Below are 113339 nucleotides of genomic sequence, written 5' to 3' on the forward strand. Positions count from 1 at the left end.
GAGCGTGTCGGCAAGCGGGCCGAGCGACAACCCGCCCTCGCCCGTCAGGCCGATGGCAAAGAGCAACGCCAGCGGCACGCCGCACAGCAGCGTGACCAGAAAGGCAACGGCGGCGAGGGAGAGCCCCTCGCCGCCGGGAAACGTGAAGGCGGACGACCTGCGCAAGCCTGGATTACCCGCCGAAGATCTCTTCGAACTTCATCTTGTTGGCGGCATCGCCCTCGAGCGCAGCAGCCGGATCGAAGTTCAGCAGCTTGATCTTGTCGCGGGAGGGGAAGCCCTCCGGCGCGGGCACGCCCGGATGCGCCGGCAGGTAGCCCTGCGAGGCGGCAAGGGCCTGGCCCTCTTCCGAGATGAGGAAATCGACGAAGGCCTTGGCAGCCTCGACATTCTTTGCGGTCTTGAGGATCGCGACCGGCTCGGTGACGGCGGACACGCCCTCTTCCGGGAACACGAAGGCCACCGGCGCACCTTCCGCCGCGCCGCGGATCGCCATGAAGTCGACCAGGAAGCCGTAGAGCTTCTCACCGCCGGCAACCGCCTTGTAGACGCCGCCATTGCCGCCCTGGGCAAGCGCGCCCTGGTCCGCCAGCCCCTCGTAGAAGGCCCAGCCGAGATCCGGATGGCTGGTCACTGAAACCATGTGGATGGTTGCCGCGCCCGAGGTCAGCGGCGAGGGCATTGCGAAGCTGTCCTTGGCCTCCGGCTTCAACAGGTCCTTGTAGGACGCGGGAACCATCGAGGCGCCGGTGTTGTAGACGATGCCGGTGGTGATCAGCTTGGTGGAGAAGTAAGTGCGGTCCTTGTCCATGATCGCCGGATCGTAGGCGGAGACGTCCGCGCCCTCGTGGGCGAGCAGGCGGCCTTCCTTCTTCAGGCTCTCCATGGTCACCGTGTCGGCGATCAGCAGCAGGTCCGGCTGCGGCTCGCCGGCGGCGAACTCGGCCTGGAGCTTGGCCATCACCTTGGACGTGCCATCGCGAACCCACTCGATCTCGAGACCGGGATGCTTGGCCTTGAAGGCATCGACCGTCTGCTGCGCATCGGCATTGGGCTGGGACGTGTACAGCACCAGCTTGCCGGACAGGTCGGCGAAGGCCGGCGTTGCGAGCGAAACCGTCATGAGGGCTGCGAGCAGCTTGGTCTTGATCATGCGAAACCCCGTGAATGGCGTGATGTCCCGTTCGTCGCGAGCGGGCGAACAGGGGCCATAGCAGGCGCATGTAACAGTTTCTTGTGCCCCGGCCCAGACGCACGGGATTTTTTACGAGGCTCGCCTGCCTCAACCGGCATCGCGGCGCGAGGGGGACGCCAGGGGAGAGGCAGACGGGGCGAGCGGCCGGCCGCCTTGTCCATCGCGGCGCTCGGCATGGGACAGGCCGCCATAGGGCGATGCGAGACCGGCAGCGCGCCCGCGGGAGAGCGCGGCGCGCGGCGCCTCCTCGCGGGCTGCTACCAGCTGTTCCACGGTGGCGGCGGGGCCGGCATGCAGCCCCTCCATCACCATCATCGCGGCACGCGGGGTAACACGGTCATGCAGGGCGACGAGGCCGCGCAAATGCTCCAGCGCGGCGGTCTGGCCGAGCACCCGCACCAGGATGCGACCGCTTTCGCTGTCGCCGGTGCCAAGTGCGCGCAACGCCAGCACCAGGGCCTCCCCGCCGGGGTCGTCGACGATGCGGGCGGCGGTTTCCGCCGGCAGCGCGAGCGCATGGGCGAGCCGAGCTGCAAAAACGGCAAGGCCGCCGGAGAGCGCCGCCTCGACAAGGGCTTCCAGCACGGCGGGCTTGAAGGCGACGTTGAGCAGCTTCGGGTCGCCGCGACGGGCGAGTTCGGCAAGCGCGCGTGCTTCCGCCGCCGCGATCGCCTCCATCCGGCCGGCGCTGTCGAGATCCAGAAACAGGGCAAAGAGCAGCGGCGCGGGCAGAGCATGGCGACGCGCAAGGTCGGCCGCCAATGCGCGCAGCATGTCCTCGCGTGCCGACAGCAGCTCCAGAACATGCTCGTCCGGCGGGCAGTCGGGACGGGCGAGCAGGACCTTCAGCGTCGGCGCATCGGCATGGCGCAGCAGGACGCCGGCAACGCTCGCCGGCATCTGCGAGCGCGCGGCAATGGCCCGGTGCACGGCGGTATCGCCGCTGGCAGCACGGGCGATCAGATCGGTTTCGGGCAAGGCGGTCTCGCCGGCCAGCGCCGCCGCGGCGATCTCGCTGTCGGGATCCGCGGTCAGCAGGCTGAGGCATTCGGACGGCGCCTCGGGCGCCGCGGCAAGCAGATGCGCGATGGTCAGGCGATGCTCGGCCGGGGTCTCGGGCAGCAACTGGCGGAAAAGCTCGGCGAAGATGCGGCGCTGCGAGGTGTCATGCCCCTGGCGGGCGACATAGAGCTCGGTGGCGGCCAGCAGAAGCCCCGCTTTGCGGGCCTCGCCCGGCTCCATCGGCAGGTCGAGCACGCCCTCCATCGCCCTGTGATGCGGGCGACGGCGATCCTGCACGCTCTCCTCGGGGACAGCGCCAGGGGACAAGGACTTGGCTGAAACGTCGAAAGAACTGGACACGGGCCGGGACTGCCTGCGCTACGCATTTACACGCGCCCGCCGCCATCGGTCCTTTACGAGATGAACCTTCCGGTAGCGAACTGCGTAAAACTGCCAGAAAAGCGTTAGCGAGTTGTTAACCCTGACTCGCTCCTACTAACCTTACGGCAGTTGGTTTCGCGTGACCTGCCAGGGGTCTGGGGCCGGAGCGCCAATGCGCACCGGGTTGGCTCATGGAGGATGCTATGGGCACCGTGCTGAACTTTCATTGCGGCTATCGGTCGGGGCGCCTCGCCCGTCGGGCCATGCCGCGCGGCCGCCATGTCTCGGCCGAAATCGTCATCTTTCCTGGCGTGAGGATCGAGCGCCACGACGACGTCGAAGCGCTTGATATCGGCGCGCGAATCGGGCGCAAACAGGATAGCCTTGGGCATCCGGGTCCGGAGCGAGATCCCGGCAAGGCTCACTGAGCCGGACCGCCCGCCCCGTCCGGGGCGTGCAGGCCACGACGGGAAAGAGCAAAGCGTGACGATCCGCCGTCCGACAGTGCTAGCGGCCACGGCAAGGAAGCCGGGGCCCGCGAGGCGACAGAACGCACTGCGCCCTGCGTCTTGGCGTACGCTGCTGCTTGCCTCGGCCAGCCTGTCCCTTCTCGTGCTTGGCGCCTGCCAGCGGCCGACGGGCGATTTCGGTCGCCCTGCCCCGTCGATCATCCACGACCGCCTGATGCCGCAGGTCGGCTCGGAGCTGGCGGTGGCGCGCGGCGAACCGATGTCGCGCTTCAACCTCACGGACGACGAGCGCGAGCTGCGCGACCGCGGCTGGACGCTGATCCGCCCGCCGGCGAGCGAAGACTGGATCGAGGGCACGCGCACCGAGCTGATCCGCACACGGATCCTGCCGGAGACCGCCAACAAGCTCGATCCCGACCGCTACTATTCCTATCTGCGCTCGGACAAGTACCGCTCCAGCGAGGTGCGCTACGACAAGGTGGCCGCCGATGCCCTGGCCGATGCGGCGCTGGTGCCGCCCTTCTGCGAAGTGGCGACGCGGGTGATGGCCGCCGACGAGGAGCGGCTGCGCGCACTCGGCCGCCGCGACATCTCCACCAAGGAAGAACTGGCCGGCGCGCAGGCGCGGGTCTGGGAGAACCGCCGCTATATCGACTGGGCCAGCCAGGCGCTGCGCTACCGTCTCGTCTCCTACCGCAACGCCATCGACGCGCTGGAGATCGAAACGCCCTCGCACAACAAGGTGTGGGACGCCAATGTCGCCTGGAAGAAGCTCGCCGCCGAGGTGGTGCTGCTTGAAAAGGGCTGCGAGGCGATCAATCGCTACGGCCAGGAAGAGGAGACGCGGCGCTCGCGCATCTATTCCAACTGGGGCACGGAGCGGCCGGCGCCGCAAAAGTGAGCCGCAAGGCGGCACGCTGTCACGCAATCCTCACACAAGCATGCGATGGGGCGCGCTTGCGGGCGGGCGCCTGCACGGTTAAGCAGATCGCCACGCCGCCCTCCTTCCCTGAGCACAGCACCGGAGCCCCATGTCGGTTTCCCTTCGCGCGCTGACCAAGCGCTTCGGCCCGCAGACGGCCGTTTCCGACATCACGCTGGACGTCGAGGCAGGCAGCTTCTTCGCCATTCTGGGACCGTCCGGCTGCGGCAAGTCCACCTTGCTGCGGCTGATCGCCGGCCTTGAGACGCCCGACGGAGGCGAGATCGCCATCGGCGGCGAGACGGTCGCCTCTGCCTCCCGCCATGTGCCTCCGGAAGCGCGCAATGTCGGCGTGGTGTTCCAGTCCTACGCGCTGTGGCCGCATATGAGCGTGCGCGACAATGTCGCCTTTCCGGTGGAGAGCGCCGGCCTTGCCGCCAGCGAGCGAAAGGCGCGGGTGGAGACCAGCCTCGACAAGGTGGGCCTGTCGGCTTTCGCCGCGCGCAAGCCCGCCTCGCTGTCGGGCGGCCAGCGCCAGCGCGTCGCCCTCGCCCGCTGCCTTGCCCAGCAGGCCGGCACCATCTTGATGGACGAACCGCTGGCCAATCTTGATCCGCACCTGCGCCAGTCGATGGAGGAGGAACTCGCACTGTTCCACCGCCAGACGGGCGCGACGACGCTCTACATCACGCACGACCAGCGCGAGGCAATGGCGCTGGCCGACCGCATCGCGATCCTTTGGGACGGACGGCTATTGCAGGCCGCAAGTCCCGAGACAGTATATCTGCGCCCCGCCGGCGAGCGGGTCGCCCGCTTCATCGGCCGTTCGGCCCTGACAAGGGTGACCGTGGAAGCGGCGGAAAACGAAACGGCACGGGTGCGAGCGGGCGGTCAGGTGCTCGAGGTGCGCGCACCCGCCGATGCGCGCCCGGGAGCCGGCAAGGTAATGCTGCGCCCGGAAGACATCCGGGCCGAGGCCGGCGACGGCGCGCTGAGCGCGACGATCCTGCATGCGAGCTATCGCGGCGGATTCTTCGAGGCCACTGCCGAGTTGCCCGGTATCGACGAGCCGCTAGTCCTGCATCTTGCCCGAAAGGTTGCCCCCGGCGACAAGGTTCCGGTACGGATCGCGGGCGGCTGGTTGCTGCCGCAAAGCGGCTGAGCGCCCCTGCCTTCTTCTCTGCAGACAGTTTGAAAAAAGAAAGACCGCCGCGGATTGCTCCGCAGCGGTCTGAACTTCTGAAGACCTTGATCGCTGGAACCTTCGGCACGGCCCTGCAGCCGCTCGAAGCTTCCGGATCGGGCTTACTTGCCGCGCTTGCGCTGCTGGCCGAGGCCCATCTTCTTCGCCAGTTCCGAACGGGCAGCCGCATAGTTCGGCGCCACCATCGGATAGTCGGTCGGCAGACCCCACTTCTCGCGGTACTCTTCCGGCGACATATCATAATGCGTGCGCAGGTGGCGCTTCAGCGACTTGAACTTCTTTCCGTCCTCAAGACAGATGATGTAGTCGGGGGTCACCGACTTCTTCACCGGCACGGCCGGGCGAAGCGGCTCCGGCTCCGGCTCGACGGTCGAACCGCTGGTGCGCTGGAGGGCACCGTACACCTCGTTGATCAGACCGGCGAGGTCGGACGAAGCGACAGTGTTGTTGGAGACATAGGCCGAGACGATGTCGGCGGTCAGGTCGATAAGATTGTCGTCGGCGACCGTATCAGTCATTATTCCACCCATCAGTTTATTCGGGACTTTGCGAAATAGACCGACAAAAATTACGACCAGACAAGCTCAGCGTACTGTTGGGATACTGACGCGAGATAATATCTGACTTCGATTCTGCCGACCGAAACCCATGAGTGTCGTATATATCGACAAAATGGCGACCACAAGAGAAATTTTTCAATGAAACCCATGTAGCTTGGCCCAAATGCCAAACGATTGCCAAGGCCGGTTTAGAATTCGCAAAAACACGAAAAGCAGATCCCGAATATAAAGGCGAAATCTGGGCAGTTGCCCTGCCAAGAAAAAGCCCGCGCCGGTAGAGCGGCGCGGGCCGTAACGTCATTTGCGGTCGTCCGCCATCTCATCGATATGCGTATCAGCACAGGGCTTGTAACCGGCCTGGTAGGCGGCCTTGGCCAGCAGATGCGCGGCGACGGGAGCCGTCAGCAGGAAGAACACCACACCGGCCAGCGCACGGGTCAGCACATCGACCTCGCCGGCATGGACAGCCAGCGCGATCAGCATCAGGCCGGAGCCGAGCGTGCCTGCCTTCGAACCGGCATGCATGCGCATGTAGACGTCCTTCAGCCGCAGCAGGCCGATGGTGGCGATCAGGGAAAAGATCGAGCCGACAACGAGGACGACGCCGACGGCAATCTCATAAACCGGGGTCATCGGCCCGCCTCCCCTTGCGCGGTCTTGGTCCGGACATCGCGGATCTCGTCGACGATCGTCGGATCTTTGGCAAGGCCCCGGTTCAGCACGAACCGGGCGAAAGCGACGGTCGCCAGGAAGCCGACAAGGCCGAGTGCGATCGCGATATCGACATAGAGGTAGTAATCGGTCTGCACGCCGATGGCGGCGATGAAGCCGATGCCGACGGCGACCAGCATGTCGAGTGCCACCACCCGGTCCGGCAAGGTCGGTCCCTTGACGATGCGCAGCACGATCAGGACGAAGGACACGGTCAGGATCGCAAGCGAGATGCTGACGCAGACGTCCAGGAAGTCGGAAGAGAAATTGCCAAGGCCGCTCATCGGAAGGCCTCCAGGATCTTGCGTTCGAAACCGTTCTTGATGTCGTCGATGGTCGCCTGCTTGTCCGGCACATCGATGCAATGGACATAAAGCGTGCGGCGGTCGTCGGAGACGTCGACGGACAGGGTCCCGGGCGTCAGCGTGATCAGGTTTGCGAGCATGGTGATCTCGAAATCCCGGTCCACGGTGAGCGGATAGGCGATGATGCCCGGCTTCAGCTCGATCTTCGGCCGCAGCACGATGGCGGCGACGCGCAGCGCGGACAGCACCAGCTCATAGATGAACAGCAGCGCCAGCGTGCCGATCTGCCAGAAGCGACGCAGGTACCGGTCGGACCCGACCTGCTCCCGGATGATGTACAGCGCCATCATGCCGAGCACGAAGCCGAAGAAGAGGTTGACCTCGGCAAAGCTGCCGGTCACGGCACCCCAGGCGAGAGCCAGCAGAATGTTGATGAGGAAAAGGCCGGTCATTGGACGATGTCTCCGAAGACGGACCGCAGGTAGCCGAGCGGCTCGACCAGGGTCGTGGCGCCGCGCTGCGCCACCTGCATCATGAACTCGGGCTGCAGGCCGATCACCACCACCAGGCCGAGCAGCAGGGCGATGGGCAGCCACACGGCCGCACCGCCAACCTCACGCGGAACGACGAGCGAGGCGGTGAGCTGGCCGTCGGCCGTGCCTTCCGCACCGCCGCGCCAGAAGGCGTAGATCCACACCCGGCCGACAGCGATGGTGGTCAGCAGGCCGGTGAGCAGGATCGCGCCGGCGATCCAGCCGTGCCCGTCGCGCAGCGCCGCGTCGACCAGCAGGACCTTGGGCCAGAAGCCGGAGAACGGCGGCAGGCCGGAAACGGCAAAGGCAAGCATCAGGAACACGGCCCCGAGCAGCGGGCTCGCCCGGTAAAGTCCTCCCAGCTCGCGCAGCGAATAGGAGCCCCCGAGCGCCCGCATGACACCGGCGGTCATGTAGAGCGCGGTCATCACCAGGATCGAATGGACGGCATAGAAGATCGCGCCTGCCATGGCCGGGCCGGTTCCCATGGCAAGCCCCGCCAGCATGGACCCGATGCCGGAGATGACAAGGTAGCCGAGCAGGCGGCGCAGGTCGGTCTGGGCCAGCGCGCCGATCACGCCGGTCAGCATGGTGGCGATGGCGACCACGGCGATCAGGTCCGCCAGCATGAGCCGGGCATCCGGCAGCAGCAGACCGAAAATGCGCAGCAGCGCATAGACACCGACCTTGGTCAGAAGGCCGGCGAAGACCGCGGCCACGACGATACGCGGCGTGTGGTAGGAGGCCGGCAGCCAGAAATTCACCGGGAACGCAGCCGCCTTCATGGCGAAGGCCAGGAAGTAGAGCACCGCGACCGTCATCAGCGGACCATCGACGCCGCCGGCCGCCGCCTTGCGGGCGATGTCGGCCATGTTGAGCGTGCCGAGAATGCCGTATAGAAGGCCCGTGGCGATCAGGAACAGCGTCGTTGCGATGATGTTCAGCAGGGCATACTTGACCGCACCGTCCAGCTGGGCGCGCTCGTTGCCTAGCACCAGGAGCCCGAAGGACGAGATCAGCAGCACCTCGAACCAGACATAGAGGTTGAAGATGTCGCCGGTCAGGAAGGCGCCGCAGACGCCGGTCATCAGCAGCAGCAGGAACGGATAGAAGCCGTAGCGCCGCCCGGAACTGTCGATATCGTTGATGCCGAAGACAGCCGCGGCGAGCGCAACGATCGACGAAGTCAGCGCAAGCGTCGCTCCCATCGCGTCCACGGTGAAGGCGATGCCGAAGGGTGGCAGCCAGTTGCCGGCGACCATGGTCAGCACGCCCTTGTCGAGAACGCGGGCGAGCAAGCCTGCGCAGGCAAGGACCAGCAGCGTCAGGAAGATGATCGCGATCTTCGGCTGGGAGGCAGTGTTCTTGCGCGTCATCAGGCAGAGCGCGCCGCCGAGAATGGTGATCACCAGCGGCGCGATCATCAGCCAGTCGCCCGGCGGGACCGCATCCATCCGCATGGCCTGCGAAATATCAACGGAGTAGTCGGAAGCGGCCATGCTCAGTATCCCTGCGGCGGGGCGGTTTCACCGGTCGGCTCGGCGACGCGCATTTCGACCGCGTCGTCGGTGCCGAGTTCCTGGTAGGCGCGGAAGGACAGCACCAGCAGGAAGGCGAAGAAGGAGAAGGAGATCACGATCGCCGTCAGGATCAGCGCCTGGGGCAGCGGATTGGCGATCGTTCCCTCCGGAACCTGGAGGGCCTCCGGGATGACCGGCGGCACTTCGCGCAGCAAGCGGCCGGAGGTGAAGATCAAGAGGTTCACCGCATTGCCGAGAATGGCGATGCCAAGCAGCACGCGCACCAGCTGACGCGACATCAGCAGATAGACTGCAACCGTGAAGAACATGCCGATAAGGATGGCAAAGGCGGCTTCCATCAGTCGCTCTCCCGTTCTTCGAGGGCCAGGGCAATCGAGGAGATCGAGCCGACGACCACGAGATAGACGCCGATGTCGAAGAACAGCGGCGTGGACAGCGGCACCTCGACGCCGAGCATGTGGACATACCACCACTGGCTGGTCATGAAGGGCTGGCCCGTGAACAGCGAGGGCAGGCCCGACAGGCCGGCAAGGAAGAGGCCGGAGGCGGAGATGCTCATCGGGTGGAACGTGATGGCCCGGCGCACGGCAGCGACGCCGCAGGCAATGCCGTAGATCGCAAAGGCCGAGGCGGCGATCAGCCCGCCGATGAAGCCGCCGCCGGGCTCATTGTGGCCCCGCAACAGCACGAATATGGAGAAAAGCACCATCAGCGCCGCCAGATAGGGAGCAATGGTGCGGAAGATGACCGTCTTCACAGGCGTGCCTCCCCGCTCTTCTGCAGCGCCTCGTCACCGGCGGCGCGGTCGAGCGCCTCCTCCCGCGCGTGTTTCGGTCGCACCCGGATCAGGGCCAGTACGCACAGGCCGGCGAGCATGACCACGGCGATCTCGCCGAACGTGTCGAAGCCGCGGAAGTCGACGAGGATCACGTTCACGATGTTGCGCCCGTGGGCGATGGTGCGGCTGTAGGCCTCGAAGAAGTCCGACAAAGACCGATCGAAGGACAGCTCGGTGATCCGCATCAGCAGACCGGCAAGACCGACGCCGACGCCGAGGGCAATGGCACCCTGCACGATCCGCGGCACCATCGGCCGATGGTCCCGCGGACGCAGGTTCAGGCGCGTCATCACCAGGGCCAGGATCACCACCGACAGGGTTTCGACCATGAACTGGGTGAACGAGAGGTCGGGCGCGCCGAACAGCATGAAGATGACGGCGACCGCAAAGCCCTGGATGCCGAGCGAGACGATGGCGGTCAGGCGGGTTTTGGCCACCAGAACCGCGACCAGGCCGCTCGCGGCGATTGCCAGGATGCCCCATTCGTAGAAGCGGAAGTCCGGCATCGACGCGACCGAGGGCCAGTTGCCGGTCAGCGTAAGCGGCACCAGGAGGGCCAGCGCGGTGACCAGGAAGGTGAGCGTCATGTAGACGTCCATCCGCCCGCCCTGGACGATCCGCGTGAACCCGCCGGAGAAGGACACGATGCCGGCGATCACCTGATCGAAGCCCTTGTCCGGGCCCCAGCCGATCGCAGCGAGCGTGCGGGCCATGGCGGCGCGCAGCGTGTCGAGCTTGAGATAGAAGACGATGCCCAGCGCGACGGTCACCAGCGACAGGATGAGCGCCGCGCCGATATAGCCGGGGATGAGGTGGACCTCGACCTCGGTTGCCGTGCCGAGCACGGAGGACACCACCGGCGAGATGAAGTAGACGCCGGTCGCATGCGCCATCACGGCCGCAGCAAGGCCGGCCAGCGACAGCGCCACGGGCCCCGCGAAGAGCAGAACCGGCCCTTCATGCGCATGCTTGGGGGTCTCGACCTTCGGTCCGAGGAACGGCTTCAGCGCCACGGCAGCGGCGATCACCAGCATGAGGGCGTTGCCGATCACCGCAACGGCGGTCACCGCCTGATGCGCGCCGGTCGCACCCCAGGTGCCGGCATAAAGGTATTCCTTGGCGATGAAGCCGACGAACGGCGGCAGGCCCGACATGGACAGCGCCGCAAGGCAGGCGGCGGCAAAGGTGATCGGCATGGCGCTGCGCAGGCCGCCGAGCTTCGTCACGTCGCGGGTGCCCGCCTCGTGGTCGATGGTGCCGGCGACCATGAACAGCGCACCCTTGAACAGCGAGTGGGCGAGCAGATAGAGCACCGCGCCCTCGATGGCCTTGTCCCAGCTGGTGCCGGTCAGCATGACCAGCAGGCCGAGCGAGGCGACCGTGGTGTAGGCGAGCATCAGCTTCAGGTCGGTCTGGCGCACGGCAAGCAGCGTGCCGACCAGCAGCGTGGTTCCGCCGAAGATCGGCAGGATCGTCGTCCACATCGCCGTATCGCCGAGCACCGGATGCATGCGCATCAGGAGGTAGACGCCGGCCTTGACCATGGTCGCCGAGTGCAGGAAGGCGGAGACCGGGGTCGGCGCCTCCATGGCATTGGGCAACCAGAAATGGAACGGGAACTGCGCCGACTTGGTGAAGGCACCGCCCAGCACCAGCAGCAGCACCAGCGGATAGAGCGCCTGCTCGCGCAGGATATCGCCGCCGGCAACCAGCGTGGCCATGTCGGAAACGCCGGTCAGCGCGATGATCATCAGGAAACCGGCCAGCAGCAGCAGGCCGCCGCCGCCCGTCACCACCAGCGCCTGCAGCGCAGCACGGCGCGAGGCGGCGCGCAGATGATCGAAACCGATCAGCAGGAAGGAAGTGATCGAGGTCAGTTCCCAGAAGATGAACAGCGTGATCAGGTCGTTGCCGAGCACCAGACCGAGCATCGCGCCCATGAACAGGAACAGAAAGGAGAGGAAGCGGCCCTGATGCGGATGGCCCTTCAGATAGCCGCCGGCATACAGGATGATGAACGTGCCTATCCCTGAGATCAGCAGGGCGAAAAGCGTCGACAGGCCATCGACATAGAAGGAGAAGCTGACGCCATAGGCCGGCACCCAGTCGACGGCGGGGGTGAAACTGGCGCCGCCTGCGACCTCCGGCACGAGGCCGGCGAAGAACAGGAAGATCGCCGCTGGCACGACAGCCAGCGGCCAGGCCGCATTGGCTCCCAGCAGCCGGGTCGCGAAAGGAGCAATCGCCGCCGCGGCGAAGGGAGCGAGGACGGCGGCGAAGGTCGCCTCAGGGCCTGTGATCGACATGTTCCTCCCCAAAGATATGAAACGGGCCCAACAGCCGGGTGATCTGACGAATCAGCCCATGCTACGGCAGTGTTCATGAAGATTTGCCTCACATATAACCAGCACAACAGGCCGGGCAAGCGATTTAGGGCCGGGGCCTTACAGTTTTCGGACCCGATCACAAAGCCTATTGTCGCAGGGGCTGGCGGTTCCTATTTCTGCTTGTCGGGGTTGTCACTTCATTAACGGAGTCCGCACATGTCGAACGCGACAGAGCACAAGAAACTCGAGAAGAGCGACGAGGAGTGGCAGGCCGAACTGACACCGGAACAGTTTCATGTGCTGCGAAGGGCCGGCACCGAGCGCCCCTTCACCGGCCCTTACTGGAATGTGTTTCGCGGCGGGCTCTATTCCTGCGCGGGTTGCGGCACGCCCCTCTTCCGCTCCGACACCAAGTTCGATGCGGGCTGCGGCTGGCCGAGCTTCTTCGAGCCGGTGACGCCGGACGCGGTGCGCGAATACGAGGATCGCTCGCATTTCATGGTGCGTACGGAAGTGCGCTGCGGTACCTGCGACGGCCATCTCGGCCACGTCTTCCCGGACGGCCCACCGCCGACGGGCCTGCGCTATTGCATGAACGGCACGGCGCTGCACCTCGACGAAGACGAGGCGTAAACCCGCCTCAGGCGCCCGGCAGCTGTCGCAGCATTGCCGCGACGATGGCTTCCGGGCAGTCCTCCTGAACCAGATGGCCCGCCTCCGGTATGGCGATCAGCGGCTGGTCGGAGATCCGTGCGGCGAGCTCGTGGCCCTTCTCCAGCGGGATCCAGCCGTCCTTCTGGCCCCACAGCACCGTGACCGGGCAGTCCATCCGGCGATACAGCGGTTCGACCTCGTCGGTGTAGCGCTGGTCCATTTGGGCGATCTGCCGGTAGAAGGCGGGCTGGCCCAGCTCCCCCGTCCAGGGCTCGGCATAGATGCGCAGCACTTCGTCATCGAGCGGGCGGTAGGCCGAGGTCTTCAGGTAGGCGGCGACGAGCGCGTCGTGCATGTAGGCCGGCACCCCGGCGAAGGCGGCCTCGTGCTGGCGCACGTGACGGACGAACGGCGAGCCCCATGGCGCCAGCGCCACCGCATCGAAGATGGTCAGCGAGGCGTAGGCAAGACCGTCGAGGAAGTGACCGCGCAGCGCCGTTGCCCCACCGAAGTCATGAGCCAGCACATGCGGCCGCTCCAGCCCCCATTCCCGCAACAATGCCGCCAGAACGCCGTTCTGCACGCCGAGCGAGACATCCTGCCCCTCCCGCATTTCCGAACGGCCATAGCCGGCAAGGTCGAACCAGTAGACCGTCCAGTGCGGAGCCAGATGCGGCACGATCCGCCGCCAGACCTGGGACGAGAACGGCGTGCCGTGGATGGCGACAAGCGGCGGGCCATCGCCCGCACGTCCCCAGCGGATGGCGGAGCCGTCGACAATGGTGGTGTTCGGCAGATCGAGACGCATCAATCGTCCTCCCGGGAAGCCTCTTCATATTTACATTTAGCGAAATGACTATATGAATATCCGCATGAGCGAAACAACCTCCGCCCCAGACGACCGCCTGCGCGAGGCGCAACTGCGGGCGATTTCCAGCGACGTGCGCATGACGATCCTGCGGCTGCTGCGGGATCCGGCGGCACATTTCTCCGGGCAGGTCTCGGCGGATCCGGTCTCGTTCGGCGTCTGCATGAGCCTGATCGCCGAGGCTCTGGGGATCGCCCAGCCGACCGCGAGCCGGCATCTCGACCTGTTGCGTCAGGCAGGCTTCCTCGCGGTCCGGCGGCAGGGAAAGTGGTCCTATTGCCGCCGCAACGAGGCAGCTATCCGTGACTTTCTCAGTTGGCTGAAGCGGGATCTGGAAGGCTGAAAGGTAAGCGCCGCCCCAATTGCGGAACATTTACGGGCGAGACGGGCTTGCTCGCGCTTCGTCCGGAGCGATAATTGCCCCAGCCAGAGCCGCGGCCGCAGGGACCGCCGCACGAGCCGGCGGAGCATATGCCGCCGTCCCTCCCCCATCCCTGACTTCAAGCCGAAACCGATGACCGACACGCCAAAGCCCGCCCTGACCATCACCTATTGCCGCCAGTGCAACTGGATGCTGCGTGCCGCATGGATGGCGCAGGAACTGCTCTCGACCTTCTCCGAGGAGATCGGCTCCGTCACCCTGGTGCCCGGTACCGGCGGCACCTTCACCATCACCTGCAACGGGGCGACCGTCTGGGACCGCAAGGCCGATGGCGGCTTTCCGGAAGCGAAGGTCCTGAAGGCGCGCGTGCGCGATCTCGTCTGGCCGGACATGAACCTCGGCCATAACGACGGACACAAGCGAGAGGGACAATGAACAGGAGTGAACCGTGACATGCAAACCGGCCGTCAGGGCAGGCCTTGTCGTGACACATCAATGTTGATATCAACCTAATTAGGGAGCACAACAAGCCCGACTCGAACGACGGAGGACAGGACGATGCACGGCAATTTCGTCTGGTACGAGCTGCTGACCACCGACATCGAAGCCGCCAAGGCCTTCTACGGCGCGGTAGCGGGCTGGGAAGCCGAGGTCACCGGCGCCGCCGGGTTCGACTACATCCTGTTCAAGGTCCCCGGCTTCAACATGGGCGTGGCGGGCATGATACAGCTCACCCAGGAAATGCTCGACCGCAAGGTGCCGCCGAACTGGTCGGGCTATATCGCGGTCGAGGATATCGACGCCAAGGCGCGCGCCTTCACCGACGAAGGCGGATCGGTCATCGTCGAGCCCCAGGACATCCCCAATATCGGCCGCTTTGCCGTCCTGGCGGATCCGCAGGGCGCGGTAGTCTGCCTGTTCAAGCCCAACCCAATGGACGGCTCGATGCCGCCAGCGCCCCCCGCCGGCTCGCCAGGCACATTCAGTTGGAGCGAACTCTATGCCGGCGACGGCGACTCGGCCTTCGCCTTCTACTCAAAAATGTTCGGCTGGGAGAAGGACATGGCGGTCGACATGGGCGCCATGGGCACCTACCAGTGCTTCGCTGTCGACGGCCGCAGCACCGGCGGCATCATGACCAAGATGCCCCACATGCCGATGCCCTTCTGGAACTACTATATCAACGTCGAGGCGATCGACGCGGCCGCCAAGAGGGTCAAGGCCGCTGGCGGCCAGGTGGTCAACGGCCCGATAGAGGTGCCCGGCGGCTCCTGGATCATCAATTGCCTCGACCCGCAAGGCGCCATGGTCTCGTTGACCGCGCCCAAGCGCTGAGATCACCCCCAGCCGACCCGCCCTCCTGACACCGTTGTGTCAGCATGGTGCGGGTTTCCGGCGGACAAAGCCGGAACACGGGGTTTCCCAAACGCGGCTTTGGGACCATATTGCCGCCATGGCCAAGCGACCCACTTCCTCCTCTCCCTCTTCCGCGTCTTCCTCCGGCAAGGCCCGCGCCGAAGACGCGCGCGACGATGCCGCGCCGCAAGGCTTCGGCGAAGCGCCGCAGGCCGCCTTCGAGGGGGCGCCGCTGACCGGTCCGGTTTCCGATTGGGCGCGGCAGCTTACCGAAGACGCTCCGGCACCGGCGGAGAAGGGCAAGGAGCGCCCCGCCGCGAAGCAGGCCAAGCCGGCGCGCTCGGCGCGCGGCACCTCCATGGGCGCGACCAGCAATCCGCGCGAGCGCGCGGCCGGCGGGCTCAATCCCGTCGCCGGGCTGGACATGAGCCTGGAAGAGGCCGAGGCCCTGCTGGCCAAGCAGGTGGCGGAGACGAAGAAGGCGCGCAAAGGCAAGAAGCCGGCGCCGGAAATGTCGGACGGCACCACCGGGCACACCGCCACCGTGCAGGCGCTCACCGACCTGATCACCTCCGGCAACCCGCTGCACAAGAACGGTGTCGCCTGGGTGCCGCACCGCCCTGAGCGGCCGGCCAAGTCCGAGGGCGGCATCCCGATCAAGCTCGTCTCCGAATACGAGCCGCGCGGCGACCAGCCCACCGCCATCGCCGATCTGGTCGAAGGCCTGGAGAACCAGGACAAGACGCAGGTGCTGCTCGGCGTCACCGGCTCGGGCAAGACCTACACGATGGCTCAGGTGATCTCCCGCACCCAGCGCCCGGCGCTGATCCTTGCGCCGAACAAGACGCTGGCCGCCCAGCTCTACGGCGAGTTCAAGTCGTTCTTCCCGGACAACGCGGTCGAGTATTTCGTTTCCTACTACGACTATTACCAGCCGGAAGCCTACGTCCCGCGCACCGACACCTATATCGAGAAGGAAAGCTCGGTGAACGAGCAGATCGACCGGATGCGCCACTCGGCCACCCGGGCGCTGCTGGAGCGCGACGACGTGATCATCGTCGCCTCGGTGTCCTGCATCTACGGTATCGGCTCGGTCGAGACCTATACGGCGATGACCTTCGCCATCGAGGTGGGCGAGCGGATGGACCAGCGCCAGCTGCTCGCCGATCTGGTTGCGCTGCAATACAAGCGCAACGACGCGGCCTTCCAGCGCGGCACGTTCCGGGTGCGCGGCGACACGGTCGAGATCTTCCCGGCTCACTATGAAGACCGGGCCTGGCGCATCTCGATGTTCGGCGACGAGATCGAGGCGATCACCGAGTTCGACCCGCTGACGGGGCAGAAGTCGGCGGAGATGAAAAGCGTCAAGATCTACGCCAACTCGCACTATGTGACGCCGAAGCCGACGCTGGCGCAGGCGGTCAAGTCGATCAAATCGGAGCTGGTGCATCGGCTGGAAGAGCTGAACGCCCACGGCCGGCTACTGGAAGCGCAGCGGCTGGAGCAGCGCACGCTGTTCGACCTGGAGATGCTCGAAGCGACCGGCTCCTGCGCCGGCATCGAGAACTATTCGCGCTACCTGACGGGGCGCAATCCCGGCGAGCCGCCGCCGACCCTGTTCGAATACCTGCCCGACAACGCGCTGGTCTTCGCCGACGAGAGCCACGTCACCATTCCGCAGATCGGCGCGATGTATCGCGGCGACTTCCGCCGCAAGGCGACGCTGGCGGAATACGGCTTCCGCCTGCCCTCCTGCATGGACAACCGCCCGCTGCGCTTCGAGGAATGGGACGCGATGCGGCCGCAGACGGTCTGCGTGTCGGCAACGCCCGGCTCCTGGGAGATGGAGGAATCAGGCGGCGTCTTCGCCGAGCAGGTCATTCGCCCGACCGGCCTCGTCGATCCGCAGATCGACATCCGCCCCGCCTCCTCACAGGTCGACGACCTCCTGGGCGAGGTGCGCGCGGTGGCGGCCAAGGGCTATCGCACGCTCGTCACCGTGCTGACCAAGCGCATGGCCGAGGACCTCACCGAATACCTGCACGAGAACGGCGTGCGCGTGCGCTACATGCATTCCGACATCGACACGCTGGAGCGCATCGAGATCATCCGCGACCTGCGGCTCGGCGCCTTCGACGTGCTGGTCGGCATCAACCTGCTGCGCGAGGGCCTCGACATTCCCGAATGCGGGCTGGTCGCCATTCTCGACGCAGACAAGGAAGGCTTCCTGCGCTCCGAGACCTCGCTGGTCCAGACCATCGGCCGCGCGGCGCGAAACGTCGACGGCCGGGTGGTGCTCTATGCCGACCGGATGACCGGCTCGATGGAACGAGCAATTGCGGAGACCAACCGCCGCCGCGAGAAGCAGGAGGCCTACAACGCCGAGCACGGCATCACGCCGGAGACCGTGCGCCGGTCCATCGGCGATATCCTGCAGTCGGTCTACGAGCAGGACCACGTCACAGTCGATGCCGGCTTCGCCGAGAGCGGCAACCTGGTCGGCCACAATCTCAAGGCGCATATCGAGGACCTCGAGAAGAAGATGCGCGAGGCCGCCGCAGACCTGGAGTTCGAAACCGCTGCGCGCCTGCGCGACGAAATCAAGCGACTGCAGGAGACGGAACTGGCGCTGGCCGACGATCCGCTGGCCCGCCAGTCGGCGGTGGAGGATCGCAGCGGCGGTTTCCGGGGCGAGAAGAAATACGGCGCCAGCGCCAACATGCCGAGCGCTTCGAAAGTGCGGAAGAACACGCTGGACGAGATGACCGTCGGACGCACCGAGGTGCCGTTGTCCAAGGGCGCGCTGCCGAAGAAGCCGGGCAGTTCCCCCGAAGACGACGTCAAGCCGGTCGTCCGCGGCAAGATCGGCGCCGGTTCCTACGAAGACCCGGCGGAAGAGCGCCAGCGCCGCGGCCGCCCGAAGAAAAGCGGTCGCCCAGGGCAGTAGGGCGTGTGGGCGCCCGAAACGCCCGGCGCCTCCCCTTTCAGCCTGCAAAGGCGACTTTCAGGCCTGCAAGGGCCTTGGACCGTCTCGCCTGACTGAATGCGGTTCATTTTCCCGCTTTACTTGCATGGCTGTTTGCATTGAAACTCTCTTCCATTCATATCATTGAATTCACAAGAGACTTCCATGAAGCGGACATCAACGACCATCCCGACGCTCGTCATTGCGGCACTTGCCGTTGCCTGCGGGCCGTTCATGACGCCGATTTCGACGGGCAGCGCCATAGCGCAGAATTCGTCCTCTGCCAAATCCTGGAACGACCCCGACTTTCCGGGCGTCGACCCGACCCAGCGCGCCCTTTACGGCTGCACCTTCAGTCTCAAGCGCTTCCGCATGAAGTACAAGCAGGTGAAATATTCGGCCTTTGCGAAGGGCCGTGCCTTCTCCATCACCGGCATGAGGGGCTGCGGCTGGAGCGTCGGCGAGCGCACGCAGGCCCGCGCAGATAAGGTCGCGATGGACAAGTGCCGCAAGAACGCCCGCAACCCGGACAGGTGCGAGGTCACCGAGCGCACGACCGACAGGTAGTCGCCAATACGCGATTCAATTGAACCAAAATAATCAAAGCGACTAGGGTCAAAACCCATTGATCTGGTTGATTTGATGTAGCAAATCAGAATCAAGGCTTCCAATCACGGGATTGGAGGTTTGGAGATCGCTTGTTTTGGCTTTTCGATGAGCAATGGGCGGTAATCGAGCCGTTGTTGCCGAGGAACAAGGGTGGCGCGCGGCGCGTCGATGACCGCCGTGTGATCTCAGGCCGCTCAAATCGCAAACGTAAGCTCCGCTACGACGCCAAGCGTTACAAGAGCCGCCATCTCATCAAAAACGCCTTCTGCCGCCTGAAAGACTTCCGCCGCGTCGCAACCCGCTACGACAAACTCGCCAGGAACTTCCTGTCCGCTGTCGCACTCGCAACACTCGTCGCATTCTGGCTATGATTGAGTCTGAACCCTAGGCCGTGGATCGATGATTGCGCGGGGAGCGGCGTCGTCGCGGCAGCCTCACAGGGCTGATCGTCACGCGACGCGCACATGGCACTTTCGAGGACAGCGGTATGTTCGACCATCGTAAGGGGGCACCACAAAGTCGCCACATGACGATACGGATCGCGTTGGCTCTCGCACTGCTACCCCCCGCCCTGCCAGCCGTGGCGCAGGACATGCCGGCCTGTGCCGTAACGGGTGCCTCGTCGGTGATGATCAACGGCCGCCCGGCACTGCGCCTGTCGGACGTGGCCGCGTGCCCGCCGGGTCTGTTCGAGCCGGTCCCGGGCGTCTTCGTGGAAGGCGAGCCGGCCGTGCGGTTCGTCGCACCGGCAGAAGGATGCGTTGTCGTGGGCTCGTCAGACGTGACCATCGACGGCGTGGGGGCAGTGCGCGCAGGGGACGTCGTCTGCCCGCCGCAATGACCAGGCGGCGTGCGGGAGCCGAAAATCCTTTCAGAATCCGACGCATGCGGTACTGGCGCGGGCCGATTCATCATGTCGCCGCCCGGCCACATGCGCTATAGAACGCAGGAACCCCTTGTCAGGAGTCCGCTGCGTGAGCCTTCGCAAACTTGCCAATCGCTTCCGCGCCCGCCGTGCCGGACTGATGTCTCCGCCGCTGATAGACGGGCATGACGAGGTGATGGCTGCCGGCGGCGCCCGTACACTCTACCACTCGCGGTTCAATCCGGCCTGGTTCGGCGAACTCGGCATCTCGCCGAAGGCGATCATCGATCTCGGATCTTTCGACGGCGGCGATGCCTTCCGCTTTTCCCGCGCCTTTCCCGATTGCCGGGTGGTGACGGTGGAGGCCGACCCGCAGCGTTTCGCACTGGTCAGCGGCAATCTCGCCGGCGAACGGGTGGAAGTGCTGAATTATGCTGCCTGTGCCACGGACGGGCCGGTCGAATGGCACCCGGCGACCATCGACGGTGAAGTGTTCGGCCAGGGTTCGATCTACGCCCATACCGACACCTATCGCAGCCGCTTTTCGCATGTGGCGCAGCAGGCGGCGACGCAGGTGGAGGGACGTCGCTTCGACACGCTGTGCGCCGGGCTCGGCATCGCCGCCATCGACCTGCTGCACATGGATATCGAAGGTGCGGAAGCCGCCGTGCTGTCGAGCCTTGGCTCCGCGCGGCCGACGCTGATCTACATGGAATTCAGCAAGGGCTATTTCGCCGGTGCGCCGGACGGCCGCGAGACTCATCGCCGGCTGGAGGAACTGGGCTACCGGATGGTGCTCGACCTGTCCAGCGACCGGCTCTACCTGCGCTCCAACTGACGGGTCAGGTCTCCGGCTCGGTCTCGAAGCGCAGCGGAAAGCCGTTGGCACGCCCGGCCTCGGTCGCACGGGTCGCCTTGGTCTCGGCGACATCGCGCGGGAAGACGGCAACGACGCACACGCCCTGCTGATGGGCGGTGATCATCACCCGCACCGCCTCGTCCTCGCTCATCCGGAATTCGGAGGCGAGCACCGCCACAACGAATTCGCGCGGCGTGAAGTCGTCGTTGAGAAGCAGCACCTTGTAAAGGCGTGGGCGCTCCGTCCGCGTCTTCGCGGACGGCTGCAGCGTTGTGGACCTGTCGCTCATGGGCGCGCTTTTATCACACATGGGCACGCTTGTGCACCGGTCACTCGGAATGACGCGCGCCCCCGTTTCGCAGCACGCTGCCACCTTGCCAAGACCCATGAAAGCGCCTACCTCCGCTCCATGTTGAAGACACCCAATAGCCCCCTTTCCGATGCTGCGGCTGCGCCGGCGCCGCGAGCGGAACAGCGCCCCCTCACCCTGACGGCCCACGGCATCGTCCGGGAGGATCCCTACCACTGGCTCCGGGCGGAGAACTGGCAGGAGGTGATGCGGGCACCCGACACGCTCGACCCCGCCATCCGCGCCTATCTGGAAGCGGAGAACGCCCACCTGGAAGCCGGCATGGCCGACACGAAGGGCCTGCAGGAGACGCTGTTCTCCGAGATGAAGGGACGGATCAAGGAAGACGACAGCAGCGTGCCGATGGCCGATGGGCCCTATGCCTACGGCTTTGCCTATGTGGCCGGCGGACAGCATCCGCGCCTGGTCCGGATGGCGCGCGAGACGGCCGAGCGCGGCGGCGAGGCCGAGGAAATCCTGATCGACGGCGACAAGGAAGCGAGCGGCAAGGCCTATTTCCGCCTCGGCGGCGCGTCGCACTCGCCCGATCATTCGCGCCTTGCCTGGGCCTTCGACGACAAGGGCTCGGAGTTCTACACCCTGCTCGTACGGGACCTCGCCAGCGGGCGCGATCTCGACCAGCGGATCGAGGACACGGGCGGGGGCGGCGTCTGGTCCGCTTGCGGCCGTTATCTCTTCTATGTGCGCCTCGACGACAATCACCGGCCCTCCAGGCTGTTCCGCCACGAGGTCGGGACGGATCCGGCCGGCGACGTGCTGGTCTACGAGGAGGCCGATCCGGGCTTCTTCATGGGCATCGGCAAGACCCAGTCCGGCCGCTTCCTGACCATCGACATTCACGACCACGAGACGTCCGAGGTGCGGCTGATCCCGGCCGATGCACCGCTGGAAGCCCCCCTCACGGTCGCCCCGCGCGCAACCGGCACCGAGTATTCGGTGGAGGACGACGGCGGCGACACGCTACTGCTGCTGACCAATCACGGCGGTGCCGAGGACTTCCGCATCATGAGCCTGCCGCTCGCCGCCTTGCGCGCGGGCGCCGGCCCGGAAGCCTGGCAGGATGTGGTGCCGCATCGCGAGGGCCGGCTGATCCTCTCCTTCACCTGCTACGCCAAGCACATGGTGCGGCTGGAGCGGGAAGACGGGCTGCCGCGCATCGTCGTGCGCCGCGTCGCCGACGGTCTGGAGCATGCCATCGCCTTCGACGAGGAGGCCTATTCGCTCGGCCTCACCGACGGCTACGAGTTCAACACCAACCGCATCCGCTTTTCCTACTCGTCGATGACGACGCCGGCACAGGTGTTCGACTACGACATGGAGACGCGCGAGCGCACGCTGCGCAAGACGCAGGAAGTGCCGTCCGGCCATGACCCGGATGCCTATGTGACGCGGCGCCTGCAGGTGCCGGCCGGCGACGGCGAGACGGTGCCGGTGTCGCTGCTCTACCGCAAGGACACGCCGCTGGACGGCAGCGCGCCCTGCCTGCTCTACGGCTACGGCTCCTACGGCATCACCATCCCGGCGAGCTTCAACACCAACTGCCTGTCGCTCGTCGATCGCGGCTTCGTCTATGCCATCGCGCATGTCCGCGGCGGCAAGGACAAGGGCTTCCGCTGGTACCGGGACGGCCGCCGGCAGGCCAAGATGAACACGTTCACCGACTTCATCGCCGCCGCCCGCCATCTGGCCGACGAGGGGTTCACCTCGCCCGACCGGATCGTCGCGCAGGGCGGTTCGGCCGGCGGCATGCTGATGGGCGCGGTGGTCAACATGGCGCCGGAGGCCTTCGGTGGCATCATCGCCGAGGTGCCCTTCGTCGACGTGCTCAACACCATGCTCGACGACACGCTGCCGCTGACGCCGCCCGAATGGCCGGAATGGGGCAATCCGATCGCCTCGCTGGACGATTACCGGACGATTGCCGCCTACTCGCCTTACGACAATGTCGCGGCGCAGGCCTACCCGCCGATCCTGGCGGTCGGCGGGCTGACCGACCCGCGCGTCACCTATTGGGAGCCGGCCAAGTGGGTCGCACGTCTGCGTGAGCGGCGCAGCAACGAGGCGGCGCTCTTCCTCAAGACCAACATGGAAGCCGGTCACGGCGGCGCCTCGGGCCGGTTCGACCGGCTCAAGGAAGTGGCCCTCGTCTATGCCTTCGCGCTGAAGGTGGCGGGCGCGACAGGCTAAACAGCGATCCGGCGCGGGCATGACACCGTAAACGGCATCAAGGGCGGCAGGTTGCCGCCCCGCAGCCGACTACGGAGGTTTCCATGCCCGCGCTGATCTTCTGCCGCGAGGCGGCTCGCGCCAACATTTCCGCCGTCGCGGCGGTTCTTGCCTTAGTGCTTCTGCTGCCGATGCTGGCTGCCGGTTCTGCGCGAGCAGCCGACAAACCGCTGGTTCTCGAAGAGTATTTCCGAGGCCGCACGGTCGGGGAAGGCGTGTTCGAGAGCCGGATCGCCGGTATCCGCCGCCCCTTTACCGTGGTGACCCACGGCAGTTGGAACCCGAAGACCTTTACCTTGCGCCTGCGCGAGGACTTCCGCTTCGCCGATGGCGAGCTCGATACCAAGGTCTGGTTCTTCCAGAAGGTGGCGGAAAACCGCTATATCGGCACGCGATCCGACGTGTTGAACCCGGTGACGATCACCGCTGGCGGAGCAAGCATCCGCTTCGACTACGCCGCGGAACTGGTCACCGGAGATGGGCCGGTGGCCGTGCGCTTCTTCGACACGCTTACACGGGTCGACGCGCGCACCGTGCGCAACACCGCCGATGTGCGCAAATACGGCATCACCGTCGGCACCGTCGATCTCACTTTCCGCAGATAGACGGGGGTGCGAGCACGGCACGTCACACTGCGGTCACGAAAGGCGGCAAAGGTTCTCCTCCCGCATTCGACCTGCCTTTCGCCAGATGACGCCTTTCCAGTCCTACGTGATCTGCACCTCGCCGCGCAGCGGCAGCACGCTGCTGTGCCGGCTTCTGGCCGCGACAGGCATCGCCGGTCGGCCGAGTTCGCTGTTCCATGAGCCATCGCTGGACGATTGGCTCGAGCGCTTCGAGCTTTCCGTCGATACGGACCGCGACGAACACGAGGTTCTCGCCGAGATATTCGCCGCCGCCCTCGACGAGGGGCGCGGCGGGACCGACGTCTTCGGGGTCCGTCTGCAGCGGCACAGCTTCACCTTCTTCCGCGACAAGCTCGCGATCCTGCACCCTAGCCGCCCGAGCGACCATGCGCGCCTCGAAGCGGCCTTCGGCCGTACGCTGTTCATTCACCTGACCCGTCTGGACAAGGCGGCGCAGGCGGTGTCCTACGTGAAGGCGCAGCAGAGCGGCCTATGGCACAGGGCCTCGGACGGCACGGAGCTGGAACGCCTGTCGCCGCCGCGCGAACCGGTCTACGACACGGAGCTGCTGCGCAGCACTCACGACACAATGGCAACGGCGGATCGCGACTGGGAAAACTGGTTCGCGGACCAGGGCATCGCGCCGCTGCGACTTACCTATGAGGCCCTTTCGGCCGACCCGCCGGCAACGCTGCGCCTTGTGCTCGATGCCCTCGGCCTCGACCCGTCTCCGGCAAACACTGCCGTGCCGGACGTCGCCCGGCTGGCCGATGCGACGAGCCGGGACTGGGTGGTGCGGCTGCGGGCAGACCTTGAGGCCCGACAGCCCTAGCGGCCGCAGGTGTTGACGCCGAACAGCGTATAGGCCGGGCACCATTTCAGAAATGCGGTCAGCAGCGGCACGACGCCGATCCAGCCGATCCACTTCCAGGTGATCTCCGCCGGACCGAACAGGGCGAAGGCAATCAGCGCCACGCCGACGACGATGCGGGCGATCCGGTCGGCACTGCCGACATTGGTGGTGATCATCGACATAAGCGACCCCTTTTCTCGTGCTCGGACCGGAAGGCGTCGACGCCCCCCCACAGTCAAACCCTTTTAATTTCTATTATTCGAATATAATGGATCGCATCTGCATCCGGCAAGGTGCCGGCCTGCGACAGGTTGGCGGTCCTGGAGCAGGAACCCAGAGGCAAGGCGTGGACAGGTCCGCACACCTCGGCTATGTGCGGGGCACGCTCCGTTCCCCCTCCCCACCGCGATGCCTGCCATGACAGATCCAACTCTTGCCCACGACCTGCGGATCGAGACCGGCCGCGGCGCGATCTTCGCCCGGATGTGGTGGCAAAAGGCCTCTCTCCACGATGCGCCGCCGCCGATCGTGCTGTTTCACGACTCCCTCGGCGCCGTCGATCTGTGGCGCAGCTTTCCGCAAGCGCTTGCCGGGGCGACAGGTCGTCCCGTGATCGCCTATGACCGGCTCGGCTTCGGACGCTCGGACGCCTTCCCCGGAGCGCTGCCTGCGGACTTCATCGAGGCGGAGGGACGCGACACCCTCCCGCTCTTGCGCGAGGCTTTCGGCTTTACGCCGTTTGTCGCCTGCGGTCACAGCGTCGGCGGCGGAATGGCTGTGGAGACCGCGGGCCGATATCGCGAGACCTGCCTTGCCGTCATCACGATGGGCGCGCAGGCCTTCATTGAGGATCGCACGCTGGACGGCATCCGCGTCGCGCGCGCTACGTTTCAACAGCCGGAAGAACTGGCGCGGCTTGCTCGCTACCACGACGACAAGGCGCGCTGGGTGGTGGACGCCTGGACCGAAACCTGGCTGTCGCCGGATTTCGCCGGCTGGACGCTGGACAAGGCGCTGGACAAGGTCGCCTGCCCGCTGCTCGCCATCCACGGGGATGCGGATGAGTTCGGCTCGCCCGCCCATCCCGGCCGCATCGCCGAGGGACGCGGGCGCGCCGTGCTGCTGCCCGGCATCGGTCACAATCCCCACCGCGAGGCCGAAGCACAGACCGTCGCAATGATCGCCGGCTTCCTCGCCGGGCTCGATGGCTATGCCGATCAGGGGCTTGGTTTGGGCGCTGGCGCGTAACCCGCCTTAAACGAAAAGTGGCTAGAACGGGCTTCACAGGCTCGCGTTCGTGGCCGAACTACCATGATTCCGCCCCAGTCCTTCCGCCAGATGGCGGGCAATCCGGGACCTGTCCAGGCCACGCGCCGGCTGCCCGAAAACCAACAGAACAACCCGTCGAGGAGCCTCATGTCCGCTTCAAGTGCCTCGTTCCGCAAGACCGGATCCATGGCCGGCCGCGCCGCCGCGCTGACACTGGCCGCGACGCTCGCGCTGTCCCAGACTGTGCCCGCACAGGCCGGCTTCATCGGCGACCTGCTCTTTGCCCCCACCTATGACGAAGACTATGTGCCGAGCACCTATGGGTCGCGCGCCGACTGCCGCAATCCGTCCGCCGGACCGTGGCGCGGCATCGTCGGCGGCCGCAAGAGCGTCGACCTGAGGACCATCCAGTTCTCGCGCGAAGGCTGCTTCCAGACGGAGGCCGAGTGCCGGGCGTTCCTGAACCACATTTCCGGGTATCTCACGCTGGTCTTCACTGCCCAGTGCAGCCGGCGCTGAACCAGCCGACAGCCGCGAGTTCCGGCCGGGATACAAAAAAGGCGGGTCCGCGAGGACCCGCCTTCTTCGTTTGAGCCGGAGCGTAAAGCCTTACGATGCGGCCTGGAACAGCTCGTCGACATAGTCCCAGTTGACCAGATTGTCGACGAAGGCCTCGAGGTACTTCGGGCGCGCGTTGCGGTAGTCGATATAGTAGGAGTGCTCCCACACATCGACGCCCAGCAGCGGCACTGCGCCGTGCACCAGCGGGTTCTCGCCGTTCGGGGTCTTCGTGACGGCCAGCTTGCCGTCCTTCAGCACCAGCCAGGCCCAGCCGGAGCCGAACTGCGTGGTGCCGGCGGCAATGAAGTCCGCGCGGAACTTGTCGAAGCCGCCGAGGTCGGAGTCGATGCGCGAAGCCAGGCCGCCCGGCAGCTTGTTGCCGCCGCCATTCGGCTTCATCCACTTCCAGAAATGGATGTGGTTGTAGTGCTGGCCCGCATTGTTGAAGAGACCGGCGTTCTTGCCGAAGCTCTCCTTGACCACGTCCTCCAGCGACTTGCCCTCAAGGCCGGAATCCTTCAGCAGGTTGTTGCCGTTGGTCACATAGGCCATGTGGTGCTTGTCGTGGTGATACTCGAGCGTCTCGGCCGACATATAGGGGCCAAGCGCGTCGTAGGCATAGGGCAGGTCCGGGAGTTCAAAAGCCATGGAAACCTCCTCAGGGCGGGGGCGAAAGAACGATGCCGGCCAGACGGCCGACACTCGCAGGCGGAAGCCGGGGCGCCGTTGCCGCGGCGGCCTGCGTGGGTTGTAAGACATTCGGTCCGACAGCCGGATGACGGTCGGTCCGGGTTGCGGGCAACCTTCCGCAAATCGCGTCGGCTGCCTGTCACACAAGGCAAAATAGGCACCCGACCTTCAATCGGCAACGGGCATATGTGCCTTTTTCCCAAAGCCCTGACGCTGCTGCTCCCCGGCATCGTCACTTGCCGCAGGGCCCTCCACGGTTACCGCCCGCTCACCGCTTTCTCACCGCTCAGACAGATTTCCCCTCCCGGCCCGACGTCTCACGCGCTAGGTTTGCCTCCCGCCTCCCTGCCAAGCTTCGCAAGGCTCTTCCCCGCATGATTGCCAAGCCACGCACCACCGCCCCCTCCCCCGTGTTGCTCGCGTTCGGCGGTTTCTGCGCCTTGGCGGCCGCCATGGGCATCGGCCGCTTCGCGCTGACGCCGGTGCTGCCCTTCATGAGCGAAGCCATCCCGCTATCTGCCTCGCAGGCGGGCCTCATCGCTTCGGCCAATTATCTCGGCTATCTGGTCGGCGCATTGGCCGTGATGGCGGTCAGCAAGGACAAGATCGGCACGGGCTTCCTGCTCAGCCTGGCCGGCAGCGCGGCGACGTCCGCCTTGATGGCGGTCGACGGCGGCCTCGTCTGGCTCGCGCTGGTGCGGTTTTTCGGCGGCATCGCCAGTGCCGGCGTGCTGGTGTTCAGCTCCACACTGGTACTGGACCGGCTGGCAGCGGCCGGGCGCGGCGAACTCGCCCAGTTCTTCTTCTCCGGCGTCGGCATCGGCATCGCCCTGTCGGCGGCGACAGTCGGCTGGCTGGCCCGCGAAGGCGCGGGCTGGCAGGGCCTGTGGGCCGCCTGCGGCCTGGTGTCGGCAGTGCTGAGCATGGGCGCCATTCTCTTCGTGGTGGCGCGGGCGCCGCGCATGACCGCCTCGCCCGCGGCAAGTGCAGCGCCTGCACGCGCCCGCATCTCGCCTGCCCTTGTGCGCCTCGCCATCGCCTATGCGCTGTTCGGCATCGGCTATGTGGTAACCGCCACCTTCCTGACCTCGATCCTGCGCCAGTCGGAAACGCTGGCCCCGTTCGAGGCGCCCGCCTGGGCAGCGGTGGGGCTGGCCGCGGCCGGATCCGTCTGGGTCTGGGGCCGGGTCTCGGCCTGGCTGGGAGGGGCCTGGGCCTTCTCGCTCGCCTGCCTGGCAGAGGCCATCGGCGTTGCCGCCAGCGTGACATTCTCCGGCCTCGCCGGCATGGCGCTGGCCGCCGTCCTGCTCGGCGGCACGTTCATGGGCATCACGTCGCTGGGACTGATCGAGGGACGGCGCCTTGCCGGCGGGGACCCGCGCAAGGTGATGGCGCTGATGACTGCCTGCTTCGGCACTGGCCAGATGGTCGGCCCGACGCTGGCGGGCCTGATCGCCGATGCCACGGGCAGTTTCTACTGGCCGTCGATGGCCGCCGCCGCCCTCCTTGTGCTGGCGGCGCTGCTGGTCGGCCCGCTGTCGGGACCGCGCCCGGCGCGCGTCCAGGCAAAATGAAACGGCGGCACAGCCCTCGCCGCACCGCCGCTCCAATCATTCCGTCCGGTTCACACGAACCACTCAGCCGTGGGCGAATTCCCAGTAGAGGTCGCGGGCGCGCTGAGCGACCGGGCCCGGCTGCAGCTCGCGATCCTCGATCCGCTTGACCGGGACCACCTTGTTGTAGTTGCCGGTCGAGAAGATCTCGTCAGCATCCAGGAAGTCGCCATAGCCGAGCGTACGCTCGTAGACCTCGGTGCCGGCGTCGCGCAGCAGCTTGATGATACGCTGGCGGGTGATGCCATTGAGGAACGTACCGTTCCAGGCCGGCGTATGGACCGCACCGTCCTTGACCATGAACACGTTGGCCGTGGTCAGTTCCGCGACGTTGCCAAGCATGTCCAGCACGATGGCATTGTCGAAGCCGCGGGACTTGGCCTCGACAATGGCCCGGGCGTTGTTCGGGTAGAGGCAGCCGGCCTTCGCATTGACCGGCATGGTCTCCAGCGTCGGACGGCGGAACGGCGACAGGGTCAGCGAGATCGCCGCATCCTTCGGCGCGAGAGCCGCCTCGAACAGGCAGAGCGCGAAGCGAGTAGAGGCCGCATCGCCGGCGATGGTGCCGATGCCGTCGCCTTCCGCCCAGTACATGGGCTTCACATAGACCGGCGTATTGGGGGCGAAACGGGACAGGCCGTCCTGCGTCAGCTCCATCATCTCGCCGGCCTTCATCACCGGGTTGAGGCCAAGGGCGACCGCGGAAGCATTGAGGCGCTGACAGTGGAGATCGAGGTCCGGCGTCACGCCTTCAAAGGCGCGCGCGCCGTCGAACACCGACGAGCCCAGCCATGAAGCGTGGGTACGCGTACCCATGATCGGGGCATTGCCCTCGATCCAGTTACCGTCGATCCAGTTCCAGGTTTGCGACCATTCGCTCATCTTCTGCTCCCGATCCGTCTTGGCGCGATTGGTGGGGATCGAACGCCCTTCGCCGGCGAAGGTCAAGGCCCTCCCGCACGCGCGCGGGAAAAGGACCGAAATGTTCCGCACACACCGCGCCACCGTCCAAATCGATCCAGCTACGCCAAATTTCGGGAATGATGTTGCGCAGCGGGCTGCCTTTCGCTCGCTTCCTCACGAACCACCCCGGCGAACCCATGAGACGTCCTGAGCCGGCTTCTTGTGCGGCGCACAAGAAGCCTTGACCTCGGGCCGGGTTGGCTGTTTGCTTGGCAGCTGAACAAAATTGCGGCAACGCCGCCAGAGGGCTCCCGATGCCGGGTGCCCCACCCGCCAAGGCCCCAAGCCCATGTCCCATTCCGCGACTCGCCCTGTCTCCGCCTATGTCTTCGACGCCTACGGCACGCTGTTCGACGTGCACGCGGCGGTGCGCCGCCATGCCGGCGATCTCGGCCCGGAGGCTGTAAGCCTGTCGACGCTGTGGCGGCAGAAGCAGCTCGAATATTCCTGGACGCGCGCCCTGATGGGTCGCTACCTGGATTTCTGGTCATTGACCGAGCAGGCGCTGGACACAGCGATGGCGATGACGGGAAAGAGCGATGCGGACCTGCGCCAGCGGCTGCTCGACGCCTATTGGAAGCTCGACTGCTACCAGGAAGTCCCCACCGTTCTGAAGCGCCTCAAGGACGACGGCAACCGGCTGGCGATCCTGTCCAACGGCTCGCCGGCGATGCTGGAGGCTGCCGTTCGGGCCGCCGGGATCGAGGACCTGCTCGACGAAGTGTTCTCCACCGACCTGCTGAAGACCTACAAGACCCGGCAGGACGTCTACGAGCTGGTGACCAACCACTTCCGCATCTATCCCGAGGCGGTGTCGTTCCAGTCGTCCAACCGCTGGGACATCGCAGGCGCCACCGCCTTCGGGTTCCGCGGCGTGTGGATCAACCGCACCGGTGCCGCCGACGAGTATTCCGACCTGCCGCCGGTGGCCGTTCTGGCCGATCTGCAGGGCCTGCTGGCCCTGGCCTGAACGCCCTGGGCGGGCTCAGCAGAGCCGCTCCTTGGCGGAAACGAAAAACGCTCCGGCCCACGAAGGACCGGAGCGTTTCAAATCTGCCGGATCGAGGTCCGTCAGTAGGTCATGATCGCCGGCAGTTCCTTCGCCTGCGCCACCCACTTCTCCACGCCGGACTCGCTGGGAAGCTGACGAACGAGCTTCTTGGCCTCGTTCACTTCCTTCATCTTGGCATGGAGATTGGCCGGGACCCGGTGCTTGAGCTCCTTGACCGTGTCGACGCCAGCAGCCTCGAGAAGCTCGGAATATTCCTCGCCAACACCGCTGATGCGCATCAGGTCGGCCATGTTGGCCCACTTGAGAATGCGCTTGTCATCGATCCCGGTCTCTTCGGCCAGCGCCTTGCGGCCCTTGGGATCCTTCGCCCGCTCCAGATAAGCATCGGTGGTCTTGATACCGACCGCCTGCAGCTTCTCCGCATAAACCGGGCCGATACCCTCAATCTCGTCAATGGAATAGGACATCTCGCACCTCCAGACTTGCCCGGCACCAGCCGCCGGGCTTCAAGACAACCGGTCGCGGCACAGCACGGCCAGCTCAGAGCACCTGGCCGAGGCCGGGGATCGAGGAAACCACACGATCGACCACATCGGCGCCTGCGTGTTCGCGCGCGGCCTGCACCAGTTCGCGGGTGACGGTCTGCACCTCGCCCATGTCGAGCCCCGCATTGGTCAGCTCATTGAGGGCCGCCATCGCTCCCATTCCGCCGCCGATGCTGCCGCCGAGCTTGCCTGCAAGGCTGCCGAGCAGCCCGCCGCCACCGCCGCCGCCCTGCTCCGCCATCAGCTGAGAAGCGCCCGGCAGGGCATCGACGATCCGGGCCACCGCATCCTGCGGGCCGTCGCGATCGAGAAAGTTGAGGATGATACCGATCGCCTGACGGGCGAGGTCTTCGCTGATGCCAGCAGCCGCAGCAATCCGGCTGACAAGTTCGTCCATGTGTCCCCCCAGAGGAATCATCGGGCGTCTGGCCGGTAATTTGGCACGAGAGCGCGCACCGCGACAACCGCTATACACAGCGCGATCTGCGGGTTACATGGTTTTTCGAAGCGTCGGAGGGGCCGACGGTGGCAGCGGAGGCGCACGCAGTGCAGGACGCAGACAAGATCTTCATCGGCGGATCGGGCAAGCCGGAATATCTGACGCTGAAGCTTGCCAACCGGCACGGCCTGATCACCGGCGCCACGGGCACCGGCAAGACCGTCTCGCTGCAGATCCTCGCCGAGGGCTTTTCCAATGCAGGCGTCCCGGTTTTCTGTGCCGATGTGAAGGGCGACCTGTCCGGTATCGCCGCCAGCGGCGAGAGGAAGGACTTCCTGGAAAAGCGCGCCGCGCAGATCGGCTTCACGGACGATTACATCTACGAAGACTTCCCCACGATCTTCTGGGACCTGTTCGGCGAACAGGGACATCCGATCCGCGCCACGGTCTCCGAGATGGGGCCGCTGCTCCTCGCCCGCCTGATGGACCTCAATCCGACGCAGGAAGGCGTCCTCAACGTTGCCTTCGAACTGGCGGACGACGAAGGCCTGCTGCTGCTCGACCTGAAGGACCTGCAGGCCTTGCTCGCGCATGTGTCCGAGCGGGCGTCGGAGCTGTCGCGCGTCTACGGCAACGTCTCGAAGGCCTCGGTCGGTGCGATCCAGCGTCAGTTGCTGATGCTCGAGCGCCAGGGCGGCGATGCCTTCTTCGGCGAACCGGCGCTCGATATCCGCGACATGATGCGCACCACGCGCGACGGGCGCGGCGTCGTCTCGGTGCTGGCCGCCGACAAGCTAATGGGCGCGCCGCGCCTCTACGCCACCTTCCTTCTGTGGCTGCTGTCCGAGCTGTTCGAGGAACTGCCCGAAGTGGGCGACCCGGAAAAGCCGCGGCTGGTCTTCTTCTTCGACGAGGCGCATCTGCTGTTTTCCGAGGCGCCCAAGGCGCTGCTGGAGAAGGTCGAGCAGGTGGTACGGCTGATCCGCTCCAAGGGCGTCGGCGTCTATTTCGTCACCCAGAATCCGCTCGACGTGCCGGACACGGTTCTGGCGCAGCTCGGCAACCGGGTGCAGCATGCCCTGCGCGCCTACACCCCGCGCGAACAGAAGGCCGTTCGCGCCGCCGCGGAAACCTTCCGCCCCAACCCGGATCTCGACACCGAGCGCACCATCATGGAGCTGGGCGTCGGCGAGGCGCTGGTCTCGGTGCTGGAAGGCAAAGGCGTTCCTTCCATCGTCCAGCGCACTCTGGTGCGGCCGCCCTCCTCGCGGCTTGGGCCGCTCACCGCGAGCGAGCGCCGCGAGATCATAACGATGAGCCCTGTCGGCCATCTCTACGACGAGACCGTGGATCGCGATTCCGCCTTCGAAGTGCTCAAGCGCCGGGCCGAAGAGGCAGCCCGGATGGAAGAGCGCCAGAAGGCGCGCGAGGAGCAGGAGATCGAGCGGCGCGGCTCGCCCCGTCGCACCCGTTCCGGCTTCGAGATCCCCGACTTCGGCACCTCGCCCACCCCGGCACCCAGCCGCAGCCGGACCCGGTCCAGCCGCTCGCGCTCCGACAGCGTGGCGGACGCTGCCGTGAAATCGGTCGTGCGTTCGCTGGGCTCGGCACTCGGCCGGGCGCTGGCACGCGGCGTCCTGGGCTCGATCAAGCGGGGCTTCTAGGCCTCGCTCCGGACCGGGCCCGGAACTCTCCACAGATCCTTTTTCGGCCCGCCGGCGGCGGGGCCGGCCTCGCCGCGACGGCAATCAGCGGCTTGCCTTCGGTAAAAAGCCGGAGGCCTTTGTTGGCATAATATGAATAATTGACTCATGTTTTTGCAGGTCCTATGCCTGCCCCATCGAGCCACCCGACAGGCGGCTCCCGAGATCCGGTTCGCCCGAGCAAGCACACGCAGCCAGGCTGAACCCGTCCCCAAATATCCAACAAGAGACCGCGCGGACATTTCGCGCTGCGACCGGGCATGCGTGTCCGGCGCCGCACGTCCGCCTGTCCGGAAAAAGGTTAGGCATGACGTCAAGCAGATCGAAGCTCCTGCGCGCCACTGCGCTGTCCACTGCGCTTTGCGGTCTTCTTCTCGCCCCGGCGATTGCCGATGCCCAGCAGGTTGATCCTGCAGGGGTGGGCGCGCCCTTGTGGGGACCGCATCTGGAAGTCGGCGGCAAGGCGGGCACGACTGGTCGCTCCAGCACCGGAGAGACGACCCTCTTCGTGCCGCTGTACCAGACCTTCGATCGGCTGATCTACACCGACATTCGCGGCACGTTCGGCGCCTCCGGCTCGCAGGAGGTCAATGCAGGTCTCGGCATCCGCCAGATCATCGACAATCGCTGGATCGTCGGTGCTTACGGTTTCCTCGACTACCGCCGATCCCAGTACAACAACCATTTCCTGCAGGTGACGCTCGGCGCCGAGCTGATGACCGAGCATTTCAACCTGCGCGCCAATGCCTATCTGCCGGTCGGCAAGACGACACACCAGCTCGCCTCCCATGACACTGCGCGGGTCGGCCCGAGCTCGATCACCGTGCGCGGCGGTGAGGAACGCGCCATGCGCGGCCTCGATATCGAGGCGGGCGTCCTCACCGGCCTCAACCTGCTGGGCGACGGACGCGACGAATTCTGGCTGCATGGCGGCGGCTACGCCTTCTGGGAAGACAAGGCGGAAACCGTCTGGGGGCCGCGTGTGCGCGCCGAATACCGGATGAACGATGTCCTGTTCGAGGGCAGCCGCGTCAGCCTGCTCGCCGAGTACCAGTACGACAGTCCGCGCGGCTCGCAAGGCTTCTTCGGCGCCCGGCTGCGCCTGCCCCTGCAGCGCGCGATCGGCGGGGAAGAGCGCGGCACGCGCCTGACCGCGCTTCAGCGGCGGATGACCGAGACGGTGGTTCGCGACGTGGACGTGGTAACCCAGGCCGGAGCCTTTGGAGCCGAGGTAACGGGCGTCGATGCCCGCACGGGCGCGACGCTCGACAACCTGGTGGTGATCGACCCGGCGAACGGCAATGTCGGCCAGGCCATCGAGGCCGCTACCCCCGGCCAGCAGGTGTTCGTCAACGGCAACGGCACGGTCATCGAGATCGACGACACCATCACCCTTGCTGCCAACCAGCGGATCGCCGGCGCGTTCGACGTGCGCAATCCGCTCACCGGCCGCACCTTGCGGGTGGGCGACACCCGCCTTCACGGCAGCGACGCGTCACGCGACCTCTTCGCGATGGCGGACGATACGGTCCTCTCCGGCTTCTCGCTGTCTGGCGGCCGCACCGCAGTTGCATCCGACGGCGCCAGCCGAGTGACGCTTACGGACCTGCGCATCTCGAACGTGGCCGGCACCGGCATCAACTTCCAGAACGGTTCGGACCTCACTGTGGCCCACGTCGCCCTGTCGGAAATCGCCTTCGACACGGCGGACGGTTTCAGCAACTTCAGCCCGGAAGACACCGAGGTCGGCGTCGGCATCCGCCTCAACCGGGCGAGCCACGTCACGGTCGAGAACGTGACCGCCGACCGGGTGGGGATGGGCATCTTCGCCAATGTCTCGCAGGACCTCACCTTCGCGAATGTCGACATCTCGAACACGGCGAAGGAAGGCCTGGTGTTCCACTATGTCCACCGCGCCGACCTCAATGCCGTCGACATCGCCCAAACCACTGCGGACGGAGCGGCCTTCGTCGCCTCCGGCGAGATCGGCTACCGCAACTCCGTGCTGACCGGCATCGGCGCGCTGCCGAGCCTCGGCGTGCGCAGCGGCATCAACATCAGCTCGTTCAGCGGCGACTGGTCGATCATCGTCGGCTCGGAGTCCAACCACGGCTACGACTTCCAGAACCTGACCATCGATGGGGCCACCAACAGCGGCATGATGATCATGGGCATCCGCGACTCCAGCTTCACCGACATCTCGATCTCCAATGTCGATGTCATCGGCATCCAGCTGATGCAGATGCTGAACCCCTCCGACGCACTCACCTTCGACACGGTGGAGATCGACCAGGCGGGCCGAGCCGGCTTCTGGATGATGGGCGCTTTCGAGAACCTCAACGGCTCCGTAACGGTCACCGGAACGCCCGAGGCCTGCGGCCGCTCGCCCTTCATGCCGACAAGCCTGACCCAGTCGCCCGGTAGTGCCTTCGTGCTGAATGGGGCGGAACTCACCAATGCCGACGTGACGAGCACCTGCGCGCCCGTCAACAACTACTAGGACGCGGACAACGCGCCGCCGCGCCATCCGCGCGGCGGCCTTTCCACAAGCGGCCGCCTCCCCGGCCCCAAGGCGCGGCGGGTCCCGATCCGGGACCGCGCCGCGCCTTGCCTTGACCGCTGATCTGTGTCCATGCTGGGTTCCCTCACCAGCGCGCCGGCCGCAGTCCTTGCCATGGTCTGTCGGCCCGCGGGCATCCTCTCGCAGCGGAGCCCTACCATGTCCGATCTCGACCGGGTCCTGTCTCGAATCGACTCCGATTTCGACGACTCGCTCGCCCGTCTCTTCGACCTCGTTCGCATCAAGAGCATTTCCACCGACCCGGCCTTCAAGAACGATTGCCGACAGGCAGCGGATTGGCTGGCGAACGAACTGACGGCCATCGGCATCCCGGCGAGCGTGCGCGACACCAACGGTCACCCGATGGTCGTCGGCCACCGCAAGGAAGACGGCAAGGCAGGCCCCCATGTGCTGTTCTACGGCCATTACGACGTCCAGCCGGTCGATCCCCTCGACCTTTGGGAGCGCGATCCGTTCGACCCGGCCGTCGTGACCCGCCCGGACGGCTCGAAGATGATCGTTGCCCGCGGCTCCGCGGACGACAAGGGCCAGCTGATGACCTTCGTCGAGGCCGCCCGCGCGTGGATCGCCGAGACCGGCGGGCTGCCGGTCTCCGTCTCCGTGCTGCTGGAGGGCGAAGAGGAGTCCGGCTCGCCGTCGCTCCATCCGTTCCTGACCGCCAACAAGGACGAGCTCGCCTGCGACCTCGCGCTGGTGTGCGACACCGGCATGTGGGATCGCCAGACCCCCGGCATCACCACCATGCTGCGCGGTCTCGTCGGGGAAGAGATCACCATCACCGCCGCCGACAAGGACCTGCATTCGGGCATGTATGGCGGCGCCGCCCGCAACCCGCTGCATGTGCTGGCCGACATTCTCGCCGGCCTGCACGACGAAACCGGCAAGGTGACCCTGCCCGGCTTCTATGACGGCGTCATCGAGATGCCCGAGGACGTGCGCGCGCTGTGGGACAAGCTCGGCTTCGACCACGAGGCCTTCCTCGGCGGCGTCGATCTGAAGTATCCGGCGGGCGAACAGGACCGCACCGCTCTTGAGCAGATCTGGACGCGCCCGACCTGCGAGATCAACGGCGTGTGGGGCGGCTACAACGGTGCCGGCTTCAAGACCGTCATCGCTTCGCAGGCCCATGCCAAGATCTCGTTCCGCCTGGTCGGCGACCAGGATCCGGAGAAGGTGCGGGCCGCCTTCCGCGCCTATGTGGAAGCAAAGCTCCCGGCAGACTGCACCGTCACCTTCCACAAGCACGGCGGCAGCCCGGCCCTGCGCCTGCCCTTCGACAGCCCGGCCCTGGCCAAGGGCCGCAAGGCGCTGTCCGACGAATGGGGCCGCGAGGCGGCGCTGATCGGCTGCGGCGGATCCATTCCGATCGTCGGCGACTTCAAGACCATGCTCGGCATGGACTCGCTGCTGATAGGCTTCGGGCTGGATGACGACCGCGTGCACTCGCCCAACGAGAAGTACGAGATGACCAGCTATCACAAGGGCATCCGCTCCTGGGCCCGCGTGCTCGACGAACTGGCGAAGGGCTGATTGCGGCAATGAAGTCTATCTGCGTTTTCTGCGGCTCCAGCATGGGAGCCAAGCCCGCCTATCGCGAGGCCGCCGTCGCCACCGGCGCGGCCATTGCCCGCTCCGGCCGGCGCCTCGTCTATGGCGGGGCGAAGGTCGGGCTGATGGGCGCGGTCGCCGATGGTGCCCTGGCGGCCGGCGGCGAGGTCATCGGCGTGCTGCCGCTCTCCCTGCAGGAGAAGGAGCTCGCCCATGCCGGTCTCAGCGAGCTGCACATCGTCGCCTCCATGCACGAACGCAAGGCGATGATGGCCGACTTCTCCGACGGGTTCATCGCCCTGCCGGGCGGTGCAGGCACGCTGGAGGAGCTGTTCGAGATCTGGACCTGGGGGCAGCTCGGCTATCACCGCAAGCCCTGCGGCTTCCTGAATGTCGACGGCTTCTATGACGGGCTCCTCGACTTCCTCGACCTGCAGCGGGACGAGGAGTTCGTGAAACCGGTGATGCGCGACATGGTGCTGGTGGCCAACGACCCGGCGGAGCTGCTCGCCAGGTTCGAGCGCTACGAGCCGCCGGCAACGCCGAAGTGGATCAAGCGCGACGAAACCTGACCCGGCGCCCGCCGCCCTCGGCGGCGGCAGGCGACGTGGACACCAAATGACAACGGCCACCCGGACTAATCGTCCAGGTGGCCGTTTTCGTTTCTGCTGCCGGCTTTCCGCCGGCGTCCCGTCCGCCTCCGGTCAGAGCCGGATCTGGCCGTAGCGCAAGGCCTCGACCACGGTATGGGTCTTGTTGGATGCGTTGAGCTTGGCGCTGGCGTTCTGCAGATGCGCGTGCACCGTCCGCTGCGAGATGTCGAGCAAACCGGCGATATCGCTCGCAGTCTTGCCGAGCGCGGTGAGCTCCAGCACACGCCGCTCGCGCGCCGAAAGGTCGCCAGGGCGCTGCGTCGACAGCACACCGAGATCGATCAGCCGGCGGAAGGCGGTGTTGCAGATCAGCTCGAGATTGGAGAGCTCGACCGAGCCCGCCTCCAGATGGGCGCCACCGCCCATCACCACGGCCTGGAACGGATGCGTCTCCGTCACCGGCACCACCACCACGCGGGTTTCACCGCCGAGCGACGCAAAGAGCTCGGAGTGCTCCATGTCGCCCACCGTCACATCCCAAAGGAATGCCCGGTTGCGCATCAGACCCAGCATCAGCGCGCCGTCCTCGGTGTCGAGGTCGCTGCGCTCGATGCCGCCGGCACGCTCGTCCGCCCAGCGGAAGCGGTGGACCAGGCCATCGATCGGCCGGTTCGGCATCGGCAGCCCGGTCACCAGGATATGTGTCGCCCCCAGCTTGCGCAGCTGAGCCTCGACGATGTCGAGAACATGCTTGCCCGTCTGTGCTTCGGCAATCGCCGCCGCCTTGGACTGCGTCTCCATCGGGTCGGCCATCTCTTCCCTGCCTTTCGTCCTAAGAGCCTCGCCGGCTCGCGGCTTGGCATCTTCACCCATGCATACACTCGCAAATTGTGCCAGTTTGAGGGCCGACACCCGCCGAGCGCGCATTTCCCGCTCCGCAAGCCCGTCAAACTAACAGGCGTACCACCACCCTGCAGGCGCTCCTTCCCTGTCAGAATTTCCCCGCCCCAGCGAGGCTCCCGACGCGGGACGAACCAAAAACCGCACTATGCCGGCGCCCTCCCCCTCCCCGGAGGGGCGTCCGACCACGGTCTTCCGAATCCTGACAGGGCAGCTGACCCCGAGTACTCCAATCAGACCATGGAACGCCGGAGTTCTGCAACCCTCTGTTACCAATAGTTTTTACTGCAACGAAAGAAAAGCGTCGAGGCGTCTCCGCAATTCATTGCGATTTCAACCTTTTCAAGTCGCCTCACGACCGAGCGGCGAAAAACCGTGCCGGATCGCCGCATCCATTACTGTCAATTCCGCGAAGGGCAATCTCATCAGGGGTACCGCGCGTGGTGGAGGGGACAAAACACCGCCCCCTCAGGGGTTCCTTGCCAGGCTCATGAGTGCTATCTGCCGGGCCGGGCACAGTCGAGGAGATCCGATTCACGATGAGACTTTCACGTTCCGCCCTCTTCCTTCTCCTGCCTCTGCTTGCCGCCTGCTCGCCGACGCTCGATGGCGACACCGTCGGCTCGATCCGCACGCCAGGCCCGCAGGTCCAGATCACCGAAGCCGGCGCCGGCGGCATCACCGCCGAAACGACCTACTCTGAAAAGGCGATCGCCGCTGCCCTGCCCGGCTTCACCACTGAAGGCTTCCAGGCCGCGACCGAGGACAAGACCGAGTGGGCCATAGGTGCCTACAACGCCGAGGGTTTCCAGGTTCTGCACTTCTACAAGGGCAGCAACGGCAAGCTGCGCGAGATGCACGGCGTGACCCACCACCTGCAGGGTCCCAACGGCGAGCGCATCGGCATGAGCTTTGCGGATATCGGCACCTCGCGCGGCGATTGCCGGGTCGGCCGCAACCTGTGGCGCGGCATGGCGATCTGCAAGGCGCGCGGCACCAGCAACGTCACGCTCGTCTACGCGATCCCGCAATATCCCGGCCCGTTCGATCAGCTCGCGCCCAGCGACCAGCTCCGCGAAGCGGTGCTGCAGCGGATCATCTGGACGCCCGGTCGCGCCTGACCTTCCCCTTCCTATCGGAACCGCGAGCACCGTCCCGTTTCGGGACGGGTGTTCCGGCACGCCGTTTGCGTCGTATGCGGCGGGGAGAGTGGATAGGCATGAAACGAGACAGGCAGCACATGGCATCGCCGTTTGAGGCGCAAGGTCGCGCGCAATCCGGGCCGACACGGCGCGGGCTGTTGCGCGGCGGGCTGGCGCTTGCCGGTCTCGTTTCACCTCTTCTCCTGCCGCACGCCGCAAGGCCGGCTGCCGCAGCGGTACGCGTCGCGGACCTGCGCGGCACCATCGAGGCGAGCGAATTCGGCATCCGCCCCGGCGCGGCTGACGACCAGAGCAGCCTGATGCAGCAGGCCATCGATGCGGCGGCCGAGCGCGGACGGGCGCTGTTCCTGCCCGGTGGACGCTATACGGTCGCCAACCTGCGCCTCCCCCCCGGTACCCGCCTTGTCGGCCTGCCCGGCCAGACCCGCCTCGACTATCAGGGCGGTGGCCATCTCCTGTTCGCGCAAGGACCCGGCACCATCGGCATGGAGGGGATCCATTTCGACGGCGACAACCGGCTGCTCGGCGAATACACGCCTGCCCTGCTGCACTTTGCCGATGTCGACGACCTCCTGATCGAAGGCTGCACCATCACCGGCAGCTCGCAGGCAGGCCTCGCGCTGGACCGCTGCGGCGGGCGCGTCGTCGGGAACACGATCTCCGGGGCCCGCACGGCCGGTCTGCGCTCCATCGAGGCGCGCGGTCTGTCGATCACCGACAATCATGTCCATGACTGTGCCAATGCCGGCATTCTGGTGCATCGCTGGAGTGAGGGAGAGGACGGCAGCATCGTCTCCGGCAATCGGGTGGAGCGGATCTCCGCCCGCGACGGCGGCACCGGGCAGAACGGCAACGGCATCAACATCTTCCGTGCCCATGGCGTCGTCGTGCGCGGCAACCGCATCGCCGATTGCGCCTTCTCGGCGATCCGCTCCAACAGCGGTTCCAATGTGCTGATCGAGGGCAATTCGTGCCTGCGTTCGGGCGAGACCGCGATCTATTCGGAATTTGCCTTTCAGGGAGCGGTGATCGCCGACAACCTGGTCGACGGCGGCGCCATCGGCATTTCCATCGCCAATTTCCTGGACGGCGGCCGGCTTGCCACCTGCTCGGGAAATATTGTCCGCAACATCGTCGATACCGGCCCCTATCCGGCGGAAGTGCAGGGCTTCGGCATCGGTATCGCTGTCGAGGCCGACACGGCTGTCACCGGCAATGTGGTGGAAAAGGCCGCGCGCTTCGGCCTGCACATGGGCTGGGGGCCGTATCTGCGCGACGTCAGCATCGCCTCAAACGTCATCCGCGACTGCCCGGTGGGCGCGGCCGTGACGGTGGTCGAGGGAGCCGGCGCAGCGCTGATTTCCGGGAACATCTTCTCCGGCACGCCGGGCGGCGCCGTCGTCGGCCATCGCTGGAAGGAAGCGGCCACCGGCGACCTGACACGGCCGGGCGCGGCCGACGGCTTCGGCCATCTCGCCATCCAGGGCAACATGGTGCGGTAGGACCGGCGGTCGCCGGTCAGCGCGGCTCAGCCGGCACTCGTCGTCAGGCGAGGCTTCTCAGCGGCGCGAAGGCTTCTGCCACGGCACGAATGCTGCCGACGGGCCTGCCGTTCCAGTTGGCCAGCGGCGGCGCGAGCCAGGGGCGCAGGGCTTTCGCCTCGTCCTCGTCGAGTTCCAGCAGAGCATCGATGACAGCGGCCATCATCGTTTCGGCCGCGCGCGTCGCGCCGTCATCGCATTTCAGCGCAATGCCGAAGCCGAGCTCGGGGATCGCCGCGGTGAAGACACCTTCGGCGCCGGTTTTCACGAAGACCCGCCCGCCGAGTGCTCCCATCACCTCGGTACAAAAGCGGCCCGTACCGGCGATCATGAACGGATGGTCGACACAGGCATTGTAGAGCCGTTCCACCGCCTGTGCGCGCAAGGGCTCGAGCCCTTCGCCGGTCCCCAGACAGGCAAAGGCACGCGCCAGCGGCGCCATCGGCATCGCATAAGCGGGGATCGAGCATCCGTCCGTGCCGCGCGGCATCGCGGACAAGTCAATGCCGGCCATCTGCTCGATGGCGGCCCGCACCTCCAGCTGTACCGGATGGTCCGGCTCGACATACCCGCGGGTGGGCACGCCGAGCGTGCGGGCAAGGCCGAGGAAGCCGGAATGCTTGCCCGAGCAGTTGTTGTGCAACGGGCAAGGCGAGGCATCCGCCCGGTGAAGGACGGCAACGTCCTCCATCCGCCGCGGCCACTGACTGCCGCATTCCAGCGCGTCCTCGTCGAGGCCGGCCTTCATCAGCATCACCCGTGCCGCGTTGACATGCACCTCCTCGCCATTGTGCGAGGAGCAGGCGAGCGCAAGCTCGGCATCGTTGAAATCGAGCGCTTCAGCAGCTCCCGATTCCACCAGAGGCAGGGCCTGGAGAACCTTGATGGCCGAGCGCGGGAAGACCGGACGCTGATGATCGCCGAGCGCCGCGACCACATGGCCTGCAGCATCGACCACCGCAAGGGCGCCGCGATGGCGGCTTTCCACCGCATCACCGCGCAGCACTTCAACCAGCACCGGGTTTTCCATCTCGCTCAAGCCCTTTCGGCGGCCACCTGGAGGGAACCCGGCGCCGACAGGACGGCAGAGACGCTGCCGCGGGCCGAGAGGAAAGCGTCCAGCCGTTCCAGCGCCCCGTCCAGCACCTCGTCCTTCTTGCAGAAGCAGAAGCGCACGAAATTGGTCGGCGCATCGGCGACGTAGAAGGCGGAGACCGGCACAGCGGCAACGCCCGCCTCTTCCACCAGTTGGCGGCAGATATCGACATCCGTGCCCTGCAGGCCGAGGGTCGAGACGTCGCAGGTCAGGAAGTAGGTGCCCTCGCACGGCAGCACGCCGAAGCCGAGTGCCGCGAGCCCGCTGGCGAAGCGGTCGCGCTTGGCCTGCATCTCGTCGCGCAGGGTCAGGAAGTAGCTGTCTTCCTTGCCAAGGCCATAGGCCACCGCCTTCTGCAGGTTCGGCGGCGTCGTGAAGGTGACGAACTGGTGCGCCTTGGCGATCGGATCGAGCAGGTTCGGCGCAGCCGTGACATAGCCGACCTTCCAGCCGGTCAGCGAGAAGGTCTTGCCGGCGGAGCCGATGCGCACCGCACGCTCGCGCATGCCCGGAAACGCCATCAGCGGCAAGTGCTGGCGGCCGTCGAACAGCAAATGCTCGTAGACCTCGTCGCAGATCGCGTAGACGCCGTGCTCGATGCAAAGACGCGCGATCGCGGCCAGTTCCTCTTCCCCGAACACCTTGCCGGCCGGGTTCATCGGGTTGTTGATGAGGATCGCCTTGGTGTTCTCGGTGAAGGCATCGGCCAGCTTGCCGAGGTCGAGCTTCCACTGCGGCGGGGTCACGCGCAGGCGCACCGGAATGCCGCCCGCCCGCTTCACCAGCGGCAGATAGCAGTCATAGAGCGGCTCGATCAGGATGACCTCGTCGCCCGGCTCCAGCAGGGCCAGCAGCACGTCGGCCAGCGCTTCGGTCGCGCCCGAGGTGACCATGACCTCGCTCTGCCAGTCGACGTCGAGATCGTAGAAGCGCTTTGTGGAGGCGGCGACCGCCTGGCGCAGCTCCGGCAGGCCCAGCATCGGCGGATACTGGTTCGGGCCGGCCATCAGCGCATCGGCTGCGGCCTGGCGCACGTCCTGCGGCCCGTCCACATCCGGAAAGCCCTGGCCCAGATTGATCGCTCCATTGGCGATGGCGAGCCGGGACATGGTCTCGAAGATCGTCGTCGGCAGTCCGGTGAAGACAGGATTGGTCGGCTTCATGGCGTGCTTGCGTTCCCACATGGCGACTTTGTCCGGGGGGTTGTAGCCATTCGCGGCGGCTGCGTCGAGTGAGGATGCGCGAACGGCCCGCGCCGGCCTCCCGCTAGGGAAGATCGGCACGGGCCGTCGGGACGTCCGGATGGTGATACGAGCTCAGCGCACCAGGATGTTGCGGAACTGCCAGGGATCGCTCTCGTCGAGATCCTCCGGGAAAAAGCCCGGGCGATCGGTGAGCGGCGTCCAGTCGGTGTAGTAGCCCTTGACCGGGCCGAGATACGGCCGCTGGACCTCGAGGCAACGGCGGTAGTCCATCTCGTCGGCCTCGACGATGCCCTCGTTCGGGTTCTCCAGCGCCCAGACCATGCCGGCGAGCACGGCCGAGGTCACCTGCAGGCCCGTCGCGTTCTGGTAGGGGGCGATTTCGCGGGTCTCCTCGATGGAGAGCTGCGAGCCGTACCAGTAGGCGTTCTTCTCGTGGCCGTAGAGCAGCACGCCGAGTTCGTCGATGCCGTCGATGATCTCGTCCTCGCCCAGCACGTGCAGGGTCTCCTGCATCTTGCCGGCGGCGCCGAACAGCTCATGCAGCGACAGCACCGCGTCGTTGGCCGGGTGATAGGCGTAGTGGCAGGTCGGACGGTAGACGACCTTGCCGTCCTCCTTCAGCGTGAAGAAGTCGGCGATGGAGATCGACTCGTTATGCGTGACGAGGAAGCCGTACTGGGCGCCCGGCGTCGGGCACCAGGTGCGCACGCGGGTGTTTGCGCCCGGCTGCTCCAGGTAGATCGCAGCCTTGCAGCCCTTCTTGTGCTTGCGGGCGTTCTTCGGCATCCACTTCTCGTGCGTGCCCCAACCCAGCTCGGACGGCTGGAAGCCCTCGGAGAGGAAGCCCTCGACCGACCAGGTGTTCCAGAATGCGCCCATCGGCTTCGGCTTCTTGGCCCGCTGGGTGTCGCGCTCGGCGATGTGCACGCCCTTGACGCCGACCTTCTTCATCAGCTTCGCCCAACCCTTGCGGTTGGTCGGCTCCTCGAACTTGGCACCGGTATCGCGGGCGATGTCGACCAGCGCCTGCTTGACGAACCAGGAGACCATGCCGGGGTTGGCACCGCAGCAGGACACGGCGGTGGTGCCGCCCGGGTTCTTCTTCTTCTCGCGGCGGACGGTCTCGCGCAGCGCGTAGTTGGTACGCGAGGCGTTGTCGGCGTTCTCGTCGAAATAGAAGCCGAGCCAAGGCTCGACGACGGTGTCGATATACAGGACGCCCAGCTCGCGGCAGAGCTTCATCAGATCCAGCGAGGACGTGTCGACCGACAGGTTGACGCAAAAGCCCTGGCCCTCGCCCTCGGTGAGCAGCGGCGACAGGACATCACGGTAGTTGTCCTTGGTGATCGCTTCCTTGAGGAACTTGTAGCCACGGTCATCGACCAGCTTGCGGTCGGCGTCGACCGGATCGATCACCGTCACGCGCGAGGCGTCGAAGCGGAAATGGCGCTCGATCAGCGGCAGGGTGCCCTTGCCGATGGAGCCGAAGCCGATCATCACGATCGGGCCGGAAATCGTGCCGTGCACGGGCCAGGACTTCTCCGCCGCAGCAGAGCTGGCGGCCGACTGGGTCGCCGGGGCGGACTTGGCGGTCTTCTTCGCCGCCGGCATCTTCGTTTCGGTCATGGCGGGTGTCCTTTTGCTTACAACTGTCGGCATGGCGGGCAGCGGGCAAGGCTCGCCATGGCTCGACCATAACGTCGGCCGGTCGCTTTCGCGACCGGCCGGTTCGGAGTTATTCGGGATCTCTATAGATGTGATTCTGGATGACCGTCAGATGACGTAGGAGCGCAGAGGCTCGAAGCCATTGAATGCCACCGCCGAATAGGTGGTGGTGTAGGCGCCGCACGCCTCGATCAGCACCTTGTCGCCGATCGACAGGCTGACGGGGAGCTCGTACGGAGCCTTTTCGTAAAGCACGTCGACGCTGTCGCAGGTCGGGCCGGCGAGCACGCACGGGGTCTTGCGGTCGTCATCCTTGTCCGTGCGGATCGGATAGCGGATCGCCTCGTCCATGGTCTCGGCTAGGCCGTTGAACTTGCCGATGTCGAGGTAGACCCAACGGATCTCATCCTCGGCCTCGGACTTCTTCGAAATCAGGACCACCTCGGCCTCGATCATGCCGGCATCGCCGACCATGCCGCGGCCCGGCTCGATGATCGTCTGCGGGATGCGGTTGCCGAAATGCTTGGCCAGGCCGCGCAGGATGGCCTCGCCGTAGCGCGGCACGCCCGGGACGTCCTTCAGGTAGCGCGCGGGGAAACCGCCACCCAGGTTGACCATCGACAGCACGATGCCGCGCTCGGCCATCTCGCGGAAGATCGCGGCGGCAGAAGCCAGAGCCGTGTCCCAGGCCTCGACATTCGCCTGCTGCGAGCCGACGTGGAACGACACGCCATGCGCAACCAGGCCCAGACGATGGGCATGCTCGAGCACCTGCGGCGCCATGGAGGGCGCGCAGCCGAACTTGCGCGACAGCGGCCAGTCGGCGCCGGCGCCATCGCACAGGATGCGGCAGAACACCTGCGCACCGGGAGCGGCGCGGGAGATCTTCTCGACCTCGGCCTCGCAGTCGACGGCGAACAGGCGCACGCCCAGCTCGAAGGCACGCGCGACATCGCGCTCCTTCTTGATGGTGTTGCCGAAGGAAATGCGGTCGGGGCCTGCGCCGGCGGCCAGGGCCATCTCGATCTCCGGCACCGAGGCGCAGTCGAAGGAGGAGCCGAGGCTGGCGAGCAGCGACAGGATCTCGGGAGCCGGGTTCGCCTTCACCGCGTAGAAGACGCGGGTGTCCGGCAGGGCCCGCTCGAACGCGAGATAGTTGTCCTGGACGATGTCGAGATCGACGACGACGCAAGGCCCGTCGCCTCGTCGCTGCCGGAGGAAGTTCTTGATGCGCTCGGTCATGGCATTCACCCGCAAGTCCGAATTCCGGTACAGGTGCATATGCGATCGCGCCTCCCGCCCGCTTTGGAGACGGGGAGAAAACGGACGCCATATGCAACGGTCGGGTTCAACGCGTGCATGTGCGCAAGCGTGTCGCCGTTCCGCGATTGCTGCCTTGGATTGGATCGGGTGTCCCGAACCGCACGGCCGGCAATGATGTAACAAGTGCCTCTTCAGTGACCCCGGGACTTGGAAACCCGGCAGAGACCAAAAAAGCCCTCTTACGTCGTTGCTTTAAGCCATCCGTTTTGTCGCTCTATTCCGGACAGGTCCGGGCCCTTTTGAGCGACTGCCACCTTTCGGTTGGACGACCACGGGCACGTGCGAATTTGGGCAAGGGGAGATATGAATCAGGAGCCTGTCTTAATCAAGGGAAAAATCCCCCGAGCAGGTGCATTTTTTGCGCATCCCCTATGCATTTCCGCATTTCCCTGTGAGTTTTTCCGATAGCAGCCACAGGCCGCCCGCCGCAAGGCCACAACAGAGCGGCCAAACGCCGGGCGCCGCAGGGGAATCGGTGCGTTTCGGAGACCGCCCTCGCTACTTGCGCCAACGCGAACGGCGGGACACGAGGTCCCGCCGCTTGCACAGATCAGCGAAGAGGTCTTGCGCGTACGCCGGCCTCTCAGTCGTTGCCGCCACGCGGGCCTTCGCCGCGCTCGCCGCGACCTTCGCCCTTCATGCCGTGATGCATCTCGCCATGCCAGCGCTTGCCGCCGTGATGGCGCTTGCCGCCGCGCGGACGGTCTTCACGCGAGAGTGCGCCGTCGCCGTTGCGGTCCATGCGGGCCACGAGGCCGGCGAAGGGACGTGCCGCTTCCTCGCGGGTGATGGCAAGGTCGCCGTCACGATCGAGACGCTGGAAGGCCCGCACCATGCGGCTGTCCATCCGCTCGGCCCAGATCGTGCCGAACTCCTCGAGCGTCAACGTCTTGTCGCCATCGGCGTCGGCCTTGGCAAAGGCATCCGCCCGGGCGGCGCGAATCTCGTCGCCGGTGACGTTGCCGTCGCCGTCCGCATCGAAGCGCTCCATCATCCGGCCATGACCACGCGGACCGCCGCGGCCCTTCTTGTTGTCGTCGTCGCCGGCGCGCTGCTCCATGCGGGAGATCATGCGCTCCATACGGCCATTGTACTCGTCCTCAGTGATCTTGCCGTCGCCGTCACGGTCGAGACGCTGGAAGGCGCGAACGCGGCGCTCGCTGAACTCGTTCTGGTAAGCGACCTTGAACTCGTCCAGCGTGACCTTGCCGTCGCCATTGGTATCGGCGGCCGTGAAGGTCGCTTCCACCTTGGCGTCGATCTCGGCCTGGGTCACCTTGCCGTCGCCATCGGTGTCGAAGCGCTCCATGAACATCCGGGCCATGTTGCCGCGGCCACCACGATGCCAGCCGTTCTTGCCGCCACGATGGGACTGGTGCCAGCCCGGCTTGCCGCCGTCGCGGCCCCAGCCGTGCTTGCCACCGTCACGGTCGGCAAAGGCGGGCATGGCGGTGGTTCCGACCAGCGCCGCGGCGAGGGCGGCCAGCGTGATCTTCTTGAAAGTCGTCATCGCGTCATCTCCTTGTCGGTCACTGCGATGACACCGGTCTAGCGGTCGGTTGTCGCTGAAATGTGCCCGCAACACCGCCTTTGTGTCGCAAGCTGTGACGGGTCGCGTACCCGTTACATCTGGATACAATTGCGGTTTCCCTGCCCGCGCCTGCGACGATATCTAGAATGCGAGGGAGACATTCGAGGCGAAAGCGATCATGAGCGAAAGCGGGCCACACATTCTCGTCGTCGACGACCACCGCGACATTCGCGAGTCGCTGGCGCGCTATCTGCGCAAGAACGGGCTTCGGGCCTCGGTCGCGGAAAATGCCGCCCAGGCGCGCAAGTTCCTAAAGGCCGCGGCCGTCGATCTCGTCGTGCTCGACATCATGATGCCCGGCGAGGACGGCCTGTCGCTCTGCCGGTCGCTGGTGGAGAGCGGCACCATGCCGGTGATCCTGCTCACGGCGATGGCCGAGGACACCGACCGCATCGTCGGGCTGGAGATCGGCGCAGACGACTATGTGACCAAGCCGTTCAATCCGCGCGAGCTGCTGGCCCGCATCCGCGCCGTGCTGCGCCGCTCCTCCCAGGTGCCCAGGCAACGCGACCCGATCGAGGCGGAGACGCTCGCCTTCGCCGGCTGGCGGCTCGATGTGCCCAAGCGCTTGCTGACGGGTGAGGACGGGATTGCCGTGCCGCTGTCGACCGGCGAGTTCCAGCTCTTGATCGCCTTCCTGAAGCGGCCGCGCATGGTGCTGTCGCGCGACCAGTTGCTCGACATCACCTCCGGCCGCAGCCCGGCCGCCTTCGACCGATCCATCGACAACCAGGTCAGCCGCCTGCGCCGCAAGATCGAGCCGGACCCGAAAAACCCGGAGCTGATCAAGACCGTGTGGGGCGGCGGGTACACATTCACCGCCGAGGTCGAGGACCTGCTCGCATGACGCCTCGCTTTCGCCCCTGGCCGCGCTCGCTCGCCGGACAGCTCGTCGCCCTGCTGCTGATCGCGGTGGTGCTGGCCCAGGTCATCACCTTGTGGCTCTTCGCCGGAGAGCGCCGGGTGGCGCTGGTGGAGCTTGCCCGTAATACCATCGTCTCGCGCACCGTCTCCCTGGTGCGCCTGGTCGAGGCCGCGCCGGAAAGCCAGCATCCGGACATGCTGCGGGCGATCTCCAGCCGCTTCCTCTGGTACTGGATCGACGACGCCCCTGCCCTTGCCGAGGCCGGCCGCGGCAAGACCGACAAGCGGATCGCCGCGATGCTCGGCGAGGAGCTGAATGCCGGCAAGACGATCCGGGTCGACGTCTCGCGGCGCGAGGTCTCCCACGCCCCGCCGTCGCGCCGGCGGATCGATGTCGGCGACAGCGAGGGCGAGGACGAGGCGGAGGACCGGCCGGCGGAGCAGCAGGCGAGCAAGCGGACGCGCGAATACCGGGCGCCCTTCCATCACAGCAACTGGCGCGCCGCGCCGGTATCGCTGACGCTCTCCGTGCAGCTGTCGGACGGGCGCTGGCTCAATGGAGCCAGCCGCTTCCGCGTACCGCGCAACACGCTGCTTCCGGTCTTCGTCACCGTCGCCCTGATGGCCGGCGCCATCGTGCTGGTCATCGGCGTGACCGTCAGCCGCCTCACCCGCCCCTTGCGCGAACTGGCGGCCGCCGCCGGCCGGCTGGGGCGCGGCGAGGATGTGGAGCCGCTGCCCGAAAGCGGTCCTTCCGAGGTGCGCGGCACGATCCGGGCCTTCAACGTGATGCAGGACCGCCTGACCCGCTTCGTGCGCGACCGCACCCGCATGCTCGGCGCCATCAGCCATGACCTGCGCACACCGATCACCTCGCTCAGGATCCGCGCCGAGTTCATCGACGACGACGAGAACCGGGAGAAGATGATCGAGACGCTCGACGAGATGCAGCGCATGGTCGAGGCGGCTCTGGCCTTCGCCCGCGACGAGGCCTCGCGAGAGGTCGGCGCGCCGACCGATCTCGGCGACTTCATCGACGCAATCGCCGAGGATTACCGCGATATCGGCCGCCCCGTCGCCTTCGACCCGCCGCAGACGCGCTGCGTCGTCTCGTGCCGGCCGTTCAGCCTGAAACGGGCGCTGCGCAACCTCATCGACAATGCCGTTCGCTACGGCGGCGATGCGGAACTGGCTCTGGCGACGGAAGGCGGACAGGCGATCATCACCGTACGCGACCACGGCCCGGGCATTCCGGAGGAACGGCTGAAGGACGTGTTCGAGCCTTTCGTGCGACTGGAGGAATCCCGGTCGGAGGAAACGGGCGGCATCGGCCTCGGCCTCTCCATCGCCCGCTCCATCGTGCATGCACATGGCGGCACCTTGACCCTCGCCAACCATCCCGAGGGCGGCCTGGAAGCACGGATCGCGCTGCCGATGGACGACCGTCCCGGCCGCCGGTAAGGCCGCCGGGCGCGAATCCCCGACCGACCCGCAAAGAAAAAGCCTCCCGGCCGGACAGCCGGGAGGCTTTGTTCGTTTCGCCCTGGTGCCAGCGTCAGCCGCGGGCGGCGGCCTTCACCTCCAGGCGGCGGGCATGCAGAACCGGCTCGGTATAGCCGGAGGGCTGCTCGCGGCCCTTGAACACCAGGTCGCATGCGGCCTTGAAGGCGATCGAGCCGTCGAAGTCCGCGGCCATCGGCGTGTAGAGCGGATCGCCTGCATTCTGGCCGTCGACGACCTTCGCCATGCGCTTCATCGTCTCCATCACCTGCGCCTCGCTGCAAACGCCGTGGCGCAGCCAGTTGGCGATATGCTGGGACGAGATGCGCAGCGTCGCCCGATCTTCCATCAGGCCGACATTGTTGATGTCCGGCACCTTGGAGCAGCCGACGCCCTGGTCGACCCAGCGCACCACGTAGCCGAGGATGCCCTGCGCGTTGTTGTCGAGCTCGGCCTGGATTTCCTCCGCCGACCAGTTCGGCCGCTCGGCGACCGGGATCGACAGGATGTCGTCGAGGCTGGCGCGGCCGCGGGCCTTCAGTTCCTGCTGCCGGGCAGCGACATCGACCACATGGTAGTGCAGCGCATGCAGGGTCGCGGCGGTCGGCGACGGCACCCAGGCCGTGTTGGCGCCGGACTTCGGATGGCCGACCTTCTGCTCCAGCATCGCCTTCATCAGGTCCGGCATCGCCCACATGCCCTTGCCGATCTGGGCGTGACCCGGCAGGCCGCATTCGAGGCCGACGTCGACGTTCCAGTTCTCATAGGCCTGGATCCAGGCGGCCTGCTTCATGTCGCCCTTGCGGATCATCGGGCCGGCTTCCATCGAGGTGTGCATCTCGTCGCCGGTGCGGTCGAGGAAGCCGGTATTGATGAAGCACACGCGCGAGGACGCCGCGCGGATGCACTCCTTGAGGTTGACGGTCGTGCGCCGCTCCTCGTCCATGATGCCCATCTTCAGCGTGTCGGCGGCAAGGCCCAGCGCCTGCTCGATCCGGCCGAACAGCCGGTTGGCCAAGGCGACCTCGTCGGGGCCGTGCATCTTCGGCTTGACGATGTAGAGCGAGCCGGCGCGCGAGTTCATCCGCCGCCCGCCGCCGGACGGGCCGCCCGTGCCGATGTCGTGCATGGCGATCAGAGCGGTCATCATGCCGTCGAGGATGCCTTCCGGCACCTCCTTGCCGTCGCGGTCGAGGATCGCCGGCGTGGTCATGAGGTGACCGACATTGCGCACCAGCATCAGCGAGCGGCCATGCAGAACCGTCTCGCCGCCAGCCGGCGTCGCATAGGTCCGATCGCCCTCCATGCGGCGCACCATCTCGCGCCCGCCCTTGGAGAAGGAGGCGGTCAGGTCGCCCTTGAGCAGGCCGAGCCAGTTGCGATATGCGACGACCTTGTCTTCCGCATCGACGGCTGCGACCGAATCCTCGCAGTCCATGATGGTGGAGACGGCGGCCTCGAGCACCACGTCGGAGATGCCGGCCGGGTCGGTCTTGCCGATCGGGTTGCTCGGGTCGATCGCGACCTCGATATGCATGCCGTTCTTGACGAAGAGCACGGCCGCGGGCGCAGACGCCTCGCCGCGATAGCCGACGAACTGCGCCGGGTCGGACAGAGTGAGAGCCGCCCCGCCCTCGCCCGCGACCTTCAGCTTGCCGCCCTCGACGGAAAGGCCGGTGACGCTCGCCCAGGGCGCGGACAGCGGCACGCGCTCGTCGAGCAGCGCCTTGGCATGCGCCACCACCTCGGCGCCACGCGCCGGATCGTAGCCACCGCCCTGCGGCAGGGAACCCATGGCATCCGTGCCGTAGAGCGCATCATAAAGCGAACCCCAGCGGGCATTGGCCGCGTTCAACGCGTAACGGGCATTGGTGATCGGCACCACCAGCTGCGGGCCGGCGATGGAAGCGATTTCCGGGTCGACATTCTGCGTCGTCACCGAGAAGGCGGGGCCTTCGTCCACCAGATAGCCGATCTCCTTGAGAAAGGCCTTGTAGGCGGCGAGGTCGACCGGGCCGGGATGGGCGCGGTGCCAGTCGTCGATCTTCGCCTGCAGCGCATCGCGGCGGGCCAGCAGGTCGCGATTCTCCGGCGCCATGTCGTGCACGATGGCCGACAGGCCCTTCCAGAACGCGTCCGCCGTCACGCCGGTGCCCGGCAGGGCCTCCTGCTCGACAAAATCCCGCAGTTCCGGGGCGATCTTCAGGCCGGCAATCTCGATACGGTCCATGGCGGTCGGCACTCCCTGGTCGACGTTTCTTGGTGTGACTGTTGCAGCGCTCTGTCGGATGCGTCCGTCACGGCGATCTCCGGCTTGCGCGGGCAGCACGGTCTTCACAAAAGACGATGCAGGGACACCGGGCAAGCGCTGATGAGGCGCGGTCTGACGGATGAAATCCGAACGGAACGGTTCGATCCTCATCAAACCGCAGGGACCCTTTCCCGGTCAATCTTGCACAAATCGAAAAGACTTGATCCTCACGGGAAACAATCTCCGCTGCATTGCAGCCCTGCGTCTGGTGCAATGCCCGGTCCCGCCCGCGTGGCTTGCATCGACTGGTGCAATTCGTCATACGATAGAGCTGTTTCTTCGATCCCGCGCCGGCGAGACACGCCCATGGTGCGGGCCACCCCAGCAAGTCCGGACGACGGAATGCCCCGGCAAGACGGCCGGCGCGCGTCCTGCTCCGGCGCGGACCAATGGCCCCATGTCGCAATCCGGCTCGCCCCTGCTCACGCGCTTCTTCAACCAGCCGATCCTGCTGCTGGTGCTGACCACCCTGTTCTGGGGCGGCAACACCATTGCCGGCCGGCTCGCCATCGGCGAGGTCTCGCCGATGGCCGTCGTGCTGCTGCGCTGGATCGCCGTCTCGGGCCTGCTGCTGGTGCTGTACGGGCGGCAGGTCCGGGCCGAATGGCCGACGCTGCGGCGGCACCTGCCGATTCTCATCGCCATGGGCATGTTCGGCTTCACGGCCTTCAACGCGCTGTTCTACATCGCCGCCCACAGCACGACCGCCGTCAATCTCGGCATCATCCAGGGCTCCATGCCGATGTTCGTGCTGCTCGGCGCGCTGGTGATCCTGCGCACGCCGATCCGGCCGCTGCAGGCGCTCGGCGTGCTGGTCACCATGGCCGGTGTCGCCTTCATCGCCGCGCAGGGTGACCTGTCGCGCCTGGCGGGGCTCGAGGTGAATATCGGCGACGCGCTGATGATCGTCGCCTGTCTGCTCTACTCGCTTTACGCCGTGCTGCTGCGCAAGCGCCCGCCGGTTTCCGGCATGGTCTTCTTCACCGTGCTGGCAGTGGTCGCCGCGGTCACCTCCGTGCCTCTGTTCGCCATGGAAGTGGCGCAGGGCGCGCTGCAATGGCCAACGCCCAAGGGCTGGCTGGTGATCGCCTATATCTCGATCTTCCCGTCCTGCCTGTCGCAGATCTTCTTCATGCGCGGGGTGGAACTGGTTGGGCCGGGACGCGCCGGGGTTTTCATCAACCTGGTGCCAATCTTCTCCTCCCTGCTGGCCGTCAGCCTGCTCGGCGAGCCGTTCCACCTGTACCACGCCGCCGCGCTGTGCCTGGTTCTGGTCGGCATCGCGCTTTCCGAGCGAAAGTCGCGCAAACCCGCCCCGGCCACCTGACCAGCCGCACAATCAACACCGAAAATTTCGGAGGACGACGCGAAACGGTCGCGTCATTGTCGAAATGTGGCAAGATAGAGGGGACATGCAAGCGCCCCTCTTCATCGCAGCCATCGCCGGCCTCCTCGTCGTCATCTCTCTCATCCAGCCGCTTGCGCGGCGGCTGAAGGTGGCCCCGTCCGTGTTGCTGGCGCTTGTCGGCACCGCGATCGGCGTGCTCTCGGGCTGGCTGCTTTACACGCCGAGCACCGACGCGTTCAATCAGATCGCGTCCGTCTTCGTGAACCTGCCGCTGAACTCGCAGGGCATTCTTCACCTGTTCCTGCCGGTGCTGCTGTTCCAGACGACGTTGACGCTCGATGTGCGCCGCATGGCGGACGACGCCGGCGTCATCTTCGTGATGGCGGTGGTCGCGGTGGTGGTCGCGACCGCCTTCATCGGGTTCGCGCTCGCGCCCTTCACCACGGTGCCGCTGGTCGCCTGCCTGCTGCTTGGCGCCATTGTCGCCACCACCGACCCGGTCGCGGTCGTCGCGATCTTCCGCGACATCGGCGCGCCGGCGCGCCTCGGCCGCCTGGTGGAGGGCGAAAGCCTGCTCAACGACGCGGCCGCGATCGCCCTGTTCGTCATTCTGCTCGGCGCGATGACGGGCGGCTCGGCCCCCACGCTCGCCGACGGCGTCGAGCTGTTCCTGTGGAGCTTTTCCGGCGGCATGGCGCTCGGCTATATCGGCGGCCAGGTGCTGGTGCGCCTGCTCCCGCTGGTGCGCGACTTCCGCCTCGCCCAGGTGACGCTCAGCGTCGCCATGCCCTATCTGGTCTACATCATCGCGGAAAACTTCATCGGCGTATCCGGTGTCGTTGCCGTCGTCGTGGCAGGCATCGTCATCAATCTCGCCGGCCCCTCGCGCGTCACCCCGGACGGCTGGACCTATCTCAACGACGTGTGGGACCAGATCGCCTTCTGGGCCTCGTCGCTGATCTTCATGCTGGCCTCGATCCTGATCCCGAAGCTGCTTGTGGACGTCGGCTGGTACGACATCGCCCTCCTGGCCATCGTCGTGGCGGCCGCACTTGCCGCCCGCGCCGTGGTGCTGTTCGGCCTGTTGCCGCTGATGAGCCTGCTGCAACTGTCGCAGCCCGTCAGCACGCCGTTCAAGACGGTCATGCTGTGGGGCGGGATGCGCGGGGCGATCACCTTGACGCTGGCGCTCGGCGTTACCGAGAACCTTGCCATCGACCCGCAGATAAAGCGCTTCGTCGCCGTGCTCGCCACCGGCTTCGTGCTGTTCACGCTGCTGGTATACGGCACGACGCTGAAGCCCCTGATCAAGGTGTTCGGCCTCGACAAGCTGCCGCCGCTGGACGCTGCGATGCGGGCCCAGGTGCTGGCCCTTGCGCTTGCCAATGTGCGCGAAGGCGTGGCCCGCGCGATTTCGGAATACCACATCGCACCGGCGGCGGCGGAAGAGACCGACCGACGCTACCGCGAGCGGCTGATCGAGGCGCAAGGCCTCGACGGTGGCATGGACGAGATCCTCGACCGCGACCGCGTCACGGTGGGCCTCGTGTCGATCTCCAACCGAGAACGCGAGATCGTGCTGCGCCACCTTCGCGAGCGCACCGCCTCGATCCACACCGCCGAGGAGCTGCTGGCCCGCATCGGCCGCATCGCCGACCGGGCCCGCGCCGGCGGCCGCATCGAGTACAACCGCGCCGCGCGCCAGGCCCTCGCCTTTCCGCGCACCATGCGGCTTGCCCAGTGGCTCCAGCGGAACGTCAAATACGACCGCTGGCTCGCCCGCCTGCTCGGCGACCGCTACGAGATGCTGCTGCTGAACCGGATCGTGCTGGATGAGCTGATCGCCTTCACCAACGAGAAGATCGAGCCGCTGCTGGGCCGCCGCGTGGTCGAGATCCTGACGGAGATCCTGCTCGGCCGCCGCGAGGCGACGACCACCGCGCTTGAGGCGTTGCGGCTGCAGTATCCCGACTATGCCGACAGCCTCGACCAGCGCTTTCTGCAGAAGGCCGCGCTGCGGCTGGAGGAAGACGCCTACCGCTCGCTCTACGCGCAGAACCTCATCGGCACCGAGCTCTATTCCAACCTGTCGCAGGGCGTGAACGAGAATCGGGAGACGGCCGACTCGCGGCCGAAGCTGGACATGGGGATGCGCACAGAGGAGCTGACCGCGCAGCTGCCGCTGTTCCGCGACCTCAGCGAGGACCGTATCCGCGCGATTTCCCGGCTGATGCGGCCGCTCTTTGCCGTGCCCGGCGAGCTGCTGATCCGAAAGGGTGAGCGCGGCGACACGGCCTACTTCATCTCCTCCGGCGCGGTCGAGGTGATCACCGAGCATGTGCGCGTGCGCCTTGGTCGTGGCGACGTGTTCGGCGAGATCGCGCTGTTGACCGGCCAGCCGCGCACCGCCGATGTGCGTGCGCTCGGCTATTGCAACCTGCTCGTCCTGTCCAGGACCGACTTCCGCAGCCTGACCGACAAGGATCCGACGCTGAAGCAGCACATGGCGAACATGGCGGCACAGCGCCGGCAGATGAACGCCACCGCAGTTGAAGACGACGCGCTTGCGAGCGAAGAAGCCGCAGAAAACCTCGTGAAAGAAAGTTGACTCAATCTGATATACTCAGGGTTGTATGATAAATAAAGAAAATCAGAAATAGATTTTTTATCGCTTAAGTTGCGGAAGATCATTTCTTCCCCGAAACATCTTGACGACTCGCCTCACTCAACATCTAATTTCAGATGTCATGAAGTGATTTGCATGACTTTCGTGCGCCAGTGCGCCGCAAAGTAATTTTTCAAAAGCCCGGTCTTTCGTCGAAGGGGCAGCTTTATCGCGGAAGGAAGACGGGAGCGGCCAACTGGCGTTTTCCTTAGCCAACATATTTTATGGGGCAATACATGACTGACGAACTCAAAAAGGTCGAGATCCACGATTACCAGGCGTTCGGCCAGCTGATCACCGAATACGCCACGGGCGCGAAGCCTTGGCCGGAGACGCTGGAAGCCCTGAAGCAGGCCACCAAGGGCATCGCCACGATTCCCGATACCTACAAGGCCCTGCAAATGATCCAGGCCTGCGAGGAAGTCCTGCTCCTTCGCCTGCCGCCGCGGCGCATGACCGAAGAGTCGCTGGCCAAATACGGGGATGTATCGGCGAAGGCCTATCCGCTGCCGGATTTCTACGCCCGCAAGGACGAGATGAACGAGCACGACTTCTATCTCAGTCGCGTTGCCGACTACACGATTGCCGTATGCACCTAAGGTTTTTCGCCTTCAGGAGAGTTCGGAGGGCCGCGGTGTTTCGCGGCCCTTTTTCATGCTCGCCGCGATGTTTCGCGGCCCTTTTTCACGTTGGCCGCAAACTGCCGCCGCTCGTCCAGCGCCCGGCATTGGCTCACCGGCGGGTGGCGCCCTCGGGAGCAAGATCGGCCGGCAACACGATCCCGGCGGACGACAAGCCTTGATGGATCTCGTCCCAGGTGCGCGGCGAGGAGATCGGGAAGCAATTGCCGATCCAGCGGGCGATATCGTCATCATCCGGCGGCTGCGGCAGCACCCAGCGGTCAGTCACCCGCTGCTTGAGATGGCTCGCCTGGGCGCGGGCTTCCTCTTCCTCGCCGGTCAGCGCGAGCGCGGCGACATACCAGGCCTCGACGCCGAGATAGCCATCGCTGAGATAGCGAAAAGCCGCGATGGAGGCCGCATGGTCGCCGCACAGGCAGGTGATGCCGACGAAATAGCTCCAGTGCAGGGGTGAGGTCAGCAGGCCGTTCTCGCGGTGGCGATAGGCGATGGCCAGAGCTTCCTGGCGATGCCCGTAATAGGCAAGCCCGTGTGCGGCGGACAACGCCGTCCAGGGGTCGTTGTCGTTGAGCTCCAGAGCCTGGCGGTGCTGCGCCTCCGCCTGCTCGAAGCGCCGCTGCAGCGCCAGCGTCCAGGCGGCACACAGATAGCCGCGCGAGTCGAAGGGATCGAGCGCCAGCGCCATGCGCGCCAGCCCGGCGGAGCGCTCGAGCGTCTCTGGCGTCTGCGCCTGGCCGGGAAAAACGATGTGGCGGGAATTGATGATCTGCGCCAGGCTCGAATAGGCAGGGCCGAAGCGGGGATTGTCCTCGATCAGCCGGTCCAGGATCGCCTCGGCGCGATGGGAGTCCTCGATCTTCCAGGTGTAATGGAGCCTCTGGCCCATCAGCAGGCGGTCATACTGGTCCAGCGACGCATCCGGGATGCGCGACATGTTGGCCAGCCGCTCGGCCGAGATGTTGACGTTCATCGCCATGGCGATCTCGGCGACCAACATCGACTGGCGGGCGAACAGCTCGCCGATATCAACGGCCGAGTTCCGCCCCCAGACATAGGCGTTGGTGCGCGAGTTCTTCACCGTCACGGAATAGGATACTGAACGTTCGGCCCGCATGGCGCTGATCGACACCCGGTAGATGGGCGCCGCGGAGCGCGACAGCTCTTCCGTCACCTCGTCGGCGACGGACCACTCGCGAAAGCGGACGAGACGCGAAATCAGGTCGTGGCGGAACACCTTGGCCAGTCGAATGTCTTCATGCGCTTCGGTGATCTGAAGGATCTGGTCGACCACGATCACCGGATTGACATGCTGGACCACCACCGGCGAGCGGTTGCCGTCCACCTTTTCGACCGCAGGCGAGGCGGGAGCGCGCTGAGCGGCTTCCTCGGCGAGCCGCATGCGCTCGCGGCGCAGCCAGTCGGAAAACTTGCCGAGCTTGATATCGACGATCAGCGATTGGGTCTCGTTGGAAGGCTGAGTGTCGAACTCGTCCTCCAGCACGTTCCAAAGGTCCTCGTAGGCCCGCAATGCGCCCGTATAGTCGCCCTGCACTGCACGGGCGGTGATGAAGGCACGGCAGGCCGGCTCGTGGGTCGGGTCGAGATTGAGCAGTGCCACGGCCGCCTGCTCCATCCGCTTCCAGTTGCCGCTGTCGAGGCGCACCATAGGCTCCAGCAGCGCCCGCAACTGGTCGTGGAGCTGCTGACGGCGCAGGCGCAGCCAGTTGTGGAAGGGCTCGGCCAGCATCTCTCCGCCTTCGAAGAGTCGCTCGGACAGGCGCTTTTCGACCAGCAGCCGCGCCGGAACCTCGCCCCCATCGCCGGCGAGTTCCTCCATGTCGAGCGTGACCCGGCCAAGATCCAGCCAGATGTTCATCTTGTCGCTGTCTAGACCGTCGAACCCGGCATCCTCCAGCGCCCGGCGCAGGATCAGCAGCGTCTGACGCAACGACGAGCGGGAGTGATGTTCGGAACTGTCCTGCCAGAACAGGTTGGCGGCCATTTCACGGGACAGACGGCCGTCGCTGGTCAGGCACAGGCGGACCAGCAGGCCCTCCGCCTTGCGTGAGCGGAACGCAACCGGCTTGCCGTCGACCAGGAAACGCGGCACGCCCAATACGGCAACGTGAAGACGGGAGCGTCCAGAGCCGGCGCCCTGCCCGTGTTCCGCGACCTCGCGATTGCCTATGTCCTCCACGTCACTCCGCCCCTGCATGCCACGCCAGATCCCGCAGGATCTCGCCCCGTTTTCCCACACCCCGAATTCTGGAAAAGGTTTGAAAGAAAAGGCATTCAGTAGAGCCGGACACGATCACCGGGAAAACCGGCTGAGGAATGGAGTGCCCGCTGCCGCTCGAGCCGCGACGTGACCAGCGCGGCCGGATCAGGTTGCAATCCCGGAACCAGCACGCGTACAACGCTTATACCCGGATCGACACGGGTAAGGTCAATTGCCACTGCACGAAAATTTCGTTTGGCGAGAGCTGAAAGCGGCTCAATATCCCCGAAACTTTCGGGGGGACCATCCGCATTTCCACTGCCCTGCCGGCTGCCGGATGCCGGCGCTTCGGCCGGCTGCAGCGCCTCCCAGTCGGGCTTCACGAGACTGCGCCGGGCAAGGTGCAACCGATCCGTGTCGTTCAGCCGCTTCTCGTCCGCCTCGGCGAGCTTGGCGTCCACCACCCGATCGGCCAGTTCCACCTGCGCCAGCTCGGTGAACGCGGCAAGCAGGGCCGAGGACAGGTTCTGCCGGGCTGCAAAGCCATAGGCGAAGCGCTTGCCCTGCCGGTCGACGGACAGAGCCGCAACCACCGGCACGCCGAGATCGCCGGTGAGATCGAGGAACCAACTGAGCCGCGCCTCGCTTCCGCCTCGCCAACGGGAGATCCGGCCGGCGACAGCAGGAGCACACAGCGTTTCGACAGGGATGGCCCGCCCGCGGCGGCCGCCGCGCCACCACAGGGCGACCGCGTCGCGTTCGATCCATTCCAGCGCCGCATGCCGGCAGGCCTCGCGAAAGCTGCGGCCGGCGGCAACGCCAAGCCCTCTGGCGAACGGCAGCGCATCGCGGTCGCGCCGGCGCCAGCACAGCTCGGCCGGAAGCGGGCCCTGTCGCCCGGTTGTGAGGTCGGCGGCCACGACATGCTCATCCAGCGCACGCAGGCGCCCGCCGCTTGCATCGCTCGGCTCCTGTGACGGCACCAGACCGAGCGCAAGGCTCTCCGCCTCGCTCCAGAAGTCCTGGTCGGCCAAAGGCGTCTCCGCGCCTTCGCGCGGCTCGAAAGGCGCGGCCGGCGCAGGTTCGAACTGCGAGAGATACTCGACCGCTTCGCCGACACAGGCGCGAAACGCCTCAAGCCGTGTCTCACCGACGCCGGACACGGAGCCGCGAGCGCCCATGGCCGCCCCGAAAACGCTCGGCACCACCTCGGCTCCGAAGCAATAGAGGCCCGGGGCATCCGGAAGGGACAATTCGAACAGGCGCTCCAGGCGGGCGGCAACGCCGATCAGGCGGGCAAGGTCACGGTCGCCGGACAAGCCTTCCGTTGCGCCTTCCGCCAGATAGGCGAGGAAATGACCAGCCGGTCCCGAGGGGTCGGGCAGGTCATCGCGTCTCTCCAGGTGTTCGGCCGCAAGGGCCAGTGCCCGACGGGTCTCCTCCCGCATGTGTCAGCCCCCGACTTTCGTTTGGTCGCTTCCGCTCCGTCGCTTCACGCCCTTTGCGGAAAAATCACGCAGAGATAACGCTAGCTGGTGTTGTATCGGAAAATCAATTGGATGGGGGTTCGCGCAGCCGGCTTTACCGGTATTCGGGCGGAATTCCATGCCACCCGGTTGATGGCCGTGCGGGCGCGTGATGCGGGACCGGACATAGAGGTTGCGGGCCCGTGGGAGGATCCGCGTAACCGCCGGCCGACTTCGGGTGGAATTGACGGAATCGAGTTTGACGAGTGCCCTTGTGACCTCTCTCCGACGCGCCTTCGGCGCGGCCCGGAACGGCAGTTCGCCCTGCCGGACGGACGTCACAAGTCACAGCGGGCCGCCCGGAGCTTTTCAGGCTGCGGATCGCACGTGACCTAACTGGGGCCGGGTCGCAGGACGATCCGGCCCGCTTTTCCCGACCTTGGCCAGTTTTCGGCCCCGATCGGGAGACTGGGCAGTCAAGACCGGCCTCAAGGGGCCGCCGGAGCGCAGATCGCAGGCCGGAATTGAGAGAACTCCTGCCGGATCCGAACCGGCATCGTGATTTTCAACGACGCCTTGGCGTCAAAGTTATTAGGCCTGGCGGCACAAAATATACGAGAAGACCTAGTCCAGGGCTTTCAAACGTTCCCGCCCGTTCGCGCCTGCACGCGAATGGGCGGTTTCGTTTCAGTCGGGGCCATTCGCGCCTGTCCACGGACGGTCGGTTTCGTCTCAGTCGAAGCCGTTCGCGCCTGCCCGAGGACGGGCGGGCACCTTCGTTTCAATCAGGTCTGCTTGCCAATCCGTTCGAGTGCGGTTTGCATCCCTCGGCGACAGGAGCGCCCTGCCCCTGTGCCGATCTGGCGCCCCGCAGGCCGGGCCGATTAGGCGTAGCGGCGTGTATCGGCCGCCCGGCCGGAGCCCGCCCCCGATGCTGCCGTGTGCTTGCCCTTGGCGGCACCGCTTTCGGTCGTCTGGCGGATTTCGCTGAAGAAATCGCGGATCTGCCCGGAGATCTGGTCGGACTGGCCGCGCAGGTCTCCAGAGACGACCAGGAAGTCGCGCGCGGCATCTTCCGTCTTGTCGATGGCCGCGGTCACGCCGGTCACATTGCGGGTCAAGGTGACCGTGCCCTGGGCTGCGTGCTGAACATTCATCGAGATCTCGCGGGTCGCCGCGCCCTGCTCCTCGATCGCAGCGGCAATCGTCGCCGTCAGCGTGTCGATCTCGCCGACGGTCGAGGCGATGGAGCTGATCGTGTCGACCGCCCGCGTCGTCGCACTCTGTATCTCGGCGATCTGCTGAGCGATGTCTTCCGTCGCCCTGGAGGTCTGGCCAGCGAGATTCTTGACTTCCTGCGCGACGATGGCAAAGCCCCGCCCCGCATCACCAGCCCGGGCCGCCTCGATGGTGGCATTGAGCGCCAGCAGGTTGGTCTGTTCGGCAATCGCCTGGATCAGGCCGATGACGTCGCCGATCTTCTGGGCCGTGACCGAGAGCAGGCCGACCTCGCGCGAGGCGCTGTCGGTGACCACATTCGCGCGACGCGCGACATCGGACGCACCGGTGACCTGCCGGGCGATCTCTTCGATGGAACTGGCCAGTTCCTCGGCCGCCGAGGCGACCGTCTGGACGCTGGTGGAGGTCTGCTCGGATGCGGCGGAGGCGGAAATGGCCTCATGGGACGCAGCGCCGGCGACCGACGACAGCGTGTCGGCGCGCTTCTGCATCGTGTCGGCCGCCTTGTCGACGGTGGCCAGCGAGGCCTCGACCTTGTCCTTGAAGCGGTCGATCGCCTCGGACAGACAGCGGGTGCGCGCCTCCTGCTCTTCCATCAGGATCTGCTGATAGGTGGAGATGGCGTAGTCGAGATCCAGCAGGACGGCCTTGTTGAGCGCCTGCAAAGCGCCCTGCGCCTTGGTGACCGAGAAGCGGTGCCGCTTCAGCACCACGGCGGTCAACTCGTTGAGAACAAACTGATATCCGGCGATGTACCAGCGCGGCTCCAGGCCGATGCGGCTATGCGCGCGGCCGATCCGGTTGATACTGCTTTCGTAGTCTTCGTCAAATTTCGCACTGAACAGGCGCTGCCAGTGCGTCTTCTGAGCAGACTCCAGGGCCGCCTGACGGTTCCCCAGGAGCTCCCTGAGCGAGGGCTCCATTACGAGATGCTTGTAGAATCCGGCAAGAATACCATCCAGGTTGGGCTCGACCACGGTCCAAAGGTCCCGCAAGGTCTTCCTGGTTGCTTCATCTATCCGTGCGAACTCCAGGCGCGTTCCCGAATACCTGCTTGCCGCTCCCGACATGGGTCATCCTTTCGATTTCACGCCAAAAAACCCCCGACGCGTTAAAAAGGATGACTCGATTCAGTTTACAGAGCACTAATTTCACCGAATAAATACGGATACTACTTTGGGTGATTGGAAGTTTTCCCGACATATCTAAAGACGTTTCGCAAAAACGAATCATCATGATCGGGTTTGACATCCGAAATTTCACGTATCTCTACGGAAGAAAATCCGGATACGCGAAAATTGACTTGCAATGAACGCAGCGCTCCGCGCGATACAACCGACAGAAATTCGAGAAGGATTTTGCAAAATCCGGTCTCAAAAACCCGAAATTTTGCATCAGCCTCCGCAACCGCCGCAATTCCCGCAAGAGGCACGACCGACGAACGCGCTCGGGACGTTATCCCCGCTCATGCAGGAGATCGTATGATCACGCCGAACGATTCGAACAGGGGTAATCACGCGGAGCCCGGCAGATTGATGCAACGAGCTGAAAAGCTGGCTGGGGCGGCAGGATTCGAACCTGCGCATGGCGGTACCAAAAACCGCTGCCTTACCGCTTGGCTACGCCCCAAATCGCAGGCCGCCTGTATAGCGAGCGCGCCCGCGCCGCGCAAGCAGCGCCTTAGGCCCGCGAAGCCGCGCGCACAGCTTAAATCCGCCCCGCCCGCCGTCATCCACAGGCAGGAAGAAAAACCTTTCACGCACAGGGTTGCGGAGCCCGATTGCCGGTGATATGAACCCGCCACACCACGGATGAGCGCCGGTCTCCCGGCCCGGAAAATCGCTCTCCACCCGACTGGCCCAGCCGGCGGGACGAAGGTTCGGAGTGTAGCGCAGCCTGGTAGCGCACCTCGTTCGGGACGAGGGGGTCGCAGGTTCAAATCCTGCCACTCCGACCATTCAAACTCAGATACACAGTTGAATTGCCGCAGCCCCGGTCCGGGGGCGATCGGCTTTTGCTTCGGCAAGGCTCCAGACAGCGCACGCAGCCGCCTGGGCAAGCGGATCCGCGACCCGATCCTTCCTCAGGACACGGCAACCGCGCGCGGCTCTGCCGACGCCTCCGGCTGCGGGCCAAGCAGCCGCAGCCCGCCGACCGGCAGGGGCAGCCCCCTTTCACGCAAGGCGGTGTCGATCTGCGTGAACACCGCATCCCGGCAATCCACATCATCGGCGAAGCTCGGCACCCAGAAGCGCACATGGTAGCGGATGCCGTCCACGTCGTAGGAGGCGACCCGCACGTCGGGCGCCGGCATCGCGACGATGATCCCGGCACGCGCCGCCGCCTCGGCCAGCAGAACCTTGGCATCGAGAACCGGAATGCCGTGGTCGAGAACGACCTGAACGCGGGTCCGATAGGTCCGGTTGGGCGCGCTGTAATTGACCAGCTTCTGGCGCGCGATCTGGCTGTTGGGCAGGATCACATAGGTGTCGTCCCGCGTCGACAGCCGCGTGGTGCGCCAGCCGATCTCGATCACCCGGCCATTGGTCAGGTCGTCGATGGCCACCCAATCGCCGATCCGGTACGGCGCCTCGACGCCAACCGCAATGCCGGAGAAGACGTCCGCCAGCGTGTTGCGCAGCGCAAAGCCCAGAACCGCGATGACAAGGCCGGAGCCGGCCAGCGCGCCGCTCAGGCTCTGTCCGACCACCAGCATCACCGTCGCGATGCCGGCTGCCAGAAACAGTGCCGCGGAAACGAGCTCGGGCAGCAGTTTCGGCACCCGGCGCCGACGGGAGCCGGTCCGCTCCAGCGCCAACCCGGCAAGCCGTCCGCCCAGCCAGGCAGCAGAGAAATAGGCCGCGCCTCCCGTCAGGACAAAGATGGCCCTGGCCGGCAGGCCCAACCCCAACAGCTCGAAAAGCGGCTGGTGCAGCAAGTGGGCGGCAACGAAGGCGGCCGTGCTCAGGCCCGGCCACATCACCCGTAGCACCGCATCCGACACCCGGCTCATTTGCGATACGCCGCCGTCTCGGGCCCTGCTGCGCGCAGGCGCGCCGAGCGCAGCATCAGGCGCGACTGAAGGGCCCTGTCAGACGGGAGAAGCGGCTGCTGGCAATGCAGACAGCGGGCGGCGGCGCGCGGCGATTCCTGCCGGCAATGGAAACAGATGAGGGGCTGTATTCTTCTGGACATCTTGCTCTCCGGGCGCGGCCGGCGGCCGCGCGAACTTGGGAAACCGTGAAGGAGACCCGGAGCAAGAACGTCTTGAAGCTTGGCTCAATACGGTTCTGCTCCGGGAAACACATGTGTCTCCCGGACGAACCCGAACAAAGATTTCAGAACTGCTTCAGACATGAGCCTGATCTAGGCATTAAAACCAAAAAGATCAAGGACATCGCACCTGCGACAAAAGTGTTCGCCGGCACTGAAAACCTGCCGGAAGAAGTAAAACCCGAACAGGAGGCGAAAGAAACGGATACCCGGCACAGCGCACATCCCAGCCGCTCCCGCGAGCAGAGCTGGAAACATGGACGAGCAACGTGCCGATGTGCTGAGATCCAAACTGAGGTGGAACAAGGACACATGATGCAAAAACCGGGAATGGCACTCGCCGCGCTGGCACTCACGATAGGCGCGGCCAGCGCGCAGACAGGCAGCACCACAAGCGCGGAATGGAAGATCGATGGCGGGCCGAACCAGACCGAGACCGTGATCACGTCAGGAGTGCTATGGAGCAAGCCCGAAAGCGGCGAGCCCACAGTGTTCGTCATGGCCTGTATCATGGACAGGCTAAGCTTGTGGTTCGGGCGCGACAGGGTTTTCGACGCAGATGCCGCCGAGGTGACGTACAGGATCGACGGGGGGCCGCCTCACTCCGTGTCCATGTCCGCTCTTGAAAGCAAGCGTACCTTCGGCCTCCTGGACGCCGAAACGGCCAAGCCCTTCCTGGATCAGGTTGTCGGGGGCCGGACGCTTGACGTGCTCCTGCGCGACAAGGACACCGTCCTCATCGAGGCATCATTCGATATCTCGCGCATGAGAGAGGCTTACGACATCGTCGTCCAGCCCTGCGGCAAGCAGGGCGCTCAGCCCTGACACGATCAGAAGCCCGAGGCTCCGCCCGCACGTTGTTGCCACCGCTCTGGGAACCAATGGGCCCCGGGTCGCGCTGCGCTTGCCCGGGGTGACGGCATAGGGGTGGTGCGAGGGCGGCAGCCACCGCCGTTCGGGCGGCGACCACCGGCGTTCGGGCGGCAGCGCCGAGGATTCAGTCGCGGCCGTTCGGGGTTACTGGATCCCGGTCTTCAGCTGCGCCGAAACCGGGATGACACTCTGTGCGTGGAGTTCGCGCCAGCGTGCCCTCGCAACCGCTCTGGCAGCCAATGGGCCCCGGCTCGCGCTTCGCTTGGCCGGGGTGACGGCAGAGAGGATGTGGGCCGTTGCCACTCTCACAGGCCGTCATCCCGGCTGCTCTTCCTCGGAGGTCATCCCGGCTGCTCTTCCTCCGAGGTCATCCCGGCCGCAGGCGAAGCCGGAGAGCCGGGACCCATTGGCACCCTGAGCGGGAGCGATACGGAGGACGGTGGCAGCGTAGCTCATGCGCTCCAGCCCCTCCCTCCGTGGGTGCGGGGTTGGTCCAGAGTACCTTCGCAAGGCCCTCGGTTCTCCGGTCCCGGGTCGCACTGCGCTTGCCCGGGATGACGAAACGAGAGGGTGGTGCGAGGGCGGCAGCTACCGCCGTTCGGGGTTACTGGATCCCGGTCTTCGGCTGCGCCGAAACCGGGATGACACCCTGTGCGGGGGGCTCGCGCGGACGTGCCCTCGCAACCGCTCTGGCAGCCAATGGGCCCCGGCTCGGCGCTGCGCTTGGCCGGGGTGACCTCGGTGGGGAGGCAAGTCTGTGCGCCCCTCCCCTAGCCCGCTCAGGCCCGCGCGAGGACAAGAGAGGCCTGAAGACAAAACCGGCGCAGGGGCGGTGACCGCTGCGCCGGTGGGTCGTGGTGGGGTGCTGAAGCTTGAGGGAGGGGCCGAGCTCCTTCCGACCCGGAAGGGGCCTCGGCACCTTCAGCTTCAGGACGGCCGCGCGGTTACTTCAGCTTGAGGAACAGGCCGGCGATGAGCCGTGCACGCTCCACGAGGCTGTCGACCTCGATATGCTCGTTGAGCGTATGCAGGCCCGCGCCGCGCACGCCGATGGAGTCGAGCGTCGGGATGCCGAGCGCGCCGGTGAAGTTGCCGTCCGAGCCGCCGCCGGCGCTGCAATGGGTAAGGTCGAAGCCGAGCTCGCCGGCGATGCCGCGAGCGGTCTCGTAGACGGCGAGCGTGCCCTCGTCCGGCTCCCAGACCGGCCGGGTGACGCCACGCGTCACCTCGATCACCACGTCGTTCTCCTCGCCGTTCAGCGCCAGCATGCGCTTCACGCCCTCGTCGAGGTCGTGCTGGCGCTTGGCCATGGACAGGACCTGCGCCTCGCAGGAGGAGGACACGCAGTTGACCCACTGGCCGGCATGGATGACGCCGACGGAGAAGGTGCAGTCTTCCGTGGTCATGGCCTCGATCTCGAGGATCTTGCGGGCCATGGCGGCAATCGCCGAACGGCCGTCCTTCAGCGCCCAGCCGGCATGGCTCGGCCGGCCGTAAGTCTTGACGTTGAAGCGGGCGATGGCGAAGCGCCCGGTGACGGCGGAGCCGTCATGATGGGCGGGCTCGGGCACCAGAACATACTTGTTCTTGCGCGCTTCCATCTCGATCAGCTCGCGGGTCGAGGGGGTGCCGACCTCCTCGTCCGGCGTGAACAGGACGGTGATCGGCAGCGGCGTCTCGATGCCGGCAAGCGCGAGCTGGCGCAGCACCTCGACGGTGACGAAGTTGCCGCCCTTCATGTCCTGGATGCCGGGGCCGTAGCAGCGCCCGTCCTCGACGCGCCAGGGGTTCTTTTCCAGCGTGCCGACGGGATGGACGGTGTCGAGATGGCCGGAGACGAGGATGCCGGGCTTGCCGAAGTCCTTGTGCGGCAGGCGCGCACGCAAGGATCCACCGAAGCCCATGCGGCCGGGGATGCGCTCGATCTCGGCGCCGACGGCGGCAAGATCATAGGCGGCAAGGTCCATCATCCGGTCGACGGCGGCGGCATCGTAGGTCGGGCTTTCGCACTCGATCCAGGGCTTGAGGCCGGCAAGCATCGTGTCCGTGTCGAACGGAAGGTCGAGATAGCTCATGGGAAGGTTCCTGAAACGGTTGCGGGGCGTCAGAGCGGCATGCGCTTTTCGACGATGCGGGCCATGATGCTGGCGCCGACCGGCAGCATGTCGTCATCGAGCAGGAAGCCGGGATTGTGGACCGGCACGTCGCCCTTGTGGCCGAGGGTGCAATAGGCGCCCGGAACCACCTTGAGCATGTCGGCAAAGTCCTCGCTGCCGGTCATCAGGTCCTTGGTGACCGTCGCCTTGGCCGCGCCGACGATCTCGCCCGCCGCCTCACGATAGGCCTCGGCCAGATCGGCATCGTTCATCAGCACGTCGAAGGTCGGACGCAGGTCGGCGATGATCTCGACGTCGTAAGCCTCGGCGAAGCCGGCGCAGATCTTTTCCGCACGCTGGTGGATGACGTCGCGCACATGGTCGGAGAAGTAGCGGATGGTGCCCGAGATCACCGCCTTGTCCGGCACCACGTTGTAGGCCGAGCCGGAATGGATCTGGGTGACGGAGAACACCGCCGGCTCCGTCGCCTCGACATTGCGGCTGACGATGGTCTGCAGGTTCTGCACCAGGGCGCTGGCGATGACGATCGGATCGCGCGAATGGTGCGGCATGGCGCCGTGGCTGCCGACACCGTTGATGGTGATGTCGAAGAAGGTGGCCCCCGCCATCGCCGGTCCCGGCTTGATGCCGAACTCTTCCGGCGGAGCGAGCGGGTTGTTGTGCATCCCGTAGATCTCGTCGCAGGGGAAGCGCTCGAACAGGCCGTCGGCGAGCATGGCGCGGGCACCGCCCAGCCCCTCCTCCGCCGGCTGGAAGATCATCACCGCCGTGCCGGAGAAGTTGCGGGTGGAGGCGAGATAGCGCGCCGCGCCCAGCAGCATGGCGGTGTGGCTGTCGTGGCCGCAGCCGTGGAAGGCGCCCGGGTTCTTGGACGCATACGGCAGGTTGGTCAGTTCGTCCATCGGCAGGGCGTCCATGTCGGCGCGCAGGCCGACCGTGCGTCCGCCCTCGCCGTTGCCCTTGATGATGCCAACGACACCGGTCTTGCCGATGCCGGTATGGACCTCGTCGACGCCCCACTTGCGCAGGAGTTCGGCGACGATGCCGGAGGTGCGGACCTCCTGGAACCCGATCTCCGGGTGCTCGTGGAAGTCGCGGCGGATGGCGGTGAGTTCGTCGGCATAACCGGCGATCTGCGGCAATACGGGCATTTCGAAATCCTCCAGGTATCGTTGTTGGCGCGTGGGATCAGGCCGTCCGCAGCTCGCGGAAATTGGCGAAGTCCCAGGCGCGGCCGGGGGCAGCCTCGATGAGGGCACGGGTGTAGGGATGCTTGGGGTCGGCAAGGACCCTTTCGGCGGCGTCATGCTCGACGACGCGGCCATGCTGCATGACCACCACCTCGTCGCAGATCTGCGCGGCGACGCGCAGGTCGTGGGTGATGAAGAGAATGGCGATGCCGAGCTTCGACTGGAGCTCATCCAGCAGCTCCAGCACCTGCGCCTGCACCGACACGTCGAGGGCGGAGACCGCCTCGTCGGCAACCAGCACGTCCGGCTCCATGGCAATGGCGCGGGCAATGGCGATGCGCTGGCGCTGACCGCCCGAGAACTGGTGCGGGTAGCGGTCGACGGCATCGTCCGGCAGGCCGACCAGCTTCAGCAGCTCGCGGGCTCTCGCCATCGCCGCGTCCCTGTCGGTGCCAAGGTTCAGCGGCCCTTCGATGAGGCTGCGGCCGATGGTCCAGCGCGGATTGAGCGAGCGGAACGGGTCCTGGAAGACGATCTGGATGTGCCGCCGGAGCGGCCGCAGCTCGCGCCGCGACAACTTGGCGATCTCCTTCTCGGCAACGCGGATGGTGCCGTCGGTCGGATCGATCAGCCGCATCACGCAGCGCGCCACGGTCGACTTGCCCGACCCGCTCTCGCCGACGATGCCGAGCGTGCGGCCCTTGGCGATGGTGAAGGAGACCTCGCTGGCGGCGAGCGTCTCCTTGCTCTTCCGGAAGACGCCGTGCGAGCCGTAGACCTTCTGCAGCCCGTCGACGGAGATCACCGGAGCGCCCTCCGGCACGGGACGGGCGGCGCGCGGGGTCAGGCTCGGCACCGATTTCAGCAGGCGGCGGGTGTAGTCTTCCCTGGGCCGGCGCAGCAGCTCCTCCACCGGCGCATGCTCGACAAGCTTGCCGAACTGCATGACGTGGACGGTGTCGGCGATCTCCGCCACCACGCCCATGTCGTGGGTGATGAACAGCACCGCCGTGCCGTGCTTTTCCTGCAGCTCGGCGATCAGGCTGAGGATCTGCTGCTGGGTGGTGACGTCGAGCGCGGTGGTCGGCTCGTCGGCGATCAGCAGCTTCGGCTCCAGGATCAGCGCCATGGCGATCATGATGCGCTGGCGCTGGCCGCCCGACAGCTGGTGCGGATAGGAGCGATAGATGCGCTCCACGTCCGGCAGGTGCACCTGGTTCATGATGTCCAGGACGCGGGCCTTCTTCTCCCGCGCTGGAAGCTTGGCATGGGTGTCCAGCACTTCCTCGATCTGGGCGCCGACGCGCATAACCGGGTTGAGCGCCGTCATCGGCTCCTGGAAGATCATCGAGATCTTGCTGGCGCGCATCTGGCGCATCGCCTGGGGCGAGAACTCCAGGAGGTTGCGGCCCTCCAGCTCGATGCGGCCGCCGGTCACCTCGAGCGCGCCCTTGGGCAGCAGCCCCATGACGGCGAGCGAGGTCACCGACTTGCCCGAGCCGCTCTCGCCGACGAGACAGACCGTCTCGCCCTCGCGGATCTGCAGCGAGATGCCGTCGAGGATCGGCTGCGCGGACGCATTGCCGGCAAGGCGCACCGTCAGGTCGGTGATGGTGAGGACGTTCGGAGCCTCGTCGAATGTGCGGGTCTTGAACAGCATGGTCAGGCCTCCCGCTTCTTCAGGCGCGGATCGAGCACGTCGCGGGCCGTGTCGCCGAGCAGGTTGATGGACAGGATGCACAGCGACAGCATCAGGCCCGGCCAGAAGATCAGCGAGGGCTTGAGCTGGAAGTAGACGCGGCCCTCGGCCATGATGTTGCCCCAGGTCGGGATCTCGGTGGAAACGCCCGCGCCGAGGAAGGAGAGGATCGCCTCGGTGAGAATGGCGGAGGCGCAGATATAGGTGCCCTGCACGGTCAGCGGTGCCAGCGTGTTGGGCATCAGGTGCTGCCACAGGATCTTGGGCATGGAGGAGCCGAGGGCGATGGCCGCCTCGACATAGGGCTCCTCGCGCGCCGACAGCACGACGGAGCGCACCAGGCGCACCACGCGCGGGATCTCCGGGATCGTGATGGCCGCCATGACCGACCAGATGCTCGGCCCGTTGAGCGCGACCAGCGCGATGGCAAGCAGGATCGAGGGGATCGCCATCAGACTGTCCATCACGCGCATGATGATGGCATCGGCGGTGCGGAAGAAGCCGGAGACGAGGCCGATCATCAGGCCGATCAGCACGCTGACGACGGCGGCGCCGACGCCGATGAGCAGCGAGATGCGGCCGCCGGTGACGACGCGCGAAAGCACGTCGCGGCCATAGGCATCGGTGCCGAGCGGATACATCTCGCTCGGTCCCTTGAGCCGCTGGACGGCGTCCATGGTCATGGGATCGTGCGGGACGATGACGGGCGCGAGCAGCGCCGAGGCGGCGATCACCACGAGCACGATGGCGGCGATCACGGGTCCGGCGCCGAGGCGCCAGCCGGCCGGCAGGGCGATGGCCCCGAACAGCCACTGCATGCGGGAGGCGGGTTGCGGGTCAGCCTGCATCGCGCGCCCTCCTTTTCCTCTGGGCAAGGGACGCAAGGTCCTGGAACGGGCGGGCCATCAGTAGCGGATCCTCGGGTCGAACAGGGTGTAGGACAGGTCGATCAGCAGGTTGATGAAAACATAGAGACCGCTGGTCAGCAGGATCATCGCCTGGATGACGGGATAGTCGCGGGCAAGGATCGCATCGACCGTGAGCCGGCCAATGCCGGGGATGTTGAACACGCTCTCGGTCACCACGACGCCGCCGATCAGCAGCGCGAAGCCGGTGCCGATGATGGTCATGATCGGCACGGCCGCGTTGCGCAGCGCATGGCGGAACAGGACGATGCGCTCGGTCACGCCCTTGGCGCGGGCGGTGCGGATATAGTCCTCGCCGAGCACTTCCAGCATGGAGGCGCGGGTCATGCGGGCGATCAGCGCCACATAGATCGTCGCCAGCGTCAGGCACGGGAGGATCGCCCTTGCGAGGAAGCGGCCGAAATCGTCGGACGGGGCGGCGTATCCCTGCACCGGCAGCCAGCGCAGCTCGATCGAGAAGACCTGGATGAAGATGTAGCCGATGACGAAAACGGGGATCGAGAAGCCGAGCACCGAAAAGCTCATCACCGCGTAGTCGGCCCAGGTGCGGTGCCGCCAGGCGGCGAGCACGCCCATCGGCACGGCAATCGCCACCGACAGCAGGATGGTCATGATGGCGATGTTGATCGTCGGCCAGATGCGCTGGCCGATCATCGTCGTGACCGCCGTGTTGGAGATCAGCGAGGTGCCGAGGTCGCCCTGCAGCAACAACCCGACCCAGGTGACGAACTGGACATGAAGGGGCTCGGACAGACCGAGCGAGGTGCGGATACGCTCCAGCTGGGCGGGCGTTGCCATGTCGCCGGCGATGATCGCCGCCGGATCGCCCGGCGTCAGCCGCAACAGCAGGAAGACGAAGACGGCGACGATGATCATCACCGGGATGACGGCGAGGATGCGCCGCAGGATATAGCCTAGCATCGCGGGTTGCTGCTCCTGGACCTGGTTGCGCGGAACCGCTTGTTCCGCCGGACGTCGAGGTGCGAGGGCCCACCGCTTCACGCCATAATCGGCGCGCCCACGGGACGGGGGCGCGGGCCGGCATTGCCGGTCCGCATCGGGGATCGCAGCCTGCGTCTGTTCGAAAAGACGCGCTTCACGAGATCTTGCGAGCCGTCCGCCCGGCCCGCAAGGGCCGGGCGGCGGATCTCAGGACCCGATCAGTCCGCCTTCTTGACGTTCCAGAAGACCGGAACCGGCGAGGGCAGCATGTCGGTCAGCTTGTTGCTGCGCGCCTGCGGCGAGGCGTACTGGCCGAGCGGGATGTAGAGGACGTTGTCCAGAGTGTGCTTCTGGATCTTGACCGCCACTTCCTTCTGCTTCTCCGGCGTATCGGCGGCGATGAACTCGGCCTTCAGGGCCTCCATCGTCTCGTCGGTCGGCCAGCCGAACCAGGCGTTGTCGCCGCGCCCGTTCAGCATCGGGCTGATGAGCGGCGAGTTGATCTCCGGCACCAGCCAGTTGGTGAAGAAGATGTTCCAGCCGCCCTCGGACGGCTTGGCCTGGCTGGCGCGACGCGTCACGAGCGTCTGCCAGTCCATCGGCTGCATGTCGACGTTGAAGCCGGCATTGCGCATCGCCTGGGCCGCGACCACCGGCTGGGCGGTGAGGCTGACGACATCCGTCGGCTGCATCAGGACGATCGGGGTGCCGTCATAGCCGGCTTCCTCGAGCAGCTTCTTGGCGCCCTCGATGTCGCCGCCGGAGGTCAGCGTCTCGGCGCCGGACTCGTCGGCGAGCGGGGTGCCGCAGCCGAAGATCGCACCGCAAACCGTGTAGTAGTCCGGATTGCCGATCAGCGTGCCGAGGACATCGGCCTGGCTGAGGGCCATCTGGGCGGCCTGGCGGATCTTCTTGTTGTCGAAGGGCGGATGCTTGAAGTTCATCCGGCCGATGGTCTGGTAGCCGAGATCGTCGCGGGTCTCGACCGTCACGTCCTCGCTGGAGGCGAGGATGGGCAGAAGGTCGATCTGCACCTGCTCGATATAGTCGATCTCGCCCGACATGATCGCGTTGATGGCGGTCTGGGCGTCCGGCATGGTCACCCACTTGACCTCATCGACGTTCACCACCTTGCCGCCGGCCATCCAGCTCGCCGGCTCGTCGCGCGGAACATAGTCCTCGAACTTGCGATAGGTGACGGAGACGCCCGGCTGGTACTCTTCCTCGACGAAGACGAAGGGGCCGGAGCCGACATATTCGGTGATCGCCGCATCGGCCGGGCCGCTGGCGACGCGCTCGGGCATGATGAAGGGCGGCAGAGCCGACTGCTTGCCGACCGTGTCGAGCAGCGCCGGGAACGGGCTCTTCAGCGTCCAGACGAAGGTCTTGTCGTCCTTGGCCTCGAGGCTTGCGGTGATGTCGAAGATCAGTTGGCCGCCGGAATCGCGCTTGCCCCAGCGGGTCAGCGAGGCGATGGCATCGGCAGAGGTGACCGGGGCGCCGTCATGGAACTTCAGCCCGTCGCGCAGGGTGAAGGTGTAGACGAGGCCGTCGTCGGAGACCGTCCAGTCGGCCATCTGCGGACGCGGGGTGAAGTTCTCGTCCACCGCGACCAGGACGTCGTAGATCATGTAGGCGTGGTTGCGGCTGATATGCGCCGTCGTGATGATCGGGTCGAGCACACGCAGACCCGAGTGCATCACCGCGGTGATGGTCTTGCCGGCAGCGTCGGCCGGGGTGACGAGACCGGTACCGGCCAGCAACGCACCGGCGAGCAGGCCGGCGACGGTGTGGCGGGCCTTCATCGCCCAGCCCTTGCGGCTGCGGGGCTGACAGGTGGTGACAGTGTCATGCAACATGATGCTTCCCTTTTTCTGGTCAGGTGATTTTCTTTTTTATTTTTGAAGCGGAAACTCCTCCCGCTCCGCAACGCAAACCCCTTGAGACCTTTCGCCGATGGCGGATCAGCCCTCCACAGGTTGCGGCATCTGCGCCGCGGCACGGTCCGGGTCGTAAGCCGGACCACCGGGCGACAGGCGCATGCCGGGACGCAGCTTCGTCCACGCAAGATCCGCCGGATCGAGGGGCATGGGCCCCGGGGCGGTGCAGACGAGAACGGTCTCGGCAATCGGGTCGAAATCGGCTCGGAAATGCACCGAGCTCTTGTTGACGAGGATGTCCATGCGTGTCGGTTCGATACCAACATAGCGGTACATCGCCAGATCGGCCATCTGTGCCTTATGGCTGGCCACCACGACGCGCACCCCGTCGATGGAAAGGCACGCGGACGGGCCGACATTCATGCGGGTGCCGCCATAGTAGGGGCCGGTCGCATGCAGGGATCCGTCGGACAGGGCCTCGACGCGGAACGTCGCCTCCAGCGGGCTGTCGCCGGGAACGTTCGACTGGCCGCCGAGCGCGATGGCGATCTCCGCCCCCTCCCCGGCCTCGTGCGCGGCGCGGGCGGCCGCCGGATCGATGATGAGGCCGATGGCCGCGTTCTGCGCACCATTGCGCAGCAGGGCCTTCAGCATGCCCATCGTGTTGGAATCGCCGCCGGCGCCGGGATTGTCCTGCGTATCGGCGATGACGACAGGGCGGGTAGCGTCCTTGGCAAGGCGCATGGCCTCGCGCACGCCCTCGTCCGGGGCAAAGGCCCGGCCGGCAAAGGCGGCCTCGCTCTCCATGATGCGCGCGACCAGGCGGTCGGCGGCCCGGTCGGCCGCTTCCTGCGTCTCGCCATAGGCCAGCACGGTCTGGCCGCAATCGGCGATGTCGGCGGCCGGAAAGCCCATCCAGTAGGAGAGGCTCGCGACGTCGCCGCCCTCCATCTCCTCCAGCTCCCGGTAGAGGGTGCGGGCCGGCTCGATGAAGGTGCACTGCCAGGGGATCGGGATGAGGAACGGCAGTTGGCGGAACGCATGGGCAAAGGGCTTGCCGCGCTGCATCAAGCGGTCCAGCCCTTCGGCCGCACGGCGACCGGTCTCGGCCATGTCGACATGCGGATAGGTGCGGAAGGCGACCAGCAGGTCTGCGGACTCCACCATGAGCTGCGTCGTGTTGCCGTGCAGGTCGAGGCTGACGGCAATGGGCACATCCGGGCCGACGACCTTGCGCACGCGGGCGATCAGCTCGCCCTCGCCGTCGTCGAGATGCTCGGCGACCATCGCACCGTGCAGGTCGAGGCAGACGCCGTCGAGCGGGCCGGCGGCCGCGATGCCCTCGACGATCTCGCCGGCGATGCGCTCATAGGCCTCGCGCGTGACATGGGCGGAGGGAATGGCGCCGGTCCACAGAACCGGAACCATGTTCCAGCCGGCGGCGCGGCCATGGGCGATGGCGCCGGAAATGCCGAGATTGACGCCGGGCGAGCGCTCCATGACCTCCTCGCCCCGTGACAGCGGCAGATAGCCGCCGCCCTGTTCGAACTCGGCCATGGTGGCGAGCGAAGGCGCGAAGGTGTTGGTCTCGTGCAGGAAGCCGGCAAGGGCGACGCGGCGGCTCATCGAACGGCTCCGCAGATGGCGAGGCTGGAGGACGCTGCGGCGTGAGCGGCGCGTGCGAGCGGGGCACCATATTCAGGTGCCACGCAGAGGAGTTTCAGACCTCGATCCAGCCTGCGAACCATCGGAACTCCAGTTCGTATTGAAATATAATACGATCGTATTATTTTTCTACGATACGAATGCTGAAGTTGACGAGTCAATGCTGTTTTCTAAGCAGACCGTTTCTCGAGGGAGACCGACATGACCAGCTGGTCGCCGCGCGCCAGGCCAAAGGCCGGGACACCAGACGAACAGGTGCAAGACCCGCTGTTCGTCCGCTCCATTGCCCGTGCCGCCGATGTGATGGCGGCTTTCCACAAGGCGGACGCCCCGCTGACGCTGGCCGAGATCGCCGCCGCCGCCGGCATGGGCAAGAGCACGGCGCAACGGTTCGTTCATACCTTGCGACAGCTGGGCTACATCGAGCGGGACCCGACCGACCGCGGCTTCGTGCCGGGGCTGCGGCTGCTCGACCATTCGCTCGACTATCTGCGGCTCAATCCGCTGGTGGAGCGGGCAACGCCGATTCTGCTGGAGCTGCGGCGCAACGTGCGCGAGCGCGTCGACCTCAGCCTGTTCGACGACCTGCGTGTGGTCTACGCCGCGCGCAACCAGAGCAAGCGGGAGACATTCTTCGCCACTTTGGTGGGCCACTCCGTGCCCACATTCTGTGCAAGCGGCGGACGGGCGATCATGGCGCTTTTGCCGGACGCGGAGGTCGACGACATCCTCGTCCGGTCGCAGTTCATCCAGATCACGCCGAAGACCATCACCGATCCTGCAGCGATCCGCGAGAAGGTGGGCGAGGCGCGGGAGCTCGGCTATGCGCTGGCGCTGGAAGAGGTGGTGCCGGGCGAGATCGCCATCGGCGCCGCCATCACCGGGCCGGACGGTCGGCCGGTCGCCGCGATCCATGTGGCCGGCTCCCTGTCGGAATGGCAGCCGGAGGACTTTGCCCAGCGCTTCGCGCCGCTGGCGCAATCGGCCGCACGAGCGATCAGCCGGGCGTAAGGCACCCTCCCCCTGCCGCCCGCCCTATTCCGCCGGATGGGCCGCGGGAACGGCGGCCTCGCGCTTGCGCGAGCGGTCGCGGGCGAAGAGCGTGTAGGCGGTCGGCACGACGAAGAGGGTGAGCACCGTGCCGAAGGACATGCCGCCGACGATGACCCAGCCGATGGCCTGGCGGCTTTCGCCGCCCGCCCCGCCGGCGAGCGCCAGCGGCACCGCGCCGAAGACCATGGCGCCGGTGGTCATGAGAATCGGACGCAGGCGCAGGGCCGCCGCCTCCACCACCGCATCGAACCGGCTCTTGCCCTCTTCCTGCAGCTGGTTGGCGAACTGCACGATGAGAATGCCGTGCTTGGTGATCAGGCCTATGAGCGTGATCAGGCCGATCTGGCTGTAGATGTTGAGCGTGCCGCCGGTCTGGTGCATCACTGCCAGCGCTCCCAGCATCGACAGCGGCACCGTCAGCATGATGATGAAGGGATCGACGAAGCTCTCGAACTGGGCCGACAGCACCAGATAGATGAAGCCGAGCGCCAGCACGAAGATGAAGGCGAGGCTGGAGCCGGTCTGCCGGAACTCGCGCGAGACGCCGCCGTAGTCGGTGCGCGCGGTGGACGGCAGCACGCGCTGCGCCGTCGCCTCCAGATAGTCCAGCGCCTCGCCGAGCGAGTAGCCGGGGGCGAGGTTGCCGGCGATCTTGGCCGCGCGCAGCTGGTTGAAGCGGTTGAGCTCCTTGGGCGAAACGGTCTCGCGCACGCTGATCAGGTTGGACAGCTGGACCATCGAGCCGTTCTGGGCGCGGACATAGATGTCCTCCAGATCGCCCGGCGTCTGGCGGCCGGACGGGTCGACCTGGACGATGACGTCGTACTGCTCGCCGTTCATGTTGAAACGAGTGACCTTGCGCCCGCCGAGCAGCGTTTCCATGGTGCGGCCGACGGTGAGCACGCCCGCGCCCATGTCGGCGACGCGGTCGCGGTCGAGCTCCACCTCGATCTGCGGCTTGTTCAGCGCAAGATCGCTGGTGACGTTGACGAGGTTCGGGTTCTCCTCGATGGCCTCCAGGAACGTGTTGACCATCTCGTCGAGCCGCTCATAGGGCTCGGAGGTGAGGATCATGAACTCGATGGGCCGCGAGCGGGCGCTGACGCCGAAGGAGCCCGGATGGTTGACCGAGGCGCGCAGGCCCGCAACACGGCGGATCTGCGGCTGCAGCTCGCCGCCGATCTCGATCTGGCTGCGCTCGCGATCCTCCCACGGCACCAGCTGCGAGAAGGAAGTGATGTCCGTGACCTCCGGCGAGCCGGCGATGACGAAATAGGAGCGCACCTCGGGAACCTCGGCCAGCAGCGTCTCCACCTGCGTGGCATAACGGCTGGTGAAGTCGATGGTCGAGCCCTCCGGCGCCGACCCGGAGATGAACAGGACGCCGCGATCCTCCAGCGGAGCCAGTTCCGATTTCAGCGTCGTCAGCAGCACCCAGGAGCCGCCGGCGACCGCGAAGACCATCAGCACGATGAGCCAGCGCACCTTCAGCGACAGAAGCAGGAGGTACCTGTAGCCGTCGTTCAGCGCATTCAGCCCGCGCTCCAGGGCGGCGGAGACACGGCCGCGTTCCTCGTGCTCCTTGAGCAGCTTGGAGCACATCATCGGCGAGAGCGTCAGCGCCACCATGCCGGACATCAGCACGGCGGCGGCGAGCGTCAGCGCGAACTCGGTGAAGAGCTTGCCGGTGCGCCCGTCCGCGAAGGCGACCGGGGTGTAAACGGCGGCGAGCGTCAGCGTCATGGCGACGACGGCGCCGGAGATCTCCTTGATGCCGACGATGGCGGCGCGGACCGGCTTCATGCCGTTCTCGATGTGGCGGTGGATGTTCTCCAGCACGACGATGGCATCGTCGACGACGAGGCCTATGGCCAGCACCATCGCCAGCAGCGTCAGCGTGTTGATGGAAAAGCCGAGCGCATAGATGAAGATGCAGGAGCCGATCAGCGAGACCGGGATCGTCACCATGGGGATGAGCGTCGCGCGCAGCGAGCGCAGGAAGAAGAAGATGACCAGGACGACGAGCACCACGGCCTCGCCGATGGTGGTGAACACGGCCTCGATGGAGCGGTCGATGAAGATCGAGCGGTCGTAGGAGATGTCGGCGTTCATGCCCGCCGGCAGGTCGCGGCGGATGTCGGGCATCGCGTCGTTCATCGCCCGCGAGACGTCGAGCGGATTGGCCGTCGCCTGCTTGACGATGCCCAGGATCACCGCGTTCTCGCCCTTGTAGCGGGTGGTGCGGCGCTCGTCCTCCGGCCCGATCTCGACACGCGCGACATCCCCGAGCCGCACGGCGAAGCCGCCGGCGTCCTTGACGACGATGCGGCGGAACTGCTCGCTGGTGGTGAGGCCGGTGCGCGAGAGCACGGTGAACTCGCGGTCGAGGCTCTCGATGCGGCCCGAGGGCACCTCGACATTCTGCTGGCGCAGGGCGCTTTCCACGTCCTGGACGGTCAGTTCGTAGGCGGCAAGGCGCGTTCGGTCGACCCAGATGCGCATGGCGTAGCGCCGCTCGCCGAAAATGCGCACTTCCGCCACGCCCGGCAGGTTCTGCAGCCGGTCGCGGATATAGCGGTCGGCATAGTCCGAGACCTCGATGGCGGTGTTCCGGTCGCTGGTCAGCGCGATGAAGATGATCGCCTGCGCGTCCGCCTCGACCTTGGAGACGACCGGTTCCGACACCTCGTCGGGCAGGCGGCCGCGCACGCGGCTGACGCGGTCGCGCACCTCGTTGGCGGCTTCGTCCGGATCGACGGTCAGCAGGAAGCGGACGGTGATGCGGCTGGACTCGGGCCGCGAGCGGCTCTCCAGCACCTCGACGCCGCCGATGCCGGCGATGGAGCCCTCAAGGACCTGGGTGACCTGGGACTCGATGATCTCGGCGCTGGCACCGGGATAGTCCGTGCGCACGGAGACGACCGGCGGGTCGATGTTGGGATATTCGCGCACGGCCAGGCGGAAGAAGGCGACGAGGCCGAGCAGCAGCACCATCAGGCTGACGACGGTGGCGAAGACCGGCTTGCGGACGAAGAACTCGAGCATGGCTCAGCCCCCGCGCGGACCGTCGACCACCTCAACCGCAGCGCCATCGCGCAGCAGCAGCTGGCCGGCGGTGATGACCACCGCGCCGGAGGCAAGACCGGAGCGGATCTCGACGTCGCCGGGACTGCGCAGGCCGATCTCGATAGGCGTCTTGACCGCCTTGCCGTCCTCGAGACGGTAGACGAAGAGCTTGCCCTCGTCGCGGAACACGGCCGCTTCCGGCACCACCATCGCCTCGGACCGCTCCTCGATGACGATGCGGATGCGGGCGAACAGGCCGGGAGACAGGCGCCCGTCCGGGTTGGGCAGTTCGGCGCGCAGGCGGATGGCCCGGCCCGACACATCGACGATGGGGTCGATGGCAGTGATCTTGCCGGTGATCGTCTCGCCGGGCAGCGCGTCGACGGTGACGGTGACCGGAAGGCCGGTGCGCAGGTTCGGCAGATAGGTCTCGGAGACGCGGAACTCGACCTTCAGCGGATCGATGCTGGCGAGCTCGACGATGCGATCGCCGGGGCTGACATAGGCGCCGACGCTGATGTCGCGGAAGCCGACGATGCCGGAAAAGGGCGCGGCAATCGAGGTCTTGGCAAGGCGCGCCTCGGCCAGCGCCACATTGGCCTGCGCCGCCGTGTAGCCCTGCGAGGTCTCGTCGCGGGCGCGCAAGGTGCCGCTGCCCTGCTCGGCAAGCTTGCGCGCGCGCTCGAAATTGGCCTCGGCAAGGGAGACTTCCGATTTGGCCTTGTCGAGCTCGGCCCGCAGGATCTGGGCGTCGAGCTCGACCAGCACATCGCCTTCCTCGACCCGCTGCCCTTCCTGGAAGCCGATACGCGCAACGCGGCCCGCTATCTCCGGCGAGATGACGACGGACTCATTGGCAACCAGCGTGCCGAAGGCGCGGATGTCCTCCACCATGTCGCGTACGCCAACGGCGGCGGTCTCAACGGCAACGCCGCGGCGCTGGCCGGCGCCAGCTGCCCCCGGAGAGGCGGTGGCGGTGGATACGGTCGAGGAAGCGGAGGCGAAGAGAGAGGGTCCTTCGGTCCAGCTGAGATAGGCGACGCCGCCAGCAAGCGCCAACGCGACGATAGCGGTTCCGACGGCGGGTACGCTCCGGTAACTCATCTGGCAACAACCCCAAGGCTGACCCGCCGGCTCAGGCAGCCGGGCCGGGAGGTTCATGCGGCCCGAGCCCCCGGCAGACGACCGAAACCGCGCAATGCATGAGAAAACACCGGAAAGATTAGACCGGCCTGTCAGGACTGACAAGGAGAGCAATCGCGCAAAACGCGCGGTTTTCTGCGGTCAACTCTTCGTGACCGCAGAGACTTTTCCGGCTCAGCCGGCCGCGCGCGAAGACTGGGGCGCCGTCTGGCAGTCGAGGTCGGTCAGCGTGACGATACGGTTGCCCCGCAGGTCGTTGGCGCAGACCAGAACGCCCTGTTCCTCCATATGGGTCAGGAGCCAGCGGGCGCGGCCCGGCGAGCGGGTACCATAGGCGCGGGCAATCTCGCTGTCGGGTGGACAGGGGCGCCCTTCCAGCGCCGCCTTGGCGAGCAGGAGATAGACGCCACGCATTTCCTCCGGAAGGCTGCCGGCGACCGTTTCGGCGGCCGACCAGACGGACGGGTCGATGTCGCTGGCCTCGACGCCGGCACGCGCGAGCGCGACACGCTGGCGGAACTCGGGCAGTTCCGGCGGGCGGCCCGGCAGGCGGGCGATGCGGCAGCGCACGAGAAAGTCCTGATAGAGGGCGGCCATCGGCTGGAACGCGGCCTCGCCATCGCCGAGCAGTTCGGCGATCACGGCGTCCACCGCCTTGTCCTGCGCCTCGCGGTCGAGCGGCTCGGTCTCCGCCTCCTCACGCTTGGCCGCCTGACGGGTCAGGCGCTCCAGCACCTCGGAGGCGGGAATCGCGTGCTGCACCGGCGGGCGCTCGGCGGCAACCCGCTCGTCCTGGCTTGCCGGCTGGAACAGAAGGTCCTGCAGATCCTCCGGACGGCCCTGCGGCAGCGGCGTCAGGCGCGGACCGCCGCCGCGGCCGGCGGTCTCCACCGCTCCAATGCGCACCGTCATGGGACGGCGCGAAACGGCCGGCCCGAGCGCCACGAAATGACCGCGGTCGAGATTGCGGAAGGCCTCGGCCTGACGCTTTTCCATGCCCAGCAAATCAGCGGCACGGGCCATGTCGATATCGAGAAAGGTCCGGCCCATCAGGAAGTTGGAGGCTTCGGCGGCAACGTTCTTGGCAAGCTTGGCCAGACGCTGGGTGGCGATGACGCCGGCAAGGCCGCGCTTTCGGCCACGGCACATCAGGTTGGTCATGGCACCGAGGGCAACGCGGCGCGCCTCCTCACCCGTATCGCCGGACGCGGCCGGCGCGAAGAGCTGCGCCTCGTCGACAACGACAAGGACGGGATACCAGTGGTCGCGCTCGGCCTCGAACAGGGTGTTGAGGAAGACGGCGGCGGCCTTCATCTGCCGGTCGGGCTCAAGCCCTTCCAGGTTGAGAACGACGGAAACACGGTGGGCGCGTACACGCGTTGCGATGACCGCAAGATCGCGCTCGCTGCCGGCGGCATCGACCACCACATGGCCGAAGCGCTCGGACAGGGTGACGAAATCACCTTCCGGGTCGATGACGACCTGCTGCACCCAGGGTGCGCTCTGCTCCAGCAGGCGGCGCAACAGGTGAGACTTGCCGGAGCCCGAATTGCCCTGGACGAGCAGGCGCGTTGCGAGCAGCTCCTCGAGATCGAATTGGCAGGAGGCGGCCGAGCCCGCTCCCCTCACCTCGCCCATGTCGATGCTGACAGTCATGCGTGCCGATGGTCTCGTGTGGTGGAAGTCGAACAGTCCCGCCGGCATGGCAGCCCGGCCTGCGCATTGCAAGGGCCATTCGCGGGAACCCCGCCACTATCGGCGATTCGCCCCGCGCTCCAAAGCGGGCCGACCGGCTTGCCGGCAAAAGCTCGAAAACATTCGATATTTCAGAACTGTTAGCTCACTGTTTACCCGACTGTCCGAAACCTCCGTAAAGCGTCTCGACTGGCGAAGGACAAAGAATGGCAAGTGCAGCGCGGAAAACCGGGCCCTCGAAGAAATCCCAGAATATTGGCGAGGAGATTGCCGGTTTCATCGGTGCCGACGAGTTTACCACCGACCAGGCCAGGGCCGTGTGGCAGAAGCTCAAGCCGGCCATGCCGGAAATTCTCGACGGCTTCTATGCCAGCATCTCCAAGCACCCCTCGCTGGCGCCCAAGCTGGGCGCCAAGGGCGAAAACGTGCCTCGGCTGAAAAATGCCCAGACCGACCACTGGGACTACATCTTCAACCACGAGCCGGACGAGGAGTTCGAGGCGCGTGCGGTGAGGATCGGCGAAGCGCATGTGCGCATCAACCTGGAGCCGAAGTGGTATCTGGCCTCCTATGGCCGGCTGCTGGTGGAGGCAATCCCCGCGCTCGCCAGCCGTCACCGCCTGCAGCCGACGAAGCTCGCCGAGGCGCTGCAGGTGCTGGTCAGCCGCACCTTCCTCGACATGATCGTCTCCTACGACGCGTACGAGAACGGCGTGCTGCGCCAACAGGCGCAGGAAAACAAGATGGACAACGAGCTGGCCTCGCTGCGCAGCCTGGCCGGCACGGTGTCCGACATCAATGACGTGGCCATCGGCATGGCCACCTTCTCGCGCAACACCCGCAGGGCGCGCGAAAGCGGCCAGGCGATTTCCGCCGCCGCGACGGAACTGGTCACCTCGGTCGAGCAGATCGCCGGCAACAGCGACAGCGCCGCACGCCAGGCCGACGCCACCAACGAGGCGGTGGCACACGGCTTGCGGGCGATGGACGACGTGTCCCGCTGCATGGGCGAGATCGCGGCAACCGCGCAGGAGAGCTCGTCCAACCTCGCCGAGCTGCAGAAGGCGTCCGAGCAGATCGGCGAATTCCTGTCGGTGATCGAGAGCATCGCCAGCCAGACCAACCTGCTGGCGCTGAATGCCACGATCGAGGCGGCGCGCGCCGGCGAGGCGGGCCGCGGTTTTGCCGTCGTCGCCAGCGAGGTGAAGAGCCTCGCCACCCAGACGGCGAAGGCGACCGAGGACATCACCCAGCGCATCGCGGCACTGCGCGCGGGCATGAGCACGACGCAGATGGCCATCGACAGTTCCTGCGAGGCGGTGACGCGCGGACAGGAGACGATCTCGGGCGCCAACGAGCAGATGCACTCGATCAGCGCACAGATCAGCGAAGTCTCGGCCCGGATGCAGGAGATCTCCCAGATCCTCGGCCAGCAGAAGGAATCGAGCCAGGAGATCGCGGTGAGCATCACCGGCGTTGCCGACCTTGCCGCCGAGAACGACCGCCAGCTGATCTCGATGAGCGCGACGCTGCAGGCCAGCAACGACCGCTTCTCCAACAACGCACAGACCTGGTTCAACGCGACGTCGCATCGCTCGCTCTGCGAGATGGCGAAGATCGACCACGTCCTGTTCAAGAAGAAGGTTGTGGACACGGTCATCGGCCGCGACGACTGGACCGTCGATGCGGTGCCCGACCATAACGGCTGCCGCTTCGGGCAGTGGTACGATGCCATCGACAACGAAGCCGTGCGTGCGCATCCGGCCTACCTGGCCGTACAGGCGCCGCACCAGCGCGTGCATGCCGCAGCCAAGGCGGCGCTTGCCGCCCATGCCATCGGCGATAGCGATGCCGCAGCCGCACGCCTCGGCGATCTGGACAAGGCGAGCCACGAGGTGCTGGCCGCGCTCGACGCCCTGTCGGAAGCATTCGACACGGAACTCAGCAGCCTCGAGCGGCGCCGGCATCAGCCCGCCAGTGCCCCCGCGACGCGCGGCAAGGCACACTAGGTACCTGGAGCGGGCGCCCGGCTTGCCGCCGGGCGCCCTCCTCTTTCCGTCCCTTCCAGCCGTTCCTTCCGACAAAACGCAAGGCCCGACCATTTCCGGCTTGCGTAACGGCCACGCATTCGAAATCATGAATGTGTAACAGGGCTGCGCCGACAGCCTAACGGGAGGAAATCCGATGCGCCTTTTGACCGCCCTCGTGGCGATGGGCCTGACCGCCTCGACGCTTCCGCTTGCCGCGGAAGAGGCTCTCGATCTTGGTCCGGACACCAAGTCCGTCACCATCCAGACCGAGGAGGGGCCGGTCGAGATCACCCGCACGATGAACGAGACCCAGCTGATCGGCGGCGTGCTGCAGCCGATGATCCCCGTGCCCGGCGTGCATCCGGCCGGCGAGCTGGAAGTGCTGGCCGCGCTCCAGGACGAAAACGCCCGTGTCGTCGACATGCGGACGATGGAGTGGCGGGTGAAGTCGACGATCCCCGGCTCGATCCACATTCCCTACACCGAAGTGTCGATGCGGCTCGACGAGCTGGGCTGCTCCGGCGAGCAGGGCAAGTGGGACTGCAGCGGCGCCCTGGACGTCTTCGCCTTCTGCAACGGCCCGGCCTGCGGCCAGAGCCCGCAGGCGATCCGCGCCATGGTGCGCGAGGGCTTTCCGGCCGAGAAGATCCACTACTATCGCGGCGGCATGCAGGACTGGCTGGTGCTGGGCCTGACCACCGTAGAGAACCTGTTCTGACGAAACGCAAAAGGCCGGCGGTGCAAGACGCACCGCCGGCCCTTTGAGCTTATCCGCAAGACCGATCCGTCAGGCGAACGTGTCCTTGTACATGTCGCGCAGGACGTTCTTCTGGATCTTGCCCATGGTGTTGCGCGGCAGCTCGGGTAGCACGTAGACCTTCTTCGGCTGCTTGAAGCGGGCAAGGCGCTCGGCGAGCGGGGCGACCACCGCCTCCGGATCGAGCGAAACGCCCTTGTGCGGGGCGACCACGGCGACGACACCCTCGCCGAAATCCGCATGGGGCACGCCGATCACCGCACTCTCCGCCACGCCCTCGATCTCGTCGATCGCTGCCTCGACCTCGGCCGGATAGACGTTGAAGCCGCCGGAGATGATCAGGTCCTTGGCGCGGCCGACGATGGAGACGTAGCCGCGCTCGTCGATGAGCCCCATGTCGCCGGTGATGAAGAAGCCGTCGGTGCGGAACTCCGACGCGGTCTTTTCCGGCATCTGCCAGTAGCCCTTGAAGACGTTCGGGCCCTTGACCTCGATGACGCCGACCTCGCCCTGGGCCAGCACCTTGCCGCTGTCCGGATCGGCGATGCGCAGTTCCACGCCCGGCAGCGGATAGCCGACGGTGCCCGGACGGCGGTCGCCGTCATAGGGGTTGGAGGTGTTCATGTTGGTCTCGGTCATGCCGTAGCGCTCGAGAATGGCGTGGCCGGTGCGGGCGCTGAACGCCTTGTGCACCTCGGCCGAGAGCGGCGCCGAGCCGGAGACGAACAGGCGCATGTGGGCCGCGAGCTCGCGGGTAAAGCGGTCGGTGCCGAGCAGGCGCGCATAGAAGGTCGGCACGCCCATCATGGTGGTGGCGCGCGGCATCAGGCGCAGGATCTCGTCGAGATCGAACTTCGGCAGGAACAGCATCGATCCGCCGGCCAGTAGCGTCACGTTGGTGGCGACGAAGAGCCCATGCGTGTGGAAGATCGGCAGGGCATGCAGCAGCACGTCGTTAGAGGTGTAGTGCCAGTAGTCGACGAGAACCGAGGCGTTGGACGTCAGGTTCTCGTGGCTGAGCATGGCGCCCTTGGAGCGCCCGGTGGTGCCGGAGGTGTAGAGGATGGCCGCAAGATCGTCGGCGCCGCGGGCAACGTCGTCGAAGTCGGTGGCGGCTGCATCCGCCGCATCGCTAAGGCTGCCGCGCCCCTCAGGATCCAGCGTCTCGACCCGCGCGCCGACTTTCTGCGCGATGGGCGAAAGCGCGTCCTTGCGGGCGGGATCGCAGACCAGCAGGGCCGGAGCAGCGTCGCCGACGAAATAGTCGATCTCCGCCGGGGTATAGGCGGTGTTGAGCGGCAGGAACACGGCGCCGGCGCGCACGGTGCCGAGATAGAGCATCAGGGCATCGGCGGACTTTTCCACCTGCACGGCGACGCGGTCGCCCGGCTTGACGCCGAGGGTAACGAGCGCATTGGCATAGGCGGCCGAGCGGGCCAGCAGCCCGCCATAGGTGATGACCTCTCCCGAGGGCTTTTCGATGAAGGGCGCCTGCTCGTTGCGGATGGCGGCGCGGATACGGGAGAAGAGATGGTTTTCTTGCGTCATGCGACGGGATCCGGTGTCTGTGTCCTGAGTTCTGGGACGGATTTCAGCAGACGGGTGACGGAGCTGGCGGCAGCGACCGTCCCCTGAGCCTCGAAGGCCTCGTGGTTTTTCTCGATATCGCCGAGATCGTAAAGATAGTTGACCATCAGGCCGAAGGACTGGCGAAGGCCGTTGCGCGAGGGATCGGCATTCCAGTTGATGCGCTCAAGCCGGGCGCCGTTGCCCAGATGGAAGCGGGCGACTGGATCGAGCGGCTTGCGGCCGCCGCGCTTCTCGCGGGCAAGGTAGTGGGCGCAAAGGGCCCGCAAGGGCTCGCGCGCCTCCTCCGGCAGCGGCGCCTCGCCGCCACCGTTTGCCAGCAGCTCGCGCAGCTCCGGCGTCAGGATCGAGACGGCCGGATTGCCCTCCTCCGCCAGCGCCTTGCCGAGCCAGGTGCGCAGACCCGGCACCGGCGACAGGGTGACGAAGGTCTTCAGGTTGGGCAGGTCGCGGCGCAGCTCCTCCACCACCTGCTTGATCAGGAAGTTGCCGAAGGAAATGCCGCGCAGGCCCTCCTGGCAGTTCGAGATGGAATAAAAGACCGCCGTGTTGGCCTCGACCGCGTCGATACCGGTCCGCTGCTCGGCAAGGATCGGCGGGATCGCGTCGGGGATCGCCTTGGTGAGCGCCACCTCGACGAAGATCAGCGGATCATCGACGAGCGCGGGGTGGAAGAACGCGTAAAGACGCCGGTCGGGCACGTCGATGCGCCGGCGCAGGTCGTCCCAGTCGCGAATCTCGTGCACCGCCTCATAGCGGATGATCCGCTCCAGGATCACCGCCGGGGTCGACCAGTCGATCCGGCGCATCACGAGAAAGCCCCTGTTGAACCACGAGGAGAACAGGTGCTCGAAGTCCCGGTCGACATTGGCCCAGTCGGGATGCTCGCGCAGGCCCGCAAGCAGCTGACGCCGCATGCCGACCAGCGCGGAGGTCCCGCCCGGCGCCAGGTTGAGCCGGCGGATCAGCTCCTGCCGGCGCGGCTCGGAGACGGCGTGCAGGCGGCGCAGGCGCGCCTCGTCCAATGGGTCCTCGAGCACAGAGCGGGCAGCTTCCTCGACCTTGTCGCGGTCCGGGCCGAAGCGGGCGGCGAGATCGTCGAAGAACTCGGCGCGCCCCTCCGGCGACAGGGCCGCATAGCTCGCCAGCACGTCCTTGGCCAGGGCGACGCCGGACGCCTCGCCGCGCCCCGACAGCAGCGCCTCGCACAGATCGCCGAGCGCCCGACCGCTCGGCGGACGGTCCCGCCGAAGGTCGAGGAAGTGGCGGCCCTGCTCGGCGATGGAGGCGAGAAGGTCGTTGAAGAAGCTGCTGCTGCTCATAGGGCGGGTCCCATCAGGAGGTTAGGCAGCCAGAGCGCGATCTCCGGCATCAGGCACAGCAAGACGATACCGACAACCATGCACCCGACATAGGGGAGCGATCCACGCAGGATCTCGCCCAGGGTGATGTTGGGCGCTATGCCATTGATGACATAGAGGTTCAAGCCCACCGGCGGGGTGATCAGCCCGATCTCCATGTTGATGGTGAGGATGACCGCGAACCAGTAGGGATCGAAGCCCGCCTGGATGATGATCGGCAGTAGGATCGGCGCCGTCATCAGGATCACCGCCACCGGCGGCAGGAAGAAGCCGGCGAACAACAGGAAGGCGTTGATGATCGCCATCAGCACCCACTTGTTGACGTCGAGCAGGGAGATCCACTCGGCGATGGTCTGGGTGATGAAGAGCGAGGACAGAGCGAAGGAGAACAGCTCCGAGGCGCCGATGATCATCATGATCATGACGCTTTCCTTCAGCGTGTCGCGGAACAGCGAGCTGTAGAGCGACAGCTTCCACAGCCGGTAGATCACGGCCACGAAGATGAGACAGAACAGCGCGCCGACGCCGGCGGCCTCGGACGGGGTGGCGACACCGCCATAGAGCACGTAGAGGATCGCCGCGATGATGCCGAGGAAGGGCAGCACGCGCGGCAGCACCTCGAGGCGCTCGCGGAAGGAGAAGCGGCGGCCGAGCATGTCGAGCCCGACGCCGCGACGGCGGCAGTCGTAGATGGTCCAGGCCATGAACAGGACCGTGAGCATGAAGCCCGGCAGAAGACCGGCCAGGAACAGGCGGCCGATGGAGGTCTCGGTGGCGATGCCGTAGACGATCATGGTGACCGACGGCGGGATGAGGATGCCGAGCGTACCGCCGGCGGCGATGGAGCCGGCGGCGATCTCGTTCGGATAGCCGCGCTTGGTCATCTCCGGGATGCCCATCTTGCCGATGGCGGCGCAGGTCGCCGGGGACGAGCCGGACAGGGCGGCGAAGATCGAGCAGGCACCGAGGTTGGACAGGACGAGGCCGCCGGGCACCCGGTTCAGCCAGCGGTCGAGCGCCTCGTAGAGGTCCTTGCCGGCGGGCGAGGACGCAACGGCCGCACCCATCAGGATGAACATGGGGATCGACACCAGGCCGAAGGAGGCCAGGCCGCCGAAGAAGGTCTCGCCGAGGATCGACACGCTGCCCCAGCCGTCGGCGAGGATCAGGGCCAGGATCGACACGAGGCCGAGGGCGAAGGCGATCGGCGTTCCGACCGCGAGAAGCGCGAGCAGCGCGACGAGGACGCCGGCGCCCCAGAGCATGGGCGTCATCGCGCACCTCCGTGGATTTTCATGATTTCAGCGATGTATTGCAGGACCATCAGACCGACGCCGACCGGCAGCGGCAGTAAGGGGATCCACAAGGGGATCGCCCACACGGTGCTGGTGCGCCAGCCGTAGGACCAGGCCTCGTGGAAATAGATCCAGCCCGACCAGGCCAGCAGGGCGCAGAAGGCGATGCCGGCCAGCGCCGACAGGGTCTGCATGATCCGGCGCGGAACGGGGGCGGCACGCAGCTGCAGCAGGTCGACGTTCACGTGGCCCTTGTTGAGCAGCACGTAAGGCGAGCCGAGGAAGGTGGCGGCGACCAGCGCATAGATGACGAATTCGGTCTGCCAGACGGTCGAGCCTCCGAGAAAATAGCGCACGATGACCATGTGCGTGACGACCAGCGCGGCGCTTCCCGTCAGCACCATCGCGATCAGTCCGAAGAAGCGCGACACGGCCGAGACCGCGGTTATGTAGAAGGACATCGCCTTTTGGTTCCGGTTGCATCGGCGCCCGCCGGGCAAAGCCCCTCCCCGGCCGGCAGGTCGGCCGGCGGCAACGGCAAGCGCAGGTGTTGGATGTTGCGGGACCGGCCGTGCCGGCCCCGCGCAGGGCGAATGCCGGCGGTCTGTTGCCGCCGGCAAACCGCGATCACTCGACAGCCAGAGCCTTGGCGATCAGGTCCTCGCCGCCGGGCACGTTCTCGGAGAAGTTCTTGTAGGAAGTCTCCTTGGCGATCGCGAGCCAGGCGTCATAGTTCTCGGGCGACATCTCCACGACCTCGACGCCGGCATCCTTGAACGCCTTGATCATCTTGTCGTCGAGCCCCTTGGCCTCGGCCGCGAAGTAGTCCTGGGCCACCTTGCCGGCCGCCATGAGAGCGTCCTGCTGCTCCTTCGACAACTTGTCCCAGCTGCGCTTGGACATGAGGATCGGCTCGTACATGAACCACAGGGCGTTGGCGCCCGGCGCGGTCAGGCAGGTGGTCTGCTCATAGAGGCGATAGGACACGAACGAGCCGGACGAGGTGTTGGCCGCGTCGAGCACGCCGGTCTGCAGGCCGGTATAGATCTCCGAGGACGGCATCGAGGAAATCGAGGCACCCGCTCCCACCAGCATCTGCTCGAAGGCCGGCCCCGCCGCACGGGTCACCTGACCCTGCATCGTGTCGGGCGAGGTGATGCACTGCTTCTTGGAGGCGAAGCCGCCGGCCAGCCACGCATCGGCGATGACGACGACGCCGGCATCGTTCACGATCTTCTTGATGTCGTCCATGAAGGGCGAGGTGTTGAGGCGGCCGGCGCGGTCATGGTTGCGCACCAGGCCCGGCATCAGGGTCGCAGAGAACTGCGGATGGCGGCCCGAGGCGTAGTCCAGCGGGAAGGCGGAGATGTCGAGCTGGCCCTTGGTCATGGCGCCCCACTGCTCGTTCGCCTTGAACAGCGACTGGCCGGGATAGACCTTGATCTCGACGCCGACATTGGCCTTGGCGACCTCGCGGGCAAGGATCTGGACCATCTCGTCGCGAACGTCGCCCTTGCCGCCCGGCCACTGGTGCGAGGCCTTGAGCACGACGTCGGCGGCATGCGCGGCCGGCACGGCGAGAGCAAGGGCGGTGGTCAGGCCGAGAGCGGCCCTCGTGAATGACTTGAACATTGGTTTCCTCCCAGTGCCGGCTGGCCATGTTCGCGGCCACCGGCTTGCATGTACGGACGATAACCGCCCCCCTCTTCCCTGGGGCAGCCCGTCTCGACCGAAGGTGACCACGGGGCATGCATTCAAGTCAACGGTTTTTGTATACAAGGGAGCGGGGCTTGCATAAAATGTGCGCATGGATGCCTCGCCGACCCCACACAAGCCAGCTCTTCGCACCGCCCAGATCCTGCGTGAAGCGCTGGAATACGACATCGCCACCGGCGTCTTCGCGCCCGGAACGCGGCTCGACGAGGTGTCGCTGGCCAAGCGCTTCAACGTCTCGCGCACGCCGATCCGCGAAGCATTGATCGAGCTGTCGGCATCCGGGCTGGTGGAGATCCGTCCCCGGCGCGGCGCCTTCGTGCAGGAGATCGGCGTCTCCCGCCTGATCGAGATGTTCGAGGTGATGGCGGAGCTGGAGGCGATGTGCGCAAGGCTGGCCTGCCGACGGATGACGGCGGGCGAGCACGCGGACCTGCTGGCCGCGCACGAGGCCTGCACGGCGGCGGCCGATGCCGGCGAGCCGGACGCCTATTTCTACGCCAACGAGACGTTCCACGACACGATCTATCGCGGCAGCGGCAACGGCTTCCTCGCCGATCAGGCAAGGGCGCTGCAGAACCGGCTCAAGCCCTATCGGCGTCTTCAGCTGAGAGTGCGAAACCGTGTGGGGAATTCGCTGAGCGAGCACAAGGAGATCGTCGACGCGATCGTGGCAGGCGACGACCGCAAGGCGGAAGCGGCGCTGCGCTCGCATATCCTGATCCAGGGCGAGCGGTTCAACGACTTCGTCGCCTCGCTCGCCCGGGTGGAGCCGGCACAGGCGCGCCGGCTCAAAATCTGAGGCCGATCAGGAACTCGCCGAAGGCTTGCCCAGAACGACGACATTGGTGTGGGTCGGCACCCGCTCGAACAGGTCCATGATGTCCTGGTTCCACATGCGGATACAGCCCGACGACACGCTGCGGCCGATGCTGTTCGGCTCCTTGGTGCCGTGGATGCGGTACAGCGTGTCGACGCTGCCCTGCCACAGGTCGAGGGCGCGCGCGCCGAGCGGGTTCTGCGGACCGCGCGGATAGCCGTCCTTCCAGTACTTCTCGAGCTGCGGGTTGCGGGCGATCATCTCCCGAGGAGGGCGCCAGAGCGGCCACACGCGCTTGACGCGGACCTTGGCATCGCCCGACCAGGCGAAGCCGGCCTTGCCGACGCCGATGCCGTAGCGCAGCGCCTTGCCGCCCGGCAGCGTCCAGTACAGGAACTTGCCGTAAGGGTCGACGATGATGGTGCCGGCCGGATGGCGGCTGTCGTAATCGACGACCTGGCGCCAGTACTTGCGGTCGAACTTCTTGTAGGGGAGCGCAGGAACCTTGAAATCGTAGTCGGTCACCGCCGCATAGGCCGAGGCGTAGTCGAAATCCTCGCCCGGCAGCGGCGGACCCTTGACGACCGCCGGCGTGACGGCGGCACCGGTGGTGGCGATGCCCGAGCTCTGGCAGGCCGCCAGCACCAGCGGGGCGCCGATGATGAGTGCACGCCGGCTGAGCCGCAGCGGCCCTTCGGCCGCGCTAGCGATCTGGCGAATGTCTTTGGTATCGGCGTCCATGCTGGTCAATCCATGCTCCCGTCTGGTGCCTCGCCTTGCCCCCTCGCGATGCTATCGCCTCAATATCCGATCAGCGTGCCGCGCGCGAGTGCAGGCGCGCAACGCAGCGCCAAGATTCGATAAAATTCGCGCGAGAATGCCCGCCGGCATACGGGTTAGTACCCTCCTGCGACCAAATTCGGCGCTTTCTCTTGATTTGGCCGGTGCAATAGCCGAAGGCATAGACGGCGAAGCACAAGCCCCACCGGGACAATGCAGAAAGACAAGACCAGCCTGCCGGTCGCATCCCAGCCGATGCGCGGCAACCTCAAGTCGGCAGTGGCGGAGACGCTCGCCCTGCGCATTCTCGACGGCACCTACCAGCCCGGCGCGACCCTGCCGACGGAAGCCGAACTGCTGGGCAGCCTCGGCGTCAGCCGCACCTGCCTGCGCGAGGCGCTGCAGATCCTGGTCGGCAAGGGGTTGATCACCTCGCGGCCCAAGCACGGCACCAGCGTGCGCCCGGAAGTCCATTGGAACTTCCTCGACGACCAGATGCTGGCCTGGCGGCAGAAGGTGGTGCCGCAGAGCCAGCTGCTGGCCGAGCTGGTCGCCATCCGCGAGATGGTGGAGCCGGAGGCCGCGGCCCTTGCCGCGCAGAACGCCGACGCCGAGACCATCGCCGCCATGCGCGAGGCGCTGGACGCCATGGGCATCGCCGACGGCAACCGCACACCGGCGACCCAGGACGCGGATGTGCGCTTTCACCGGCTGCTGCTGGCGGCCGGCGGCAACGCGCTGCTGTCCGGCCTCGGCGCCTGCATCGAGAACGCGCTGCGGGCCTCGATCCGCATCAGCTCCGATCCGGGCGTCAGCGACCCTATCGCGCTCGGCCAGCATGCCCGCGTGCTGGACGCCGTCGAGGCGCGCGAGCCGGAGCGGGCGCGCGAGGAGATGCGCAAGCTGATGGCGCTGACCCGCGCCCTGCTGACCCGGGTGAAGGCTCTGGACTGAGACAGGCTTTCCGTCCTAGGACGGTGCCGAGCCGCGCAGCCCGACAGGCAGCGCGGCCGCAGGCTGCTGGCGCGCGCCCGCACCGACATTCCGACACAACCCCGACCCGGACGCACATGGCCCCTCCCCTTCTCCATCTTCGCGACATCGCCCTGACCTTCGGCGGCACGCCGCTCCTCACCTCGGCAGAGCTGCAGGTCGGCGAGGGCGATCGCATCGGCCTCGTCGGTCGCAACGGCTCGGGCAAGTCGACGCTGCTGAAGATCGCCGCCGGGCTGGTGGAGGCCGATCACGGCGAGCGCTTCGTGCAGCCGGGGCGAACGATCCGCTACCTGCCGCAGGAGCCGGATCTGTCCGCCTATGCCACCGTGCTCGACTATGCGAGCGGCGGGCTGGCGCCGGGGGACGATCCCTATCGCGCGCAGTATCTGCTGGACGTGCTCGGCCTGACCGGCCGCGAGGAGCCGGGACGGCTGTCGGGCGGCGAGAAGCGCCGGGCGGCACTTGCCCGCACGTTGGCGCCGGAGCCGGACATCCTGCTGCTCGACGAACCGACCAACCATCTCGACCTGCCGGCCATCGAATGGCTGGAAGGGGAACTCGCCTCGATGCGCTCGGCCATCGTGCTGATCAGCCACGACCGGCGGTTCCTCGCCGACCTCACCCGCGCCACCGTGTGGATCGACCGGGGCATCGCGCGCAGGCTCGACAAGGGCTTCGCCCATTTCGAGGCCTGGCGCGACGAGGTGTTCGAGCAGGAAGAACGCGACCAGCAGAAACTCGCGCAGAAGATCAAGCGCGAGGAGCACTGGATGACCTACGGCGTCACCGCCCGGCGCAAGCGCAACATGCGCCGCGTGCGCGAGCTCGCCGACCTGCGCGCGCAGAAGAAGGACCATCGCGGGCCGCAGGGCACCGTCAAGCTGACGGTCGGCGAGACGGAGGTTTCCGGCAAGCGGGTGATCGAGGCGCGCGGCATCTCCAAGGACTACGGCAACGGGCCGGTGGTGAAGGACTTCTCCACCCGCATCCTGCGCGGCGACCGGGTCGGCCTTGTCGGCGCCAACGGCGCGGGCAAGACGACGCTGCTGAAGCTGCTGATCGGCGAACTGCAGCCCGACAGCGGCGAGGTGATCCTCGGCTCGTCGCTGACCATGGTGACCATGGACCAGTCGCGCGAGACGCTGAAGGACGACGAGACCGTCGCCGAGGTGCTGACGGGCAGCGGCGGCGACACGGTGATGCTGCCGGACGGGCCGCGGCACGTCGTCTCCTACATGAAGGACTTCCTGTTCGCGCCCGAGCAGGCACGCACGCCGGTTGCTGCGCTGTCGGGCGGCGAGCGCGGCCGCTTGATGCTGGCGCGGGCGCTTGCCCGCTCGTCGAACCTGCTGGTGCTCGATGAGCCGACCAACGATCTCGACCTGGAGACGCTGGATCTCCTGCAGGAGATGCTGTCCGACTATCCGGGCACGGTGCTGCTGGTCAGCCACGACCGCGACTTCCTCGACCGGGTGGCGACGTCGACGGTCTTTGCCGAGGGCGGCGGGCTGTGGCGCGAATATGCCGGCGGCTATTCCGACATGGTGGCGCAGCGCGGCGAAGGCGTCTCGGCCCGCAAGGGCGCAAGCGATGCGGGCGGTGCCAAGCCCACGGCGGCGAAAGAGAAGCCCGTCGGAGAACGGCCGAAGAAGAAATCGCGCCTGAGCTTCACCCAGCAGCACCAGCTGAAGACGCTGCCGAAGGAGATCGAGAAGCTGGGCAAGGAGATCGGCAAGCTGCAGGGCGAGCTGGAGGACCAGAACCTCTATGCCCGCGATCCGAAGCGCTTCGACACCCTGATGGCCAAACTGACCGAACTTCAGACCAAGCTTGCGGAAGCCGAGGACACCTGGCTGGAGCTGGAGATGCTGGCCGAGGAAGAAGGGGCGGACTGAGCCCGCCCCCGTTTCTGCTACTGCAGCACTGCTACAGCAGCAGCGCGACGACGAGCCAGATATAGAGCGGCATGGGCGCTGCGACCCACAGCAGCAGCCAGGGCCAGAGGACCGGCCGGACGGTGTCTTGCGTGCTCATGCGATGCTCTCCGCGATGTTCCACAGGGTGAGAAGGACGACCGCCGCGATGCCGGCGGTGAAGCCGTATCTGGCGGCGCGGAACAGCGCGCGCCCGGTCGCGTCCAGCGCCGGTACGCGCCCGACCGCGCGGTCCTCGATGATGCCGATGGTCAGCGCCGCGAGATAGACGGCGAAGAACAGGAACGTGGCGACTTCCGCGCCGATGACGACGAGACCGACGGTGCTCATGTGCGTTCTCCCTGGGCGAGGATCGGGGGAAGCCCGGAGATGGCGAATTCCAGGCTCTGCGCGATGCGGCGCGCCCGTTCCATGAAATAGGGGACGGCGCCGGGATGCGGGGCCGTGTCCTTCAGGACCTGTTCGAAATGGCCGAGCCAGATGGCGAAATGCCGGGGCTCGAGGGCCGTGAGCTTGATATGCGCCGGCACCGGGCGGCCGCTGTAGCGGCCGGCATTCATCGCGACCGAGGCCCAGAAGTCCTTCATCTTGGCCAGATGCGGCTCCCAGTCGTCGGCGATCTCGGCCTCGAAGATCGGGCCGATCTCAGGGTCGCGGCGCACGCGGGCATAGAACGTGTCGACCAGCACCGAGATATAGGCATCATCGATCCCAAGGCTGGCCGCGGCGGCCTGGATCTCGGCCCGGCGCTCGCTGGCGCTGCGGATGCGGATGTCGCTCATGCCGCCTCTCCCGTGAGGATGTCCCTGAGGCCGGCATTGCCGGCGACGAGGTCGTGGATGGTGTACTCGTCGAGCACGGCGAAGAAGGCCTCGCGGGCCCGGAACAATGCCGGCTTCAGCTGGCAGGAGGGGGTGATGCGGCAGGTGCCGTTGCCGCCGGGAAAGCAGTCGACCAGCGCGGTCTGCAGCTCCAGCTTGCGGACGATCGTACCGACGCGGATCCGGTCCGCCGGCTGCGCGAGCCTGAGCCCGCCGCTGCGACCGCGCACGGTCTCCACGAGACCGGCATGGGCCAGCGCCTGGGCGACCTTCATCAGGTGATTGCGGGAAACACGGAACGTGTCTGCGACATCGGCGATGGTGACGAGCACGCCGTCCATGACGGCAAGGTGCATCATCATCCGCAAGGCGTAGTCGGTCTGAAGGGTCAGGCGCATGCCGGTCTCCTTAAAAGCAGTATCTGATATACCTCTTTTAAGCTCGACCTACAACGCAAACCGCCCCGGAAAGGACCGGGGCGGCTGCGACAAAGCGACCGGGGCACGGGCCCCGTCTGAAAGGAGACTGCGCTAGAAGGCGCTGTCCTTCAGCAACACCTCGCCGTCGGCGACGAGACGCAGCGGCGCCGAGCGCCCGTCGGCGGAGACGGCAACGACGAGGCGCACGCGGTCGCGCGGCATCCGCTCGATCTCCAGTCCTTGCCCTTCCGGCACGAAGAAGGCGTCGAGCCCGTAGTCGATGCGCAGGGTATCGGCGGTCGGCGCCGACGTTCTGCTGACCTGTCCCTTGAGAGCGATGCGCCCATCGGCGGGCGGCGCCGAAAGCACGGCGACGGCGCGGGAAATCCCCTCGCCGTCCGGCTCGACGACCACCCAGACGGCATCGCCACCGAACAGGTCCTGCGGCACGCCGACCCCGACATCCACCAGTTGGATCTCCGGATTGAGGATGACGTAATCGCCGCGCAGCAGATCTCGCGGATCGACCGGGCGCAGCGCCAGCGTCACCTCCTGCCCGAACCAGTGAACCTGCAGCCGATCCGCCAGCGGCAGGCCGACGAGGGCGAGTTGCAACAGGCCGGCAAGGCCCCAACGGGCCCAGGGAGAAGCAAGAAGCGTTTTCATTGTGCGCCCTCCCCGGCGGCTGCGACCGAGCTTTTTCTGAGCCGCCTTGCGGAGACAATCGCCACCGCCACCAGCAGCAGGCCGGCGACGAAGAAGAAGACCGACTGACCGAGCAGTGAGCCCACCGTCTCGTAGAGCAGGTAGAGCAGCGCGGCAGCCAGGCCGAGATTGCCCCAGAAGCTCCAGCCGGACTGCGAGGCAGTCGAACCGGCGGCGCTGATCGCAACGAGGGCCGCCAGAGTGAACGAGGCGAGAACCACCGTATTGCCCGGCAGGAAGACCAGCAGCGCCGGGCAAGCCACAGACAGGACAACGGCCGCAGCGACGATACGGAGTGGGCGCGATGCCGGAGCGCGCAAGGCCTGCAGCACGAGACCGGCCAGCATGGCCACAAGCGTCAGGTGCAGCGGCCAGACATGCGGCATCTCGCGCGCGACCTCGTCCGAGACGGTTTCGGTGAAACCGATGATCAGCGTCAGCAAGATAATGCCGACCAGAACCATCACGCCGAAGCTGGCGGCGGACCGGGCAAGGGCCGAAACATTCCCCGAGCCGTCATCGCCCTGCGCCTCGTCGCCGGACAGGAGATGGCCCCAGACCAGCAGCAACGCACCGAAGGCGGCGCCGACGAGCAGGATCGAGAACTCCATCTCGCTCGAGGACAACAGGTAGTTGATGTCGAGCCAGGCCGCGAACAGCCAGGCATAGACGGCGGTCAGCAGCAACAGCACCAGCCAGCGCCCGGCAAAGGAGGTCATGCGCACCACATGGCCCAGGCAGGCGGCCAGCAGCGCAAGGGCGGTGACGACCTCGGCCAGGGTCGGACGCGGCGGGTCGCCGATCCACAACAGCCAGGCGATGGACGCGACCGCGGCGACCATGAGCGAGGACCGCGAGCCGCACAGCCAGGCAGCGGCCAGGGCGCCGATGGCAACGAGCAGCGCACCGCCCGCCCAGTCGGACGGCAGGTGGTAGATCTGCCCGACAAGGGCGAGACCGCTGACGAAGACAAGGGTTGCGAACATGGTGGCCAGATCGGCAACGAGGCGCTGCCCCCGCGAGGCCATGGCGGCGGCAAAGCCATGCGCCGCCAGCAGCAGAACCGCAATGCCCGTCAGCTTGGCCGGGCGCGGGATCACCTCCCAGTTGGCGGCAACGAAGGCCGCGACCGCGAGCGCAAGGCAGATGGTGCCGATACCGGCGAACAGGGCCGGAAGGCGCGACCAGCCCGAGGGCGCCTCGCCGATCTCGGCCCGGATCTGCGCCAACCCGTCGGCGCCGATCCACCCCTTGGCGGACCAGCGGGCAAGGTCCGCCTCCAGCTGTTTCAGATAGCTTGCGCGGTTCATCAATTCATCGCCCTTCCCGTCCGGGACTCATCGTCGCTTTCATCCGGTCCAGTGAGGATGGATCAAGCGTTCCGTCAAGTCGTCACGGATCGCGGAGGATTGCGCCGAAATTCGGTCCGAGGCAGGACACGGCGCGCAGGCATTGCCGTCAAAGGGCGGCAGAGAGCAGCAGCCAGACGATGGCGGCGAGCGAGCCGCTGGCAGGGACCGTTACCATCCAGGCGCTGATGATGGTGAGCACATGGGCGCGGCGCACCAGCATGCGGCGGCGGATATCGGCCGGCTCGCTGCCGTCGGGCGGGGCAAGCAGCTCCGTGGCATTTTCCGCAAGGCGCTGGCGGCGCTCGCGGTTCATCGTCCACTCGCGGTAGAAGCCGACGCCGAAGATCGCCCCGACCGCCGTATGCGTGGAGGAAATCGGCAGGCCGGCGGCGCTGGCGAGCAGCACGGTGATGGCGGTGGCAAGCAGCACGCAGAAGGCGCGGATCGGATTGAGCCGGGTAATGCGCTCGCCGACCATGCGCACCAGGCGCGGGCCGAACAGCAACAGGCCGAGGGAGATGCCGAGCGCACCGACCATCAGAACGGGAAGCAGCAACCCGCCGCCGGGCGCGGCGATGCCGTCCTGGCCGAGGGCGGAGAAGATGGCGGCGACCGGACCTATCGCATTGGCGACATCATTGGCGCCATGGGCGAAGGACAGGATGGCGGCGGCAACCACCAGCGGCGGCCGGAACAGCTTGCGCAGCGACTGATTGCGGTCGTCCAACCCTTCAGAGGCGCGTGTCACTGCCGGGCGCGACACGGCAAAGGCAAGGACCGCCGCTGCAAGGCCCAGCGCCGCGACCGGACCCGGGCCGGAATCGCGCAGCGACGGCAGCCCGACAAGGATCAGGTAGAGCGTGAAGGTGCCGGCCATGGTCGCAAAGATCACCGGCAGCCAGCGCCGTGCGGCCGCAAGGCGGTTGTCGCCCCTGAGGATGCACCGCCGGATCAGCGACAGCAGAACCGCGGCGGATACACCGCCCAAGACCGGCGAGACCAGCCAGCCGGAGGCAATGGCGATCAGCGTGAAGCCGTCCAGTGCGACCGAGCCGGCGGAGACCAGCCCGGCACCGACGACCGCGCCGACCACCGCATGCGTCGTCGACACGGGCGCGCCGATCACCGTCGCCAGGTTGATCCAAAGGGCCGCAGCGACAAGCGCGGCGAGCATGGCCAGCGGAAAATCGTCCGGCCGCGCGAACTGGTCGGCCGAAACGATGCCGGAAGCGATGGTCGAGACCACCCCGGAGCCGGCCAGCAGCGCGCCGGCACTCTCGCACAGGGCCGCAAGCACCAGCGCGCTGCCCATGGTCAGCACGCGCGCGCCGACGGCCGGGCCCATGTTGTTGGCGACGTCGTTGGCGCCGATGTTCAGCGCCATGTAGCCGCCCAGGACGAGCGCCGCGGTCAGCAGGAACCAGTGGGAATTCTCGGCCACAAGCAGGCTGGCAAGGCTGCCGACGAGCACGAGAAAGAGGAAGCCGAACCCCAGCGTGACATAGGAGCGCGACAGATAGCTTGTCGCTTCCTCGACATAGGTGAACTTGTCGAGGTCCTTGTCGATGGTGTTGCGGTTGCGGGAGGTCTTGCCGTCGCTCATGGCGCCATGCTGCGCGCAAAAGATAACGATCCGGCGACGGTCGCCACGGATGAAGGCTGCAAGGCTGTCACCTGCCGCCGAAGGCGGAGACGAAGACCGGGATCACCGCAACTCCTCCAGAAGACGGGCATTGCCGAGTATACGGGCGAGCTCCGGCTCGTGGACGTTGCGGGCAGCCTCGTGGGGCAGGAACCAGCGCAGCTCGCGCTGGCCCTTTTCCGGCCAGTCCTGCGCCTCTTCGGTCACAGCCAGCGGGAAGACCTGCACGCGCACGCGGCGGGGCAGCCCATTGTCGAGAAGCTTGCGATAGAAATAGCTGCCGAGCGGATCGCTGCCGATACGGCCGGACAGGCCGGCCTCTTCCCAGGCTTCGACGGCGGCCGTCTCGCTGAGCGAGCGACCCTTTTGCGGCCAGCCCTTGGGCAGGACCCAGCGTCCGGTATCGCGGCTCGTGGCGAGAAGCACCAGGAGCTGCCCCTCAGCATCGCGCCGCCAGGGAAGGGCCGCGACCTGTACCGCCTCCGGCTTGCCGCCGAGCCAAAGGCGCAGGGTCTCGATCACACGGGACGCGCGCATCGATGCCTTCGGTACGGTCGGGAATGCCAGGGCCATGGCAACAAGCCCCCTTCGGTCACTTAGCCTTTGACGAAACGCGTGGAATCATGAAGCCGTCAAACAAACGGCGCATTGGTATTAAATAGGATGCATTGCTGTGCAATGCAAGGAAAAGGCGCACTCATTACGCCTTCTGCGTCCCTGCCCTGCACTTGCATGCGCCGTGAAGCGCCCTGCGGCGCACCTCGCGCTCACCCTTCCGGCGTATGCACGATCTCGCGGGTCTCGCGGAAGCGGATGTCCGGGTTCTTCTCTCCGACATAGTTTACCTCCCAAGAGTTCTTGAAAAGGTAAACGGGCCGGTCGTCGCGGTCCTCGGCAACGCTGGACGGGTTGGATTCCAGGAACTTGCGCAGCTTCAGCTCGTCGTCGCACTCGATCCAGCGCGCGGTGCTGAAGGGCGCGGCCTCGAAGCCGATTTCCGTCGCATATTCGTTGCGCAGGCGGTCGACCACCACGTCCAGCTGCAGCACGCCGACCACGCCGACGATCCAGTTGGAGCCGATCTGCGGCTTGAAGATCTGCACGAGGCCTTCCTCGGCGAGATCCATCAGACCCTGGCGCATCTGCTTGACGCGCATCGTGTCGGACAGGCGCACGCGGCGCAGCACTTCCGGCGCGAAGGCCGGCAGGCCGGTGACGTGGATCTCCTCGCCCTCCGTCAGCGTGTCGCCGACGCGCAGCTGGCCGTGATTGGGCACGCCGATGACATCGCCCGGATAGGCGGTCTCGGCGAGCTCGCGCTCCTCGGCGAAGAAGAAGATCGGCGCGGACACGGCGATGGTTTTGTTGGCCCGCACATGCTTCAGCTTCATGCCGCGCCGGAAGGTGCCCGAGCACAGGCGCACGAAGGCGATGCGGTCGCGGTGCTTGGGATCCATGTTCGCCTGCACCTTGAAGACGAAACCGGTCACCTTCGGTTCTTCCGGGCGGATGACGCGGGTCGTCGCCGGCTGCGCATGCGGTGCGGGACCGAAGCGGGCGATGAACTGGATGATTTCCTCAACGCCGTAGTCGCGCAGCGCCGACCCGAAGAAGACCGGCGTCATGTGGCCTTCCATGAAGGCCTCGCGGTCGAAGGCCGGATAGGCCTCGGCCCCGAGCTCGACATTCTCCTCCAGCTCGGCGAGCACGTTCGGGAACACCCGTTCGGTGAGCGCGGGATCGTCGAGGCCGGCGACGTCGACGATGGAGTCGAAGCGGTTGCCGCGTCCTTCGGAGGAGGTGAGGAAGCGCTTCGCCTGCCAGTCGTAGACGCCGAAGAAGTCCGAGCCCATACCGACCGGCCAGGTCATCGGCACCACGTCGAGGGCGAGCGCCTCCTGGATCTCGTCCAGCGCCTCCAGCGGGTGGCGGCCTTCGCGGTCGATCTTGTTGACGAAGGTGATGATCGGGATGTCGCGCAGGCGGCAGACCTCGAAGAGCTTGCGGGTCTGCGTCTCGATGCCCTTGGCCGCGTCGATGACCATGATCGCCGCGTCGACGGCGGTCAGCGTGCGGTAGGTGTCTTCCGAGAAGTCCTCGTGGCCCGGCGTGTCGAGCAGGTTGAAGGTGATGCCGTCGCGCTCGAAGGTCATGACCGAGGACGAGACCGAGATGCCGCGTTCCTGCTCGATCTTCATCCAGTCCGAACGGGCCCGCCGGCGCTCGCCGCGCGCGCGCACCTGACCGGCAGCGCGAATGGCGCCGCCCGACAGCAGCAGCTTTTCCGTCAGTGTCGTCTTGCCGGCGTCCGGATGCGAGATGATGGCGAAGGTCCGGCGCGACAGGTGGCTTGCCGCGTCCGGCGCCGTGTCCCGGCCGCCGTCGGCCTGGGCTTCGGTGAGGCTCATGCGCTCTCCATGGAATTTCGTGGCGCGGAGCCGGTTGCGGCCCGCTTTTCGTGGACAGAGGTCTAGTCGCTTGTGCCGGCAAATTCCAGTGCCGCTTGCGCATGGCCGCGTTACCGCCCATAGCTGGCGGCTCATGCGAAGCCCTTCTCCCGAAACTGCCCCAACGCAGGAACCCCGTCGATGACGCTTTCGCGAAAAAGCGCCCTCCCCCTTCTCGTCGCGCTCGCCCTGATCGCGCTGACCGCCATCATCCTGCTCGCCATGGGGCGGGTGCCGATCTGCACCTGCGGCGAGATCAAGCTGTGGACCGCCGACGTCACCTCCTCCGACAATTCGCAGCACATCTCCGACTGGTACACCCCCTCCCACATCATCCACGGGATGTTGTTCTATGGCCTGTTCCACCTCCTGACGCCGAGGCTCTCCATGGGCTGGCGGGCGGTCGGCTCGATCTTCATCGAGGCGACGTGGGAAATCGTCGAGAACAGCCCCTGGATCATCGACCGCTACCGCGAGGCGACCATCGCGGCCGGCTATACCGGCGACAGCGTGCTGAACTCGGTCTTCGACGTCCTGTGGATGCTGGTCGGCTTCTGGCTGGCGCTGCGGCTGCCGGTCTGGGTGACCGTGCTGCTGGCCATCGCCATGGAGCTGGTCGCGCTCGCCGTCATCCGCGACAACCTCACCCTCAACGTGCTGATGCTGGTCTGGCCCGTGGACGCGATCCGCGAGTGGCAACAGGCGCTCTGAGCGCCGAGGCAGCCGACAAAAGGCCGAGGAAAGAGTTCCATGTCCTTCGTTCTACCGCTCTCGCTCGCAGCCATCGGCGGCGGTGTCGCCACGGCCATCGCCGTCCACGACTTCTTCGAAGGCGAGACGCTGATTGCCGACCTGTTCCGCACGCGCAGGCTGACACGGCGCGACATCGCCGAGCTGGATAGAAAGGCGCAGGCGGCAACGTCTCGCGGCCCGGTGGTGACGCTGACGACGATCCCGAGCCGCATCGAGCATATCGGCATGACGCTGAAGAGCCTGCTCGACCAGTCGCTGCCGCCGGCGGAAATCCGTCTCAACGTGCCGCATCACTCGCGCCGGGAGAACTGCGGTTACGAGATCCCCGAGTGGCTGTCGGCGCTTGCGACGATCACCATCGTGCGCTGCGAGGATTTCGGTCCTGCGACGAAGCTGTTTCCGAGCCTCACCGCCCTCGATGCGGATGCCGCCATCGTGGTGGTGGACGACGACAGGATCTATCCGCCGGACTTCCTGAAAGTGCTGGCGAGCGAGGCGGAGGTCGACCGGGATGCGGCCATCGGCCTCTCAGGCTGGGTGGTGCCGGCCGACCTGACCGACCGCCCGACGACGATCCGCAGCAATCTCTACATGCAGCCGCCTGCACCGATCCGCGCCCGCCGGCTGCGCAAGCGCTACGAGATCGATATCCTGCAAGGGTTTTCCGGCTATCTGGTGCGGCCGCGCTTCTTTCCCGACATGGAGGGGATGCTGACCCATCGCGGCGCCCCGCCGGCAGCGTTCTATGTCGACGACGTGTGGATCTCCGGCCATTGCGCGGCGCGCAAATACGTAGTGCCGGCGGCGCGTGCGGGCTTCCAGATGATCACCCGCCAGTCGTTCTACCGGGCCAACAGCCTGGGCCGGGTCAACAGCGGCGAAGGCACGCCCGAAAGCCGCAACAACACCATCGTCATCCGTCACATGGCGGATCGCTGGACGGTGGGCGGCCATCGACTGACCGCAGGCGGCGACACGCCGCGCTGACGGCCGCAGCGATCTCCCCAGCAAGCCCGGGCGCGCCCGACAGGAAGCGCTTGGCCACCGGGTCGAGCGCATTGAGCCGGCGGCCAATCCACGGCAGCCCTGAGACGAAGCCGACGCGGGCACGCACGTCGAAGGCGACGACATCGTCATGCAGGGCGATGTGGTGCGGCGAGGCAAGCTCCGCGAGACGCGCCAGCGGATGGTCGCTCTCGGCCGGCTCCTCGCGATACCCCTGCGCATCAAGACGCGAAATACGGCGCACCTCCGCCCCCTGTCCGTAGTAGGTCAGGTTCTTCTGCATCACGCGCAACAGGCTGGTCTCGTCGCGCAGGATGCTGCCCGCCCCGCGGCCGAAGCCGTAGTCCCCATCAGCGAAGATGCCCTTAGCATTGACCGGGTGCGGTTCGAACGTGCCGGTCAGCAGATCCTCGCTGCGGTAGAGGGCGAGCGTGCGCGCGCCGTCCTGCCCCAGCGGCTTGCCGCAGGTGAGGATCCACCAGGCGCCGTCATGGCGGAAGAGCGCGCTGTCGACGGCATCCGCCTGCTCGAAGATCCGCCGCACCCGGCGCCATCGGTCGGGGAACCGGTCGCAGACATAGAGGTCGAGCGCCTGCAGCGAGCAGGTCTCGGGCAGCATGTAGAGCGCGCCATCTGCCTCGAAGAGGAAGGGATAGGACGCATGCTCGCGCAGCGGCAGAACCGGAACGAGCGGACCGGGCCGCAGGTCCTCGCCGAGCTCCATGGCAACGAGGCGGCCGAGCTGCTCGGGATAGCGGAACTCCTCCACGAAGAGCCAGAGCCGCCCGTCGCGCCGCCACAGGAAGGGATCGGCGTAGTAGCTGAGCGCAGGGCACGGCACCGGCGTTGGCGCGGCATCGCCCGCGCGCATCACGTAGGTGCGGAAGTTCTCCTTCGGCCAACGGTGCATGCCGAGGATGCGACGCCGGTAGAAATCCTGCCAGCGCAGGTTCGCCCGGTCGCCGGCCTTGTAGAGCCGATACCAGAGACGGGCGAGCGGGTCGGTCCAGCGCGGGCGGGCCGGATCGAGCTTGTTGCGCGAACTCATCCAGCGCACCGGACGCGGCGAGCTGATGTCGATATCGCCGTCGTTCAGCACCAGGCGGCCGGCCGCCTCGGCCCGGAACAGCAAGATCGACAGGATCGCCTGGTCGGTGTTGTGGCTGGCCCGGTCGGCGCGGGTGAAGACCGCAGGGTCCAGCGCCAGCTCCGCCCAGTCGATGAGGATATCGCGAGCCGTGGGCTGCTCCAGGTCGAAGCCGACGACGCCGCTGACACGAATGCGGCGGTCGACAAAGGCCGGCTCTACGGCAAGGCGGGCGCGCACATCGGCGGCGCAGCGTTGCTCCAGGTTCGACTGGCCGGAAAGGGTGTAGACGCCGCAGCGGGCGAGTTCGGCGAGGGGCTCGGCGAGCGTGCCGTGGAAGAGCGTTGCGCTGTCGAACCAGAAGATCCGCCCGCCGAACCGCTCCGCCGCGTCGGCGATCACCAGCGGCTTCCAGGCATAGGTGCCCGCCGAGGGCGCCACATGGGCGGGATAAGGCACGAGACTGAAGGGCAGGAATTCCGCGAACGGAAACCGCGCCGCAAGGCGTCCCCGCTCGCCCGGATCGAGGCCGAGATCGTAGACGGCGATGCGCGCGTCCCTGTCGAGCCCGCGCGCCTTCACGCTTGCCAGATACTGGGCCAGCGTCGGGGCAAAGGCGGCATCGGCGGCGGTGACGAGCGTAAGCGACATGAAGGGATCCCGGGCGGCACGAAGACGGGGAGCGCACCCCGGCATATGCGTTCTTGTCGGAGAAGGGCGACGAGCGCAAGCACGCCCGAAGAACCGCGCGCCATGAACAGTCGGACCTGCTCGCCGGATGGGCATCCCGCCCCTGCGAACTGCGCTATAGTTAACGCAGTGCAAACGGGGAATCAGCTTAAGGGGGCGTTTCGGCCATGAGCGCGCAGGTTATCACCGTCGCGTCGCTGAAGGGCGGCAGCGGCAAGTCGACGCTTGCCAGCTGCCTTGCCGTCAACTGGCGGATGCGCGGCTGGCGCGTCCTGCTGGTCGATGCCGACCCGCAGCATTCCGTACTGCGCCTGGCGGCGCGCGAGCAGGCGCTCGGAGGACTTCCGGTGATCGCCCGCGCCGACCGCGACATGTGGAAAGCGGTCAAGGAGCAGGCAGGCGACTACGACCTGATCGTCGTCGACACGCCGGGCTTCGACAGCGAGATCACCGCGGCAGGCCTTGCGGTCGCCGACCTGGTGCTGATCCCGGTCAAGCCGTCGCCGCTCGATGTCGACCGGATGACCGACACGGTGGGTCTGCTGATGGCGGGCGTGCAGGGCTGGGCCCCGACCTTCCGCTGCGTGCTGACGCAGACGACGCGGGGCAGCGTGATCGCCCGCCACATCCGCGCCGAGCTGGAGGAAGCCGGTTTTCCGCTGCTGCGGCAGGAGCTGCAGAACCGGGTATCCTATGCGGAGGCCGCGCTCTATGGCGCAACGCCGACGCTGACCCAGCCGGACGGCGCGGCAGCGCAGGACGTGCAGGAACTGGCCGGCGAGGTCGAGGCCCTGCTGGCGACACGAAAGGTGCGCAGCGCGTGAGCCGGAAACTCCCCAGGACCTTGCAGCGCACGATCCACGACATCCGCCGCGAGATGCACGAGGCGGAGCAGGCGCAGGATACCCCGCAGGCGCAACCCCCCTCTCCCCCGCCGGCAAGCGAGCCGGCGAGCAAGGCTGCCGCCAAGGCCGCCCCGCCGCAGTCAGCCCCCGCCCCGGAGGCCGACGCGCGGGCTGAGGCTCCTGCCAACGCCTCTGCCACGACCTCTGGCGGGCAGCCGGAAGGCAAGGCTCAGACCACCGCGGAACGGGAAGATGCGGAACGCACGCAGGCGCCGCCGCCCAAGGGACGCGCCCTGGCAACGCGACCGCCGACCGGCAGTGCGCTGCGCCGGGCCCGGGCGCGGCTGATCATCGAGCGGCATTCGACGCTGGCAGGGATCGCCGGCTTCGTGCCACTGCCCTGGGTCGATCTTGCCGCCGTCGCCGCGCTGGTGGCACGGATGCTGCGCGAGCTGTCGCGCTGCTACAAGATACCGCTCGATCGCGACCGCAGCGGCCGGATTGCCCTATCGCTGCTGGCTGGCGTCGGCGCGCCGGGCATCGCCAGCTTCACCACGACCAGCCTGCTCAGGATGGCTCCGGGCCCGAACCTCGTCGGCATGACCGTGACCGCCGCCGCCGCCGTCGGACTGACGCGGGTGATCGGCGACGTCTTCCTGGAGCGGCTGGAGCGCGGCGAGCCCGTCGACGGCGCCGGAAACTGAAACGGGTTCAAGCCGGCGAAAATCGCGCCGAAACGAGGCCCGCAACAGGTTGCAACCCTTTCCTTTTTCGATTCGAAAGGGTACCGTAACGTCGGAATTTCCCGGAAATCGTTCAGCCCGCTTCCGGCGGCAGCATTTCGGATCCTCGCGCATCAGGCGCCTTCGGACTGTACCAGGAGAGTTTGGATGGCAACCAAGAGCACTGCCGAAAAGACTGCCGCAGCAAGCGACGCCGATATCGAGGCGGACGTGGAGGACGTGATCGAGGGTGAGGCTCCGGAAGCGGCAACGCTGTCCGACGACGACATCGCCCGCCAGCTCACGGCAGAGAGCCTGACGAAGGACTATGTGCTTGCCTCCGTGGCGGCCAGCATCGTTCCGGTGGCGATCTTCGACATCGCCGCAGTGGTGGCGATCCAGATGCGCATGATCCAGAAGCTGTCGCAGCTCTACGGCAAGCCCTTCTCCGACAAGATGGGCCGCAAGGTGATCTATGCGCTAGCCGGCGGCGTGCTCGGCTACGGGGCCGGCTATGCGGTCGCGGCAAGCGCCACCAAGCTCATCCCCGGCATCGGCTGGATGGTCGGCATGGTATCGCTGCCGGTCGTGGCAGGCGCCTCGACCTACGCGGTCGGCCGCTCCATTGCCCGCCACTACGAGGACGGCGGCTCGCTGATGGACTTCGACGCCAGCAAGATGCGCGCCTTCTACAAGGAGCAGTTCGAGAAGGGCAAGGAACTGGCCAAGCGCGCGCGCGACCGCACCAAGAGCGGCGCCGAGGCGGCGGCCGACACCGTCGAGGAGACGGTTGCCAAGGCGTCCTGACGACTTCTGCTGACGGGGATCGGGGCGGCTTTATCACTGGCGCTGCCCCTCGCCCCTTCGAATACACGATCGCCGCGAATGCTGGAGCCAGCGTTCGCGGCGTTTTCGTTTGCAACGGGAAACGGGATACCGCCCCACGCGGGTACAAAGGCCGCTGACGGATTGCGGCCTCGCGCGGCGCTCGTCAGGCGGGCCTTGCGGAACCGTTCAGACGCGGCCCGAGCGGTGGCGCGGATCGCGGCGCCGGCTGCCCAGACCGGTCCAGCGGTCGGAGGCCAGCAGGACGATGATGCCGACGACCGGACTGAACAGGAAGGCGACCAGGAAGTTGCCGACGAAGCCGAAGCGGGTGTCGCGACCCAGCATGCCGATGATCCAGCTGGCGATCACCCAGATGAACAGGATCCACGGATTGACGAAGAGCGTCATGGCACGGTGTGCTCCCTTTTGGCGGCGGGATCGGATATCAGCGCGCCATCGTCCCCGCCAGTCCTGATATGCTCTGCCGACCACTCCAGCGGCTTGCGGTAGCTCGCCACCGTCTGGAACCGCGTCCCGTCGTGGCGCACGACGAAGACGTCGGTGTCGGTGATAAGTCCACTCGTATTGAACACGAGCTTACCCGTAACGCCCTCGAACGGCACGCCATAACGCGCAACCTTCAGCGCGTCGGCGATCTTGCGCGGGTCCCGCGAGCCGGTGCGCTCGGTGACCTCCTTCAACAGCATCACCGCATCATAGCCGAGCGCCGCGCTGAGGTCCGGCATCATGCCGTACTTGCTGCGGTACTCGTTGACGAAGACCATCGAGAGATCCGTGACGCTTTCGCTGTCGAAGAGGGAGACGCCGACAACGTCCTTCATGTTCTGCTTGCCGACAAGGGTCTCGACGGTGTTGGAGAACATGTATTCCAGGCCGAGCACCGGCTGCGGGAGGCCGAGCTCGCGCGCCCTGCGGATGAACTCGGCCGTATCGTGCGACAGCGCGGAGGCAACGAAGAACGCGTCGTAGTCGCCCCGGCCGAAGACATTGTTGTCGAGGATGAACATGATCAGCTGGTCGATCGACCCCCGGCTCCCCGGCAGATAGCCGCGGAACACCACGTCGCCGCCCTGCGAGGTGGCGACCGCGCTGAAGAAGTCGCCCGCCTCCTTGCCGTAATCGCTCTTGTCGGTGAGCACGAGGAAGCGCTTCAACCCGGTTGCAAGCGCATAGCGCGCGACCATTTCCGTATTGTCGCTGTTGTCCGGTTGCAGGGCAAAGAGCAGCGAGAACCCGTGATTGGTCAGCGAGGAAGCCGTCGCGTGGGTGGCGAGATAGAGAATGTCGTTGCGGTTGTAGATCGCGCTCGCGGTGACAGCGGTGTCGGACCACTCGTGGCCGATCACCCCGAACAGGCCGTTCTGGTTCGCCACCTCGCCGGCAAGCCGCATGGTGCGCGCGACCGTCGCCTCGAAGCCGCCGTCACCATAGGCCACCTCCTCGCTATACAGGACAAGCTCGAGATCCTGATCGAGAATGCCGCCGGAGGCGTTGACCTTCGCGGCGGCGAGCCGGGCGCCGTTGGTGAAGCTGTTGACCTCGTCGCCCTCCGCATAGACCAGGGCGATCTTGAGGGCGCTCGACGTGTTGCCGCGAATGATGTCGACATAGGCGGCAATGCGGTCGCCGACAGAAATGCCGCTCGACACGACGATGACGAGGAACATCGCGAGCCAGGCCGCAAGGATGCCGGCAACCACCCGGAACCGGGTTGTCTTGCCCGCCGGCCGGACCGTTCTGGCGAAAGGCTTCCTGGCCATCGGCCTACCTGTCGCCGCCGAGGATGAGCGGCAGGCCGTCCTTGCCCGATCCGATCACGACCGTCTTGGCGTTCGGAGACGACGCCAGTTCCTTCGTCGCCTGCACGCCCTGCCAGCGCAGCAGGTCCTCGGTCAGGCTCTGCTTGATGACGTCCTGATAGCGGCGGATGCCTTCCGCCTCGATGGCCTTGCGTTCCGCTTCCTGCTTCTCGATGCCGATCCGGTATTCATACGCCTTCTGCTCTTCCAGAAGGGTGAGCTTGCGCTCGACCGCAAGACGCACGGCCGCCGGCAGCTCGACATTGCGCACCAGCACGTCGTCGATGATGACGTAGCGGTCCTCGACATTGGTCAGGCTGTTGACGACGATGGACTCCAGGAAGCCGCGCCGGCTGGTATAGACCTCTTCCGGAGCGTACTGGCCGACGGCCCGGCGCAGCACCGCCTCGGTCTCGGGAAACACGATCTTGTCGAGATATTCGGGCCCGACCGTGACATGCAGCAGCGGCAGCAGGCGCAGGTCCGGCTTGTAGCGGACGGCGATTTCCAGATCGACCGGAAGACCGCCCTGT

General features: G+C 66.5%; 98 protein-coding genes, 2 tRNA genes and 2 pseudogenes (2 of these 102 running past the window's edge). 44 read left to right on the plus strand and 58 right to left on the minus strand.

The annotated features are described in order from the left end of the window. From ACVJ6E_RS02085 to ACVJ6E_RS02095, 3 genes are all read right to left on the minus strand, one after another. On the minus strand, positions 1 to 165 hold the 5' portion of the coding sequence (locus ACVJ6E_RS02085) for an ABC transporter permease (protein WP_120269103.1). 1551 nt of this gene lie to the left of the window's left edge; the window shows 165 of its 1716 coding nt (coding positions 1-165); the start codon lies at positions 163 to 165; its stop codon lies beyond the left edge, outside the window. Positions 166 to 172: 7 nt separating this feature from the next. Continuing rightward, positions 173 to 1150, minus strand: coding sequence for an ABC transporter substrate-binding protein (locus ACVJ6E_RS02090; RefSeq protein WP_491676406.1), 978 nt, complete (start codon positions 1148 to 1150; stop codon positions 173 to 175). 132 nt (positions 1151 to 1282) lie between these two features. Further along, a complete protein-coding gene (locus ACVJ6E_RS02095; RefSeq protein WP_147421867.1) occupies positions 1283 to 2494 on the minus strand; it encodes a DUF2336 domain-containing protein in 1212 nt (403 codons plus the stop codon). Between the two features lie 287 nt (positions 2495 to 2781). On the opposite strand from ACVJ6E_RS02095, the gene ACVJ6E_RS02100 reads away from it, so the two are divergent. The 3 genes from ACVJ6E_RS02100 (at position 2782) to ACVJ6E_RS02110 (ending at position 5132) form a co-directional block, all read left to right on the plus strand. Continuing rightward, a complete protein-coding gene (locus ACVJ6E_RS02100; RefSeq protein WP_120269100.1) occupies positions 2782 to 3006 on the plus strand; it encodes a hypothetical protein in 225 nt (74 codons plus the stop codon). 55 nt (positions 3007 to 3061) lie between these two features. Beyond that, positions 3062 to 3949: a hypothetical protein gene (locus ACVJ6E_RS02105; protein ID WP_208996700.1), complete on the plus strand. Its 888-nt coding sequence runs from the start codon at positions 3062 to 3064 to the stop codon at positions 3947 to 3949. Positions 3950 to 4079: 130 nt separating this feature from the next. Next, complete coding sequence (locus ACVJ6E_RS02110) at positions 4080 to 5132, plus strand: ABC transporter ATP-binding protein (RefSeq protein WP_120269099.1); 1053 nt, start codon at positions 4080 to 4082, stop codon at positions 5130 to 5132. Positions 5133 to 5275: 143 nt separating this feature from the next. Here the strand turns inward: ACVJ6E_RS02110 and ACVJ6E_RS02115 are convergent, their stop codons facing one another. The 8 genes from ACVJ6E_RS02115 to ACVJ6E_RS02150 form a co-directional block, all read right to left on the minus strand. Then, positions 5276 to 5692 (minus strand): Ros/MucR family transcriptional regulator, encoded by a 417-nt coding sequence (locus ACVJ6E_RS02115; RefSeq protein WP_120269098.1) that lies wholly within the window; start codon positions 5690 to 5692, stop codon positions 5276 to 5278. Positions 5693 to 6031: 339 nt separating this feature from the next. Further along, complete coding sequence (gene mnhG / locus ACVJ6E_RS02120) at positions 6032 to 6367, minus strand: monovalent cation/H(+) antiporter subunit G (protein WP_120269097.1); 336 nt, start codon at positions 6365 to 6367, stop codon at positions 6032 to 6034. Beyond that, positions 6364 to 6729, minus strand: a complete 366-nt coding sequence (locus tag ACVJ6E_RS02125; RefSeq protein ID WP_120269096.1) for a cation:proton antiporter — start codon at positions 6727 to 6729, stop codon at positions 6364 to 6366. Before ACVJ6E_RS02125 ends, mnhG begins: the two co-directional genes overlap by 4 nt. Continuing rightward, entirely contained in the window at positions 6726 to 7202 is a 477-nt protein-coding gene (locus ACVJ6E_RS02130; RefSeq protein ID WP_120269095.1) for a Na+/H+ antiporter subunit E, read from the minus strand. Before ACVJ6E_RS02130 ends, ACVJ6E_RS02125 begins: the two co-directional genes overlap by 4 nt. Then, positions 7199 to 8782 carry a Na+/H+ antiporter subunit D gene (locus ACVJ6E_RS02135; protein ID WP_120269094.1) on the minus strand — a complete coding sequence of 528 codons (1584 nt, stop codon included), beginning with the start codon at positions 8780 to 8782 and terminating at the stop codon, positions 7199 to 7201. Before ACVJ6E_RS02135 ends, ACVJ6E_RS02130 begins: the two co-directional genes overlap by 4 nt. Positions 8783 to 8784: 2 nt before the next feature. Then, positions 8785 to 9162 (minus strand): Na+/H+ antiporter subunit C, encoded by a 378-nt coding sequence (locus ACVJ6E_RS02140; RefSeq protein ID WP_120269093.1) that lies wholly within the window; start codon positions 9160 to 9162, stop codon positions 8785 to 8787. Then, positions 9162 to 9581: a Na+/H+ antiporter subunit B gene (locus tag ACVJ6E_RS02145; RefSeq protein ID WP_120269092.1), complete on the minus strand. Its 420-nt coding sequence runs from the start codon at positions 9579 to 9581 to the stop codon at positions 9162 to 9164. Before ACVJ6E_RS02145 ends, ACVJ6E_RS02140 begins: the two co-directional genes overlap by 1 nt. Continuing rightward, positions 9578 to 11968 (minus strand): putative monovalent cation/H+ antiporter subunit A, encoded by a 2391-nt coding sequence (locus tag ACVJ6E_RS02150; protein ID WP_120269091.1) that lies wholly within the window; start codon positions 11966 to 11968, stop codon positions 9578 to 9580. The genes ACVJ6E_RS02145 and ACVJ6E_RS02150 overlap by 4 nt, the downstream gene beginning before the upstream one ends. 237 nt (positions 11969 to 12205) lie before the next feature. On the opposite strand from ACVJ6E_RS02150, the gene msrB reads away from it, so the two are divergent. Next, the gene (gene msrB, locus ACVJ6E_RS02155; protein ID WP_067338948.1) at positions 12206 to 12622 is read left to right on the plus strand and encodes a peptide-methionine (R)-S-oxide reductase MsrB; all 417 of its coding nucleotides are present in this window, start codon (positions 12206 to 12208) and stop codon (positions 12620 to 12622) included. 7 nt (positions 12623 to 12629) lie between these two features. On the opposite strand, the gene ACVJ6E_RS02160 is transcribed toward msrB, so the two are convergent. Next, a complete protein-coding gene (locus ACVJ6E_RS02160; RefSeq protein ID WP_120269090.1) occupies positions 12630 to 13451 on the minus strand; it encodes an alpha/beta fold hydrolase in 822 nt (273 codons plus the stop codon). A 64-nt stretch (positions 13452 to 13515) separates the two neighbouring features. Here ACVJ6E_RS02160 and ACVJ6E_RS02165 point away from each other — a divergent pair, with 64 nt between their 5' ends. The 9 genes and pseudogenes from ACVJ6E_RS02165 (at position 13516) to ACVJ6E_RS02205 (ending at position 20526) form a co-directional block, all read left to right on the plus strand. Then, a complete protein-coding gene (locus ACVJ6E_RS02165) occupies positions 13516 to 13854 on the plus strand; it encodes a helix-turn-helix domain-containing protein (RefSeq protein ID WP_120269288.1) in 339 nt (112 codons plus the stop codon). Positions 13855 to 14025: 171 nt separating this feature from the next. Next, the gene (locus ACVJ6E_RS02170; protein ID WP_120269089.1) at positions 14026 to 14328 is read left to right on the plus strand and encodes a SelT/SelW/SelH family protein; all 303 of its coding nucleotides are present in this window, start codon (positions 14026 to 14028) and stop codon (positions 14326 to 14328) included. Positions 14329 to 14451: 123 nt separating this feature from the next. Next, a complete protein-coding gene (locus ACVJ6E_RS02175; protein ID WP_120269088.1) occupies positions 14452 to 15228 on the plus strand; it encodes a VOC family protein in 777 nt (258 codons plus the stop codon). Positions 15229 to 15346: 118 nt separating this feature from the next. Continuing rightward, positions 15347 to 18196 (plus strand): excinuclease ABC subunit UvrB, encoded by a 2850-nt coding sequence (uvrB, locus tag ACVJ6E_RS02180; protein WP_120269087.1) that lies wholly within the window; start codon positions 15347 to 15349, stop codon positions 18194 to 18196. A 183-nt stretch (positions 18197 to 18379) separates the two neighbouring features. Next, the gene (locus tag ACVJ6E_RS02185; RefSeq protein ID WP_120269086.1) at positions 18380 to 18781 is read left to right on the plus strand and encodes a hypothetical protein; all 402 of its coding nucleotides are present in this window, start codon (positions 18380 to 18382) and stop codon (positions 18779 to 18781) included. A gap of 131 nt (positions 18782 to 18912) precedes the next feature. Continuing rightward, positions 18913 to 19014 (plus strand): annotated as a pseudogene (locus ACVJ6E_RS02190) (IS5/IS1182 family transposase); the annotation flags it as partial. Next, positions 19003 to 19194 (plus strand): annotated as a pseudogene (locus ACVJ6E_RS02195) (IS5/IS1182 family transposase); the annotation flags it as partial. The pseudogenes ACVJ6E_RS02190 and ACVJ6E_RS02195, both read left to right, overlap by 12 nt. A 116-nt stretch (positions 19195 to 19310) precedes the next feature. Further along, entirely contained in the window at positions 19311 to 19664 is a 354-nt protein-coding gene (locus ACVJ6E_RS02200) for a PAAR domain-containing protein (protein ID WP_120269084.1), read from the plus strand. 133 nt (positions 19665 to 19797) lie between these two features. Then, positions 19798 to 20526: an FkbM family methyltransferase gene (locus ACVJ6E_RS02205; RefSeq protein WP_120269083.1), complete on the plus strand. Its 729-nt coding sequence runs from the start codon at positions 19798 to 19800 to the stop codon at positions 20524 to 20526. 4 nt (positions 20527 to 20530) lie between these two features. On the opposite strand, the gene clpS is transcribed toward ACVJ6E_RS02205, so the two are convergent. Further along, positions 20531 to 20836, minus strand: coding sequence for an ATP-dependent Clp protease adapter ClpS (gene clpS / locus ACVJ6E_RS02210; RefSeq protein ID WP_067221889.1), 306 nt, complete (start codon positions 20834 to 20836; stop codon positions 20531 to 20533). A gap of 120 nt (positions 20837 to 20956) precedes the next feature. Here clpS and ACVJ6E_RS02215 point away from each other — a divergent pair, with 120 nt between their 5' ends. The 3 genes from ACVJ6E_RS02215 (at position 20957) to ACVJ6E_RS02225 (ending at position 24601) form a co-directional block, all read left to right on the plus strand. Next, positions 20957 to 23104, plus strand: coding sequence for a S9 family peptidase (locus tag ACVJ6E_RS02215; protein WP_120269082.1), 2148 nt, complete (start codon positions 20957 to 20959; stop codon positions 23102 to 23104). An 83-nt stretch (positions 23105 to 23187) separates the two neighbouring features. Then, the gene (locus ACVJ6E_RS02220; protein ID WP_208996699.1) at positions 23188 to 23748 is read left to right on the plus strand and encodes a DUF3833 family protein; all 561 of its coding nucleotides are present in this window, start codon (positions 23188 to 23190) and stop codon (positions 23746 to 23748) included. 85 nt (positions 23749 to 23833) lie between these two features. Further along, a complete protein-coding gene (locus ACVJ6E_RS02225; protein WP_120269081.1) occupies positions 23834 to 24601 on the plus strand; it encodes a Stf0 family sulfotransferase in 768 nt (255 codons plus the stop codon). Here ACVJ6E_RS02225 and ACVJ6E_RS02230 read toward each other — a convergent pair. Continuing rightward, positions 24598 to 24804, minus strand: coding sequence for a YgaP family membrane protein (locus ACVJ6E_RS02230; RefSeq protein WP_245164999.1), 207 nt, complete (start codon positions 24802 to 24804; stop codon positions 24598 to 24600). The genes ACVJ6E_RS02225 and ACVJ6E_RS02230 overlap by 4 nt on opposite strands. A gap of 235 nt (positions 24805 to 25039) precedes the next feature. Between ACVJ6E_RS02230 and ACVJ6E_RS02235 the strand changes: the two genes are divergently transcribed. Then, the gene (locus tag ACVJ6E_RS02235; protein ID WP_120269080.1) at positions 25040 to 25870 is read left to right on the plus strand and encodes an alpha/beta fold hydrolase; all 831 of its coding nucleotides are present in this window, start codon (positions 25040 to 25042) and stop codon (positions 25868 to 25870) included. 168 nt (positions 25871 to 26038) lie between these two features. Next, complete coding sequence (locus ACVJ6E_RS02240) at positions 26039 to 26410, plus strand: hypothetical protein (RefSeq protein WP_147421866.1); 372 nt, start codon at positions 26039 to 26041, stop codon at positions 26408 to 26410. 90 nt (positions 26411 to 26500) lie between these two features. Here ACVJ6E_RS02240 and ACVJ6E_RS02245 read toward each other — a convergent pair whose 3' ends face one another. Continuing rightward, entirely contained in the window at positions 26501 to 27100 is a 600-nt protein-coding gene (locus tag ACVJ6E_RS02245; RefSeq protein ID WP_120269078.1) for a superoxide dismutase, read from the minus strand. 416 nt (positions 27101 to 27516) lie between these two features. Here ACVJ6E_RS02245 and ACVJ6E_RS02250 point away from each other — a divergent pair, with 416 nt between their 5' ends. Then, positions 27517 to 28716, plus strand: coding sequence for a YbfB/YjiJ family MFS transporter (locus tag ACVJ6E_RS02250; RefSeq protein ID WP_208996698.1), 1200 nt, complete (start codon positions 27517 to 27519; stop codon positions 28714 to 28716). 63 nt (positions 28717 to 28779) lie between these two features. Here the strand turns inward: ACVJ6E_RS02250 and ACVJ6E_RS02255 are convergent, their stop codons facing one another. Further along, positions 28780 to 29637, minus strand: coding sequence for a branched-chain amino acid aminotransferase (locus ACVJ6E_RS02255; RefSeq protein ID WP_120269284.1), 858 nt, complete (start codon positions 29635 to 29637; stop codon positions 28780 to 28782). Positions 29638 to 30007: 370 nt separating this feature from the next. Between ACVJ6E_RS02255 and ACVJ6E_RS02260 the strand changes: the two genes are divergently transcribed. After that, positions 30008 to 30688 (plus strand): haloacid dehalogenase type II, encoded by a 681-nt coding sequence (locus ACVJ6E_RS02260; RefSeq protein ID WP_120269077.1) that lies wholly within the window; start codon positions 30008 to 30010, stop codon positions 30686 to 30688. A 101-nt stretch (positions 30689 to 30789) separates the two neighbouring features. Here ACVJ6E_RS02260 and ACVJ6E_RS02265 read toward each other — a convergent pair whose 3' ends face one another. Together ACVJ6E_RS02265 and ACVJ6E_RS02270 are read right to left on the minus strand one after the other, a co-directional pair. Next, positions 30790 to 31197 (minus strand): DUF4332 domain-containing protein, encoded by a 408-nt coding sequence (locus tag ACVJ6E_RS02265; protein ID WP_120269076.1) that lies wholly within the window; start codon positions 31195 to 31197, stop codon positions 30790 to 30792. Between the two features lie 73 nt (positions 31198 to 31270). Next, positions 31271 to 31672: a DUF2267 domain-containing protein gene (locus tag ACVJ6E_RS02270; protein ID WP_120269075.1), complete on the minus strand. Its 402-nt coding sequence runs from the start codon at positions 31670 to 31672 to the stop codon at positions 31271 to 31273. A gap of 149 nt (positions 31673 to 31821) precedes the next feature. Between ACVJ6E_RS02270 and ACVJ6E_RS02275 the strand changes: the two genes are divergently transcribed. The 4 genes from ACVJ6E_RS02275 to ACVJ6E_RS02290 all read left to right on the plus strand — a co-directional run bounded on the left by ACVJ6E_RS02275 (position 31822) and on the right by ACVJ6E_RS02290 (position 38118). Continuing rightward, positions 31822 to 33378: a helicase HerA-like domain-containing protein gene (locus ACVJ6E_RS02275; protein ID WP_120269074.1), complete on the plus strand. Its 1557-nt coding sequence runs from the start codon at positions 31822 to 31824 to the stop codon at positions 33376 to 33378. A 346-nt stretch (positions 33379 to 33724) separates the two neighbouring features. Beyond that, on the plus strand, positions 33725 to 35917 hold the full coding sequence (locus ACVJ6E_RS02280; protein ID WP_120269073.1) for an inverse autotransporter beta domain-containing protein: 2193 nt from the start codon (positions 33725 to 33727) through the stop codon (positions 35915 to 35917). Positions 35918 to 36136: 219 nt separating this feature from the next. Next, a complete protein-coding gene (locus tag ACVJ6E_RS02285; RefSeq protein WP_120269071.1) occupies positions 36137 to 37528 on the plus strand; it encodes a dipeptidase in 1392 nt (463 codons plus the stop codon). Positions 37529 to 37536: 8 nt separating this feature from the next. After that, positions 37537 to 38118 carry an LOG family protein gene (locus ACVJ6E_RS02290; RefSeq protein ID WP_120269070.1) on the plus strand — a complete coding sequence of 194 codons (582 nt, stop codon included), beginning with the start codon at positions 37537 to 37539 and terminating at the stop codon, positions 38116 to 38118. A gap of 132 nt (positions 38119 to 38250) precedes the next feature. Here the strand turns inward: ACVJ6E_RS02290 and ACVJ6E_RS02295 are convergent, their stop codons facing one another. Then, positions 38251 to 39012: a helix-turn-helix transcriptional regulator gene (locus ACVJ6E_RS02295; RefSeq protein WP_491676390.1), complete on the minus strand. Its 762-nt coding sequence runs from the start codon at positions 39010 to 39012 to the stop codon at positions 38251 to 38253. Positions 39013 to 39578: 566 nt separating this feature from the next. Here ACVJ6E_RS02295 and ACVJ6E_RS02300 point away from each other — a divergent pair. Further along, entirely contained in the window at positions 39579 to 40160 is a 582-nt protein-coding gene (locus ACVJ6E_RS02300; protein ID WP_120269068.1) for a DUF1131 family protein, read from the plus strand. 119 nt (positions 40161 to 40279) lie between these two features. Then, a complete protein-coding gene (locus tag ACVJ6E_RS02305) occupies positions 40280 to 41704 on the plus strand; it encodes a TIGR03808 family TAT-translocated repetitive protein (RefSeq protein ID WP_120269067.1) in 1425 nt (474 codons plus the stop codon). A 43-nt stretch (positions 41705 to 41747) separates the two neighbouring features. On the opposite strand, the gene ACVJ6E_RS02310 is transcribed toward ACVJ6E_RS02305, so the two are convergent. The 5 genes from ACVJ6E_RS02310 to ACVJ6E_RS02330 form a co-directional block, all read right to left on the minus strand. Further along, complete coding sequence (locus ACVJ6E_RS02310) at positions 41748 to 42773, minus strand: asparaginase (protein ID WP_120269066.1); 1026 nt, start codon at positions 42771 to 42773, stop codon at positions 41748 to 41750. Between the two features lie 5 nt (positions 42774 to 42778). Continuing rightward, positions 42779 to 44002 carry an aminotransferase gene (locus tag ACVJ6E_RS02315; protein ID WP_120269283.1) on the minus strand — a complete coding sequence of 408 codons (1224 nt, stop codon included), beginning with the start codon at positions 44000 to 44002 and terminating at the stop codon, positions 42779 to 42781. Positions 44003 to 44155: 153 nt separating this feature from the next. Then, positions 44156 to 45541 (minus strand): homospermidine synthase, encoded by a 1386-nt coding sequence (locus tag ACVJ6E_RS02320; RefSeq protein WP_067339392.1) that lies wholly within the window; start codon positions 45539 to 45541, stop codon positions 44156 to 44158. A 276-nt stretch (positions 45542 to 45817) separates the two neighbouring features. Next, positions 45818 to 46951 (minus strand): type III PLP-dependent enzyme, encoded by a 1134-nt coding sequence (locus ACVJ6E_RS02325; protein ID WP_120269282.1) that lies wholly within the window; start codon positions 46949 to 46951, stop codon positions 45818 to 45820. Positions 46952 to 47615: 664 nt separating this feature from the next. After that, positions 47616 to 48542 carry an EF-hand domain-containing protein gene (locus ACVJ6E_RS02330; RefSeq protein ID WP_120269065.1) on the minus strand — a complete coding sequence of 309 codons (927 nt, stop codon included), beginning with the start codon at positions 48540 to 48542 and terminating at the stop codon, positions 47616 to 47618. Between the two features lie 199 nt (positions 48543 to 48741). Here ACVJ6E_RS02330 and ACVJ6E_RS02335 point away from each other — a divergent pair, with 199 nt between their 5' ends. Continuing rightward, positions 48742 to 49470, plus strand: coding sequence for a response regulator (locus ACVJ6E_RS02335; RefSeq protein WP_120269064.1), 729 nt, complete (start codon positions 48742 to 48744; stop codon positions 49468 to 49470). Further along, positions 49467 to 50948: an ATP-binding protein gene (locus tag ACVJ6E_RS02340; RefSeq protein WP_120269063.1), complete on the plus strand. Its 1482-nt coding sequence runs from the start codon at positions 49467 to 49469 to the stop codon at positions 50946 to 50948. Before ACVJ6E_RS02335 ends, ACVJ6E_RS02340 begins: the two co-directional genes overlap by 4 nt. Positions 50949 to 51042: 94 nt before the next feature. Here ACVJ6E_RS02340 and ACVJ6E_RS02345 read toward each other — a convergent pair whose 3' ends face one another. Further along, a complete protein-coding gene (locus ACVJ6E_RS02345) occupies positions 51043 to 53217 on the minus strand; it encodes a malate synthase G (protein WP_120269062.1) in 2175 nt (724 codons plus the stop codon). A gap of 478 nt (positions 53218 to 53695) precedes the next feature. On the opposite strand from ACVJ6E_RS02345, the gene ACVJ6E_RS02350 reads away from it, so the two are divergent. The 3 genes from ACVJ6E_RS02350 (at position 53696) to ACVJ6E_RS02360 (ending at position 57910) form a co-directional block, all read left to right on the plus strand. Beyond that, positions 53696 to 54625, plus strand: coding sequence for a DMT family transporter (locus tag ACVJ6E_RS02350; protein ID WP_185924711.1), 930 nt, complete (start codon positions 53696 to 53698; stop codon positions 54623 to 54625). 85 nt (positions 54626 to 54710) lie between these two features. Further along, positions 54711 to 57254 carry a cation:proton antiporter gene (locus ACVJ6E_RS02355; protein WP_120269061.1) on the plus strand — a complete coding sequence of 848 codons (2544 nt, stop codon included), beginning with the start codon at positions 54711 to 54713 and terminating at the stop codon, positions 57252 to 57254. A gap of 293 nt (positions 57255 to 57547) precedes the next feature. Continuing rightward, positions 57548 to 57910 (plus strand): hypothetical protein, encoded by a 363-nt coding sequence (locus ACVJ6E_RS02360; protein WP_120269060.1) that lies wholly within the window; start codon positions 57548 to 57550, stop codon positions 57908 to 57910. Positions 57911 to 58043: 133 nt separating this feature from the next. Here the strand turns inward: ACVJ6E_RS02360 and ACVJ6E_RS02365 are convergent, their stop codons facing one another. The 4 genes from ACVJ6E_RS02365 to ACVJ6E_RS02380 form a co-directional block, all read right to left on the minus strand. Then, positions 58044 to 60167 carry a BTAD domain-containing putative transcriptional regulator gene (locus ACVJ6E_RS02365; protein ID WP_120269059.1) on the minus strand — a complete coding sequence of 708 codons (2124 nt, stop codon included), beginning with the start codon at positions 60165 to 60167 and terminating at the stop codon, positions 58044 to 58046. A gap of 77 nt (positions 60168 to 60244) precedes the next feature. After that, entirely contained in the window at positions 60245 to 61618 is a 1374-nt protein-coding gene (locus tag ACVJ6E_RS02370) for a YcaO-like family protein (RefSeq protein ID WP_120269058.1), read from the minus strand. A 902-nt stretch (positions 61619 to 62520) separates the two neighbouring features. Next, positions 62521 to 63945: a globin-coupled sensor protein gene (locus tag ACVJ6E_RS02375; protein WP_120269057.1), complete on the minus strand. Its 1425-nt coding sequence runs from the start codon at positions 63943 to 63945 to the stop codon at positions 62521 to 62523. Between the two features lie 484 nt (positions 63946 to 64429). Next, positions 64430 to 64504, minus strand: a tRNA-Gln gene (locus ACVJ6E_RS02380). A 251-nt stretch (positions 64505 to 64755) separates the two neighbouring features. Between ACVJ6E_RS02380 and ACVJ6E_RS02385 the strand changes: the two genes are divergently transcribed. Beyond that, positions 64756 to 64832, plus strand: a tRNA-Pro gene (locus ACVJ6E_RS02385). 126 nt (positions 64833 to 64958) lie between these two features. Here the strand turns inward: ACVJ6E_RS02385 and ACVJ6E_RS02390 are convergent. Beyond that, positions 64959 to 65888 (minus strand): mechanosensitive ion channel family protein, encoded by a 930-nt coding sequence (locus ACVJ6E_RS02390; protein WP_120269056.1) that lies wholly within the window; start codon positions 65886 to 65888, stop codon positions 64959 to 64961. A 104-nt stretch (positions 65889 to 65992) separates the two neighbouring features. On the opposite strand from ACVJ6E_RS02390, the gene ACVJ6E_RS02395 reads away from it, so the two are divergent. Continuing rightward, positions 65993 to 66973, plus strand: a complete 981-nt coding sequence (locus ACVJ6E_RS02395) for a hypothetical protein (protein WP_147421865.1) — start codon at positions 65993 to 65995, stop codon at positions 66971 to 66973. Positions 66974 to 67965: 992 nt separating this feature from the next. Here the strand turns inward: ACVJ6E_RS02395 and ACVJ6E_RS02400 are convergent. The 7 genes from ACVJ6E_RS02400 to ACVJ6E_RS02430 all read right to left on the minus strand — a co-directional run bounded on the left by ACVJ6E_RS02400 (position 67966) and on the right by ACVJ6E_RS02430 (position 77401). After that, a complete protein-coding gene (locus ACVJ6E_RS02400; RefSeq protein WP_120269054.1) occupies positions 67966 to 69096 on the minus strand; it encodes a M20/M25/M40 family metallo-hydrolase in 1131 nt (376 codons plus the stop codon). Between the two features lie 29 nt (positions 69097 to 69125). Further along, positions 69126 to 70289, minus strand: coding sequence for a M20 aminoacylase family protein (locus ACVJ6E_RS02405; RefSeq protein WP_120269053.1), 1164 nt, complete (start codon positions 70287 to 70289; stop codon positions 69126 to 69128). A gap of 37 nt (positions 70290 to 70326) precedes the next feature. Beyond that, the gene (locus tag ACVJ6E_RS02410; RefSeq protein ID WP_120269052.1) at positions 70327 to 71988 is read right to left on the minus strand and encodes an ABC transporter ATP-binding protein; all 1662 of its coding nucleotides are present in this window, start codon (positions 71986 to 71988) and stop codon (positions 70327 to 70329) included. 2 nt (positions 71989 to 71990) lie between these two features. Then, on the minus strand, positions 71991 to 72875 hold the full coding sequence (locus ACVJ6E_RS02415) for an ABC transporter permease (RefSeq protein WP_120269051.1): 885 nt from the start codon (positions 72873 to 72875) through the stop codon (positions 71991 to 71993). Positions 72876 to 72932: 57 nt separating this feature from the next. Beyond that, positions 72933 to 73874, minus strand: coding sequence for an ABC transporter permease (locus ACVJ6E_RS02420; protein WP_120269050.1), 942 nt, complete (start codon positions 73872 to 73874; stop codon positions 72933 to 72935). A 239-nt stretch (positions 73875 to 74113) separates the two neighbouring features. After that, a complete protein-coding gene (locus tag ACVJ6E_RS02425) occupies positions 74114 to 75700 on the minus strand; it encodes an ABC transporter substrate-binding protein (protein WP_120269280.1) in 1587 nt (528 codons plus the stop codon). A 159-nt stretch (positions 75701 to 75859) separates the two neighbouring features. Then, on the minus strand, positions 75860 to 77401 hold the full coding sequence (locus ACVJ6E_RS02430) for a M81 family metallopeptidase (RefSeq protein WP_120269049.1): 1542 nt from the start codon (positions 77399 to 77401) through the stop codon (positions 75860 to 75862). Between the two features lie 240 nt (positions 77402 to 77641). Between ACVJ6E_RS02430 and ACVJ6E_RS02435 the strand changes: the two genes are divergently transcribed. Next, positions 77642 to 78451: an IclR family transcriptional regulator gene (locus tag ACVJ6E_RS02435; protein ID WP_120269048.1), complete on the plus strand. Its 810-nt coding sequence runs from the start codon at positions 77642 to 77644 to the stop codon at positions 78449 to 78451. 24 nt (positions 78452 to 78475) lie between these two features. On the opposite strand, the gene ACVJ6E_RS02440 is transcribed toward ACVJ6E_RS02435, so the two are convergent. From ACVJ6E_RS02440 to ACVJ6E_RS02450, 3 genes are all read right to left on the minus strand, one after another. Beyond that, a complete protein-coding gene (locus ACVJ6E_RS02440; RefSeq protein WP_120269047.1) occupies positions 78476 to 81538 on the minus strand; it encodes an efflux RND transporter permease subunit in 3063 nt (1020 codons plus the stop codon). 3 nt (positions 81539 to 81541) lie between these two features. Further along, the gene (locus ACVJ6E_RS02445) at positions 81542 to 82663 is read right to left on the minus strand and encodes an efflux RND transporter periplasmic adaptor subunit (RefSeq protein WP_158592692.1); all 1122 of its coding nucleotides are present in this window, start codon (positions 82661 to 82663) and stop codon (positions 81542 to 81544) included. Between the two features lie 213 nt (positions 82664 to 82876). Next, a complete protein-coding gene (locus ACVJ6E_RS02450) occupies positions 82877 to 84358 on the minus strand; it encodes a helicase HerA domain-containing protein (protein ID WP_120269045.1) in 1482 nt (493 codons plus the stop codon). A 245-nt stretch (positions 84359 to 84603) separates the two neighbouring features. Here ACVJ6E_RS02450 and ACVJ6E_RS02455 point away from each other — a divergent pair, with 245 nt between their 5' ends. Next, the gene (locus ACVJ6E_RS02455; protein ID WP_120269044.1) at positions 84604 to 86406 is read left to right on the plus strand and encodes a methyl-accepting chemotaxis protein; all 1803 of its coding nucleotides are present in this window, start codon (positions 84604 to 84606) and stop codon (positions 86404 to 86406) included. Positions 86407 to 86581: 175 nt separating this feature from the next. After that, a complete protein-coding gene (locus ACVJ6E_RS02460; protein WP_120269043.1) occupies positions 86582 to 87145 on the plus strand; it encodes a rhodanese-like domain-containing protein in 564 nt (187 codons plus the stop codon). A 69-nt stretch (positions 87146 to 87214) separates the two neighbouring features. Here ACVJ6E_RS02460 and ACVJ6E_RS02465 read toward each other — a convergent pair whose 3' ends face one another. The 5 genes from ACVJ6E_RS02465 to ACVJ6E_RS02485 form a co-directional block, all read right to left on the minus strand. Continuing rightward, positions 87215 to 88732, minus strand: a complete 1518-nt coding sequence (locus ACVJ6E_RS02465) for a malonate--CoA ligase (RefSeq protein ID WP_120269042.1) — start codon at positions 88730 to 88732, stop codon at positions 87215 to 87217. Beyond that, positions 88729 to 90093 (minus strand): malonyl-CoA decarboxylase, encoded by a 1365-nt coding sequence (locus tag ACVJ6E_RS02470; RefSeq protein WP_120269041.1) that lies wholly within the window; start codon positions 90091 to 90093, stop codon positions 88729 to 88731. The genes ACVJ6E_RS02465 and ACVJ6E_RS02470 overlap by 4 nt, the downstream gene beginning before the upstream one ends. Continuing rightward, positions 90090 to 91406 carry a TRAP transporter large permease gene (locus ACVJ6E_RS02475; protein WP_097175591.1) on the minus strand — a complete coding sequence of 439 codons (1317 nt, stop codon included), beginning with the start codon at positions 91404 to 91406 and terminating at the stop codon, positions 90090 to 90092. Before ACVJ6E_RS02475 ends, ACVJ6E_RS02470 begins: the two co-directional genes overlap by 4 nt. Then, positions 91403 to 91888: a TRAP transporter small permease subunit gene (locus ACVJ6E_RS02480; protein ID WP_120269040.1), complete on the minus strand. Its 486-nt coding sequence runs from the start codon at positions 91886 to 91888 to the stop codon at positions 91403 to 91405. The genes ACVJ6E_RS02475 and ACVJ6E_RS02480 overlap by 4 nt, the downstream gene beginning before the upstream one ends. A gap of 166 nt (positions 91889 to 92054) precedes the next feature. After that, positions 92055 to 93059 (minus strand): TRAP transporter substrate-binding protein, encoded by a 1005-nt coding sequence (locus ACVJ6E_RS02485; protein ID WP_120269039.1) that lies wholly within the window; start codon positions 93057 to 93059, stop codon positions 92055 to 92057. A 175-nt stretch (positions 93060 to 93234) separates the two neighbouring features. Here ACVJ6E_RS02485 and ACVJ6E_RS02490 point away from each other — a divergent pair, with 175 nt between their 5' ends. Continuing rightward, positions 93235 to 93942, plus strand: a complete 708-nt coding sequence (locus tag ACVJ6E_RS02490; protein WP_120269038.1) for a GntR family transcriptional regulator — start codon at positions 93235 to 93237, stop codon at positions 93940 to 93942. Between the two features lie 6 nt (positions 93943 to 93948). Here ACVJ6E_RS02490 and ACVJ6E_RS02495 read toward each other — a convergent pair whose 3' ends face one another. Next, positions 93949 to 94701 (minus strand): L,D-transpeptidase, encoded by a 753-nt coding sequence (locus ACVJ6E_RS02495; RefSeq protein ID WP_120269279.1) that lies wholly within the window; start codon positions 94699 to 94701, stop codon positions 93949 to 93951. A gap of 252 nt (positions 94702 to 94953) precedes the next feature. Between ACVJ6E_RS02495 and ACVJ6E_RS02500 the strand changes: the two genes are divergently transcribed. Both ACVJ6E_RS02500 and ACVJ6E_RS02505 read left to right on the plus strand, forming a co-directional pair. After that, a complete protein-coding gene (locus tag ACVJ6E_RS02500) occupies positions 94954 to 95694 on the plus strand; it encodes a FadR/GntR family transcriptional regulator (protein WP_120269037.1) in 741 nt (246 codons plus the stop codon). 116 nt (positions 95695 to 95810) lie between these two features. Further along, positions 95811 to 97631: an ABC-F family ATP-binding cassette domain-containing protein gene (locus tag ACVJ6E_RS02505; RefSeq protein WP_120269036.1), complete on the plus strand. Its 1821-nt coding sequence runs from the start codon at positions 95811 to 95813 to the stop codon at positions 97629 to 97631. Positions 97632 to 97766: 135 nt separating this feature from the next. On the opposite strand, the gene ACVJ6E_RS02510 is transcribed toward ACVJ6E_RS02505, so the two are convergent. The 8 genes from ACVJ6E_RS02510 to ACVJ6E_RS02545 form a co-directional block, all read right to left on the minus strand. After that, a complete protein-coding gene (locus ACVJ6E_RS02510) occupies positions 97767 to 98000 on the minus strand; it encodes a hypothetical protein (RefSeq protein ID WP_067221812.1) in 234 nt (77 codons plus the stop codon). Beyond that, the gene (locus ACVJ6E_RS02515; protein WP_120269035.1) at positions 97997 to 98452 is read right to left on the minus strand and encodes a group III truncated hemoglobin; all 456 of its coding nucleotides are present in this window, start codon (positions 98450 to 98452) and stop codon (positions 97997 to 97999) included. Before ACVJ6E_RS02515 ends, ACVJ6E_RS02510 begins: the two co-directional genes overlap by 4 nt. Then, entirely contained in the window at positions 98449 to 98889 is a 441-nt protein-coding gene (locus tag ACVJ6E_RS02520) for an Rrf2 family transcriptional regulator (protein ID WP_067221809.1), read from the minus strand. Before ACVJ6E_RS02520 ends, ACVJ6E_RS02515 begins: the two co-directional genes overlap by 4 nt. A 132-nt stretch (positions 98890 to 99021) precedes the next feature. Next, complete coding sequence (locus ACVJ6E_RS02525) at positions 99022 to 99576, minus strand: GDYXXLXY domain-containing protein (protein WP_120269034.1); 555 nt, start codon at positions 99574 to 99576, stop codon at positions 99022 to 99024. Further along, positions 99573 to 100925, minus strand: coding sequence for a DUF2157 domain-containing protein (locus tag ACVJ6E_RS02530; RefSeq protein WP_120269033.1), 1353 nt, complete (start codon positions 100923 to 100925; stop codon positions 99573 to 99575). Before ACVJ6E_RS02530 ends, ACVJ6E_RS02525 begins: the two co-directional genes overlap by 4 nt. Before the next feature lie 148 nt (positions 100926 to 101073). Continuing rightward, positions 101074 to 102570: an inorganic phosphate transporter gene (locus ACVJ6E_RS02535; RefSeq protein WP_067221806.1), complete on the minus strand. Its 1497-nt coding sequence runs from the start codon at positions 102568 to 102570 to the stop codon at positions 101074 to 101076. Positions 102571 to 102672: 102 nt separating this feature from the next. After that, complete coding sequence (locus tag ACVJ6E_RS02540) at positions 102673 to 103146, minus strand: NUDIX hydrolase (RefSeq protein WP_067222624.1); 474 nt, start codon at positions 103144 to 103146, stop codon at positions 102673 to 102675. Positions 103147 to 103376: 230 nt separating this feature from the next. After that, positions 103377 to 105017, minus strand: a complete 1641-nt coding sequence (locus ACVJ6E_RS02545; RefSeq protein ID WP_120269032.1) for a peptide chain release factor 3 — start codon at positions 105015 to 105017, stop codon at positions 103377 to 103379. A gap of 180 nt (positions 105018 to 105197) precedes the next feature. On the opposite strand from ACVJ6E_RS02545, the gene ACVJ6E_RS02550 reads away from it, so the two are divergent. Both ACVJ6E_RS02550 and ACVJ6E_RS02555 read left to right on the plus strand, forming a co-directional pair. Continuing rightward, a complete protein-coding gene (locus ACVJ6E_RS02550; protein ID WP_120269031.1) occupies positions 105198 to 105767 on the plus strand; it encodes a DUF2585 domain-containing protein in 570 nt (189 codons plus the stop codon). Positions 105768 to 105806: 39 nt separating this feature from the next. Further along, positions 105807 to 106796 carry a hypothetical protein gene (locus ACVJ6E_RS02555; protein ID WP_120269030.1) on the plus strand — a complete coding sequence of 330 codons (990 nt, stop codon included), beginning with the start codon at positions 105807 to 105809 and terminating at the stop codon, positions 106794 to 106796. On the opposite strand, the gene ACVJ6E_RS02560 is transcribed toward ACVJ6E_RS02555, so the two are convergent. Further along, positions 106723 to 108552: a glucosamine inositolphosphorylceramide transferase family protein gene (locus ACVJ6E_RS02560; protein ID WP_120269029.1), complete on the minus strand. Its 1830-nt coding sequence runs from the start codon at positions 108550 to 108552 to the stop codon at positions 106723 to 106725. The two genes, ACVJ6E_RS02555 and ACVJ6E_RS02560, sit on opposite strands and share 74 nt — an antisense overlap. A 206-nt stretch (positions 108553 to 108758) precedes the next feature. Between ACVJ6E_RS02560 and ACVJ6E_RS02565 the strand changes: the two genes are divergently transcribed. The 3 genes from ACVJ6E_RS02565 (at position 108759) to ACVJ6E_RS02575 (ending at position 110965) form a co-directional block, all read left to right on the plus strand. Next, positions 108759 to 109415, plus strand: coding sequence for a ParA family protein (locus tag ACVJ6E_RS02565; protein WP_120269028.1), 657 nt, complete (start codon positions 108759 to 108761; stop codon positions 109413 to 109415). Next, positions 109412 to 110140, plus strand: coding sequence for a DUF697 domain-containing protein (locus tag ACVJ6E_RS02570; protein WP_147421864.1), 729 nt, complete (start codon positions 109412 to 109414; stop codon positions 110138 to 110140). Before ACVJ6E_RS02565 ends, ACVJ6E_RS02570 begins: the two co-directional genes overlap by 4 nt. A 186-nt stretch (positions 110141 to 110326) precedes the next feature. Then, positions 110327 to 110965: a DUF697 domain-containing protein gene (locus ACVJ6E_RS02575; RefSeq protein ID WP_120269026.1), complete on the plus strand. Its 639-nt coding sequence runs from the start codon at positions 110327 to 110329 to the stop codon at positions 110963 to 110965. A gap of 207 nt (positions 110966 to 111172) precedes the next feature. Here the strand turns inward: ACVJ6E_RS02575 and ACVJ6E_RS02580 are convergent, their stop codons facing one another. The 3 genes in view from ACVJ6E_RS02580 to ACVJ6E_RS02590 are tightly spaced (at most 4 nt apart) and all read right to left on the minus strand, a layout consistent with a single transcriptional unit that may run on beyond the window. Then, the gene (locus tag ACVJ6E_RS02580) at positions 111173 to 111394 is read right to left on the minus strand and encodes a hypothetical protein (RefSeq protein ID WP_120269025.1); all 222 of its coding nucleotides are present in this window, start codon (positions 111392 to 111394) and stop codon (positions 111173 to 111175) included. Next, a complete protein-coding gene (locus tag ACVJ6E_RS02585; RefSeq protein ID WP_120269024.1) occupies positions 111391 to 112767 on the minus strand; it encodes an ABC transporter substrate-binding protein in 1377 nt (458 codons plus the stop codon). The genes ACVJ6E_RS02580 and ACVJ6E_RS02585 overlap by 4 nt, the downstream gene beginning before the upstream one ends. Positions 112768 to 112771: 4 nt before the next feature. Next, positions 112772 to 113339, minus strand: the 3' portion of a protein-coding gene (locus ACVJ6E_RS02590; RefSeq protein WP_120269023.1) for a prohibitin family protein. The gene runs 299 nt beyond the window's last position; the window shows 568 of its 867 coding nt (coding positions 300-867); its start codon lies off the right edge, out of view — the gene reads right to left on this strand; it ends in the stop codon at positions 112772 to 112774.

The sequence above is a fragment of the Stappia sp. G46H5W genome, assembly GCF_058448995.1.

Bases quoted from the DNA above. Each gene is read 5' to 3' on its own strand.
- ACVJ6E_RS02425 (WP_120269280.1), bottom strand. From the start codon at position 75,700: ATGAAGGCCCGCCACACCGTCGCCGGCCTGCTCGCCGGTGCGTTGCTG.
- ACVJ6E_RS02295 (WP_491676390.1), bottom strand. From the start codon at position 39,012: ATGGGTGAAGATGCCAAGCCGCGAGCCGGCGAGGCTCTTAGGACGAAA.
- ACVJ6E_RS02340 (WP_120269063.1), top strand. From the start codon at position 49,467: ATGACGCCTCGCTTTCGCCCCTGGCCGCGCTCGCTCGCCGGACAGCTC.
- ACVJ6E_RS02375 (WP_120269057.1), bottom strand. From the start codon at position 63,945: ATGTCGGGAGCGGCAAGCAGGTATTCGGGAACGCGCCTGGAGTTCGCA.
- ACVJ6E_RS02330 (WP_120269065.1), bottom strand. From the start codon at position 48,542: ATGACGACTTTCAAGAAGATCACGCTGGCCGCCCTCGCCGCGGCGCTG.
- ACVJ6E_RS02535 (WP_067221806.1), bottom strand. From the start codon at position 102,570: ATGAGCGACGGCAAGACCTCCCGCAACCGCAACACCATCGACAAGGAC.
- ACVJ6E_RS02125 (WP_120269096.1), bottom strand. From the start codon at position 6,729: ATGAGCGGCCTTGGCAATTTCTCTTCCGACTTCCTGGACGTCTGCGTC.
- ACVJ6E_RS02225 (WP_120269081.1), top strand. From the start codon at position 23,834: ATGACGCCTTTCCAGTCCTACGTGATCTGCACCTCGCCGCGCAGCGGC.
- ACVJ6E_RS02585 (WP_120269024.1), bottom strand. From the start codon at position 112,767: ATGGCCAGGAAGCCTTTCGCCAGAACGGTCCGGCCGGCGGGCAAGACA.
- ACVJ6E_RS02530 (WP_120269033.1), bottom strand. From the start codon at position 100,925: ATGAACCGCGCAAGCTATCTGAAACAGCTGGAGGCGGACCTTGCCCGC.
- ACVJ6E_RS02550 (WP_120269031.1), top strand. From the start codon at position 105,198: ATGACGCTTTCGCGAAAAAGCGCCCTCCCCCTTCTCGTCGCGCTCGCC.
- ACVJ6E_RS02445 (WP_158592692.1), bottom strand. From the start codon at position 82,663: ATGAGTTACCGGAGCGTACCCGCCGTCGGAACCGCTATCGTCGCGTTG.
- ACVJ6E_RS02115 (WP_120269098.1), bottom strand. From the start codon at position 5,692: ATGACTGATACGGTCGCCGACGACAATCTTATCGACCTGACCGCCGAC.
- ACVJ6E_RS02510 (WP_067221812.1), bottom strand. From the start codon at position 98,000: ATGAGCACCGTCGGTCTCGTCGTCATCGGCGCGGAAGTCGCCACGTTC.
- ACVJ6E_RS02400 (WP_120269054.1), bottom strand. From the start codon at position 69,096: ATGAGCTATCTCGACCTTCCGTTCGACACGGACACGATGCTTGCCGGC.
- msrB (WP_067338948.1), top strand. From the start codon at position 12,206: ATGTCGAACGCGACAGAGCACAAGAAACTCGAGAAGAGCGACGAGGAG.
- ACVJ6E_RS02495 (WP_120269279.1), bottom strand. From the start codon at position 94,701: ATGGACGCCGATACCAAAGACATTCGCCAGATCGCTAGCGCGGCCGAA.
- ACVJ6E_RS02200 (WP_120269084.1), top strand. From the start codon at position 19,311: ATGTTCGACCATCGTAAGGGGGCACCACAAAGTCGCCACATGACGATA.
- ACVJ6E_RS02460 (WP_120269043.1), top strand. From the start codon at position 86,582: ATGCGCCTTTTGACCGCCCTCGTGGCGATGGGCCTGACCGCCTCGACG.
- ACVJ6E_RS02135 (WP_120269094.1), bottom strand. From the start codon at position 8,782: ATGGCCGCTTCCGACTACTCCGTTGATATTTCGCAGGCCATGCGGATG.
- ACVJ6E_RS02160 (WP_120269090.1), bottom strand. From the start codon at position 13,451: ATGCGTCTCGATCTGCCGAACACCACCATTGTCGACGGCTCCGCCATC.
- ACVJ6E_RS02520 (WP_067221809.1), bottom strand. From the start codon at position 98,889: ATGCGCCTGACCCTTCAGACCGACTACGCCTTGCGGATGATGATGCAC.
- ACVJ6E_RS02410 (WP_120269052.1), bottom strand. From the start codon at position 71,988: ATGCTGTTCAAGACCCGCACATTCGACGAGGCTCCGAACGTCCTCACC.
- ACVJ6E_RS02475 (WP_097175591.1), bottom strand. From the start codon at position 91,406: ATGACGCCCATGCTCTGGGGCGCCGGCGTCCTCGTCGCGCTGCTCGCG.
- ACVJ6E_RS02285 (WP_120269071.1), top strand. From the start codon at position 36,137: ATGTCCGATCTCGACCGGGTCCTGTCTCGAATCGACTCCGATTTCGAC.
- ACVJ6E_RS02245 (WP_120269078.1), bottom strand. From the start codon at position 27,100: ATGGCTTTTGAACTCCCGGACCTGCCCTATGCCTACGACGCGCTTGGC.
- ACVJ6E_RS02215 (WP_120269082.1), top strand. From the start codon at position 20,957: ATGTTGAAGACACCCAATAGCCCCCTTTCCGATGCTGCGGCTGCGCCG.
- ACVJ6E_RS02270 (WP_120269075.1), bottom strand. From the start codon at position 31,672: ATGGACGAACTTGTCAGCCGGATTGCTGCGGCTGCTGGCATCAGCGAA.
- ACVJ6E_RS02415 (WP_120269051.1), bottom strand. From the start codon at position 72,875: ATGCAGGCTGACCCGCAACCCGCCTCCCGCATGCAGTGGCTGTTCGGG.
- ACVJ6E_RS02500 (WP_120269037.1), top strand. From the start codon at position 94,954: ATGCAGAAAGACAAGACCAGCCTGCCGGTCGCATCCCAGCCGATGCGC.
- ACVJ6E_RS02580 (WP_120269025.1), bottom strand. From the start codon at position 111,394: ATGACGCTCTTCGTCAATCCGTGGATCCTGTTCATCTGGGTGATCGCC.
- ACVJ6E_RS02565 (WP_120269028.1), top strand. From the start codon at position 108,759: ATGAGCGCGCAGGTTATCACCGTCGCGTCGCTGAAGGGCGGCAGCGGC.
- ACVJ6E_RS02430 (WP_120269049.1), bottom strand. From the start codon at position 77,401: ATGAGCCGCCGCGTCGCCCTTGCCGGCTTCCTGCACGAGACCAACACC.
- ACVJ6E_RS02220 (WP_208996699.1), top strand. From the start codon at position 23,188: ATGCCCGCGCTGATCTTCTGCCGCGAGGCGGCTCGCGCCAACATTTCC.
- ACVJ6E_RS02555 (WP_120269030.1), top strand. From the start codon at position 105,807: ATGTCCTTCGTTCTACCGCTCTCGCTCGCAGCCATCGGCGGCGGTGTC.
- ACVJ6E_RS02440 (WP_120269047.1), bottom strand. From the start codon at position 81,538: ATGCTCGAGTTCTTCGTCCGCAAGCCGGTCTTCGCCACCGTCGTCAGC.
- ACVJ6E_RS02175 (WP_120269088.1), top strand. From the start codon at position 14,452: ATGCACGGCAATTTCGTCTGGTACGAGCTGCTGACCACCGACATCGAA.
- ACVJ6E_RS02480 (WP_120269040.1), bottom strand. From the start codon at position 91,888: ATGTCCTTCTACATAACCGCGGTCTCGGCCGTGTCGCGCTTCTTCGGA.
- ACVJ6E_RS02560 (WP_120269029.1), bottom strand. From the start codon at position 108,552: ATGTCGCTTACGCTCGTCACCGCCGCCGATGCCGCCTTTGCCCCGACG.
- ACVJ6E_RS02360 (WP_120269060.1), top strand. From the start codon at position 57,548: ATGACTGACGAACTCAAAAAGGTCGAGATCCACGATTACCAGGCGTTC.
- ACVJ6E_RS02320 (WP_067339392.1), bottom strand. From the start codon at position 45,541: ATGATCGGCTTCGGCTCCATCGGCAAGGGCACCCTGCCGCTGATCGAG.
- ACVJ6E_RS02290 (WP_120269070.1), top strand. From the start codon at position 37,537: ATGAAGTCTATCTGCGTTTTCTGCGGCTCCAGCATGGGAGCCAAGCCC.
- ACVJ6E_RS02110 (WP_120269099.1), top strand. From the start codon at position 4,080: ATGTCGGTTTCCCTTCGCGCGCTGACCAAGCGCTTCGGCCCGCAGACG.
- ACVJ6E_RS02545 (WP_120269032.1), bottom strand. From the start codon at position 105,017: ATGAGCCTCACCGAAGCCCAGGCCGACGGCGGCCGGGACACGGCGCCG.
- ACVJ6E_RS02365 (WP_120269059.1), bottom strand. From the start codon at position 60,167: ATGCAGGGGCGGAGTGACGTGGAGGACATAGGCAATCGCGAGGTCGCG.
- ACVJ6E_RS02150 (WP_120269091.1), bottom strand. From the start codon at position 11,968: ATGTCGATCACAGGCCCTGAGGCGACCTTCGCCGCCGTCCTCGCTCCC.
- ACVJ6E_RS02435 (WP_120269048.1), top strand. From the start codon at position 77,642: ATGACCAGCTGGTCGCCGCGCGCCAGGCCAAAGGCCGGGACACCAGAC.
- ACVJ6E_RS02130 (WP_120269095.1), bottom strand. From the start codon at position 7,202: ATGACCGGCCTTTTCCTCATCAACATTCTGCTGGCTCTCGCCTGGGGT.
- ACVJ6E_RS02525 (WP_120269034.1), bottom strand. From the start codon at position 99,576: ATGAAAACGCTTCTTGCTTCTCCCTGGGCCCGTTGGGGCCTTGCCGGC.
- ACVJ6E_RS02310 (WP_120269066.1), bottom strand. From the start codon at position 42,773: ATGGAAAACCCGGTGCTGGTTGAAGTGCTGCGCGGTGATGCGGTGGAA.
- ACVJ6E_RS02490 (WP_120269038.1), top strand. From the start codon at position 93,235: ATGGATGCCTCGCCGACCCCACACAAGCCAGCTCTTCGCACCGCCCAG.
- ACVJ6E_RS02540 (WP_067222624.1), bottom strand. From the start codon at position 103,146: ATGCGCGCGTCCCGTGTGATCGAGACCCTGCGCCTTTGGCTCGGCGGC.
- ACVJ6E_RS02185 (WP_120269086.1), top strand. From the start codon at position 18,380: ATGAAGCGGACATCAACGACCATCCCGACGCTCGTCATTGCGGCACTT.
- ACVJ6E_RS02165 (WP_120269288.1), top strand. From the start codon at position 13,516: ATGAGCGAAACAACCTCCGCCCCAGACGACCGCCTGCGCGAGGCGCAA.
- ACVJ6E_RS02305 (WP_120269067.1), top strand. From the start codon at position 40,280: ATGGCATCGCCGTTTGAGGCGCAAGGTCGCGCGCAATCCGGGCCGACA.
- ACVJ6E_RS02345 (WP_120269062.1), bottom strand. From the start codon at position 53,217: ATGGACCGTATCGAGATTGCCGGCCTGAAGATCGCCCCGGAACTGCGG.
- ACVJ6E_RS02355 (WP_120269061.1), top strand. From the start codon at position 54,711: ATGCAAGCGCCCCTCTTCATCGCAGCCATCGCCGGCCTCCTCGTCGTC.
- ACVJ6E_RS02390 (WP_120269056.1), bottom strand. From the start codon at position 65,888: ATGAGCCGGGTGTCGGATGCGGTGCTACGGGTGATGTGGCCGGGCCTG.
- ACVJ6E_RS02315 (WP_120269283.1), bottom strand. From the start codon at position 44,002: ATGAAGCCGACCAATCCTGTCTTCACCGGACTGCCGACGACGATCTTC.
- ACVJ6E_RS02325 (WP_120269282.1), bottom strand. From the start codon at position 46,951: ATGACCGAGCGCATCAAGAACTTCCTCCGGCAGCGACGAGGCGACGGG.
- ACVJ6E_RS02250 (WP_208996698.1), top strand. From the start codon at position 27,517: ATGATTGCCAAGCCACGCACCACCGCCCCCTCCCCCGTGTTGCTCGCG.
- ACVJ6E_RS02265 (WP_120269076.1), bottom strand. From the start codon at position 31,197: ATGTCCTATTCCATTGACGAGATTGAGGGTATCGGCCCGGTTTATGCG.
- ACVJ6E_RS02470 (WP_120269041.1), bottom strand. From the start codon at position 90,093: ATGAGCAGCAGCAGCTTCTTCAACGACCTTCTCGCCTCCATCGCCGAG.
- ACVJ6E_RS02100 (WP_120269100.1), top strand. From the start codon at position 2,782: ATGGGCACCGTGCTGAACTTTCATTGCGGCTATCGGTCGGGGCGCCTC.
- ACVJ6E_RS02370 (WP_120269058.1), bottom strand. From the start codon at position 61,618: ATGCGGGAGGAGACCCGTCGGGCACTGGCCCTTGCGGCCGAACACCTG.
- ACVJ6E_RS02170 (WP_120269089.1), top strand. From the start codon at position 14,026: ATGACCGACACGCCAAAGCCCGCCCTGACCATCACCTATTGCCGCCAG.
- ACVJ6E_RS02485 (WP_120269039.1), bottom strand. From the start codon at position 93,059: ATGTTCAAGTCATTCACGAGGGCCGCTCTCGGCCTGACCACCGCCCTT.
- ACVJ6E_RS02405 (WP_120269053.1), bottom strand. From the start codon at position 70,289: ATGCCCGTATTGCCGCAGATCGCCGGTTATGCCGACGAACTCACCGCC.
- ACVJ6E_RS02280 (WP_120269073.1), top strand. From the start codon at position 33,725: ATGACGTCAAGCAGATCGAAGCTCCTGCGCGCCACTGCGCTGTCCACT.
- ACVJ6E_RS02300 (WP_120269068.1), top strand. From the start codon at position 39,579: ATGAGACTTTCACGTTCCGCCCTCTTCCTTCTCCTGCCTCTGCTTGCC.
- ACVJ6E_RS02455 (WP_120269044.1), top strand. From the start codon at position 84,604: ATGGCAAGTGCAGCGCGGAAAACCGGGCCCTCGAAGAAATCCCAGAAT.
- ACVJ6E_RS02335 (WP_120269064.1), top strand. From the start codon at position 48,742: ATGAGCGAAAGCGGGCCACACATTCTCGTCGTCGACGACCACCGCGAC.
- ACVJ6E_RS02505 (WP_120269036.1), top strand. From the start codon at position 95,811: ATGGCCCCTCCCCTTCTCCATCTTCGCGACATCGCCCTGACCTTCGGC.
- ACVJ6E_RS02140 (WP_120269093.1), bottom strand. From the start codon at position 9,162: ATGGAAGCCGCCTTTGCCATCCTTATCGGCATGTTCTTCACGGTTGCA.
- uvrB (WP_120269087.1), top strand. From the start codon at position 15,347: ATGGCCAAGCGACCCACTTCCTCCTCTCCCTCTTCCGCGTCTTCCTCC.
- clpS (WP_067221889.1), bottom strand. From the start codon at position 20,836: ATGAGCGACAGGTCCACAACGCTGCAGCCGTCCGCGAAGACGCGGACG.
- mnhG (WP_120269097.1), bottom strand. From the start codon at position 6,367: ATGACCCCGGTTTATGAGATTGCCGTCGGCGTCGTCCTCGTTGTCGGC.
- ACVJ6E_RS02235 (WP_120269080.1), top strand. From the start codon at position 25,040: ATGACAGATCCAACTCTTGCCCACGACCTGCGGATCGAGACCGGCCGC.
- ACVJ6E_RS02575 (WP_120269026.1), top strand. From the start codon at position 110,327: ATGGCAACCAAGAGCACTGCCGAAAAGACTGCCGCAGCAAGCGACGCC.
- ACVJ6E_RS02395 (WP_147421865.1), top strand. From the start codon at position 65,993: ATGCAGACAGCGGGCGGCGGCGCGCGGCGATTCCTGCCGGCAATGGAA.
- ACVJ6E_RS02230 (WP_245164999.1), bottom strand. From the start codon at position 24,804: ATGTCGATGATCACCACCAATGTCGGCAGTGCCGACCGGATCGCCCGC.
- ACVJ6E_RS02240 (WP_147421866.1), top strand. From the start codon at position 26,039: ATGTCCGCTTCAAGTGCCTCGTTCCGCAAGACCGGATCCATGGCCGGC.
- ACVJ6E_RS02255 (WP_120269284.1), bottom strand. From the start codon at position 29,637: ATGAGCGAATGGTCGCAAACCTGGAACTGGATCGACGGTAACTGGATC.
- ACVJ6E_RS02450 (WP_120269045.1), bottom strand. From the start codon at position 84,358: ATGACTGTCAGCATCGACATGGGCGAGGTGAGGGGAGCGGGCTCGGCC.
- ACVJ6E_RS02260 (WP_120269077.1), top strand. From the start codon at position 30,008: ATGTCCCATTCCGCGACTCGCCCTGTCTCCGCCTATGTCTTCGACGCC.
- ACVJ6E_RS02350 (WP_185924711.1), top strand. From the start codon at position 53,696: ATGTCGCAATCCGGCTCGCCCCTGCTCACGCGCTTCTTCAACCAGCCG.
- ACVJ6E_RS02515 (WP_120269035.1), bottom strand. From the start codon at position 98,452: ATGAGCGACATCCGCATCCGCAGCGCCAGCGAGCGCCGGGCCGAGATC.
- ACVJ6E_RS02465 (WP_120269042.1), bottom strand. From the start codon at position 88,732: ATGACGCAAGAAAACCATCTCTTCTCCCGTATCCGCGCCGCCATCCGC.
- ACVJ6E_RS02420 (WP_120269050.1), bottom strand. From the start codon at position 73,874: ATGCTAGGCTATATCCTGCGGCGCATCCTCGCCGTCATCCCGGTGATG.